Raw genomic sequence first — 115,343 nt, 5'->3', positions numbered from 1 at the left:
CACCACTGATATTCGCGGCGGTGGGGGTCCTGTTCGCTTCCCTGTTCGTGCGACGCCGGGAAAACTGGTGGGCGGCCATCCCGGGCTCGGTCTTCCTTGGGCTGGCGGCCGTCATCGTCGCGACCCAACTGACGGACGGTGCCTGGGGCGCGGCCTTCCTGTTCGTCTTCATGGGCGGTGGATTCGCGGCCGTTTACCTGCGGGAGCGCGCCAACTGGTGGGCCCTGATCCCGTCCGGAGTCATGTTCACCCTGGCGGCCATCGTGGCCCTTCCGCAGGCGATGCAGGGCACCCCCACCGCCGCCGTGCTTTTCCTCGGCCTGGCAGCCACGTTTGGCGTGCTGTCCCTGGTTCCGGTCCATGCAGCGGGCCCTGCCGGCAACCAGGCGGAGCGGATGAAGTGGCCGCTGGTCCCGGCCGGAATCCTCGCGGCCATGGGCGCAATCTTCATCCTCCAGTCCGCGGCGGTGCTCATCCCGTTGGACTTCGCGTTCCCGGCGGTCATGATCCTGGCAGGGCTAGCCTTGATGATCTACGCCTACCTCGCCCACCGCGACGGACGGCAGAAGGCGCACGGTCCTGGCCCCACGGCAGGGTAAGGATCAGCCGGCCGCTCCATCCGGAGCGGTGGCCAGTTCAAGCAAGGTCGGGCTGTGGATCCGGTCAGCCCCGCGCTGCCAAGTGTTCAGTCACGTACTCGGCGTCCGGGCCCACCCCCACCAACGTGGCGGAAATATGCCGGGTAAGCCAGGGAAGCCCGACGGCGTACAGGCCCGGGTGCTCCGTCACGCCTTTGCTGTGGCGCGGGTAGTTCCACTCGTCCAGGAGCGGAAGGTCCAGCATGCTGAAGTCCAGCCCATACCCGGTGGACCAGACGATGGAGGTAATTCCTTCCTCCCGGAGGTCCAGGCGGGAACCCGGCCCGTCCGGCTGCCAGATGTCCTGTTCCGCCGCCTCGGCCTCGGGGGCGTCGATCCCCGCGGCGTCGATGTAAGCGTCAAAGAGCTTCTTGAACCGCTGGCCGAACCCCGCCTCCGCGGCAGCCAGGCGCTGGGCGAGGTCGTCAGTGAAGACGGGGACACCGTCGTCGACCCCCTCAAACCGGCCGTGCAGCCGGACCCCGCGCCGGCCCAGTCCGCGCAGCCGGACGCTGTGCCCGCCCCCGGTGCCGGACAGCAGCGGGTTGCACAGGAACCGCCCGGCGGGGGAGGGCAACTGGTCCACCAGCAGCGCGTTGATGCCGAAGTCGGGGCCATGGACGTTTACCTCCCAGATCCAGTGGAAGATGTCCTGGCCGCGGTAACGGCGCGGTGCCTCCGGGCAGGACGACACGGACAGGTGCACGGTCCGGCCGGCGTCGAGCAGGTCCTCCGTGATCTGGCCGCCGGACTGCCCCGTCCCCACCACCAGGACGGCCCCGGGCGGCAGTTGGTCCGGGTTGCGGTAGTCATGGCTGTGCAGTTGCAGGACCTCCGGGGAGATGCCGACGGCGGCGGCAGGGATCCGCGGGCGCTGGAACGCGCCGCTGGCGAGCACCACATTCCGGGCCGTCCAGGTGCCTTGGCCCGTCAGGACGTCGAAGCCGCCTTCCGTCGGGGTGATCCGGGTAACCCCGGTGTCCAGTTCCACCGGGGCCTGGATGTCCCTGGCATAGCCGCGGAAGAACCCGATGATGGCTTCCTTGGTCAGGAACCCGTCCGGGTCCGGCCCTGCATAGGGGGACCCAGGCAGGGCGACGGAGAAGTTCGGCGTGTTCAGGTAAAAGGAATCCCACCGGTCCTGCCAGGCGCCGCCGAGGGCGGGCCGCTGTTCCAGGATGCGGTGTTCCACGCCGCGCTGCGCCAGCCAGTAGCTGGTGGCCAGGCCCGCCTGGCCCGCACCCACCACCAGGGTGTTGGTGTCCCGCCGGGGAACTGCGGACGCGGACACGGCTACCGCGCCGCTGTCCCGCGGCCGCCGGTCCGGGGCGCCCGGGTTTTGGGTTCCTTGGGCGGCAGGGTGGCTACATAGTCCAGGGCTTTCCCGGCCCAGGCACGCGCCCGGGTGTCGTCGCCGTCGCCCTCTTCGTTCCAGACTTCAGGCAGCCCGGTGTAGCCGCCCATGGGCCGCTCCGCGGGCCCGAACGGAACTGTCCGCTCGGAGGACTCCAACAGTTCCTTGTCCTCGCGGGAGAGCTTCAGCCCGATGGTGGAGCCGAACAAGCCCGCGAACATGTTGCCGTTGACGAACGCGCCAAGGTTGCCGAACATCGGCTTCACCACCACGCCCGGATGGTCCGGCACAAGGCGCCGGAAGCGTTCCTTTTCTTCCTCCGTCGCTTTGGGCATTTCCATGGCGTGACCTCCCGGTGGCAGCGTGGTTGTCCGCGGATATGGATGCAGGATATGCCTGTTTGGAACACTGGTCGAGGGGCGGCTGCCCTCCGTTTCGGCGGCCCATTCGTCGGGGGACACTCCGGCAAGAGTCCGGTCCCGGATGACGGCGTACGGCGGTGGCCCCGGCTTAATTAGGCGTGGGCCGAATCTCCTGTAGTGTTGAACCTGTTGTTGTGTTTATGCAGTTGGTAGTTCAGGCAGTACGCGCGGTCGAAAGTCCGTGTTCTTCTGAAGTAGCGGTTTTTGAACACCCCACACCGGAGGGCCCGAAAGTCGGGATTTTCCCTCCACCTTCACGAAGGACAAAAATAATGGCTACTGGTACCGTCAAATGGTTTAACGCTGAAAAGGGCTTCGGCTTCATCTCCCCGGACGACTCCTCGCAGGATGTTTTCGCGCACTACTCCGCGATCAACTCCAACGGCTTCCGCTCCCTCGAAGAGAACCAGAAGGTTTCCTTCGACACCGAGCAGGGCCCCAAGGGTCCCCAGGCCACCAACATCCAGGCTCTCTAATTTCTTAGGGTTCCGGGACCGTTAGGTTTCCAAGCAGGGCTTGCCGTCACCGGCAAGCCCTGCTTTTTGTTAACCCGGGTGTGCGAACTCCCGGTGCCTTCTGCGGCTCACCGGCCGCCCGTGCGGTCCGGGACGCCCCGCCGTCAGTGCCGCCCAGGCTGGCGGATGCGCCCGGTCCGCCGTTCCGTGGCCGGGCAGCGGTGGGCTATCCGAGTTCGGCGAGGACCGCGGCGATCCTGCGGGAGCGCGTTTCCTCGGTGCGCGCGCCGGTCACCGCGAGCACATGGCGCCGCTGGTTGCTGTAGGAGAGGGACTGGAAGCGTTCCGCCGCGGCTGAATCCGCAGCGAGGGCGGCGGCAAGGTCCTCAGGAACATCCACCGAGCGCGGCTTGTCGTCCGCAGTGAGCTCCACTGTGACTTCATCGCCGGCCTTGATGCCGGCGAGCTTGCGGATCTCCGAGCTCACCGGGACCTTGGGCTCGCCCTTCATGGTGGCCACCGTGCTGGGATAAGTAACCCCGTTGATCGTGACCTGGACAGGGAAACGCTTGCCTCCGCCGAGGGCGGCGACGACGTCGTCGGGGACGCGGATTCCGGTGGCGGTGGCGCCGTCGAGCTGGAGGATGGTCGTGAACTTCATGGCTGGCTCCTGTCAGGCTTGCGGGCAGGGAATGCTGCTGGAACCAAGTTCAGCATGGAGCACGCCGCCATGGCCATCAATATCCACGCTTTTCAAGAATTGGGAGCCGCCGGGCCGGCACCCGGCCATGCAGCTTACGGTGCTCCCCCGCGACGCGACGATTCCCGTGGACCTGCCGGGTAGCCGCCCTTGCCGCTGGCTGCAATGATGGCCAGGGCCGCGGCCACCGGGATGGCGGCGGCGTACGGCACCAGGCCGGCACCGAACGCAGTGAACGCAAGGCCGCCGTAGGAGGCGCCGACGGCGATGCCCAGTTGGATGGTGACCACCGTCAGGCTGTTGGCGGCGTCCCGGTGCTTGCCTCCCGCGCGGAGGATCGCTGCCTGGTTGTAGATGCCGATGGCGCCAAACGCTATTCCCCACAGTGACAGCAGGACCATGGCTCCGGGCCAGGTGGCGCCCAACAACGGGAGCAGGCCGAAGACCGCCAGCAGTCCGGCCACCGTGACGAGAAGGGAGCGCCGTGGCCTGGAATTGGTGGTGACGCCCGCGATCCAGATTCCCACCAGGCTGGCCACTCCGATGACGGACAGCGAAATGCTGACCGCGCCGGCCGGCAGTCCGGAGGCCAGCAGGAACGGCGCGATGTAGGTGAACAGCGTGAAGTGCGCCAGGACCAGGAGCGGCCATGCAACGGCAACAGCAATCACTCCGCGCACGGCAAGGGCCGCACGCAGCGACGGCCGTGCTTCCCGCCCGGAATCCGTGGCCGCCGGCAGCAGGTACATGGCGAGCAATGCGAGGAGGGCCGCGATTCCGGCCAGGGCCAGGAATGAGCTGCGCCAGGACAGCACGGCACCCATCATGGTGCCCAGCGGCGCACCGACGGCCAAGGCAATGCTGTTGCCGCTGAACACGATGGCCATGGCCTTGCCCACGGAATGCGCCGGCACGATTCTCGATACGTAGGGCGCCATGCTGGACCACAGGAGCCCGTGGGCCACCCCGCCCAGGAGCCTGGCAGCAATGGCCAGCGGCAGCGTGGGGCTGGCCGCGAGCAGCACGTTGCTCAGGCCAAACGCCAGGATCGTGGCGATCAGCAGCGTCTTCCGGGGGATGCGACCGGCGAGCAGCCGCGAGAGCGGGAGCGCCGTGAACACGATGACGGCAGCGTAAACCGCTGTCAGTGTGCCCACGGCTGATTCCTGGACGCCAAGGTCGCGGCTGATTTCCGGCAAGAGGCCCGAGGGCAGCAGCTCGGTGGTGACCGCGGTGAAGCCTGCCGCGGACAGGACAAGAAGCCCCGCGCGGGGGATCCTCGCGGGGCGCCCCGGAACGGGGACACCCGCCGGCCCGGTGGTTGGTTCCGATGCCGGGCCTGCGGACGATTCGGTCTGCAACTCGTTGTCTTCCTTGGGGACTGCCACGCCTACAACCCAACCAGCTAATGCGGCAGCGATGGGAGTCCCTGCTGGAACCCCCATCCGCCGAAGGTTTTCCTTCTCGACAAAGTTCGGTTGAAGGAGCAATCTAAAAGGTGCGGGCCTCTGCCGCGTGGCAAGCCACGGCGGCGGCGCGTGGACAAACCATATTCAACCTCTGCGACACCAGTTGGGGTGGTGCATGTCCGGCGTGTTGATGCGCCGGAACCGGGTCCCGTGCTCCCCAGCCCGGGCGTCCGGCACCTTTTACTCCGAAATCAGTGGCCTGTTTGGCCCGTGGGTTGAGTTGAACCGGCCACCGCTGCATCGGCTTTTCGGCCGAATACCGTTCAAGAGAGCGTTGCCATGAAGCAAAACCGGGGAAACACCACAAGATTCAACAAACTCGCATTTATTGTCGCATTCGCCGTTGCGCTGCTGGCCTCACTGGCCGCTGCCGGTCCGGCATCGGCCAGCGGCTGGGGCCATCGGACCTGGCAGGTCCAAGTGGGCTCCGAGTCCCGTGACCAGGAAATCCAGGGAATGTCGTTCCTCCCTTCGGAGATCTTCATCAATGAGCATGACACCATCGACTGGGCGGCAAACGCCGCCGAGATCCACACGGTGACATTCCTGGCGGCCGGCCAGTCGCTCCAGCCGTTCAATCCGTTCAACGAGGATGAACTTCTCAAGCGCGGAGGGGACAGCTACGACGGGCACTCGTACTACAACTCAGGCCTCCTTTCGAACGTGGAGGTGCCCGGGTTCCCTGTCACGACGAGCTACAGCCTGACCTTCCCGCGGGAGGGCGACTTCACCTACTACTGCCTGGTCCACGGCGAGATGATGAAGGGGACCGTCCACGTCCGCGAGCAGGGCACGGATTATCCTTACAGCCAAGCGGACTACAACAAGGCATCACGGGCCCAGGCGCGGGCCATCCTTCGGGACGGGCACCAGCTTGACGCCTCGCTGGCCGAACAAGCCAGCAACCACAGGGTCCTGGCAGGCGGTGACGACGGCGTTGCAATGGTCATGCGCTTCGTCCGGCCCAGCGTGACGGTGCATGTCGGCGAAACAGTGGTGTTCGCCAACACCGGCATGGGAGCACCCCACACGGTCACCTTCGGCACCGAACCGGCGAATGTCTTTGCGCCGTCGGGTACGCCGTCCAACTTCACCGGTGGCGACCTCAACTCCGGCATCATTCCGCCGGGCGGGGAGTTCTCGGTGACCTTCAAGACGGCAGGAACGTTTAAGTACATCTGCGCACTCCATGACTTCATGGGAATGGTGGGCCAGGTGCGGGTGGTCGACTGACACCATTGACTGACACCAACTGACGGATGCGCTGGCCCGGCCGAAGCGGAGGCTTCGGCCGGGCCAGCCGCGTTTCAGGCCGTTTGGGAAGTCCCGCCACCTGCAGTCCGGGGAACACCTGGCGCCCCGCCATCGTTGTTTCTCTTGGTGTGCCCTCCCGGTGCGCCGCCCGCCGACCGAAGGACACCCCTTGACTCCTCGCACCATCGTGATCACCGGCGCCAGCGACGGCATCGGCGCGGCAGCCGCCAGGACGCTGGCCAAGGCAGGGGAGCGGGTGGTCGTCGTCGGCCGGTCTGCGGAGAAGACCCGCGCCCTGGCTGCTGAGATCGGCGCGGACCACCACCTCGCCGACTTCGCCGACCTGGCCCAGGTCCGCGCGCTGGCCGACACCCTGCGCTCCACCTATCCGCACATCGACGTCCTGGCGAACAACGCCGGCGGCATGATGGGCAAGCGCACGCTCACCGTGGACGGCCACGAGCTGACGTTCCAGGTCAACCACCTGGCGCCGTTCCTGCTCACCACCTCCCTCATGGACACGCTGACCGCCAGCCACGCGAAGATCATCAACACCGCCAGCGCCGCGAACTTCTCCGGCAAGGTGGATTTGTTCGACCTCAACGCCGAGCACGGGTACCGCACCTTCCGTGCCTACGGCACCGGCAAGCTGGCCAACATCCTCTTCACGTCCGAGCTGCACCGCCGCTTCCACGACCAGGGAATCACGACGGCGGCCTTCCACCCGGGCGTGGTCCGCACCAACTTCGCGGCGGGTTCCAGCAGCCCGTTCCGGCATTTGTACAAGAGCGTGGCCAACCGCTTCATGCTCAGCCCGGACCAGGGTGCCGACACCATGCTGTGGCTGATCAACGGGACGGCCGGCACCGACTGGATCTCCGGGGCCTACTACGCCAAGCGGGCCCTGGCCAAAGCCAACCGCCAGGCGTATGACGCCGATCTGGCACGGGGGCTGTGGGAGAAGAGCGAGGAGCTGGTCAAAGCCGCCGCCTGACCCGCGGCTCGGGCCGTGGGGCCTACTCGCATCCCACGCCGTCGTGGTCCGCGTCCAGTCCATAGATGTCGCGGCCGATAACCTGCACCGGGCCCCGGACGTAGGCGGGTCCATTGCCGCCGCCGCGGCGGCAAGCTTCTCCGTTAAACGCTTGGACTGGGTGGCTTCGAGCCCCGGGACAGAAATGCACGCCGTACTGGCAATGGGTGTTGCCCGGGGGTTCCAGTGGCGGATTCTGTGACCGGCCCACTGCGGAACCGGAGATGTCGGACGACGCAGAAATGCGCCACTTATCAGCGCCCTGGCAGGTCATGGCCCCACGAAGACGGGTGCCATGTCCTGACCTTGGCTGATAAGTGACGCATTGCCGGCGCCGCGGACCTTAGGCCTCGCGGGACGGTCAGTGGCCGGAGTTGTCCGCTCCGCCGCCCTGGACGTTGCCGTTGTGGCTGATGGAGGCCACGGCGCCGGACTGTTCGTCCAGCAGCACCTTGTCGTTGCGCTCGTGGTGGAAGTTGAACATCGCGTCCACGGATCCTGCCGTCGCGTCGGCCGAGGAGTCACCGATCTGGCCGGTGTGCCAGTTGTCCTCGATGAACCGCAGGATGGAGGCCTGGTCCGTCTCGGTGTGGTCCACGAAGTTCTTCTTCGCGTACGGGGAGATGACCACCAGCGGCTGGCGGGGGCCGGGGCCGCACCGGTCGGCGTAGCCCCCTGCCACCGGCACACCGTTCGCTGCGGCATTCAAGCACCATGCGGCGTCGTCGGATCCGGTGGAGGCGTTCTTCGGCTGGGCGGCGACGTGGTCGTACCAGCCGTCGGAGTCGTCATACGCGAGCACGACGGCGGTGTTGTCCCAGTTCTTGGACTGCTGGATCTGGTTGACGGTCTTGGTGATGAAGTTCTGTTCGTCCACCGGATCCGAGTACGCGGCGTGGCCGTCCTGGAACTCGGAGGCCTTCAGGAAGGACACGGCAGGCATGTTGTCGCTGTCCACCACCTTGCTGAAGTCGGCGAGGTCGTACTGGTGGTTGGCCTGGCCGTTGTGCCCGATTTCCGCGTCCGAAGCGGGCGGAAGGTGGTGCGGGTTGGCGGTGGAGGCGTAGTACTGGAACGGCTGGTGGTGCGGGGAGTAGTCCACCACGGAGGCGCCGGCGGCGTTGGTGTGCGCGGCCAGGCAGGATGCGGGAGCGCTGCCGGTGGCCGCGGTGGTGGGGGCGAAGCCGCCCTGGAACCAGCCCCAGGATGTTCCCTGGGCGTTGAGCAGGTCGCCGATGTTCCGGCCGGTCATGCCGGCAAGGTTGTTGGCCTTGGCGTGGCTGCTGTTGGAGCAGTCGTCGTAGACAGGGTCGGGGTCGTTGATCACGGTGCCCGCGCCGTTGGCGTCCGGCTGGCGGACGGCGCTGCTCCCGGCGGCCGGTGTGGCCACGGGTGCCCCGGCGGCGTTGTATTCCTTGACGCCGTGGGTTTGGCCCGAGATCAGGTTGAGCGCGCCCGGAGTCGAGGGGCCGAAGACGGTGCTGAAGTGGTTGTCGCTCATCGCGTAGTTCTGGGCGTAGTTCCACATTCCGGTGACGGTGTTCCCGTCGTAGTAGTCCATGGTCAGGCCGGGGCGTCCGTACTGGTTGGTCCCGCACGCGTCACGGCTGGTGAACTGGACGAACTTGTCCATCGCGCCGCCGTTGTAGGCGTTCTGTTCGGCTTTGTAGCCGTGGTCCTGGTCGCACGTGACGGCCTGCATCGGGGACAGCCGCGAGGGCTGGACCGAATTGGGGTTCTTCGGTGCCAGCAGTCCTGCATTGGCCAGGGTGTTGATGTCCTTGGGCGTGTCCGTGGACGCGGTGAATTTGGCCGCCGGGGCACCGGAGCCCTGCTGGGTTTCGCCGGGGGTGTTGGCCGCGTTGGGGTAGGTGGCGAAGTAGTGGTCGAACGAAACGTTCTCCTGGAAGAGCACCACGACGTGCTTGATCGGCGTCGCCGTGTCGTTGTGGGTGCCGGCGCTCGCCGGGGCGGCGCCGAAGCCGACCAGTCCGGCCGTCAGGGCGGTGGCCGCCAGGGCGGCCGCACCGGTGGCGGCGGTGACGCTCTTCCTGGTGAATCTGGGTGCCGGATAAGGCATGGGGTATCCAATCATTCCTGGTGGATGCACCGCCGCGGCCTGCGGCGGGTGCGGGGGAGTGCTACTTTGCGGGGGCGGCGTCGGCTTCGTAGGTGAGGATTTCGGTGCCGTTGCCCTCATCGCCGTTGTCCGGGGCCACCGTCATGGTCAGGTGCCCGCCGTTGGCGGTCATCTTGAATGGGTTGCGGGTGGCCACGTGCCCGGCGGTGGACCACTGCTGGAACGGGACCTCGCGGGTCACCTCATGGGACTTCAGGTCGATCATTGCCATGCCGCCGAGTTCGTAGGTGGCTGCGGTCCCGCCGGCCGGCGGGGTTTGCGGGAGGTTGGTGACTCCTGCGCAGAGCATTTTGGCGTTGGGGACGTACTGGCAGTCCTGGTAATCGATGAAGTAGTTCGGGTTTTCCCAGGTGGACAATTCCTTGCCCTGCAGGTCCCACTCCGCGAACCGCCGGGAGCCCCAGGTGTTCCCGAGCAGGTGGCCGGTCTGTTTGTCCAGCACGATGCCGCCGAAGTGGTCCTTGACCTCGAACTGCTTGTGGACGTCCAGGGTTTCCGCATCAACCCTGTAGATGATGGCGCTGCTGTCCGGCCGGTATTGAGCTACCGGCACCCAGACGTTGGTGCCATCGAAATCGATGCCGCCGGGGTGGTACATGTCGCCTTCGCCCAGGATGATGTCCTTTTGCAGGTTGCCTGCCTTGTCCATGACGAACAGGTGGCCGATGCCCTTGCCCGGTGTGCGGTCGTAGCCGTCCTGCGGGGCAGGGTACTTGACCGTGGGTTCGAGGATCTGGACGGCGGAGAGGAAGATATGGTCCTGGCCGTAGGCAATTCCCTCGGTGTGGTACGTGGGGAAGTTCAGTTTCAGCTTGGACGTTTGCTGCCAGGCTGTGGTCCGGCTGACGGAGTCGAAGGCGTCCGCCAGATCGGTGTTTGTTTCGTGGCGGGTCCCGGAAGCGGGGCTGCCGTTGTCCGGGGTGTCCGCTTGTGCGGCCGCTGTACCGGCGGCCGCACAGGCTGCAACGATCAGGGACGCGGCAACGGTGAGGGCGCGCCGCGTGGGAGTGGAGCTCATGGGGCCTCTTAAGGTTGGGGTCTCAACAGGAGCTCTCAAGTTACTAATGGGTAATGAACCCGGCATGGCGCCCCGGTGAACTGCCGTTGGCGCCGGACTGTCCGGTTGGCGCGTTTCCGCCGGGAGTCCCCCGCAAGCCCTTAGCGGTCCTGCCGGGCCAGCGACTCGCCGATGACGCGTGCACCCCCCGGATACGCGCCTGGGTTGGGGCCGGAAAAGTTCAGTCTGATGAAGGCCCCGGCGGGCTCCGCGGGGAACCACTCGGTGCCGGCGGCGATGATGACGCCGGCATCTTCGCAGTCGCGCGCCAGCCGCGGGAGGTCCGTGCCATCGGGCAGGCGCACCCACAGGTTCAATCCGCCGCGGGGCAGGTTGTCGATGTGTGCTTGCGGGACGTGTTCGCCGATGCTGGTGGCCAGCAGGTCCCGGCGCGACTGGAGCTGCTGGCGGAGGCTGCGCAGGTGTGTCTGCCAGCCGGGCTGCGTGACCACATCCAGGGCTGCGGCCTGGAGGAACCCGCTGACGTACATGGATTCCGCCGCACGCTGGCCGAGGATGCGTTCCCGCGCCGGACCCCGGGCAATAACTGCCGCGATGCGGATGGCAGTGGAGACGCTTTTGGTCAGCGACCGGATGTACACCACATGCCCGGAATCATCCCGGGTGGCCAGTGGCACGGGATCGGAGGTGATGCCGAAGTCGTGCGCCCAGTCGTCCTCCACCAGGAACGCGCCGTGCCGGCGGGCCACGTCCAGGATTTCGCCGCCGCGTCCCGCCGCCCACTGCGTGCCGGTGGGGTTGGCGTAGTTGGGCTGCACATAGAAGGCCCGTGCCCCGGTCTCGGCGAAGGCGCGGTCCACGTCTGCGGGGTCGGGTCCTTCCGGCCCGGTGGGAACCGGCACCAGGCGCACCCCGGTCTGCGCGGCGGCCAGGATGGCGCCCCAGTAGGACGGCGATTCGATAAGCAGCGGCTGACCGGCGCCCACGAGGGCGCGGAAGATGGAGCTGAGGCCGCTCTGGCTGCCCGGCAGCACGATGACGTCATTGGGCGTAGGCGGGGTGACCCCTACCGGTGTTGCCTGCCCCAGCTCGCGGGCGAACCATTGCTGCAGCTCCGGCATGCCCGCGGCGGGCGGGCGCGACAACGCGGCATCCCCGCGGGCAGCACGGGCCAGGGCTGCCCGCACCAGCCGTTCGGGCAGCAGCTCCCGGTCCGGGTACCCCGAATGCAGCCAGATGGCATCGCCGGGAACGTTGCGCATGGTGCTCGACGACGACGGCAGCGGCGAGGACGGGGACCGCAGCGCTGCGGTCTGCCAGGCATAGTCGGACGGCCGGGCCGTCCTGACCGCGCGGACGAAGGTTCCCACACCGGGCCGGCTTTCAATCAGTTCCTGGGCGGCCAGGGCCTGCAGGGCTTTCTGCACCGTCACGGGGCTTGCCTGGTGTTCGGCCACCAACTGCCGGGTGGACGGCAGCCGCGCACCGGGAGCCGCACTGCTGATCCACTGACGGAGTGCCGCAGTGATGCGCGAACTGCTATCGTTATTCATGAAAGAACATAGTAGCGCTACTGTCCTTGAGCGCCCAGCGATACCGCTGGGACTGTCGGCCGGAGTGTGGTGGGGACTCCTCGGCGTGGCAGCGTTTTCCTTCACCGTGCCCTTCACCCGTGTGGCGGTCGCCGGGATCCCGCCACTGTTCATCGGCTCAGGCCGTGCCGTCGTCGCCGCACTCCTCGCCGCCGCAGCGCTTGCCGTGACCCGGCAGCGGCTGCCCCGGCGCGGCACCTGGCTGCGCCTTGCCCTCGTGGCCGGGGGCGTCGTCGCCGGCTTCCCGCTACTGACGTCCTACGCCCTCACCGCGGTTCCCGCCGGGCACGGTGCCGTGGTCATCGCCCTCCTGCCGGCGGCGACGGCGACGGCAGCCGTGCTTCGCACCGGCGAGCGGCCGGCCGCCGCCTTCTGGGTGGTCATGGCGCTTGGCTCGCTGGCGGCGATCGCCTTCGCCTTCCTGCAGTCCGGGGGAGTGGGGCACCTGCAGTGGGCAGACCTGCTGCTGCTGGGTGCGGTGGCCTGCGCCGCCGTCGGATACGCCGAAGGGGGACTGCTGGCCCGCGAACTCGGGTCGTGGCAAACCATCGCCTGGGCACTGGTCCTCGCCGCCCCGGCCATGCTGGTCCTGGCCGTTGCCTCCGTCCTCAGCCAGCCGCCGTCGGCCACGCCCGTCCAGTGGGGGGCCTTCGGCTACCTGGCAGTGGTCAGCATGTTCCTTGGATTCGTCGCCTGGTACCGCGGGCTGGCCATCGGGCCAATGGCGCAGGTCAGCCAGATCCAGCTGCTGCAGCCGGTCCTCAGCATTGGCTGGGCGGCGCTGCTGCTGGGGGAGGCGCTCACCTGGACCACCCTTCTGGGCGCCCTTGCCGTCATCCTCTGCGCCGCCGCGGCCGTCCGCGTCCGCCTCAACCGTCCCGCCCGCTAGCCCGAAAAGGAGCACCATGTACATTCCTGCGCACTTCGCTGCCGCCCCCGAAACCGTCCACAGCCTGCTGGCAATGCCCGGCGCCGCCAACCTCATCACCATGACGGACCACGGCCTGCTGGCCACGCTGCTGCCCTTCGCCTTCAACCCCGGCGTGGGGGCGCACGGTTCCCTGCAGGCGCACATGGCGCGGAACAACCCGCAGTGGACCGCCCTGCCCACCGGCGAAGCGCTGGCCATCATCCAGGGCCCCGACGACTACATCTCGCCGTCGTGGTACGCCGCCAAGGCCGAGCACGGCCGGGTGGTGCCCACCTGGAACTACGCCACGCTGCATGTCTACGGCGAATTAGTGATCCATGACGACGCCAGCTGGCTGGCACGGCACGTCCGGCACCTGACCGGCCTGCACGAGGACGGCCGGGAGCATTCCTGGGCCGTGGACGACGCCCCGGAGAAGTTCGTCGCCGGCCAGCTGCGGGCGGTGGTCGGCGTGGAATTGCTGGTCAGCCGGATCGAGGCGAAGGAAAAGATGAGCCAAAACCGGTCCGACGCCGACGCTGAAGGAGTGGCAGCGGGTCTTCGGGCCGAGGGGCGCGAAGCCGGGGCGGCCGCCGTCGAACGCGCCCGCCGAAACTGACGCCTGAGGGCCCTATGCTGCCCGTTCCAGGAGCACCATCACCTCGTAGTGCGTGGTCTGCGGGAACATGTCCAGGACGCGGGCCCGGCGCGCCGTGAAGGACGGAAGGTTCGCCAGGTCGCGGGCCAGTGACTGTGCATTGCAGCTGGAGTACACCACGTGCTGCACGTCCGAGGCTTCCAGCCAGCCGCACAGTTCCTTGCCGATGCCGCGGCGGGGCGGGTTCACAATCACCAGGTCCGGCGACTCATCAGAAGCCAAGGCGAAGGCGGTGGCGTCGCCGGCCTGGAACTCCATTCCCTCCAGGCCCGCCTCCCCGCTGCTGAGCCGGGCGGACACGATTGCCTCGCCGCTGGTTTCAATGCCGGTGACGGTGCGGGCCGGGGCGGCGCAGTGCAGGGCGAAACCGCCCACCCCGCAGTACAGGTCCCAGACGGATGCGGGCGCGAGCTCGGTGACCCACTCGCGGCCCTGCCGGTACAACGCCGCGGCCATCTCGCTGTTGGTCTGGAAGAAGCTCTGCGGGCGCAAGTGCAGGGTGACGTCGTTGACGCGCATGGCCAAGGTTTCCTGGCTGGTCAACAGGATCTCCCGGTCACCTTCCAGGACGGCCTTGTGCTCCGGATGCAGGTTGACCGACACCACTTTCACCTGGGGAAGCGCCGCCAGCAGTTCCGGCAGGTGTTTGCGGATACGCGGCAGCACCTGTTCGGAGCGCAGGACCAGGCGGAGCATGATCTCGCCATCGGGGGATTCGGTGACAATGACGTGCTTGAGTTCGCCGGTCCGGCGCGGCACATCGTAGGGCGTCAGGCGGATCCGGCGGATGAAGTTCGCCAGGACCGGGAAGCAGGCCAACAGGCCAGGGGAGCAGACGCCGCACCGGCGCAGGTCCACGCCGTGGCCGTCGGCGTCGAGGATTCCGATGGTGGGGTTCTGGGCCGTCCCGCCGATCACCATCTTGGCCTTGTTGCGGAAGCCGGACTCCCGGCTGGCCACCGGCGGCAGCCATTCCAGTCCGATGTGGCCCGACAGGAGGCCCTGGCAGTGGCGTTGCTTGCCGGCCAGCTGCTCGCCGTAGGGCATGCCCATATGGGTGCAGGAACGGCAGGCGCCGGCATCGAAATAGGAGCAGTCCATGACCGGACAAGTTTACCCGCTGCCTTTCGCAGCCTCGAAGTGCACGGACGACGACGGCACTTGGCTCAGCGCCGCCGTCGTACCTTTATGCGAGGTGACGCGGCGTGCGCCGTGCCTTCTGTCCGGTGCTTCCGTCGGGGCCTATGACCGCAGCGAGCACTGCGGCCGGGGAGGCAGCCACGAGGCTGGCTCCTTCTTCTTCTCCCGAGCAGCCGTAGCCCCAGCTTGCGAACACTGCGGGAATGCCATGGATTGTGGCTCCGGCAACGTCGTAGCTGCGGTCGCCCACCATGAGCGGGGCGCGGAGGTCCACCTTTGCAGCCTCCAGCCTGACCAGCGCTTCGGCAATAACATCCGCCTTGCTCCACCTCGCGTCCAGGTCCGACGCACCACAAATGGTGGTGAAGTAGTGGTCCAGCCCAAAGCGGCGTGCCATCCGGACGGCCTGGTCTTCGGCTTTGGACGTCGCCACCGCCATCGGTATGCCGGCAAGGCGCAGTTGTTCCAGCATTTCCCGGACGCCCGGGTACGGAACCGACTGGTGCGCGCCGACGTCCGCATAGGCCTGCCGGTAATGGGTGAGGGCCCGGCGGGCGAGGACTTCATCGTGTCCCAGTATCTCCCTGAGGGATTCGAGCATGGGCGGCCCCACCAGGCGGAGCAGCCCTGCAGGCGCTGGAACCGGCGCCCCCACGGCAGCCAAGGCGAGGGCGGCACTGGCCGTGACACCCGGTGCCGAATCGAGCAGCGTCCCGTCCATGTCGAACAGCACGCAACCGAAGGCTGCCGTGCGTTGGAGGCTCTGGTGCCGAAGTATCATCTCTTTGTGCTTTCATTCTGGAGCCGGGCCGACTCGTGTCTGCTGTTGGGAGTTCATACGGTGAAGGGTGGACATGGATCGGGCTAGTCTTGACCGGATCGATCAGAGCATCCTGGCGGAACTGACGCGCAACGCCCGCATCAGTCATGCGGAACTTGCAGCGAAGGTCATGCTCTCCCGCAATGCTGTCCGGCAACGGATCGACCGAATGGAACGGCAGGGCTATATCCAGGGCTATACCGTGGTGGCCGGCGCTCCGGGACAGGGCACAGTTTCGGCTTTCCTGATGGTCTATCGGAAGGACAGGGTTCGCGGGGCCGACGTTATTGCGGTGCTGCAGTCGATCCCGGAGGTGGTTCTGTGCGACGTGGTCAGTGGCGACTTTGACCTCCTGGTGCGCGTTGAAGCGCGTTCGCTTGAACGGATCCAGGAGATCTGGGAGCAGATTGCGGCCACACCCGGCGTAACGGACACGGTAACGGCAATGACCCTGTCCAATTATGTCCGGCGCGGCGCAGGAGTGCTGCCGGCCTAGCCAACGGAACCGGGCATCCGGGTGCCACCTCCCGCCATGGCCGCATCCACCACGGACCTGGCCGACACAAGGTCCATCAGTTGCTTCCCGGCCACGATGTCCACCACGGCTTCCCCGCTCCGGAGGGCCTCCTTTGCCACCGCCGCAGCGGCCGCGTATCCGATGCTCGGTACCAAGGCTGTCGCGACGCCGGCAGATGCCTCGGTGCGGGTCCGAAGCAACTGGCTGTTGGCTTCGATTCCATCGATGCAGAGGGTGCGGAGGCTCGCAGCACCCGCTCCCAGCCAGCCAATGGACTGCAGCAGGACATGGGCCATCACGGGCTCGAAGGCGTTGAGTTGCAACTGCCCGTTGTCCGCGGCCATTGTCACCGTGGTGTCCGCTCCGGCCACGGCAAAGGCGATCTGGTTGACGGCCTCCGGAATGACCGGATTCACCTTGCCGGGCATGATGGAAGAACCGGCCTGGCGCGCCGGCAGGGATATTTCGCCGAGCCCGTTTTGCGGCCCGCTCGCCAGCAACCGCAGATCGCTGCAGATCTTTGAGAGTCGTATCGCGGCGCGTTTCAGCATTCCGGATAAGTGCATGAAGGCGCCGACGTCCCATGTGGCCTGGAACAGATCGTCGGCGGCACGGACCGGAAGGCCGGAGATCTCCGCGAGGGCGGCCAAAGCCCGCCGCTGGAATCCGTCTTCGGCCGTGATGCCGGTCCCCACAGCCGTCCCGCCGAGGTTGCATTCGAGCATCAGGTCAACGGCTTCCAGGATGCGGGCGCAGTCTTCCCGGATAGTGGTGCCGAAGGCTCGGAACTCCTGCCCCAGCGTCATGGGGACGGCGTCCTGCAGTTGGGTGCGCCCAATCTTCACCACGCCGCTGAACTGGGTTCCCTTGGCCATGGCCGCGGCCGCAAGCTGTTCCAGTTCCTCGGCCAGTTCCAGCGCACCGGCGGCCAGCGCCAGCCGGAGGGCCGTGGGATAGGTGTCATTGGTTGACTGGCACTTGTTGACGTGGTCAATCGGATGCAGGTGCCCGTAGTCACCGCGGCCGTGGCCCAACTTCTCCAGCGCCAGGTTGGCGATGACCTCGTTCGCATTCATATTGGTGCTGGTGCCGGCCCCACCTTGGATGACGTCCACGCAGAACTGCCCGTGATGCTTTCCGGCCAGGATCTCCTGGCACGCCTGCCGGATTGCACGGACCTTGTCCTGTGAGAGCACGCCGAGTTCTCCGTTGGCGCGGGCAGCAGCGCTCTTGACCATCGCCAGTGCCCGAACAAGGTGCGGATGGGCGGATACGGGGATGCCGCTGATGGCGAAGTTTTGCAGGGCCCGCGCGGTGTGGGCTCCCCAATAGGCGGACGCCGGAACGGCGATGGGCCCTAGTGTGTCCGTCTCGATGCGATATTCCATGGTTTCTTTCGCCGGGAAGAATCTTGTGGTTGTTGGGAACGGCGGGTGCACTCCGTCATGGGCGCTTGATGCAGACAACCTTGGGCTGGGTCATCTCCTCGTAGGCGAAACGCACGCCTTCCCGGCCCATGCTGCCGTACTTGGATCCCCCGAACGGCATGCCGTCGAAGCGGTAGTCGGACGAGTCGTTGACCATGACGCCGCCCGCCTCGAGGCGGGACGCCGCCTGCAGCGCTGTTTCCAGCGACCGCGTGAAGATTCCGGCGTGGAGGCTGAAGTCCACGGCGTTGGCCATCTCCAGCGCCTCGTCAAGGGTTGAAAACGGCTGGAGCATGGCCACCGGCCCGAAAACCTCCTCCATCCACAGCCGGCTGGACGGGCTGACTTTCTCCAGGACCGTGGGCTGGAAGACGTTGCCAATCCTGGTGTTTCCCGCGAGGACGGCAGCCCCGGCGGCGACGGCCGTTCCTATCTTTGCCGTGAGCTGGTCCACGGCTGCGCCAGTGATCATCGGCCCCATGTCGGTTGCTTCGTCGTCCGGGTCACCGGATACGAGGTGCGCCGTCGCGTGCAGGAAGTCGCGGCGGAAATCCTGGTAGCGGGATTCGGCGACAAGGATGCGCTGCACACCCACGCAGTTCTGGCCTGCCGCCCAAAAAGCGCCCGAGACGCAGGCCTCCACGGCAGCGTCAATGTCCGCGTCATCCATGATGATCACCGGGGCATTCCCACCAAGATCCATGGAGAGCTTCTTCAGGCCTGCGGTCCTGGCGATGGCTTCGCCGGTGGAAAAACCGCCGGTGAAGGACACCATGCGGATCCCGCGGTTTGCCACGATCGCCTCCGCAACGCCCCTGTCCCCGTGGACCACCGTAAGCACCCCGGGCGGCAGGCCGGCTTCGGAAAGGACCTCCGCCAGCAGTTCCGCGCACAAAGGCGTCAGGGCGGATGGCTTGAGGATGACGGCGTTTCCTCCCGCGATGGCGGGCCCTACTTTGTGCACTACCAGGTTCAGGGGATCGTTGTAGGGCGTTATGGCCGCGATGATCCCCAGGGGTTCGCGGGAGAACCAACCCGTGCGGTCCTCCGAGCCCTCGTAGGAATCGAAAGGTATGGTCTCGCCGGCGTTGCGGCGGGCCTCAGCCGCGGAGAGGCGCAGGGTGTTGACTGCGCGCAACACCTCCTTGCGTGCCTGGCGGATGGTTTTTCCGCTTTCGGCTGTGATGGTGCGGGCAAATTGCGTGCGCCGTTCCTCGATCTTCGAGGCGGCGCTGTCCAGGATTCTTCCCCGGGCATGGCGGGACATCGCCCGCGCCTGCCTCGCTCCGGCCTGGGCCGACGCGACGATCGCGTCCACGGATTCCGGTTGGGCCATGGCGACTGTCCCCACCACCCGGCCATCGTAGGGGCTCACAACGTCGCGGAAGACGGCTGATTCGGCGCCAAGGGGTGCAATCACCGATTCACGCATCTGCAGCCACCTGGTTCCGTGCACCGTGCATGGCGATGATGTCCGACAGGAGGGCGAACGCAGTCTCCACCCGTCCGGCTCCTGGCCCTGAAACGGTCACTGGACCGAGGAGGTTGGTATTGAACGAGACGGCGTTATTTGCGCCGGACACTCCCGCGAGGCCGTGGTCCAGGGGGAGGGCCGCGGGGGATACCGAGGCGCTGACGGTTCCGTCCGGGTTCCTCCGTGCTGAGCCCACGAGTTTCCAGCGGCGGCCCTCGTTCCTTGCGTTGCTGAGGTCCTCCGGGGTCAGGGACGAGATACCTTGGCGCTCAACGTCCGCCAGCCGAAGGTCCGCGCCGAGCAGTTCGTTGGCCAGGATCAGGACCTTGAGCTGGACGTCATAGCCGTCGATGTCGGCCGTGGGATCCGCCTCGGCATACCCGCGCTCCTGGGCTTCCCGGACCGACTCCTCGAACCCGAGGCCTTCTTCCATCCGGCCCAGGACATAGTTGCTGGTGCCGTTGAGGATGCCCTCGAACCCGTTAAGGGCCAGACCGGGAAACAGTTGTTTGGCGAAGCGGATGACGGGGGTCCCGCTCATGACCGCGCCTTCGAATTCGAAATGCAACCCGTTCCGCTGTGCAAGTCCGGTGAGTTCGGCACCGTGCAGGGCGACAGGGCCCTTGTTGGTGGTGCAGACACTCTTCCCCGATTCGAGGGCCCACCGCACATGCGAAGCGGCCGGCTCCCCGGTTGCGGGGTTGGTGAAGGTCGCCTCGCAAATGATGTCGGCGGAACACGTCCTGATGACGCGCTCGTTGTCCGGGTCCGCGGATCCTCCGTGCGCTGCGAAGGTCTCCTCCGCCGGGTTTATCCGCAGGGCCATGTCCATGTCGATTCCGCCGTCCCGGACCAGGGAACCGAGCCGAAGGTCCGTGATGGCCACAACCCGCAGGCCGAAGCCCAATTCACGGTTGAGGTCATCGCCCCGGTTTGCGATCAGTTCGGCCAGCGTTCGGTTGACGCCGCCGAACCCGATCAATGCGATGTCGTAGGTGGTCATGGTGCTCCTTTGATGTGGTGGTTTGGTGTTCCCATCGTGGCCCGGGCCGCTGTCCGTCGGGACATGTCCAAACGCACTATCGGGCGGCCATATCGACCATTGGAGAACCACATCGACATCCGGCGTAATTGCGGATGCGTGCAACATTCGCAATTTCATATGATTTTGATGACTAAAACTTCCTTTTCGTGTTACTTTCGTCACTGTCGACGCGCTAACAGCTCCTCTCGGACGGGCCATCCGACCGCGGCCGTCCTTCCTTCCTACCGTTCCCCACTGGAGGCATCTCTTGGAATCTTCGACCCCCCTAACCCTCAAGCCGGAGCCGGGTGCACCGCCGGCCACAGAGTCGGGCCTGCGCCGCTCCATGGGACCCCGGCACCTGGTCATGATCGCCATGGGCGGCGTGATCGGTTCCGGCCTGTTCCTCAGCTCGGGATACACCATTTCCCAGGCCGGCCCCCTGGGCGCTGTGCTTGCCTACCTCGTGGGCGCTTTCGTGGTCTATTTGGTAATGGCCTGCCTGGGTGAGCTCGCCATTGCGTACCCGGTGTCCGGCGCTTTCCATATCTATGCTGCGCGGTCCATCGGTCCCGCCACCGGATTCGCCACAGCCTGGCTCTACTGGTTGTGCTGGGCCGTTGCCATCGGATCCGAGTTCACCGCCTCGGGCTTGCTGATGCAGCGGTGGTTCCCCGGCGTTGACGTGTGGGTTTGGTGCCTCGTGTTCGCCGCTACGCTGTTCGGACTCAACGCGGTGTCGTCCAAGTTCTTCGGTGAGTCGGAATTCTGGTTCGCCATCATCAAGGTAGGGGCCATCATTGCGCTCATCGTCCTTGGCGGGGCGGCCCTTCTGGGCTTCCATCCGCTGAGCGCATCCGGCGCCCATCCTTTCCTGTTCGAGAATTTCAACACCGACGGCGGGCTGTTTCCCAACGGGTTTACCGGCGTCCTCGTGACCGCGCTCGCAGTCTTTTACGCCTTCTCCGGCTCCGAGCTGATTGGTGTGGCGGCGGGCGAGACGAAGGACCCCGCCACCAGCATCCCCAAGGCGATGCGGAGTACGGTTATCCGCCTCCTGGTGTTCTTCGTGGGTGCCATCGCTGTCATTGCGGCCACCATTCCGTACCAGGAAGTTGGGCTCGACGAGAGCCCCTTCGTTACCGTGTTCACGGCGACCGGTGTCCCGTTCGCCGCAGACCTGATGAACTTCGTCATCATTACGGCGCTGTTGTCTGCCGGCAACAGCGGCTTGTTCTCATGCGCCAGGATGCTCTATTCCCTCGCCGACGAAGGCCACGCACCGCAGGCACTGAAGCGGTTGACGGGGCGCGGCATTCCCATGATCGCACTCTCGGTGAGCATGCTCGGCGGCCTGGCCTCACTCATCAGCAGCGTGGTCGCCCCGGAGTCGGTCTACCTGGCGCTCGTCTCGGTTGCGGGCTTCGCCGTGGTGGGGGTGTGGATGTCCATCACAGCCTCGCATTTCTTCCATCGACGGTCTTTCGTCCGGAACGGCGGCGACGTTTCCACGTTGCCATACCGTGCCCCGCTCTTCCCGGTGGTACCGGTCCTGGCGTTTTCCCTCTGCGTACTTTCCCTCGTCGGCATCGCTTTGGACCCGGCCCAAGTCGCGGCCCTGTACTTTGGTGTTCCTTTCGTGGCCGCCTGCTACGGCTATTTCCACTTCAGGTACGGACGGAAGTCCCGGGCCGCCAGGGCGGACTAGCGCAAAAGGTCGTATTGGGGCCTGATGAGGACAGCTGAACCACCAGCACCGGGCCCCGCCTGTTGGGCGGGGCCCGGTGCGCTTTGGGGCTGTGAAAGCCAAGCCCGTGTGAGGATAGGGTGGTTGCCGGTCGGAAGGAGCAGTAAGCGTGGATAACTCCCCTGAGGCGTCATCCCTGGCGCAGGGGCTGCGGATCGTGCGCCTGGTGGTTGACCGGGAAAAGGCCGGCAAGCAGCTCTTGGGCGTCTCGCAACTGGCCGCCGAACTGGATATGGACCAGAGCCGCGTCTCCCGCCTGACTCAGGAGCTCTGCGACCTTGGCCTGCTGGAGCGGCGCGAGCGGGGCCCGTTCCGGGTGGGAAGCGGCTTCTTCAGCCTTGCCGCCACACTTAACACCGGTTGGGTACGGGACGCGGGAGCGGAACTCGAGACCCTGGTGGCCTCCACGGGGCTGCGTGCCAGGGTATCCGTCCGTGACGGTTACCGGGCCATCCTGCTGCTGGCGTCCAGCAACGATTCGCAGGCCGGCAGCTTCGTCCAGCCCGGCATGGTCACCCCCGTCTGGTGCACGGGAGCGGGGCGGGCCCTGCTGTGGGACCATAGGCGGCGAGGTTTTGAGGCGTTGCTTGCCGACGTGAACTTCGTAGGGGTCGGAGGCCCCGGAGCCCCGCATTCCAGCGCGGAGGCCTGGGAGCTGATGGCCAGGGACAAGCCCAAGGGTTACGTCGTAGCGGCCGAAGAGTTCGAGCACGGCATCACTGAAGTGGCCGTACCCATCCGCGATCCGGAGGGCGGCATCCTGGCGTCGCTCAGTGTGCTGGGTGGCCGTGCCGATGTTGACGGCCGGGCCGGGGAAGTGGCGGATATCCTCGCCGGGGCCGCAGACAGGCTCGGATCCGGCCGTCTCCCCGTGCCCCGGTAATGCCGTCCGCAGGGGCTACGGATGGTCGTTCGGCGAATGCCCTCCGAGCATGGCTTCAAGCCATTCACCTTCGCTTCGGAGCGCCTTTGCATGTTCGGCTTGCCTGGGTTCGATGCGGCTTTTCAGCCCAACCACCTGGAGCGCGGCCACGACTCCACCCCTGAAATCCCTCACGGGCACGGCCAGGGAGTAGAGACCCGGTTCGGCTTCCTCGTCGACGACTGAATAACCGCGCAGGCGTGCCACCCTTAGGCGCTCCAGGAATTCCTCAACGTTGGCCGGAGTGTTGGGGCCGTGCTGTTGGAAAGTTACGCCCGCGAAGATCGTACGGACTGCGTCATCGGAGGTTTCCCAAAAGAGCGCCTGCCCGGCGTCACTGCAGTAGGCAGGGTACGGCCGGCCCAGCCAGGACCCCACCATTCTGCTGCTCTCGGGGATGCTTTCCCCCACAGTCACAGTGCTGTTGCCGCTGAGAACCCCCAGGAAACACCCCTCGTCGGTCTGGCCCGCAAGGTGGTCCAGCGCGGCCGCCCCGTCCGAATGCAGCCGACGGCGGGTCAGCAGATGGGCGTCCGTCAAGACACTCCAGTCCAAGGCAAAAGTGCGCTGTGGCGTCCGCTGCAGGAAACCCTCCTGCTCCGCTGTCCGCAGGCTCCTGGAGACCTGGCTGCGGTCCTTGCCGAGGTCTGCGGCGATCTCGGCCACCGTGCCGCCGGGGAGGCCGCGCGCGTGGCGCTCCCCGGCGGCCAGGACTGCCATGATTCCCCGCCCCATGCTTGTTGTCGTCACCATGGTCCGAGTCTAGATGCCCCTTTGTGGCGGTCAGGAGATGGCGAAGACGCGGGCGGGAAAGCCGCTGCCTTCGCGTGGCTTTGCCCAGCTGGCCACCACCACGGCCCCGGACTCCGGGAGCCCGGCCAGGTCCGCCAGCAGCTCTATCTGCCAGCGGTCCTGGGCGAGGATATAGGTTTCCAGGCCGAAGTCTCCCCGGGACGTGGCCAACCCCGGGTCCGTATCCGTCTGCTCGTGCCCGACAGCCGAGACCGAACGTTCCTCGATCAGGAAGGAAAGGACCTCCCGGGACCAGCCCGGTGTATGGCTCACGCCGTCTGCATCCCTGTTGGCCATGGCCTCCCCGTCCGGCCACCGCCGGCTCCAGCCGGTCCTCAGGGCGACGAAGGATTCTGCGGGTATGGTTCCGTTCCGGTCCTCCCACGCCCGCACATCCTCCAAGGCAGGGGTGGCGTCAGGATCTTCCTCGACGCGCCGGGTGATGTCCAGCACCACAAGGGGCAGGATCATGTCCTGGACCGGAATCCGGTCGAGGGTGCGGCCCCCGCGGATGAAGTGGGACGGGGGGTCCACATGCGTTCCCCATTGCCCCACGATCGAATACCGGTGGGCCGTGAATCCGTCGCCTTTTTCAAGATCGAAAAGCGCTTCCCGGCTTTCGTCCGGAAAAGCGGCGAAACGCGGCTGGCCCGGGTGGAAGGCGTGGGTGAGGTCCGTAAACGTCCTGCCTGCCAGTGCGGACTGCAGTGCCGGCCAAGCGGCGGTGGTGGTGAGGGTCATGATGCCGCCTTTGAAGGAGTATTGCGGTGCAGTCTTCCGGCAACGCTGAGTGGGCCGGTCACCTCGATGACGGGCAGTTCCCACGGGTGGATGGCCACAAGTTCCTGCATGGCACGCTCCAGGACGGAATCGTCCAAGGCGGAATCAAAATAGGTGGTGAAGACGAACGTGGGCGAAAGCGTTTGCTCGCCTACCCGGCCGAGGGTGGGCGTCGCCCCCTCGCCGCAGGAGAATCCCTCGAACCCGATTCCGGATTCGAAGACGTGCTTGTAGTTTCCGAAATCACCAAGGTCGGGAAACTGTTCAACGGCCTTCAGGAGTTTTGCCAGCCCTGGATCCTGCTGGACCGCGTCAGCGTTTCCGGCTGCGATGCGGCTGAAGGTTTCTGCGCTGATGGGCCAATGGACCCGCAGCTTACGGACGCTGTTCAGGTGCACACTCACGAAATTCTCCTCTGGGGTGGTCATCAATGCAGTCATGGTGACACAGAGTGATATTCATTACAAGCATGGAAACTTGTCTATAATGAGTAAAACCGCACAAATCGACCGGAGTTGCGATGCCCCACCGTCTTTCCCTTGCCACCTCGCTTGGAGGCAGGACCCTAGTCTCCGATGGCGCCCTCGCCACCGAACTTGAAGCGCGCGGCTGCGACTTGAACGATCCGCTGTGGTCCGCCAAGGTCCTCCTGGAGCAACCCGAACTCATCAGGGACGTGCACCGGGACTACTTCGCCGCCGGGGCGAACATCGCAACCACCGCCAGCTACCAGGCCACGCCGCAAGGATTTGCTGCCCGGGGGATCGGCCGGCAGGAGGCCTTGGACCTTGTTGGTTTGTCGGTCCGGCTCGCGGAGGAGGCCCGGCGGGAGCACCTGGCGGACCACCCTGACGCCGGTCCCCTGCTCATCGCTGGATCGGTCGGTCCGTACGGCGCCTACCTCGCAGATGGGTCTGAGTACCGCGGCGATTACGTCCTCAACCCCGCGGAATTCCGTGCTTTCCACGGGCCCCGCATCAATGCCCTGGTTCAGTCCGGCGTCGACCTCCTGGCCTGCGAAACGCTGCCCTCCTTCGCCGAGGCGGAGGCCTTGCTGGCGCTCACTGCGGAAGCCGGCGTCGAGTCCTGGTTTTCCTTTACGCTGCGCGACGGCGCCAGTATCAGCGACGGCACACCCCTGGCGGACGTGGCCTGGCTTCTCGATATGCACCCTCACGTTGCCGCAGTCGGGGTCAATTGCGTGCCCCTGCACCTGGTGGCTCCGGCACTTGCAGCCTTGCGGCAGTACACGGACAAGCCCCTGCTGGCTTACCCGAATTCCGGCGAAACGTACCACGCGGAGACCAAGACGTGGGGTGTGCCCGCAATCGGCGGGACGCCGGACGGGGCACCACAGGACCTCGCCGGCGGAGTCCCTGCCTGGCGCGAAGGGGGTGCCCGGATCATCGGGGGTTGTTGCCGGACCACTCCGGGTGACATCGCCGCCGTCGCCGCTTTGTAGTCGGCTGGGCACGGTCCACTCGCCCGCGCCCGGCCCGGGAACACCACACCCTCCCCGCATGTTAAACCCTGTGGAGAGACCAATCATGGACAGCAGAACGTACCAAGCACTCGTTGTACCGGCCAACAACGCCGAGCCCATCCGCATGGAGCAGGTGGGAGCGGAGCCGCAGGCCCTGGAATCCCTGGTGGACGGGCCCCTTGAATCCGTGATCCGCGGCGACTGGCACGTGTACCTGAACGCCGAAAGCGTGGCCATGCTGCTGCCGGTGAATTTCCGTGCAGGCCAGCTCATGCACGAATGCGGCCTGGACCTGGACGGGATCCGCGGCACCGCCGTCTTCCTCGGCCGCGGCGAACACGGAACCGAAGCGGACGTGCCGGAACACCTGCCCCGGCTCGCGGAGGAGCTGTTCGGGGCACGGCTGGCGGCATGACCTAGCCGGCGCGGACTCCGTACGTGCTGAGCACGTTCCCCTTACTGGTCCGGGACTGCTCCTGCAGCTCCAGGCGGGTCAACGGGTCGCCGTCCTTAAACAGGCGGCGGCCGGTGCCCGCAATGACCGGGTGGGTCATCAGTTGAAGCGAATCCAGCAGCCCGGCAAACAGCAGCTGCCGCACCACGGAGATGCTGCCGCACACGGCGATCTCCCCGCCTTCGCGCTCCTTCAGGGCCGCCACGAAGTCCTCGAGCGGTGCATCCATCAGCCGGGAGTTCTCCCACTCCAGCGGCCCCGCCAGTGTCCGCGACGCCACGTACTTCTCCACGGGGTTGATGAAGGCGGCAAAGTCCTGGTCGGCGGAGGCGTTGGGCCAGTAGCCCGCCCACTCCTGGTAGCTGACACGGCCCAGCACCACTGTGTCCACGGTGTTCATCATCCGGGTCAGCCCGTGGCCGAGTTCCTCATCGAAGCTGTCGAACTGGAACTTGAATGGTTCTGACACCACCCCGTCAACTGAGTGGAACAGGCCGGCAGTGACTTTGCGCATGGGTCCTCCATTGATCGAGTGGTCAGCCCTACGCTATGTGTCCGGAGGCGCCGGGCGGAAGGGTTCTGCGGGGCTTCTTCGGCCCGGAAATCCGTACGACGCCGGGCGGCCGGGTTAGTTTGGTCACTCGCCGTGGCGTCTTGCGCAGTTTCGCACGGGCCGGGCCCCATACTTGTCTTGAACGGCCTTTGCCGTCCCCGGGCCAGGCAGGAGGAAGTGCATGGAAACCCTGAAGAAAATCGTGACCAACCAGTATTTTCCTGCCGGATCCGTGCTGGCGGCCGTGCTGCTCTTCTGGGTGGTGGGATTGCTCGGCGGGCTGTCGCTGCTGAACAACAACCAGCCGCCGCTGACCACCCTGACCTGGCTGCTGTTCGTCTACTCCGCTGCAGTCCTCAGCCCCGTCGCCGGACTGGTGGCCGGCATCGACCTGGTCCGCCGCTGGCGCCGCAACCGCGCCGCCGCTCCTGAAGCCCGCACTGAATTCGAGGCGGAGATCTTCAGCGGTGAGGCACCGTCGGAATCCACTACTGCGCCCTCCGCCGTGCCTGCGGGCCCAGCCGAGGCAGATGCCGTGACGCCTTCTCCCGCTGCGGCGCAAGCCTCACGCCCTCCTCTGCCCGCGAAGAAGCCGCGGCAATCCGGCCGGGAAGCGGCCTAGGCCTTCCCGCCCTAACGTCCTTTCAAAGCATTCAGCGCCTCTTCGGCGTGATGCAGGGCCGGTATCAGCCGGTCGCCCGGCTCCGGCAGTGAGAACAGGTAGCCCTGAAGGGAGTCGCAGTCCAGGGCGGTCAGATAGTCTGCTTGCGCCGCCGTCTCGATCCCTTCCGCGGTGACGGTCAGGCCCAGGCTGTGGGCCATGTTGATCATGGAGCTGAGGATCGGCAGCCGCTCGTTTCCGGTCCGCACCATTGAGACAAAGGTTTTGTCGATCTTGACCGTGTCCACGGGCAGGTCCTGCAACCGGCCAAGCGAGGAATACCCAGTGCCGAAGTCGTCCAGCGCCACCCGGGCGCCGGCGGCGCGCAGGGTTCCCAGCTGGTCGATCAGGTCGCCGTCCGCGTCGAAGAAGACACTTTCGGTGACTTCCAGGACAAGCTGGTAGGGGGCCACCCCGCTGGCTTCCGCGAGCTTGAGGACCGTCTCGGCAAAGTCCCGCTCCTGCAGTTGGACGCCGGAAACGTTCACGGCGAGCGACCGGGACGGATCCTCGCTCAGCCAGCGCGCCAGCTGCACCATGCCGCTGGCCATCACCTCTGCTCCGATCTCATTGATCAGGCCGGTGCGCTCGGCGAGCGGAATGAAGATCGACGGCGGCACCCGTTCACCGCCGCGGTCCCACCGGGCCAGCGCCTCCAGCTGGACTACCTGCCCCATGCGGTGCGAAACGATCGGTTGGAAATCGACCGTGATCTCGCCGCGCGGAACCGCCAATTGCAGGCCGCTTTCCATGTGCGTCCGCTGCACCAGCGCCTGCATCATGTCCGGGTGGAAGCGCAGGAAACGGTTCTTGCCCGCAGCCTTGGCCGCGTACATGGCGATGTCCGCGTGCCTGAGCAGTTCGGAGGGACCCACGCTGTCCTGCCCCAGGGAGGCAAGCCCCAGGCTCAGGCTCGGACGCAGGACGGTGCCACCGATGGTCACCGGCACATGCAGGCACCGCACAATGCACGCCGCGATCTCGTCGGGGTCGGGGCAGGCCGTCAGGAGCACCACGAATTCGTCGCCGCCAAGGCGTGCCACCACGTCCGCCGTAGGTGTACAGCCGCGGAGCCGGCGCGCCACCTCCACCAGCATGTCGTCGCCGGCCTGGTGGCCAAGGATGTCATTGACCTCCTTGAAGTCGTCCAGGTCAAGGAGCAGGACGTCGACCGTCTTCAGCCGTGGCTCCGCCAGCGAGTTGGCCAAGGCCTCGTTGAACACCGCCCGGTTGGCGAGCCCGGTCAGCGGGTCCTGGAAAGCCATGGCCCGTAGCTTCTCGGCCTGTTCCGCGAGGTCCTTCAACGCCTGGTGCACCTGTTCCTGTGCCTTCCGCCGGGGCGTCGCATCCCGGAAACTCCACACCCGGCCTACGATCTTCTCACCCACCCGTTGCGGGCGTGAGTACCGTTCAAAGGTCCGCCCGTCGAGCAACTCGACGACGTCGTGGCTTTCGGCAGACGGGTCCTTCTGGACTTCGTTCAGCCGGGCCGTGAAGGAAACAGGGTCGGCCACCTGGGCCATCACCACTCGGACCGCAGGCTCCTCGCTGTCCGCTTCCAACAAGGCGGGCGGGATGCCCCACATGGTGAGGAACTGCTCGTTGAATCCGGCCACACTGCCATCAACGCCCATCACCAGGATTCCGTCCGCCGTGGATTCCAGGGTGGCCGTGAGCAGTGACATGGCTTCGCGAAGGCTTTCGTTGGTGGCTTGGCGGTGTGCTGTGCCCCGGGCGGAGAGCAGGAGGCGTGCTCCGGCAGGGCCGGTGTCCCCGGCAGGAATGAGGGCGGGATCGGACAGCGGCCCGGCGGGGAGGACCGCAGCGGCAACCTCCAGGGGGAACTCGGATCCATCGCTGCGGAGGCCCGCGATCTCACGCGGCGGCTGCGGTTGGTCAGGGTGGGCCAGGAGCTGCCGGAACAGGTTCGCCACCTCACCGCGGAATCCTTCGGCGATCAGGGGCCGGTGGTCCAGGCCGGCAAACGCGTCCTGGGGCAACCCAAAGAGCCGGGCCGCAGCGGCGTTGGCGCAGAGAACCATGCCGTCGGCGTCCAGTGCCAGGAGGGCGTCCGGACTGGCATTCATGGCCGCGCCAAAAATTTGTAATGCCACATCATTGCCACGGCCCGAAATACCGGTCATAACACCACCCCTTGGCCATCATAAAGGGCAGATCCCCAAATTGGGCGGCTCACCGGCAAAGCTGTTGGGCGGGTTTCCCTTTTGCGGATGCGTTCTTCGGGAATGTGAAAAGGCGCCGGTCTCCTGCGCGGAGTCCGGCGCCTTTTTACTGATGGTAAAGACGGTGGTGCGGCTATGCCCTGCGGCCGCTGCGGTTGGTGATTGCTCCGTAGACCAGCAGCACGATGATCGAGCCGAGGATCGCCAGCAGCCATGTCCGAAGGTCGAAGAATTCGGCCAGTCCGCCGCCGAAAATAAGCGATCCGATCCAGCCGCCCAGGATGGCCCCCACAACTCCGAGAACCATGGTTACCACCCAGCCGCCGCCTTGGCGGCCCGGAAGGATGGCCTTGGCAATAGCGCCGGCGATCAGGCCCAAAATGAGAAATCCGAGAATGCCCATGTTGTCACTCCTTGTCAGTAAGTTGTGCCGGGCCCCCATTTCCGGTTCCCTTATTCAATCAGCAGGCTTATTTGTTGTGCAAGGCTTTGAATATCACAGGATGGCTGTCACTTAAGGCGGAGCAGGCCACCGTAGTCCACCCTGGTGAACCAGGGGCCGGGGATAGGATTTGGATGTCCCGCAATTGACCAAGGAGCCCAGGCATGCCAAGCCAGTCCGCCAGGCCGCGTGCCGTGTTCCTCGATATCGACGGTACGTATGCGGACCACGGCCTGGCCCCGGATGCCCACGTGGACGCGGTCCGGACCGCCCGCGGGCTGGGCCATCTGGTGTTCGTCTGCACCGGGCGCCCGCTGTCCATGGTGCCCGGCCACATCCTGGACGCCGGCTTCGACGGGACCATCACCGGGGCCGGCGCCAGGGTGGAAGTCGACGGTGAGGTCCTTCGGGACCAGCGCTTTGAGCCGGACCTGGGGGCGCTCATCGTGGAAACCCTCGATGCCCACGGGGCCGCCTACATCCTGGAAGCACCCGAGGCCCTGCACGGCCGCACCGGCGTGGACCAGCGGCTGAGGGAGGTCCTGGGGCCCATCTTCGCCGGCCGCCCCCGGCACGATGGAGTCCTCAGCACCGCCGTTGATCCGCTGGAGGACATCCTGGGTCCGATGCAGTACAGCGACGACCTCCGCAGCACCTCCTATGCCAAGATCTCGGTCTTCGATTCGACGGTCCCGCTGAGGCGGCTGATGGATAAGCTCGGTCCCGGCGTCGGGCTGATCCCCAGTTCGCTTTCGGCGCTGGGAGACCGCGCGGGGGAGATCTTCATGGCGGGCACGCACAAAGCGGTGGGCATCCAGGTGGTGGAGGCCCGGCTTGGCCTCCACCGGGCGGACATTGTTGCCATCGGTGACAGTGCCAACGATATTGAAATGCTCGAATACGCCGGGGTGGGCATTGCCGTCGAAGGCGGCCACCCGGCAGTCCTCGCCGTGGCCGACAGGACCACCGCCGGACCGGCAGGGGCAGGTGTCGCATTGGCGTTCGCCGATCTGGGGCTCCTGGGCTGAACCTCAGCCGGCCGCAGCTGCGGCCATGACCGCGGCGGACGTTCCAAGCCCCCGCACGGTCCAGCCGTCTGCCTGCCATGCCGCGGCGTCCAGCACGTTCCGCGCGTCCAGGACCGCCCGGCGTCGGACCAGCCTGCCGGTGGCGGCAGGGCAAAGCTGCCGGTACTCGTCCCATTCGGTCAGCAGCAGCACCAGCTCTGCGTCCTGGAGTGCCCGCCTGGTGGACACCTCGAACCGGAGCCCGGGGTAGCGGCGCCACGCGTGGTTCACCGCCTTGGGGTCCGTCACGGTAACGTGCGCGCCGGCGGCGGCCAGCCGGTCCGCCACGTCCAGGGCGGGGGAGTCGCGGATGTCATCCGTGTCCGGCTTGAAGGAGGCTCCGAGCACAGTGATGGAACGCCCTGCCAGCGAGCCTCCGCACATAGCCGCTGCCAGGCCCACCGTGCGCGCCCGTTGGTCCAGGTTCACCGAGTCGACCAGGCCCATCCAGTCCTCCACGGCAGGGACGCCCAGCGCCGCGGCCTGGGTCCGGAAACTGCGGATGTCCTTGGGAAGGCAGCCTCCGCCGAAGCCCAGGCCCGCGTGCAGGTAGCGGCTGCCGATCCTCGGATCCAGCCCCATCGCTTCGCCGAGTTCGCTGACATCGGCTCCCGCGGCGTCGCACAATTCGGCGACGGCATTGATGAAGCTGACCTTGGTGGCAAGGTATGCGTTCGCGGCCGACTTGATGAGTTCCGCCGTGGCAAAGTTGCAGACCAGCCGGGGGATTCCGGCGCGTAGCAGCGGTTCGTAGACGGCGTCCAGTGCCGCCGTCACGCCCAGCGGCGCGCCGGTGTCGCGGTTGAAGGCGGCGGCCCGGCCCCCTTCCACGCCGTACACCAGCCGGTCCGGCACCAGGGAATCCTTGACGGCGGTTCCCTGCCGCAGGAACTCGGGATTCCAACCCACCAGTACGTCAGGCCGCGGCGCCAGCACACCGCGGAGCATGTCCACGGTGCCCACGGGCACGGTTGATTTGCCAACGACGACGGCGCCCGCGGCCAGGTGCGGCAGCAAGGCTTCCGAAGCGGAGACGAGGAAGGTGAGGTCGGCGGCGTCGGACGTCTTCTCTTGCGGCGTCCCCACGCACAGGAAGTGCACCTGCGCTGCCTTGGCCCCGGCGGGGTCGGTGGAGAAGCGCAGCCGGCCGGTGGCGAGGCCGTCCCGGAGGAGCTCATCGAGTCCGGGCTCGTGGAACGGTGCCGCGCCGCTGGACAGCTGCGCCACCTTGCGGGGATCGACGTCGATGCCAATCACGGTATGGCCCATGGAAGCCAGCGTTGCAGCGTGGACTGCTCCGAGGTAACCGCAGCCGATCACGGAGATTTTCACAGGGTTGCTCCCTTGCTGTTGACCGCCGTTGCCATCTGGACGTCCGCGATGACGTCGGCGTAGTGCTGCACCAGTTCGGTGCAGAGGGCGGGCCAGGTTCGGTCCTGCACGGAGGCGTGTGCCGCGGCGGCGAACGCGCGGCGCTTGGCATCGTCGCCCATCAGGTCCTGCACACGGGCACGCATGGCGGACAAGTCGCCCGGCTCGTACAGCCAACCCGTCCGTGAATTCTCGACCAGATCCAGGGGGCCGCCCCGGCCCGTGGCCACCACCGGCACGCCCGATGCCATGGCCTCCTGGATGGTTTGGCAGAAGGTTTCGAACTCGCCCGGATGGACGAACAAGTCGAACGACGCCACGGCGCGTGCCAACTCATCACCGCCCAGGAATCCCGTGAAGGCTGCACCGGGGAGCGCGGCTTCCAGTGCGGCCCGCTGCGGCCCGTCGCCCACCACCACCAGCTTCGAGTTGGGGAGCCCGGCCAGCGCGGCAAGGTCTTCCACCTGCTTTTCCACCGCGAGCCGGCCGACGTAGCCGATGATCCGCTCGCCGCCGGGGGCAACCGAAGCCCGCCACCCGTCGTCGCGCTTTCCCGGCGAGAACCGCGCGGTGTCCACCCCGCGCCGCCACATCCGCACCCGGGGGATCCCCCGCCCGCGCAACTGGTTCAGCGCGAACGTGGACGGCACCAGGGTGCGGGTGGCCAGCAGGTGGATGTTCTCGACCCGGTTCCAGGCCCAGTTCTCCAGGAACGGCACTCCGTACCGGGCGGCGTAACTGGGAACCTCGGTCTGGTAGATGGCCACCGACGGGATGCCGAGCTGATGGGCAGCCTGGGCGGCCCGCCAGCCCAGCACGAACGGCGAGGCAAGGTGCACCACGTCAGGGGCGTACTCGGCAAGGATTCGCTTGACCCGGTACACACCTCCCAGTGCCACCCGCACGTTCGTGTATCCCGCCAGCGGAACCGCGGGAAGCCGGTGGACCGCAGCGCCCTTGACCCGTCCCGGCGCCTGTCCGTCATGGGCGGACGGGGCGATGACCAGGACGTCGTCGCCCCGGTCCTGGAGGTGGTCCAGGACCCGCAGGATTGAATGGGTGACGCCATTCATCAGCGGCAAAAATGATTCGGCAACGATTGCGATCCTCACCCTTCAACCGTGGGTGGCCGCCTTGAAATGGCGGGGGAGGGGGCATGACCCGCAGGGAAAGGTTGGGTGAACAGCTGCCCCCTCAACCAGGAAAACTACTAAGTAAGCTTGGCATTTGATGCTAAGCATGCTTACGTTAAACGGGTAGCCAGCACTAGCCTCAAGCAGCCGGGGCAGGGGCCGGACACCGGGGTGACCCGGTGCCCGGGCTCCGGGCTGGCAAACCCGGTACAAAGACACAACCAAGGAGACGTCATGCTCAACAGGGAAAACCTCGAAAGCCTGCTGGCCAAGGGCGGCAACGTCGTGGGTACCGATGGTGCGAAGATCGGCTCGATCGGCCAGCTGTACGCTGACGACGACACGGGCGAGCCCACTTGGGTCACCGTCAAGACCGGCCTCTTTGGCACGTCCGAGACCTTCGTCCCGGTCGAAGGGGCCCGCAGCGAGGGAGAGGACCTGGTGGTCCCGTTCACCAAGGAGCACGTGAAGGACGCTCCCCGGGTGGACGCTGGCGGCCACCTCACCCCTGAAGAAGAGGACCGGCTGTACACGTACTACGACCGCGGCGCACGGACGTATTCGGAAGCCCGGACCGGCATGGACTCCGACGCCGGAGACGTGGACCTGCAGGGCGACGCCGACCTGAACGCCGGCACCCCCACCGCCGGAATCAGCTCCGAACGCGACACCGCACCCCGGCTTCGGAAGTACGGCCACTGACCTGGCCCCTTTGGCAGTGAACGGCGCCGGGAACCTTGGGGGTTCCCGGCGCCGCACCGCTAAGCGCTGGTGCAACCACGCTGTATGCCGTGGGTGCACCAGCCAGTAGGACGAATATCGTCAGAACTTACGGTTCATCTCTCATTCGCGGCTCCTGTTTCCCGGTTTACGGATCCGGGTCATTGGCCGGCGCGGCAAATGTCCGGCGCCGAAACACATCGCACTGCGCCCGGGTGGGCGGGTGTTGGTTTAGATACCAATTTTACGGCGAGGCCCTTGGAAAAGCGCCGGTCGCATCCCCACTTGATTGTTCACCCAGTGCCGCCGCGGAGCCTGTCGTTCGCGGGCAGGAGGCACCCGGCGTGACACCATGGAAGACGATGAAACTGCGTGCTGATCAGACCGGAAACCGTGGCCTCCCCATGCCGTTGTGGCTGCAGGGCGCCCTTGAAACAGCACAGGCGGCCGTCATTTCCGCGCTGGTGGTGATAGCCCCCATTGTCGCCGTCTGGGCCACTGCGGGTTTCCAGAACGGGCAGTTCGAGGTATTGGCCCGTTTGGCCGGCCAGTCCTGGCTCCTGGTCCATGGCGTGCCACTGGAACTCACGGGAGCGGGGCCGGCCCCGGCAGCTCATGCCGGCTCGGACATCCTGAACCTGATTCCCCTCGGCCTGACCCTGATCCCCTTCCTGCTGGCCTGGCGCGCCGGCCGCCGCCTGGCCCGGGCCTCCTACACCGACCAGCTATGGCAGGCCCTTCTGGGCTCATGGCTGGTTTACGCCGCCTTCGGTGCAGCCACCGGTTTCGTGTGCCGCAGCACCGACGTCGTCATCAATCTCTGGTATGCCATGCTGGTGCCGCTCATTCCCTACGGACTCGGCATGGTGATCGGCGCCCGCAGGGAAGCAGGCTCCTGGAGCCGGCTCATCGGCGTCGACGCGGTGGACTGGATTTCGCGCACCAGCCAGCACTCCCGCTGGGCGGGCTCATACTTTGGCTCTGCCGCGAAGGCCGGCTTCGTGGCCGTGGTGTCGGCCCTTACCTTGGCCGCAGTGCTGCTGGCCGTGGACCTGTTCATCCACTGGAACCTCGTGGTTTCTGTCTATGAGGCGCTCGACGCCGGTCCGGTAGGAGGCGCCGCCCTCACCATCGCGCAGCTCGGCTTCCTGCCGAACCTGGTGGTTTTCGCCCTCGCCTGGACCTCAGGCGCCGGTTTCGCCATGGGCGTGGGGTCCCAGGCGGGGCCGCTGGGCACCGCGGTGGGGCCCATGCCATCCGTTCCGGTCCTGGCGGCCATCCCGTCCGGCCCCATGGACTACGCGTTCGTGGCGTTGCTCGTACCGGTGCTGGCCGGCGTCGTGGCCGGGTGGTGGTTCCTTCGGGAGGGGGAGAACCACTTCGACGAATGGCTCGCCATCAAGATCCATGCACGCTGGTTCACCGCCACCGTTTCCACCCTGGTGCTCGGGGCACTCACCGGGCTGGCCGCCGGGGTGTTGACGATGTGCCTTTCCTGGGTGGCGAGGGGGTCCGCGGGACTCGGCCGACTAACGGATATCGGACCCGACCCGCTCTGGACCGGCCTGTGGGTGGCGGCCGAGGTCGGCATCGGCGTCGTCATTGGCTACGCGGCCGGGCCGTGGCTGGAACGTGAGGAAAGCGGGGCCGCGGAACGGGACGCCGAACTCGTCAGCTAGTCGCTTCGCCGGCGCGCTAACCCACTTTGGTGGGTAAGAAATTTTGGAACTGCGTCACGCACGCATTAGTCGCCCGGTCCGTCAGCGCCCGTCCCATGCATCCTTGGTAGTCGCGCACCTGGTTGAAGAAGACCATGGCGGTCACGAGCAGCGGCACCATGACCACGGCCATCACCAGGCCCGAGATGGTGCCAACCAGGACCAGTTTTGATTCCTTCAACCGGATAGCCCTGACCAGCAGGGAGATCCCCAGGGCCAGGCCGGCTGCCGTGAGGACAGTTGACAACCACAGGTAGCTGACGTCCAACTGGTAGACGAACAGAGCGCCGAGGACCGAAACCAGGAACATCCGGAACAGGGCAAAGGTCTTGGTGCGGGAGGCCTTTGCTGCCTCGCTGAGCGGGGGTTTGGCCTGTTGCTGGACGCCCCGGCCCGGTTGGCTGTTCATGTTTTCCAGCGTACGCGAGCGTGCACCTAAGCTGGACCAATGCGTATCGTCGTCCTCGTCTCCGGCACCGGGTCCAATCTCCAAGCAGTCATCGACGCCGTCAAGGCGGGGGAACTCGACGTGGAAATCGCCGCGGTGGGGGCCGACAGGGAGGGGACCTTCGGCGTCGAACGTTCCGCCGCGGCAGGCATCCCCACGTTTGTGGTGGACTTCAGGTCGTACCGGGACCGTGCGGACTGGAACGCCGCCCTGACCGAGGCCGTGGCCGCCTTCAAGCCAGACGTGGTGGTGTCCTCCGGCTTCATGCGGATCGTCAGCCCCGAGTTCATTGACGCATTCAAGGGCAGGTACCTGAACACCCACCCCGCCCTGCTGCCGGCCTTTCCCGGGGCCCACGGCGTACGGGATGCCATGGCCTACGGCGTGAAGGTGACCGGCTGCACCGTGCACTGGGCCGACGCCGGCGTTGACACCGGGCCCATCATTGCCCAGGAGGCCGTGACCATCGAGGACTCGGACACCGAGGAGACGCTGCACGAGCGCATCAAGGTCGTGGAGCGCCGGCTGCTGGTGTCCACCCTGGCCGCCCTCGCCGCAGACCCCTCGTACGCGTAGCGGTCAACCCTACTGGAGGCGGCGCTGGCGGGTTTCCGGGGAGAAGAAAGCCATCCACAGCACCGACAGCAGCACCAGGGCACCCGCCAGCGCAAAGGACGTGGCGAGGCCCAGTTCCGGCCAAAAGTAGTTGGCGAAGATCAGCGGCCCAAAGCCGGCGCCCAGGCGGGAAAACGTTGATGCCCAGCCAAAGCCGCTGCCCCGCAGTTCCGTGGGGTAGAGCTCGGAGACGTACGCATAGAGCACCGGGATGGCCACCTGCACCACGAACCCGAAGACCAGCAGCCAGAACACCGCGGCCGTGGGAATGTCCACCACGAACGCCACGATCACCAGGGTCAGGGCGGACAGCGGTCCGGTGATGGCCAGGATCCACTTGCGCCCCACACGTTCCACGAGCAGGGCTGCCGCCACCACGCCGAGGAAGCCGACGGCGGCCATGGACGCCGTGGTGACGAACGCCTTGTACTCGGCGAATCCGGCGCCGATCAGGATCCTGGGCATCCAGGTCAGGGACAGGTAATAGACCAGCAGGATGCTGAAGAACAGGGCCCAGGCGGCGGTGGTGATTTTCCAGTTGAACTGCCAGACAGAGCGCAGCTGGGTCCAGGCGCTGCCGGCCGAAAGCCTCGGGGCATCCTTGGCATCGGGCAGGCTGTAGGCCCGGGATTCGGCGCCTGTGGCCACCACCAGCCCGTCAATAATCCTGGCCGCTTCTTCCCGCCGGCCCTTTCGGATCAGGAACAAGGGGGACTCGGGGACGCTCCGCCGGACCCAGAACACCAGCAGGGCCGGGAGCACCATCACCAGCATGGTCAGTCGCCAGTCACCGTTCAGGGCCACCAGGCCGGCCGAGACGAACCCGGCCAGGGCCGCGCCAATGGGCCACCAGCCGTCCATGGCCGTCAGGACCTTGCCGCGCTGCTTCCGCGGCGTGAACTCACCCACCAGGGCGTAGTCCACCGGAATGCAGCCGCCCAGTCCGAAACCAGCCAGGAACCTGAAGATGCAGAACCACATGAAGTCGGGTGAGAAAGCGCCAAGTACGGTGAAGATGGAAAACAGGAGCAGCGTGGCCGTGAACGCCTTTTTGCGGCCCACGGTGTCCGCAATGGTGCCCCAGGCGAACGCCCCGAGGGCCATCCCGATCAGGTTCGCCGTACCCACCCATGCGGCCTCGCCCGGTGTCAGGGCCCAATGCGTGGACAGCAGCGGGATGAGGATGCCATTAAGGGTCACGTCCCAGGCGTCGAACATGAAGCCGAGGCCCCCGATCAGGAATATCCTGCCCTGGACTTTCCATCGCCAGGGCAGTTCCTGGACCACCTGTTCGCCGCTGGGCACAGTGGTGTAAGTATTCATCGCCGCCTCCTGCTGAAGACTCTATCCGGGCCCGCGGACGTTCACACTCCGGAGCACACAGGGGGTAACCGCTGCCTTCGCGATAAACTGGCCGTATCCCCACCAACCGCGGCCCTGTTCCGCGAGATAAGACGGAGACATTTGTGAGCTTCACGCAGCATGAGCGCGTATCCATTGACCGTGTACCCATCCGCCGGGCCCTCATCTCGGTGTACGACAAAACCGGTCTGGAGGAACTCGCTACGGGCCTGCACGCAGCCGGCGTGAAGCTCGTCTCCACCGGTTCCACGGCCAAGAAGATCGCCGCCGCCGGCATCCCCGTGCAAGAGGTTGAGGAAGTCACCGGTTCCCCGGAAATGCTGGATGGACGCGTCAAGACGCTGCACCCCCGCGTCCACGGCGGCATCCTGGCCGACCGCCGCGTCCCCGCCCACATGGAGACGCTCGAAAGCATGGACATTGAGGCTTTCGACCTGGTGGTGGTGAACCTCTACCCGTTCGTGGAGACGGTGAAGTCCGGTGCCGCGCAGGACGATGTCGTTGAGCAGATCGACATCGGGGGCCCCGCCATGGTCCGCTCTGCCGCGAAGAACCATGCCGCCGTCGCCATTGTGGTGGACCCGACCTTCTACGGTCAGGTGGTTGAGGCCGCTGCCGCCGGCGGCTTCGACCTGAAGACCCGCCGCCGCCTCGCTGCCAAGGCGTTCGCCCACACCGCCGCGTACGACAACGCAGTGGCCACCTGGACCGCCAGCCAGTTCCTGGATGAAGACGGCGACGGCGTCATCGACTGGCCTGCCTACGCGGGCCTCTCCCTGGAACGCTCGGAGGTCCTGCGCTACGGCGAGAACCCGCACCAGCAGGCGGCACTCTACGTGGACAAGGCTGCGCCGGTGGGCATCGCCCAGGCGGACCAGCTGCACGGCAAAGCCATGAGTTACAACAACTTCGTGGATGCCGACGCCGCCCTGCGCGCCGCCTACGACTTCAGCGAACCCGCCGTCGCCATCATTAAGCACGCCAACCCCTGCGGTGTTGCCGTCGGCTCCGCGGACGCCGCCGACCCCATCGCCGACGCACACGCCAAGGCCCACGCCTGCGACCCCGTCTCCGCATTCGGCGGCGTCATCGCGGCCAACCGCACCGTCACCGCCGGCATGGCCAAAACCGTCAAGGACATCTTCACCGAGGTCGTCATCGCCCCCGGCTTTGAACCCGAGGCCGTGGAGATCCTGTCCAAAAAGAAGAACATCCGCCTGCTTGCCCTCCCCGAAGGCTACGGCCGGTATCCGACGGAGTTCCGCCAGGTATCCGGTGGCATGCTGGTCCAGGTCAGCGACAAGGTGGACGCCGACGGCGACAACCCCGCCAACTGGACCCTCGCCGCCGGTGAGGCCGCGGATGAGAAGACCCTCGCAGACCTCGCCTTCGCCTGGACCGCGTGCCGGGCCGCGAAGTCGAACGCCATCCTGATTGCCGACAACGGCGCAGCCGTGGGCATCGGCATGGGCCAGGTGAACCGGCTCGATTCCTGTCGCTTGGCCGTTGAGCGGGCCAACACGCTGGGCGTGGAGGTTGCCTCCGACGTCGACGGCGCCGGCGGCGCCTCGAATGCGGACGCGAGCGGCGCACCTGAGCGCGCCCGCGGTGCCGTGGCGGCTTCGGACGCGTTCTTCCCGTTCGCCGATGGCCTGCAGATCCTGATCGACGCCGGTGTCCGCGCCGTAGTCCAGCCCGGTGGCTCGGTCCGCGACGAGGAAGTCATCGCGGCAGCCAACGCGGCCGGCATCACCATGTACTTCACCGGAGCCCGGCACTTCTTCCACTGATCGGCTGCATCGATTGCTCCCCACGGGTACGGAGCAATCGATGGCGGATTGAACCGACGACGGCGCCCGTCCCCTGAGAAGGGGACGGGCGCCGTCGTCTGTTGTGCGGTTAGTGCCGGGCCGCCGGGCCGGGGCCGGGTTCCGGAAGTTTTACCTCCCGGGGCCGGGCTTCAGCCATCCGCTCCTCGGTCCAGTATTCGAGGACTTCCTCGCTGGACTGTTCAAGGTCGACATGGCTGACGGGGTCCTGGTCCGGTGCGGGTTCTTTAGGATTTCGCTGCATTGGTGTACGTGGCCTCGATAACCGAGCCCCAGTAAGGGCCGTACATGACGGCGGAGCCGTTGTAGCCGTAACTGTTGATCGAGTTCTGCAGCCCGTCGGATCCGATGCCGATGAACCACGGACCGCCCGAGGAACCGCCGGTCATGTCGCACGGAATGCCCTGGGTGCCGAACTGCGGGTTGTTGGGATCGTTGCTGGCCGTGCCGGTGCAGCTCCACAGGGACGTGCCGTCGAACGGTGAGGCCTGCGGGTAGCCGTAGGCCGTGTAGGTCAGGCCGCGGGCCTGGTTAAAGGCAGTGCCCGAGCCGCCAACGACGTCTGTCAGCTTCTGGCCGTTCAAGGGGTTCATGACCGCGAAGCCGGTGTCATAGGTCATGTCCCCGGTTGAAACCCACTGGGTGGGGGCGTAGAGGGCCTTGGCGGTCCACTTGCCGTAGGGGGCTGCGCCGTTGTCGTAGGCGGGCACGAAGACGAAGTTGGTGGCGTAGGCGCCACTTTCGTTAACGCAGTGTCCGGCCGTTGCCACAGTGCTGCCGTTCGCGGAGGAGACGGCGTTGCCCGAGCACACGTAGTTGGTTGTGCCCATGGTGAAGAAGACCTTGCCGATGTGGGCGACGGGGTTTTCACTCTTGGCGATGGTGGGCTTTCCCTTGGTTCCCTTGGTGGTGGAGGGCTTGCCCTTCTCCACCACGGCGAGGCTGGAGCGGTTGCCGCGCTCGAGCGCCTTCCCTGCAAGGGTGTCACCTGGAAGGGCGCTTTGCATCCGTTCGGGGGTCCAGTAGTCAGCTGCTCCGCCGGCGTCGACTGAGATGCTGGCAACCGAGGGATTCGACGTACCGTCGGACGGTGCGGGGGTGGCGGAAGCCCCGCCGGCGGACGTAAGTGCCAGCACCGCGGCTGCGGAGAAGGTCAGGAAGCCGGATGCCAGGGACCTGGTACGTGTCATTGTTGTCCTGTCTGAACGGGGTTGGGCCCGGGATCGGGAGTGACTTAGCGAACTTATCGCCGCGCGCGGCGTTTGTACACACTCGTGACCAATCATCAGGCGGCACGAGCCGGGCGGCCGCCCGGTACCGCCCCACCTGTGGCAACGGCGGCGGTGCACCCGGAAGCGTGCCGTCGTCGGGCGTTCTCCATCGCTGTAATGCTGCTCTCACCGGGGTAATCCGGGAGGCCCGTTAAGGTTCAAACCGGCGTCCTCGGGTAAGTTGTACTTGGTGAAATAGACAAAGATTTCACAACCAAGCCGACCTTCAGGGAGACGCCCGCGCATGTCCAAGATTATCTACACCCACACCGACGAAGCGCCGATGCTGGCTACCTATTCGTTCCTGCCCATCATCGAGGCCTTCGCTTCGACTGCAGGTGTGGAGGTGGAGACCCGCGACATCTCGCTCGCCGGCCGCATCATTGCCGTGTTCGGTGACTACCTCACCCCGGAACAGCAGATCGGTGACGCCCTTGCTGAACTTGGTGAGCTGGCGAAGACGCCGGAAGCCAACATCATCAAGCTGCCCAACATCAGCGCCTCCATCCCGCAGCTGAAGGCGGCCATCGCCGAGCTGCAGGGCCAGGGCTATGCACTGCCGGATTACCCGGACAACCCCACCTCGGACGAAGAGACCGCCATCCGCTCCCGCTATGACAAGATCAAGGGCTCCGCCGTGAACCCCGTCCTGCGCGAAGGCAACTCGGACCGCCGTGCACCGCTGTCCGTCAAGAACTACGCCCGGCAGAACCCGCACTCCATGGGCGCCTGGACCGCAGACTCCAAGACCAACGTGGCCACCATGGGCCAGGACGACTTCCGCTCCAACGAGAAGTCCGTGGTCATCGAGGCCGACGGCACCATCGCCATCCAGCTGGTCCGTGAGGACGGCTCGGTCAAGGTCCTGAAGAAGGCCTTCCCCGTCCTGGCCGGCGAGGTCATCGACGGCACCGTGATGCGCGCCGCCGCCCTTGACGAGTTCCTCAAGGCCCAGGTGGCCCGTGCCAAGGAAGAGGGCGTGCTGTTCTCCGCGCACCTGAAGGCCACCATGATGAAGGTCTCGGACCCCATCATCTTCGGCCACGTGGTGAAGGCCTACTTCTCCGAACTTTTCGAGACCTACGGCAAGCAGCTTTCCGCCGCCGGTATCAGCCCCAACAACGGCCTCGCCGCCATCCTGAGCAGCCTCGAGGACCTGCCGGCGGATGTCCGCGACGGCGTCCAGAACCTGATCAAGAAGGGCCTGGAAGATGGCCCCGCGCTGGCCATGGTGGACTCCGACAAGGGCATCACCAGCCTCAACGTGCCCTCCGACATCATTGTCGACGCCTCCATGCCGGCCATGATCCGCACCTCCGGCCACATGTGGGGCCCCGACGGCAAGGAAGCCGACACCCTGGCCGTCCTGCCGGACAGCTCCTACGCCGGCATCTACCAGGTGGTCATCGATGACTGCCGCGCCAACGGCGCCTACGACCCCACCACCATGGGCACCGTCCCGAACGTTGGCCTGATGGCCCAGGCCGCCGAAGAATACGGCAGCCATGACAAGACGTTCGAAATCCAGGAAGCCGGTACGGTGCAGATCGTTGACGGCAACGGCAACGTCCTGATCGAACACGACGTCGTCCCCGGTGACATCTGGCGCGCCTGCCAGACCAAGGACGCCCCCATCCGCGACTGGGTCAAGCTGGCTGTCACCCGCGCCCGCGCCTCGCAGACCCCCGCCGTGTTCTGGCTGGATGAGGAGCGTGCCCACGACGCCAACCTCATCGCCAAGGTCAACGAATACCTGAAGGACCACGACACCGAGGGCCTGGACATCCGGATCATGTCCCCGGTCAAGGCCATCGCCTTCACCCTGGAGCGGATCCGCAAGGGCGAGGACACCATCTCCGTCACCGGCAACGTGCTCCGCGACTACCTCACGGACCTGTTCCCCATCCTGGAACTGGGCACCAGCGCCAAGATGCTCTCGGTTGTGCCGCTCATGAACGGTGGCGGCCTCTTCGAGACCGGCGCCGGCGGTTCCGCCCCCAAGCACGTCCAGCAGCTGCTCAAGGAAAACCACCTTCGCTGGGACAGCCTGGGTGAGTTCCTGGCCCTTGCCGTCAGCTTCGAGCACCTGGCCACCACCACCGGCAACGCCCGCGCCCAGGTCCTCGCAGACACCCTGGACCGCGCCACCGGCACGTTCCTGCTCGAGAACAAGTCGCCCAGCCGCCGCGCCGGCGAGTTGGACAACCGCGGCAGCCACTACTTCCTGGCCCGTTACTGGGCTGAGGAGCTGGCCAAGCAGACGTCCGACGCCGACCTTGCCGCCGCGTTCAGCTCGGTCGCCAACGAGCTTTCTTCCAACGAGGAAACGATCGTTGGCGAGCTGGCTGAAGTCCAGGGCTCGCCAGTAGACATCGGAGGATACTACCGCCCGGATGACGCCAAGGCCTCCGCCGTGATGCGTCCTTCCGCCACCCTCAACAAGGTCATCGCCAGCCTGGCCTAGCCGCCGCGGCTTCGGCAGCAATGAAAGGGGCGGTGCTCCGGATGATTCCGGGGCACCGCCCCTTTGCATGTCGGCGGATGGGTGCAGGTCAGTTCTTGCCCTTGCCCTTGTCGCCGCCGCTGTTCTTTGCGCCGCCGCTGCCGGAACTACCTTGGGCGGGGGCAGGCTGGGGCACGGGCGCATCCGCCGTGGGGTACGCGCTCTGCGCCGCTTGCTGTGCTGCTGTCCGCGCGTCCTCGGCGGCCTTGGCGGCAGCCTGCTGGGCGGCAACGGCCTCGTTGAGGTCTGCCCTGACGGCGCTGGCGACCGTGGTGATGCTGCGGCTCCGCTCCTCGGAGACCTGGCCCTTCGCCGTTGCCGCTGAGAGGTCGGATTCAAGCCCGTCGAGCGCCTTCAGGGCCGAGGCAGGATCGTCCTGCGAGGCCGCCTGGGTAACCTCAAGTACCCGCGCCTGGAACTGTGTGGCGGCCTCCCGCTGCAGGCCGGAACCGGGCGAGGCACACGCGCCCAGGAAACCGGACACAAGCAGCGCCGCGGTGCCGGCCAGGGCAAACCGCGCCACTGTGGTCGGGTGCAACGTCACGGGGCCACGCTCTTTTGGAGTTCCTTCAGATGGTCACCCAAGGTGCCAGTGACCGTGGGATAAGGGACGACGTCGGCGGGCCGGGCGGAGACGCTGATCATCACCGCTGCCGCAGCAGCGGCAACCACCAGTACGCCGAGGACCACGGCCAGCCAGATTCGCTTGCTCCACAGGAACCGGCGCAGCGAAGAGGCGCTCTTCTTTTCAGGGCGCCGCGCGCTCCCAGGGGCAGCCGCTTCCCGCAGCTCATCCATCGATTCTTCGGCAGTGATGGACGGCGGGTGGAAGGGCATGGCGGGCAGCACCCGGGTGGTCTCCGCAGCCAGTTCCCCGGGGGTGGAAGCGGGCGAGACGAGGGCCTGGCGCAACGAGGTCTCGATGTCGGCAGCCGTTGGCCGTTCAAGCGGCTCGATGGACGTCATGGAGCGGATGAGCTCAGCCCATTCGGAGGGCACGCCGTCGGGAATTTCAGGGGCGCGGTGCAGCCGCGCCACAGCCGATTCCACCGCACTGCCGGGATACTCCACGGTGCCCTTAATGCACTCGAGCAACACCAGCCCCAGCGAGTAAATGTCGGTTGCGGGGGACAGGGGCTTGCCGAGTGCCTGCTCGGGGCTGAGGTAGGCGGCGGTGCCCACCATGGTCCCGGTGGCAGTGAGCCTGGTGGAATCCACGATCCTGGCGATGCCGAAGTCCGTGAGTTTCGGGCGCAGCGGCTCGCCGGGACGGATCTGGACCAGCAGGATGTTGCCGGGTTTGATGTCGCGGTGGATGATGCCCAGGCCGTGGACGTAGGCCAGGGCATCGGCGATGCCGGCACCGATGACGGACAATTCTTCCAGGGGCACCCGGCTGTGCCGGATGCGGCTGCGGAGGTCTTGTCCGTCGACGAGCTCCATGGTCAGGAAGGGCCGTGGTTCGTCCGGGATCCGGTCATCAATCCCGGCGTCGAAGAGCGTGACCAGGCCGGGATGGTTGAGCGTGGCAAGGAGCTGGATCTCGGCTTCCTGGCGCTTGAGTTCGTCCGCGTCCGGGGCCTGCGGAGCGAAGAGTTTCAAGGCGACGTCGCGGCCGAGGTTTTCGTCGCGGGCGCAGTACACCGATGACATTCCGCCGCGGCCGATTACTTCGCTCAAACGGTAACGTCCGCCGACCACTTCATTCTTGATGGAGCTAGGCGATTCCGCCACCATGACCGTTCCTCCCGGTGCGCTGCGGCACTGTCGTACCCCAAATTATACGAGGGGCGCGGTTAAACCACAGATTTGGCGGTGCGCATGCCAACGGTCCGGCGGTGTGTTGAAGCATTTCCGCCGGACCATTGGCTACAAGGACATGTGTGCTGATGACATGTTTTGTGTTGTGCTCAGGTTTGTTCCGGGTGGATGTCCTCCTCTCGCCGGCCCGCACGAGGCAGCCCTTTCAGGCGCCTCCGCGCGGGCGCTGCCTATTGAAAAACGAACCCCTAGGAGACCTTGCGTTTCCGGAGCACCAGAAGTCCTGCCACCAGGAGCAGCAGTGCCAGAGGCGCCAAGGATCCATCCCAGCCGGTCTTGGCGAGGCTGGTGTTCGCGGTTCCCGTGGTGGCGAGGCCGGGACGGCCCTGCGCGGGGTTGCTGAGCGGGACAGTGACAGGTGCGATGGCTCCGCTGACGGCCCTGGAGCCTGCGGATGACGCCGGGACGTCGCCGGAGGCAGCATTGCTTGCGCCGGGGGTGCTTGTTCCGGGATCAGCTGTTCCGGCGTCTCCGGCGGTGCCGTCTGTAGTCCCGGTGCCGTTGGTGCCGAGGCCGAGGTTGACGTCGGCTGCGGCTGCGAGGTCGGTGGTGCCGGTTGCGGGGGTGGTGGCGGTGCCGAGGTTTACGGCTGTGCCGAGGTCGGCGGTTGTGCCGTCTGTGGTCCCGGTGCCGTTGGTGCTGAGGCCGAGGTTGACGTCGGCTGCGGCTGCGAGGTCGGTGGTGCCGGTTTCGGGGGTGGTGGGGGTGCCGAGGTTTACGGCTGCCCCGAGCTCGGCGGTTGTGCCGTCTGTAGTCCCGGTGCCGTTGGTGCCGAGGCCGAGGTTGACATCCACTGCAGCGGCGACGCCCGTTGAGCTGGACGGCGTTGGGCCACCCAGCAGGCCCAACGACGTCGAGTCAGCGGGCGCCGCCGAGATCAGGGCGGACGCGGAAAGATCCGTCCCGCTGGTTGTGTCCGCCCCGTTGGCGGCAGCGCAGCCAAAGGCCAGAAGGCCGCCGGCAAAGAGGGTGCAAAGCAGCCCCCTGCGAAGGGTGCAGTTCATGATGGTGACTCCTGAATGGTTGATGTTGTTCGGGCGCTGATCAGCTGCCCGTATAGCCACGTGCTGCCCGTTAGAGGGCAGGCGGCCTCAACTAGTCAGGGGAAGAACCGGGGTCGAATGACACCGGCGCAGGGGCGTGCTCGAAGGTCTCACCGGCGGGAACAGCGCCGGGACGTTCAAAGCCAAAGTAGGCAGGGCTCAGCCATGCTGCGGCACCGGCTGCACCGCCGGATGATGCACCGCTGCCCGTGCCGGATGCCGGTGCGGCAGGAACCTGGGCAGGCAGCGGTGCCGGATCGACGGGAAGGGGCTGTCCTGAAGCGGGCCCAGCAGGGACAGACATGCCAGCCTGCGGGGCAGACGTGTTCGCCAAGGCTGCGCTGCGTACCGTCACAAAGCCAGCGCTGCTGCTGCCGGCCGGCGCCGTGGGCAACGCCCCTGCTCCCTGATCCGCTTCCGGGAGCATTCCCGGTACATCCGGAAGCGCTTCCAAGGCCTCGGGCCCAGCTGCGGGAACAGGAGCAACCACGGAAGGCAGATCTGCCAGCACGGCGTCGACGGTCGGAGCGGGAAGCGGAAGCGGCGTTGCGGTGGCACGGGTCAGAAGATCAGCAACCGGTTGGAGCGCCGGTTCGAGTGCCGGGACGGCCTCGGCTGCAGGGGCCGCAACAACCTCCGTCACCCCGGCCGCTATCTGGTCGGCCATGCCACCAACTGCAGCGGAGACAGCGGAAACGCTTCCCCCCGGAACAAGCTGGTCCACCACGGGAACCGTGGAAATGGTGGTGTCCCCAGCCTCGGATTCAAGCGGTGCCACCGTCTGCACCAGTCCGGGTGCTGCAGCAGGTCCGGCCGGAGGGGCCACTGGGGACGCCGGATTCGCAAGATCGTGGGTCATTGCTGAAACCGAGCCGGTCACGTTGCCGAGCAGGGGCGGGGAGCCAGGACCGGAATCCGCCGACGCTGTGGCTGATGACAGCGTCAGCCACAAGACTGCGGCCGCTCCGGCGAGGAGCGCAGGGCGCAGGGCACACCATGGCGAACTCCTTCGAGCCATGCGTACCACCCCCCAGTGACCGGCGCAATCGATGCTGCCTACAGGGTAGGACCGGGCATTCCGGGAAGTCTAGGGGTTGGCGCAAACAATCTGGGAACTCCGCCCCAAGCCCTAGCGGTTGTCGTTCGGGTAGGTGACGCCCAGCTGCGCGCGAACGCCGTCGAACAGCCGCATCGTGTTAAGTGAATCCTCCAGCGGCATCACCGGGCTCTCCGTGAGCCCCTGTTGGACGCACCTCATCACTTCGCGCAGCTCGTAGGTGTAGCCTTTCCCGACGACGTCGAACGTTTCCGTCCGGCGGTTCTCCCACCCGTTGGCGATGATGAGTTCGCGCGGACTGTTGATCGACCCAACGCTCTGCAGGAACCCCAGGCTTCCGGCAACAGTGGCGGTACGGGGCCCATGGGCCAGCAGCGATGAGGTGAGCTGGACCTGGGCCGCGTGGCTGTAGCCGAGGGTCATCGCGTTCTGGGCGTCCACGCCGTCGTCGTTCACGAATCCGGTGGCGCTCACGGTCTGCGGAAAACCGAGGGTCCCCAAGGCCCAGAGAAGCGGATAAACCGACAGATCCAGCAGCGCACCCCCGCCGTCTTCGCGCGCCCAGAGCCGGGCGGTGGGGGAGTACGGTGCAGGAAAGCCGAGGTCGGCGCTGATCCAGTGGATGTCGCCCAGTTCACCCGATGCGGCAATTTCGAAAGCCCGCTGCATTGACGGCAGGAACCGGCTCCAGACCGCCTCCATCAGGAAGAGCTTGTGTTTGCGGGCGACGTCGATGAGTTCGGCCGCTTCCCGGGCGTTGATGGTGAAGGCTTTTTCGCACAGCACGTGCTTGCCGGCGTTGAGGGCGGCGAGGACAATCTCGTGGTGCTGCGCATGGGGCGTTGCGACGTAGACGATGTCCACGGCGTCATCGGCGAGGAGCCGCTGGTAGCCGGGCACGCCGTCGTCGTCCCCGTAGGCTTTCTCAAAGTCGTAGGCGACAGCGAACGCGTCCGCAGAGTCCTGGGCCCGGGAACTGACCGCGTACAGCCGGGCGTCCTGGAGCAAAGCAAGATCTTGTGAGACGGCGCGGGCAATGCTGCCTGTTGCGATGATTCCCCAGCGCAGGGGCGTTCCGGTGGCGGAGCGGGGGTCCTGGTCAGGCTGGCCGGTCAGCCATGGCGTGGCGATGGGAGCAGTCATAACTGCCATCCTGTCACAGCGCGCTGCGGGGTGGGGGAGTGCGCCGCCACGGGGGAGGACGGCACCAGCACAACGGGCCCAAGGCGGGGCGCGGTGCCCCGCCTCGAGCCCCGGACGCCTCAGGCAGAAGCGGCGACGGCGGCCCGGCCGCGGACGGGTTCCTCCGTCAACTTGCCCTGCTGGAGCCGGAAACGGCGGTCGGTCTTGTTGGCCAAGGCGCGGTCGTGCGTGACCACCAGGATGGTGGTGTTGTGGTCCCGGCTCAGCGAACTGAGGAGCTCGATGATGTGGTCGCCGGTTTGCTCGTCCAGGTTCCCGGTGGGCTCGTCGGCCAGGATGAGCTTGGGTTCGTTGGCCAGTGCCCGGGCAATGGCCACGCGCTGCTGCTCGCCACCGGAGAGCCGGTTGATGCGCCGCTCATGCTTGGAAGGGTCCAGCTGGACCTGCTCCAGCAACTCCTTTGCCCGCTGCAGCCGGGCTGCCTTGCGCATGCCGGCGAACTCCATGGGCAGCATGACGTTGTCCACTGCCGATAAGTTGGGGATCAGATTGAACTGCTGGAAAACGAAACCGATATCGCGCCGACGGTACTCGGTCAGCTTTGCGTCGGGCATCCTGGCGAGGCTGACCCCGTTGACCAGCACGTCACCGCTGGTGGGCTTGTCAAGCGCGCCCAGGAGGGACAAGAGGGTGCTCTTGCCACTGCCGCTCTTGCCAACAATCGAGGCAAGGGTTCCTTGCTCCAAGGCGAAGCTGACATCGTTGACCGGCTTGATGGTGCGGTCACCGGAGTTGAAAGTACGGATCAGGTTCTTGACTTCAATCATGGCTATTCTCCTCGCAGGACTTCGACGGGACGGATACGCGCCGTGAGCAGCGCGGGAACCAGGGCGCCGACGATGGCGACGCCGAAGACGGCCGCAATGCCACCGGCGATGACTCCCGGCGATGCGCTCGCGGTCACGGAGTTCAACAGCTGGGAGGCGCCACCCAGGGGACCGCCCTGGCCACCGGGGAAGCCACCGGCCCCGCCCGGGAATCCGCGGCCGGTGGTTGTGGCCGCCGTCGTGGTGGTGTTGCTGCTGATCAGGGCAGAGGCAATGCCGCCGCTGGCGAATGATGCGATACCGGCTCCCACCGCGCTGCCCAGTGCGGCGAGGACCAGTGCTTCCAGCACGAACTGCAGTCCGATGGTGCGGTTGGGTGCCCCGATAGCCTTCAGTACGCCGATCTCGCGGCGGCGCTCGCGGACCAGCATGACCATAATGAGCAGGATGATCAGGCCTGCCGTGCCAAGGGCGGCGATGAACGCGATCAAGGCAATGTTCTTGACGCTGTCCAGGGAGCTGACCGCCGTCTGCAGGTTCTGGCCTTGGGTGACGTCAGCCTTGTCGGTGCCGAGAGCCGATTGCAGCGCTGTCTTGGTGGAGGCCACATTGTCCATCGAGTTGACCGTGACAATCATGCTGGACAGCTCATTTTGCGTCCCGGCCAAGGTCTGGGCAGTAAGCAGTGTCACGTATACGGCGTTGTTGCCGAACGCGGTGCCTGCATCGAACAGTCCCGCCACTGTGTAGGCCTGGTCATTGATGGTGAAGGTGGAACCGATCGTGAGGTTGTTCTTCTCAGCCAGTGTGGTGCCGAGCAGCGCGCTGGTCGAAGCGGTTGAGTAGTTACCGAGTCCGGAGCCCTGCGTGATGTTCAAGGCTTTGCCCGTGGTGTCCACCTCTGCGCCGATCCCCGTGGCAGTGATGGGCAGGGACCTGACGGCCTGGGTGCCCCCGGTGGAACCGGTGGAACCGGTGGTTCCGTTGGCCTGCTGGTTGCGGTTGCCCAGCGTTCCGGCGTCCACCGCAGCGGTCAGGCTGGTGGTCAAGGTGGTTGCCGACTGGCCGCCGGGGCCGCCCTGCCCGCCCCCGGGACCCGCCTGGCCTGTCTGGCCAGCGGCTGCCTGCGCTGCGGCTTCAGCGGCATTGCGGAGGCGGAGCGATGAGGTCCCGACGACGGCACTGACGTTGGGTACGGCGGCCGCGGCGGCCGCCTGGGCGGCGGTGAGGGGCTCCCCGCCGCCTTCGAAGCCTTGGCCGCCGGCCGGGTTGACAGTCAGGACGGTGCCTACGGAGGCGTTCAGCTCCCGGACTTTGGCTCCGACCGCCTGGTTGGCCACCAGCATGGCCAGGGCCAGTCCGATGGCGACGGCCAGCACCGCGACAACAGCTGCGGTGCGGACCTTGTTTTTGAAGGCATTGCCTACGCTTCGGGCAAGGACGCTCACGTTACTCCTATGACTCAGGTGCCGGCGCGGAGGGCCGGCTTCGCCTCAACACTCGCCGGGCATGCTGTGCGTGAATCCGGCCACCTGTGTTTGCGCTGTGAAGCGCTATTGACAGCTTTGTCACAGGAGTACTAAAAATTAAGGAACTCCTCAGAAAACGCTTTCTGAACTGAGTCGCAACCCATCCGATGCACCACGTACCAAGGCATGTGGTCTATTTGGCATGCCGGAAACCAGGCCAATGACGTCCCTGAACACCCTCCGACCTTTTCCATCCATGCAGCGGGGCCTCCCGCGCCTCGCTATGATCGCCACCTCCGTCGGCTGCGCACTGGCCGTCGGACTTTCCGTGGCAGCCCCCGCCCCGGCCACCCCGGCACCAACCGGCGGCGGCACCATCCGCGCTGATGATGCGGCACCTGCCGGTTGGGCCGCCGTCGGAAGCGGTACCAATGGGGGTGCCGGCGCACCCGCCGCAAACACCTACGAGGTGAATACCCTTGCCGGGCTGAAGGCTGCGCTCGCCAACCATGGCGAGCCAAGCGCGCCGAAGGTTGTTTACGTCCGCGGCACTATCGACGGAAACCAAGCCCCGGACGGCCGAATCCTCGGGGAGCAGAATTACGCGTCCGGATACGACATCACCAAGTACATGTCCTGCTTCGGACCGGAGGGAAGGGTGTGGAGCGACCAAACCTTCGATTACTGCAAGAAGCAGCGCCAACTCCGGCAGACCGGCAGCAACAACATGAAGCGGCAGATTGAGATCAGCATCCCCAGCAACACCACCCTCGTAGGGGCGGATGGGGGCGCCGGCTTCGTAGGTGCAAACATCGTCATCCTGAACGCCTCGAACGTGGTGATTCGAAACCTCAGCATCGAAGCGCCGGTGGATTTCTTCACCACATGGTCTCCCGATGACGGCGACGGAGCCTGGAATGCGCGCTTCGATGCTGTTTCTTCGGTGACGTCCCACCACGTGTGGATAGACCACGTCCACTTCTCTGACGGCAGGTTCCCCGATGCGGAGGCGCCGATGGGCTTCCGGGGCAAGCCTGCGAACCGGCACGATGGACTGCTGGACCTGAAGGACGGCACGGATTTCGTCACCGTTTCGAACAGCAGGCTGTCCAACCACGACAAGACCATGCTCCTGGGGTCGGGCGATGAGCACGTGGACAAAGATGGCGGCAAGCTTCATGTCACATACATCGGCAACCTGTTCGAGAACATCCAGCAGCGGGGACCGCGCGTACGCTTCGGCGAGGTCCATGTGGTGAACAACTACTTCGTTGGCAGCACGGATGATCCCGAGTACCCCATGATCAGCGAAGGGCAGGGCGGCCACAGCTACTTCCTCGGCGCCGGATATGAATCACGAATCTTTTCAGAGCGAAATGCGTTCGAATACACCGGTCCCGGGGCTGACCAGAGCGTCATGGTCAGCAGCTACAACGGCAACCGCTTCAGCGATACCGGGTCCTGGTTCAACGGGGCCGAAGCAGACCTGAATGCCATAGCCCGTGCCTCCTTCGACCAACATCGTGCGCAAGCCCTTGCCGAAGCAGAAGAGACCGGAACTATTGCCCCGGACTGGACCGGTTGGGACTTCACCACGGATGTGGGCTGGAACCCCGCCGACGCCTACGCCTACAAGGCGTTTACCACCCCTGCGGCCGTGAAGAACCACGCGCTGCAGTTCACCGGTCCGGGAGTGCTCCGGGTCCAGCGCTAGGCAGACGCAGGAAAGCCCGGCCCCACGAAGGGACCGGGCTTTCCTGTAGCCGGTTTTACGCCGGCTGTTGCACGGGTGCTACTTGGTGATCGGGCCGAGTACGGGGTCGTCCGTGTAGGCCGTCTTCACGTTGGCGGAGGTCACGATGACCGGCTCCAGCAGGTAGGCGGGTACAACCTTGTTGCCGTTGTTGTAGGACTTGTCGTCGTTGACCTCAGGCTTCTTGCCGGCCTGCAGGTCCTTGACCATGGTGATTGCGTGCTCAACGAGCTTGCGGGTGTCCTTGTTGATGGTGGAGTACTGCTCGCCGGCGAGGATGGACTTGACCGACTCAACCTCGGAGTCCTGGCCGGTGACCACCGGGATCGGCTTGCCTGCGGCCTTGACGGAGGTCAGGATCGCGCGGGCCAGGGTGTCGTTGGGGGACAGGACGCCGTCAACGTTGGCGCTGCTGTAGCTGCCGCTGAGCAGGGTGTCCATGCGGCGCTGGGCGTTCTCAGCCTTCCAGCCCTGGGTTACGGCCTGCTCGAAGCTGGCCTGTCCGGAGACAACCTTGAGGGTGCCGTCGTCGATCTTGGGCTTCAGGACGCTCATGGCGCCGTCGAAGAACACCTTGGCGTTGGCATCGTCCGGTGAACCCGCGAACAGTTCGATGTTGTAGGGACCGGACGGCTTCTTGGCCTTGAGGCCGTCCAGCAGGGCCTGGCCCTGGAGAACGCCGACCTTGAAGTTGTCATACGCCACGTAGTAGTCCACGTTGGCGGTGTTCAGCAGGAGGCGGTCGTAGGCGATGATGGTGGCGCCTGCGTCCTTTGCCTGCTTGAGCTGGGTACCCAGCTGGGAGCCGTCGATGGCGCCCACGATGATGACCTTGGCACCCTTGGTGACCATGGCGCTGATCTGGTTCTGCTGCTCGGAAACGCCGCCGTTGGCGAACTGGACGTCAGCCTTGAACCCTGCGCCGTTCAGGCCGTCGTTAAACAGCTTCTCGGCCAGGACCCAGTTCTCACTGGTCTTCTGCGGAAGCGCGACGCCGATGGAGGAGTTCTGGTCGAATCCCGCGGCACCGCTGCTGGAACCACCGGAGGGTTCCGAGCGTCCACAGCCCGTCAGCGCCAGTGCTGCGATGGCAGCAACCGCTGCGGCCTTCCCTGCTTTACCAAACATTCGCATTGTTGGTTCTCTTTCTTTGTGTGATGGAACAGTATTCAGGCTGCAAACTTCAGGCTTCCCTGGCGATCGCTTCCTTGGTGGAGGTTGTTTCGTCAGGCTGGATGGGGCCGCTGGGGCCGGCGGTGTTGCGGTTCATGTTCCGGGTCAGCATGCCGATGATGGACCGCTTGCCCTGGGACTTGTTGTAGACGTCGAAGGCGACGGCGATCAGGAGGACCAGGCCCTTGATGATCTGGGTGAGGTCGGCGCCGACGCCCAGGAGCTGCAGGCCGTTGTTGAGCACGGCCATGACCAGGCCACCGATGATGGAGCCGACCACGGTGCCCACGCCGCCTGTCACTGCCGCGCCGCCGATGAAGACAGCGGCGATGGCGTCCAGTTCCCAGCCGACGCCGTCAAAGGGGCCGGACGCGGTGGAGCGGCCCACGAAGATCATGCCGGCCAGCCCGGCCAGGATGGACATGTTCATCATGACCAGGAAGTTGACCTTCTTGGACTGGACGCCGGACAGTTCGGCTGCGTGGCGGTTGCCACCGACAGCGTAGACGTGGCGGCCAACGACGGTGCGCGAGGAGATGAAGCCGTAGATCAGGACCAGGACGGCCAGGATCAGGCCGGGGATGGGGAAGGACGTGCCGGGCCGGCCCGTGGCGAACAGGTACGTGGCGTAGAGGATGGCGGCGCAGATCAGCACCAGCTTCACCACGGTCACCCACATTTCGGGGACGCCGGCGCCCAGCGCCTTGGCCCGTGCCCGGGCCCGGAGTTCACCTACGACGACGAAGACCGCAACGGCGATGCCCATCAGGAGTGTCAGGTTGTTGAACCCGGTGTCCGGTCCTACCTCCGGGAGGTAGCCGGAGCCGAGGTACTGGAAGTCTTCCGGGACGGGAATGGTGTTGGACTTGCCTACGAACTGGTTGAAGCCGCGGAACAGGAGCATGCCTGCCAGGGTGACGATGAAGGCCGGAATGCCCACATACGCTGTCCACAGGCCTTGCCAGGCTCCGATCAGGGCTCCGAGCAGCAGGCCCAGGAGCACGCCCGCATACCAGGGGATTCCCCAGTCGCGGATGGCCAGGGCGACGCTGACCCCGACAAACGCCGCGACCGAACCGACGGAAAGATCGATGTGGCCGGCGATAATCACCAGGACCATGCCGATCGCCAGGATCAGGATGTAGGAGTTGCCGTTGAAGAGGTTGATGACGTTGCCGGGAGTGAGGGTGCGGCCGTCGGTGAAGATCTGGAAGAAAATGATCAGCGCAACCAGGGCGAAGATCATGCCGAATTGGCGGGTGTTGCCGCCAAACAGCTTTTTGAGGGCGTTCATGGTGTCAGTCCTTGTGTCCGGAAGGTTCTGGGGATTGCCAGAAGGTCAGGCGGCTTTTCGGGTAGCGGAGGTCATCAGTTTCATCAGGCTTTCCTGGCTGGCCTCGTCTTTGGTCAGGACACCGGTGATGGCGCCTTCGAAGATGGTGTAGATGCGGTCGGACAGGCCCAGGAGCTCGGGTAGCTCCGAGGAAATAACAATGACGCCCTTGCCCTGGTTGGCGAGCTGCTGGATGATGCCGTAGATCTCATACTTGGCGCCGACGTCGATGCCGCGCGTCGGCTCGTCGAGGATCAGCAGGTCGGGGTCCGTGAACATCCACTTGGCGAGGACCACCTTCTGCTGGTTGCCGCCGGAGAGCTTGGCGACACCTTCCTCGACGGAGGGCGTCTTGGTCCGCAGCGACTTGCGGTACTGCTCCGCAACCGTGAATTCCTGGTTGGCGTCCACCACGAAGTTGTGGCTGATCTTGCGCAGGTTAGCCGCCACGGTGGTCGTCTTGATGTCATCCAGGAGGTTCAGGCCCAGCGACTTGCGGTCCTCGGTGACGTAGCCCAGTCCGGCGTCGATGGCCTGCCGGACGTTCTTGAGGACGACTTCCTTGCCATCCTTGTAGATGTGGCCGTCGATGAAGCGGCCGTAGGACCGGCCGAAGACCGAGCGGGCCAGTTCGGTGCGCCCGGCACCCATGAGCCCGGCGAAGCCGACGATTTCGCCACGGCGGACAAAGAAGTTCGAGCCCTTGCAGACCAGGCGGTCCTGGATGGCCGGGTGGCCAACAGTCCAGTCCTTGACCTCGAAGAACACCTCGCCGATCTTGGGTGTGTGGTCCGGGAACCGGGATTCCAGTGTCCGGCCCACCATGCCCTTGATGATCCGGTCCTCGTCCACGCCGTCCTTCTTGACGTCCAGCGTCTCGATTGACTTGCCGTCGCGGATGATGGTGATCGAATCGGCCACCTGCTCAATCTCGTTGAGCTTGTGCGAAATGATGATCGACGTGATGCCCTTCGCCTTCAGGCCCAGCATCAAATCCAGCAGATGCTGGGAGTCGGATTCATTAAGGGCTGCAGTGGGCTCGTCCAGGATCAGGATCTTCACGGACTTGTTCAGCGCCTTGGCGATTTCCACCAGTTGCTGCTTGCCGACGCCGATTTCCTTGATGGGGGTGTCCGGGTCATCCCGGAGGCCTACCCGCGCCAGCAGGTCCAGCGACCGCAGCCGGGCCTCGGCCCAGTCGATGACGCCCCGCTTGGTGGGTTCGTTGCCCAGGAAGATGTTCTCCATGATGGACAGCTCGGGGATCAGCGCCAGTTCCTGGTGGATGATGACGATTCCGGCATGCTCGCTGGCCCTGATGTCCTTGAACTGCTGGACCTGGCCCTGGTACACGATGTCACCGTCGTAGCTGCCGTAGGGGTAGACGCCCGAGAGGACCTTCATGAGGGTGGACTTGCCGGCGCCGTTTTCGCCGCAGATGGCGTGGATTTCGCCGGCCCTGACCCGGAGGCTCACGTTCGACAAGGCTTTAACGCCGGGGAATTCCTTGGTGATGGACCGCATCTCAAGGATGATCGGATCCGTATGCGTGGTCTGGGACGTCATGAGCCCTAACCCTCCAATGCAATGACTTCTTTGTCCGGCCGGCAAAGCGCAGGGCCGTCTGAACCAAAAGTAAACTGGATCACAGCTGTTGTCGTCAAGTCTTTAACGCAATTGCCGGATAACGAAATGGTCTACGAGCGTCGGATACCTGCATGCTGGAACACCAAAGCCGCCGCCCCCAGGGCCTCGGCGCGGTCGCCCAGCGAGGACATGGCCAAGGTGGTTGTTTCGCCGATCACCGGCACGGCGTGCCGGATCAGCCCCCTGCGGATAGGGTCCAGCAGAATGTCGCCCAGGCCTGCCAGCGGCCCGCCCACCACGATGACTTCGGGGTTGATCAGATTGGCCACGTTGCCCAGGGCACGCCCCACCGCCAGGCCTGCGTCGTCCACCACGCGGAGGGTTGCCGAGTCCCGGTTCAAGGCTTTCCTGACGATGTCGGCGGGCGTCAACGGCCGGTCCTCGCCGCGGCTCAGGAGCTCGATCATGGTGGTGGTGGACGCGATGGTTTCCAGGCATCCGCGGTTCCCGCACCGGCACACCAGCCCTTGCTCGTGGATGGTGGCATGGCCGATTTCGCCGGTGATTCCCACGTTGCCGTAGTACGGCGCTCCGTTGAGGATCAGGCCGGCGCCGATACCGGAACCGATCTTCAGGAACAGCAGGTTGCTGACCCCCGAATGCTGCCCCCAGGTCACTTCTGACCATGCGCCCAGATTCGCGTCATTGTCCACAAACACGGGGATTCTCAAGGTTTCCTCAAGATGCTGGAGGATGTTGATGCCCACCCATTCGGGAAGGATTGCCCCCTGCGCGACGGTGCCGGTCCGCCGGTCGATCGGGCCTGGAATTCCGACGCCGGCGCCCACCATGTAGCTCCGTTCCACCCCGCTTTCCCGGAGCAGTTTCTCCAGCAGCACCACCGCCGCCTGGATGCCGTCGTCCGCCTGGTGGCCCAGCGGAAGCATCACCGACTCTTCGGCAATGACGTGGTAGCTGAGGGAGGCCAAGACCACCCGCAGGTGCCGGCGGCCGAAGTCGATGCCGACCGCAACGGCGCCATTGCTGTTGAGCCGCACGTTCAATGCCCGGCGGCCGGAACTGGTAATCGGTTCGGTGGAGGCCAAGCCGGAGTCCAGCATGATTTTGACGATGTTCGAGACGGTGGCAGTGGAAAGCCCCGTCTGCCGGGCGAGCTCCGCCTGCGTGGACGGACCCCCCATAAGGGCCTCAATGATCCGCTGCTGGTTCAGCTGCCGCAGGGCTGACTGCGAGCCGGGATTCTTGGGCTTGCTCCTCGTTGAGCGCGTGGTTGCGGACATGCTAAGAAGATTGCCCTATCGTTCCTCTTGTAGTCAAGAAGTTAACGCATAACGTCGGACGGGTGTCCGGTAAACGCGTCTGACCTCTTTTGCGAGCCGGCCGTGGGCATTCCGTCCCGCGGCAGGGGGCGGACGGGTCCAAACGACCCGTCTCCTTCCCTGCAGCGCTGGCTAGGCTGGAGGCAGTCAACAGTCCGGCCTGTCCAGTCACCACGGACAGGCATACAGAAGGTGGTAATGATGCTGCTGTCCGTCCTGCAGGCAAACGCCGCGGTCCTGGACGTTGAGGCGAATCTCCGGACCATTGACGAGGCTGCCAACCGGGCCGCCCGCGCCGGCGCCGGCCTGCTCCTGACGCCGGAGCTGTTTCCGGTGGGCTACGCCCCACTGCGGCTGCGCAGCGAACTGGACCCGGCAACCCTTCCCGCACTCCGCGAAAGCCTCGCGGGGATTGCCCGCCGCAACGGGATTGGCCTCGTTTACAGCCTCCCGGCCGAAGCCGCCGGTGGCGCAGGTGACGGCGCTGCCGCCGCCCAAAAGGGCAACGGCTCCCGGTACATGGACCGCGCGGGCGGTCCCGGCTGGCACATTTCCGCGTCCCTGGTGGACGCCACCGGCGCGGAACTTCTTCGGTACGCCAAGGTGCACCTCTTCGGCGACGAGGAACGCAAGGCATTCGTCGCGGCCAGCGAGCCGCCCGCCGTCGTCGACTTCCTCGGCATCCGCACCTCATTGCTGATCTGTTACGACATCGAATTCCCGGAAGCCGCGAGGGCCGCAGCCGCGCGCGGCGCGGAACTGCTGCTGGTGCCCACCGCCTTGTCCGCGGGCTATGGGGCGGTGCCCCAGGTCCTTGTCCGCGCACGTGCGCTGGAAAGCCAGCTCAACGTGGCCTATGCCAACCACTGTGGCGCCGAGGATTCCTATACGTTCGGCGGGGGAAGCGTGGTGGCGGGGCCGGATGGCGGCGTGCTGGCTGCGGCGGGCACTGCTCCGGAACTGCTGTTCGCCACCGTGGGCACGGAGGCTGTCCGCGCCGCCAGGAACGACGTGCCCTACCTGAGGGAGCGCCGGCCGGAGCTGTACCGCGCGTGGGAGGCCGGGCTTGCGTCCGGCCCGGCCCAGTCCGCGGATCACCTGGCCTAGCTGCCCGCCGTCGGGCCGGTCAATGCGTCCGCGTACTGCAGTGCAATCCACAGCTCTGCCCGCACCTGCGCCTGGTTCAAGTCCATCCCGAGGAGGTCTGCAAGGACCCCGACCTGGCGCCGCACGCTGTTGCGGTGAAGTCCCAGCAGCTTGGCGGAGCCGTCCCAGCTGCCGTTCTCGGTAAGCCAGCCGCGAAGCACCGCCAGCAGCGGATCGCGCCGGTCCGGTTCCAGGGACAGCACCGGATGAAGGAGCCGTTCCGCCAGCATGGTCCCTGCTTCGCGGCCCAGCAGCCCGGCCACCGACCATTGAACCTCGTCGGCGCGGACGCTTTGCCCGCTCCTCTGCACGCGGCTCCGCAGGGAACCCGCATCCTGATATGCGGCGGCAAGGCCGGTGAGTTCGGTGGGTTCGCCGACCACCAGGCGCCACCCGAGCTTTTCGACCTCGGCGAGCAGGGAGTCGTCCACCTTCAACCGGGTCACTGCAGCGAATCCGTAATCGGTGATTTCCACCAGCTTGGTATCGAACAGGCGCCGCCACTGGAGGAGCTCCCGGACCGGGCTGTCCCCGGCGGGCCACTCCGGTGCGTCCATCTTGATGCCCTGCACCACGCGCATGGCCGCGGACCGGGTGGAGGACAGGCTCTGCGCCATCAGGTCCCTGAGTGCGTTCAGGTGCCTGGCGCTCCCGCTGGTGAGGCTTTCGGGGTGCAGAAGCACAGCCGTAGCCAGCTGGCTGGGTGCCAGCGAACCGCTGGTCCGCTGCCGGACCAACAGTTCGAGGAGTCCGACGGCGGACTGGACCACGTTGTTCTGTGCCGGCGTCAACGGTGCGTCTGAACCCAGGACCAGTGCCCCCAGGTTCGCGTCCTTGGTGCTGCGCAGCGGATGGCCAACCACCAAGGCCGAGCCCGGCAGGTCAAACCCGTCCATCTCCACCCGGGGGCCGCTGCCGGAGAACAAGCGTTTGAGCATGGGTTCCAGCAGGGAAAGCTCGACGGCGGGGCTGCCGCCGCCGCTGGTGCCGCGGGCCCGGACCCGGCCGTCCGCTCCCACCATCACTGCCCAGACGGGCACGCGCTGCACCAGCGCCGCCAGCAGTTCGTGTTCCGGCCTGGGGGAGAGGACTGCGCGCATCAACTGCCGGTTGGTTTCCGCCAGTTGCCGGAAGACCCGCGCAGTATCGGACTCCAGCAGCTGGGAGAATTGGAGGCCGATGGCCGCGAACGGGAGCGATTCCGGTACTTCGAACAAGGTGAGGTTGTGGTGCCGGCACGCATCGATGACCACGTCCGGGACGGCGTCGAAGTAGGGCCTGATTCCGAATCCCAAGGCCGCTACCTTGGCGTCTACCAACCGCCGGACATACGCGTCCGCGCTGGCGGGCGCCCCGCCGTTGCCCAGGAAGGGAAGGCCGGCGGTCAGCAGGAACTCACCCTCGGGCAGGTAGGGCGTCGGATCCTCCAGCTCACTGGGTTCCACCCAGCGCAGCAGCCGGTCGCCGCTGCCGCCGTCGTGGAGCGTCTTCAACACCGGCGGCAGTTGGTCGAGGAACTGCTGGAGCGTGACGAAGCTCAGCCGGCCGGCTGGTGCGGGCTCAGTGGGCATGGCGGACCGACCCGGCGGAGCGGCCCGCCCGGGCCGCGGTTGACCCGTGGTGGCGGTGTGCAGATAGTCTCATGGTTGGCAACTATAGGTCATATTGCACCGCCTTGAGAGTTGGCTCACATGCCAACCTTGGGGAGGGGAAACCGAAAACTACTCTGAAGGGACGTCAACGGTGACTGTGCCTGTGACCACCGAAAAACCCATTGCGCCGGGTGCCTCCCGGCCGCGGCTGGCAGACCAGCTCCTGCGCCGCAAACCAATCGGCCAGATGGTCAGCGAAGCCGGGAGCGGCGAGGGCGGCACTGCGCTGGTCCGCAGCTTCGGCGTCCTCCACCTCACCATGATCAGTGTTGGCGCCACGCTCGGGACCGGGATCCTGGTGATCCTTGGCGAGTCGGTGCCGCTGGCCGGGCCGGCCATCTGGATCTCGTTCGTCATTGCCGGCCTGGCCGCGCTCCTCTCGGCGGTGTCGTATGCCGAAATGGCCGGCCTGGTTCCGGTAGCGGGCTCCAGCTATTCCTACTCCTACGCCACCATGGGCGAGGGCATGGCGTGGATCTGCGGGTGGTGCCTTGTCCTTGAGTACGCCGTTTCCGTGGCCGCCGTAGCCGTAGGTGCTGGCCAGTACGTCAATGAAGCGCTGGCGGCGTTTGGGCAGGTGCTGCCGGATGCGATGTCCCAGCCTCCCGGCGACGGCGGACTGGTGAACATCCCGGCGATGGCCATCGTGGTCCTGGCCATGGTCCTGCTGGTCCGCGGCGCCCGGGAAAGCGCCTGGATCAATACGGCAGTGGTGATCATCAAGATCGGCATCCTGCTCTTCTTCTGCGCCGTTGCCTTTACCGCGTTCAATGCGGGCAATTTCGAACCGCTCCTGCCCATGGGCGCCGCCGGTGTTTCCGCAGCTGCCTCGCGGGTGTTCTTCTCCTACATCGGCTTTGACGCGGCTTCCACCGCCGGCGAAGAGGCCCGGAACCCCAAGCGCGACCTTCCCCGGGCCATCCTGCTCTCGATGGTGATCGTCACCAGCGTCTATGTCCTCGTGGCGGTTGCCGCCATCGGGGCCCGGCCCTGGGGCTGGTTCGACGGTACCGAGGCCGCCCTCGTCCAGATCCTGGAGGAGACCACCCACCAGCCGTGGATTGCGCTGGTCTTCTCCATCGGCGCCGTCCTGGCCATCGCCAGCATCGTCCTCACCGTGCTGTACGGCCAGATGCGCATCCTGCTCTCGATGTCCCGGGACGGCCTGGTGCCCAGGGTCTTCGGTCGCGTCTCCGCCCGGACCGGCACTCCTGCCGCCGGAACGCTCATCGTGGGAACCGCCGTCGCCCTGACCGCAGGGCTCGTGCCGCTCGGCGCGCTGGCGGACGCCACCAGCATCGGAACGCTGTTCGCCTTCGCCCTGGTCAACGTCGCCGTCATCTACCTGCGGCGCAACCGCCCGGACCTGGAGCGCAGTTTCCGGGTGCCCCTGTACCCGGTCACGCCCGTGCTGGGAACGCTCATGTGCGCCTACCTCATGGCGAACCTTGGTGCCGATACCTGGGTGGTTTTCGGCGCCTGGATGCTCGTAGGGATTGCCATTTACTTCGGCTACGGACGCCGAAACTCGAAGGTAGCGGCCCTGAGCGAGCTCGACTACCGTGAACTGACCGCCAAGGCCCCGCGCCAGGAACCTGTGAAAGCAGAACACTCATGACCACCGCCACCGAACTGCCGGCCCCTGATCCCTCCAGCACCTCAACCGGGCCGGACACAGCAACCGGGCAGGGCCCCGACGGCCGGGCGCCCATCACCATGCTGAACCCCGATTTCCCCTTCAGCTACGACCACTACCTGGCCCACCCGGACGGCATGGGCTCCGTCCCGCCGGAGCTCTACGGCACGGAAGTGGCCGTCATCGGAGCCGGGCTCTCCGGCCTGGTGACCGCCTACGAGCTGATGAAACTCGGCCTGCGCCCGGTGGTCTACGAGGCAGACCAGATCGGCGGCCGCCTCCGCACGGCAGCCTTCCCGGCAGCTCCCGGCGTGGTGGCGGACCTCGGCGGTATGCGGTTCCCGGTCTCGGGCAAGGCTTTCTACCACTACGTTGACCTGCTGGGCCTGGAAACCTGTGAGTTCCCCAACCCCCTGGCCGAGGCCACCTCCAGCACCGTGATCGAGCTGGCAGGCAAGAAGCACTACGCGGAAAAGCCGGCAGACCTCCCGCCCTTTTTCCGTGAGGTTGCGGACGCCTGGAAAGCGGCCGTCAACGACGGCGCCAAGTTCACCGAAATGCAGGACGCCATCCGCTCCCGCGACACGGCCCGGATCAAGGAACTGTGGAACGAACTGCTCCCGCTCATGGATGAGCAGACCTTCTACGGGTTCATCGCCGCGAGCGATTCGTTCAAGGAGGCAGGGTTCGCCCACCGCGAGGCTTTCGGCCAAGTGGGATTCGGCACGGGCGGCTGGGACACCGACTTCCCCAACTCCATCCTGGAGATCCTCCGCGTGGTCTACACCGACGCGGACGACCAGCACCGGTTCATCCGCGGAGGAGCGCAGCGGCTCCCCGAGGCACTCTGGCAGCACGCGCCGTCGGACCTGGTCCACTGGCCCGCCGGCACCTCCCTTGCTTCGCTCCACTCCGGCTCGCCCCGCGGCGCTGTGGGGAAGATCAGCCGCGATCCGGACGGAAACCTGCGGATCCGTGAACGCTGGGGCCGTGAGGCCAGCTACCCGGCGGTGGTGAGCACGTGCCAGTCGTGGTTGCTGTCCACCCGCATCCACACCGAGGAAGCATTGTTCCCGGCTGAGCTGTGGACCGCCATGGAGCGCTCGCATTACATGCAGTCGTCCAAGACGTTTGTCATGGTGGACCGGCCGTTCTGGAAGGACACCGACCCGGACACCGGGCACGAGGTCCTGTCCATGACCTTGACGGACCGGCTGAACCGCGCCACGTACCTGCTGGACAACGGCCCGGACCAGCCCGCCGTCATCCTGCTGTCCTACACCTGGAACGACGACGCCCTGAAATGGCTTGCCCTGGACGCGGACGAACGCGTGGAGCTGATGCTGCACTCACTGGAACAGATCTACCCCGGAGTGGATATCGCCGGGCACATCGTGGGGCAGCCCATTACCGTGTCCTGGGAAGCCGACCCCAACTTCATGGGCGCCTTCAAAGCCAACCTGCCGGGGCACTACCGCTACCAGCAGCGGCTGTTCACGCACTTCAAGCAGGACGCGCTGCCCGAATCCCAGCGCGGCATCTTCCTGGCCGGCGACGACGTCTCTTTCACGGCCGGCTGGGCCGAAGGCGCCGTCACCACCGGGCTGAACGCCGTATGGGGCGTGGTGAACCACCTGGGCGGGACATCCGCGCCCGGCAACCCCGGCCCGGGTGACCTGCTGGACGCAATGGGGCCAATCAGCCTGGACTAGCGCCGGCTCGGCGTCGAAGCCTACTGGTGGAGCTCGCGGTGTTTCGCTGCGAGCTCCACGTAGTGCGCCGCATTGGCGCGGACGCCGTCGAACTCTTCCTCCGTGAGTTCGCGGCGCACCTTGGCGGGCACCCCGGCAACCAGGGACCGCGGCGGAACTACGGTTCCTTCCAGGACGACGGCGCCGGCCGCCACCAGCGAGCCGGCACCGATCACGGCGCCGTTGAGGACGGTGGCGCCCATGCCGATCAGGCAGTCGTCCTCCACCGTGCAGCCATGCACGACGGCGGCGTGCCCCACGCTGACACCCCGGCCCACCGTGCAGGGGAAGCCGGGGTCGGCGTGCAGCACCACGTTGTCCTGCAGGTTGCTGCCGGCACCCACCCTGATGGCCGCGGTGTCGGCGCGGACGGAAACGCCGTAGAAGGCACTGGAATCCTGGTCCAGGGTCGCCCGGCCAATGATGGAGGCTGAGGGCGCTACGAACGCTGTTTCATGGACAGCCGGCGAATTTCCGGCGAAAGGGTACAGAGGAGCCATGGCTTCACCCTAAGCCACCCCTGCACCCAACTGACTCGCAGCAGATGCCGTTTTGAGGAAGCAAAACGGCATCCTCTGCCAGCTGGTTGAAGCCAGTTGAAGACCGCGTCAGTTGAAGACCACTGTCCGGTTGCCGTCCAGCAGCACCCGGTGCTCGGCATGCCACTGCACGGCCTGGACCAGGGTCCGCCCCTCCACGTCACGGCCCATCTGGACGAACTGCTCCGCCGTGCGGGCGTGATCCACCCGGATGACTTCCTGCTCGATGATCGGACCCTCGTCCAGGGCTGCGGTCACGTAGTGGGCCGTGGCGCCGATCAGCTTCACGCCGCGCGCGTGGGCCTGGTGGTACGGCTTGGCGCCCTTGAAGGACGGCAGGAACGAGTGGTGGATGTTGATGGCCTTGCCGGTCAGCTCGGTGCAGAGGTCGTCGGACAGGATCTGCATGTAACGGGCCAGGACCGTCAGTTCGATGCCGTGTTCGGCGATGATGCCACGAAGCTTGTCTTCCGCCTGCACCTTGGTGTCCTTGGTGACGGGGATGTAATGGAACGGGATGCCGTAGAACTCCGCGAGTCCGGCCAGGTCCCGGTGGTTTGACACGATGGCGGGGATCTCGATGGGCAGAGTCCCGGAGCGCTGCTGGAAGAGAAGGTCGTTGAGGCAGTGGGCGGCGGTACTGGCAAGCACCAGGGTGCGCACCTTGTCGCCGACGGTGTTCAGGCTCCACTGCATGGAGAAGGCCTCCGCCACCGGTTCAAGGGCCGCACGCAGTTCGGACTTGGCGGCGGGTGTGGTGACCTCGACGCGCATGAAGAAGTTGCCGGTTGAGGGGCTGCCGTACTGCTGTGAATCCGTAATGTTGCATCCTGCCACCAGAAGGGCGCCGGCCACCGCGTGGACGATTCCGGGACGGTCCGGGCAGGACAGGGTTACCACATACGCTTGGTTCAGCAGCTGTTCATTCACGCGTAATAGCCTACCCGCGCTGCGGACGGTGCTTTTGATAGGCTGGAGTGGTCGCAACTGGCGTTGGGTGGCTAACCACCAGGGAGCGGCAATCACGAAGACCACGGATCGTACGCCTGGGCCGAGGGTCATGTTTTGCCGGTTGTGGGGCTGCTCCTGCGTCAATGCAGCAGCACCATGCCCAGTGCTTCCACGCGGTGTCATCAACGCAGTGCGGGGGCGCGCCAGCCGGTAGCCTGACCTAAGCAGTGCCCGTATCCCTAGCCAGGAGTTCTTCGTGACTACTACAGCCACCTCAACCACAGCCGTCAGCAACCAGCCGCTGGCAGAGCTCGACCCCGAAATCGCCGCAGTCCTGGACCAGGAGCTTGGCCGCCAGCGCGGCACCCTGGAAATGATTGCCTCCGAGAACTTCGCGCCCCGCGCCGTGATGGAGGCCCAGGGCTCCGTCCTCACCAACAAGTACGCCGAAGGCTACCCGGGCCGCCGCTACTACGGCGGCTGCGAGTATGTCGACGTCGCCGAGCAACTGGCCATCGACAGGGTCAAGGCCTTGTTCGGTGCGGAGTACGCCAACGTCCAGCCGCACTCCGGTGCCCAGGCCAACGCCGCTGCGCTCTCCGCCATGATCACCCCGGGCGACAAGATCCTCGGCCTGTCCCTGGCGCACGGCGGCCACCTGACCCACGGCATGAAGCTGAACTTCTCCGGCAAGCTGTACCAGGTTGCCGCGTATCAGGTCGAGGCAGACAACTTCCGCATCGACATGGACAAGCTGCGTGAGCAGGCCATCGCCGAAAAGCCGCAGGTCATCATCGCCGGCTGGTCCGCCTACCCCCGCCACCTGGACTTCGCCGCATTCCGCTCCATCGCCGATGAGGTGGGCGCGCTGCTCTGGACCGACATGGCACACTTCGCGGGCCTGGTTGCCGCCGGACTGCACCCCAGCCCGGTGCCGCACTCCGACGTCGTCACCTCCACCGTGCACAAGACCCTCGCCGGTCCCCGCTCGGGTGTGATCCTGGCGAAGGAACAGTGGGCCAAGAAGCTGAACTCCAACGTCTTCCCGGGCCAGCAGGGTGGCCCGCTCATGCACGTCATCGCCGCCAAGGCCGTTGCCTTCAAGATCGCCGGCACCCAGGAATTTAGGGAGCGCCAGGAGCGTGTCCTCGAGGGCGCCAGGATCATCGCCGACCGGCTGAACCAAGCCGATGTCGCCGAGGCAGGCGTCTCCGTCCTCACCGGCGGCACCGACGTCCACCTGGTACTGGTTGACCTGCGCAACTCCCAGCTGGACGGCCAGCAGGCCGAAGACCTCCTGCACTCCGTGGGCATCACCGTCAACCGCAACGCCGTGCCCTTCGACCCCCGCCCGCCGATGGTCACCTCCGGCCTGCGCATCGGTACCCCGGCCCTGGCCACCCGCGGGTTCGGCGCTGCCGAGTTCACCGAGGTCGCCGAGATCATCGCCACCGCGCTCAAGGCCGGCACCGGCGCCGACGTCGAGGCCCTGCAGTCCCGCGTTGACAAGCTGGCCGCCGATTTCCCGCTGTACCCGCAGCACGAGCAGTGGTGACCAATGACTGAAACCACCACCGCGCAGATCCTTGACGGCAAGGCCACCGCCGCTGCCATCAAGGCCGAGCTGACTGACCGCGTGGCCGCACTCAAGGCCAAGGGCGTCATTCCGGGGATCGCCACCGTACTGGTCGGTGCGGATCCGGCCTCGCAGTTGTATGTGTCCATGAAGCACAAGCAATCTGCGCAGATCGGGATGAACTCCATCCAGCGCGAACTTCCCGCGGACGCCACCCAGGAGCAGGTGGAGGCCCTCATTGACGAACTCAATGCGGACCCTGCCTGCCACGGGTACATTGTGCAGCTGCCGCTGCCCAAGCACCTGGATACCGACGCGATCCTGGAACGCATCGATCCCGCCAAGGACGCCGACGGGCTGCACCCGACCAACCTTGGCCGGCTGGTGCTGAACGTCAACCACAAGATCACCACACCGCTGCCGTGCACCCCCCGCGGCGTCATCGAGCTCCTTGAGCGCAACGGATACAGCCTGGCAGGCAAGCATGTTGTGGTGGTGGGCCGCGGCGTCACGATCGGCCGGTCCATCGGCCTGCTGCTGACCCGCCGGGACGTCAACGCCACGGTGACCCTGACCCACACCGGCACCACGAACCTCTCCGAACTGCTCCGGCAGGCGGACGTGATCGTGGGTGCTGCCGGCGTCAAGCACATCGTCAAGGCGGCGGACGTCAAGCCCGGCGCCGCGTTGCTGGATGTCGGAGTTACCCGCGAGACCGATCCTGAGACGGGCAAGAGCCGCGTCTACGGCGACATCGATCCCGCCGCTGCGGAGGTGGCCGGCTGGATCTCGCCGAACCCTGGCGGCGTCGGACCCATGACCGTGGCGCTGCTGATGACCAACGTGGTGGAAGCGGCAGAACGCGCAGCCGGCATCGCGCAGTAGTCCCGCCACCGGGCGCACGACGGCGGCACGGCACCTTTCGCAGGAAAGGCGCCGTGCCGCCGTCGGCCGTTATAACGAAACTGCAAGCGCACTTCCACATGCGCCGCACCTCAACTAGTCTGCACAGGTGCACAACGAAGCCATCCTGCCCTCCGGCACCATGACCGCGCATCGGCCATCCGGAGTGGTCATCTCCGCAGAGAACCTGACCAAGACGTACGGCGATGTGGCGGCCGTGGACGGCATCACCTTCAGCGTTCCGGCGGGGGAGTCCTTCGGGCTGCTGGGTCCGAACGGGGCAGGCAAGTCCACCACCATGAAGATGATCGGCGGGGTCACCCGGCGCACCTCGGGCAACCTCAGCATCATGGGGCTGGACCCGGACACGCACGGGCCGGAAGTGCGCGCGCACCTGGGCGTGGTGCCGCAGCAGGACAACCTCGACGAAGAACTGCGCGTCCGCGACAACCTCCTGGTCTACGGCCGCTACTTTGGCCTGCCCATGAGCTACCTGAAGCCAAAAGCCGACGAACTGCTGGAGTTCGCGCAGCTGACGGACAAAGCCAAGTCCAAGGTGGACGCGCTCTCCGGCGGCATGAAGCGGCGCCTGACGATTGCCCGGTCCCTCATCAACGAGCCCAGGATCCTGCTGCTTGACGAACCCACCACGGGCCTGGACCCGCAGGCGCGGCACATCCTCTGGGACCGGCTGTTCCGGCTCAAGGAACAAGGCGTCACCCTGATCCTGACCACCCACTACATGGATGAGGCCGAACAGCTCTGCGACCGGCTGATCGTCGTGGACAAAGGCCGGATCATGGCTGAAGGGTCACCGGCGCAGTTGATCCGCGAGCACTCCACCAGGGAAGTGGTGGAGTTGCGTTTTGGCTCGGAACGCAACGCAGCCATCGCGTCCCGGCTTGAAGGCATCGGTGACCGCCTCGAAGTACTGCCGGACCGGGTGCTGATGTACGCGCACGACGGCGAGTCTGCCCTTGAGCAGGTCTCGGCCCGCGGCCTGAGGCCGCTGACGTCGCTGGTGCGCAGGTCCTCGCTGGAGGACGTCTTCCTCCGGCTCACCGGGCGGAGCCTCGTTGACTGAACCACTGGCCGCTCCGCAGCCCGCCCCTAGGGCGCACCGGCCCGACATCTCGGCTGCCAAGGCCCGGCGCTGGGGCGCCTTCTACTATGCGGAGCAGGTGCTCCGGGTCATGAAGGGGTACTCCTGGTCCATTGTGATGTACAGCGTGGGCCAGCCCGTGGCGTACCTGTTTGCCATGGGCGTGGGCCTGGCCACCCTGGTGGACTCCGGCAACGCAGCGTTCGGCGGCGTGTCCTACCTGGCCTTCATCGCCCCGGCGCTGCTGGTCTCCGCTGCCGTGATGACGGCCGCGAACGAGTTCACGTTCCCCGTCATGGACGGCTTCAAGTGGCGCCGAATCTACTACGGGCCGCACGCGTCACCGCTGACTCCACAGCAGATCGCGGCAGGACAAATCATGGCCGTGACACTGCGCCTGCTGCTGCAGTCTGCCATCTACTTCGCCGCCGTGGCGCTGTTCGGCGCCTCACCCTCCGGCTGGGGCTGGGCCGGGATCCTGGTGGCCACCCTGACGGGCCTTGCCTTTGGGCTTCCGCTGATGGCCTACTCCGCGTCGATCACGGAAGACAAGGGCCAGTTTGCGCTGGTGATGCGGTTCATCGTGATGCCGCTGTTCCTTTTCTCCGGGACATTTTTCCCGCTCGAGAACCTCCCGCCGGCAGTGCGCTGGGTCGGATGGATCTCGCCCATCTGGCACGGTACCGAACTTGGCCGGGTACTCAGCTTCGGCTACCACGAAGCGCCACTGCTGACCATCCTGCACATCGCCGTCCTCGGCGGACTGGCCGCGTTGGGTTGGCTCCTGACCCGGCGCCGCTTTGCCCTGAGGATGGGCCAATGAGCGCCGTCTCAGGCCGCGCCGCCAGCGTGACCGAGGCGGCGCGCAACCGGACGTTCGGGCCGCTGTACTCGCGCAATGCAAAGGCCGTCATCTCCCGGGGACTGATGGCGACGCGCAGCACCAACTGGCTGGTGATGGTGTCCGGATTCTTCGAACCAGTGCTGTTCCTCGTGTCCATGGGGGTGGGCCTGGGTGCCATCGTGGGAGACGTCCGCGGACCCGACGGGACTTCCATCAGCTACGCGGCGTACATCGCCCCTGCCCTGCTTGCCGTGTCGGCGATGAACGGCGCCGTGTACGACTCCACCTGGAACGTCTTCTTCAAAATGAACTTCGCCAAGCTCTACCAGGGCATGCTCTACACGTCGTTGGGGCCCCTGGACGTTGCGGTGGGGGAGATCTTCTTGGCCCTGCTGCGGGGCATGCTCTACGCCACCGGCTTCACCGCCGTCATGGGAGCCATGGGGCTGATTACCACGGCCTGGGCGCTGCTCATGATTCCGGCTTCGGTGCTGATTGCCTTCGGCTTCGCCAGCCTCGGCATGGGGATCACCAGCTTCCTCAAGACATTCCAACAAATGGACTGGATCAACTTCATCCTGCTGCCCATGTTCCTGTTCAGCGCCACGTTCTACCCGCTGAGCGTCTACCCCGAGCCCATCCAGTGGTTCATCCAGGCCATGCCGCTGTGGCACGGGGTGGAACTGCTGCGGCAGATCAGCGTGGGAAGCTTCACGGCCGCCACACCGTTGCACGTGGGCTACTACCTGGCCATGACCGCCGTCGGAATGCTCCTGACCACCCTCCGCCTGCGGAGCCTCTTCCTCAGGTAGCAGCCCCTGTTCGCCCGGGGTGGAAGACGGCCGGAGCACTGCCCGCCATTTGAGACAATGGCTGCATGCGAACTTTGGGCAGCTCACCGTCATCTTCCAAACCCGCCAGGGGCGGCTTTTCGATGTTCCGCATCAGCGGGCCGGGCCTGATGGTCCTGGTAACGGCGTTCATCGTCGCCGTCCTCTTTGCGGCAAACCAGAACGACGTCGTGGGTTGGGTTGTTGCCATCATCGCCGGCTTCTGGCTGGTCCTGGCTGCGTTCGTGGTCTTCAGCATCCAACGGGCCGCCAGGAAGGCGGGGGCAAAGCTCACCGAGGCGCAGAGCGCCTTCAACACCGCCACCGGCCGCGCTCCCGCGCCCGCTTCCGCCGACCACGGCGGAACCCGCGTGATCTACGAACGCTCCGAAGCTGACGAAGTACGTGACCTCAAGCTTGACCACTCCTTCAAGATCGTCCAGGTGCAGGTCCGCGTGGTGGAAGAGGAGCGCGCCAAGGGTGCGTCCGCCAACCAGGACACCATCAACCGTGCCCTGGAGACCATCGAGATCACAGCCACCAACGCCCGGGACATGATCAAGTCCTCCGGCGGCAGCGGAGAGCCGGTCGCCGGAACCATCATCGACTAGAGTGGAGCGGGTGAGCTCGGCATTGAACAAGGACCACCTTCGCATCGCATCCGTCAACGTAAACGGCCTTCGGGCTGCCTACAAGAACGGGATGGCGGCGTGGCTTGAGCCGCGGGACGTGGACATTCTCTGCCTGCAGGAGGTACGCGCCCCTGACGCGATCGTCCGGCAGCTGCTCGGGGATGACTGGCATATCCTGCACGCCGAAGCGGAAGCGAAAGGCCGTGCCGGCGTCGCCATCGCGTCCCGGCAGGAACCCCTCGCCACCAGGAACGGCATCGGCGACGACTACTTTGCCACGGCCGGGCGCTGGGTGGAGGCCGACTTCCGGTACCCGGATGCCGCCGGCAACCCCGTCCAGCTCACCGTAGCCAGCGCCTACGTGCACTCGGGCGAGGTGGGGACGCCAAAGCAGGACGACAAATTCCGTTTCCTGGACGCCATGATCACCCGGCTGCCGGAGCTGGCCAAGCACAGCGACCATGCGCTGGTGGTGGGAGACCTGAACGTCGCCCACACACCGTTCGATATCCGGAACGCCAAAGGCAACGTGAAGAAGGCCGGCTTCCTGCCGGCGGAACGCGCATACTTCGACCGCTTCCTGGGCGAGGAAATCGGCTGGCACGACGTCCACCGGAACCTGTCCGGCGAGATGGACGGCCCCTACACCTGGTGGTCGCAGCGCGGAAAGGCCTTCGACAATGACACCGGCTGGCGCATCGACTACCACCTGGCCACCGCAGGGCTGGCGTCCGGTGCCCTGTCCGCCGTCGTCGACCGTGCCGCCTCGTGGGACACCCGCTTCTCCGACCACGCCCCGCTGGTAGTGGACTACCAGCTCTGAGCCCGAAAGTTCTTCCATGACCAGCCAGACTTCCCAGCCAGCCAAGAAGCGCATACTCTCCGGCGCCAAGCCGACCGCCGATTCCCTCCACCTGGGCAACTACATCGGAGCCGTGCGCAACTGGGTGGATATGCAGGCGGAGTACGACGCCGTATTCTTCGTCCCGGACCTGCACGCCATTACGGTGGACTTTGAGCCCGGGGAACTTGCCAAACGGACCCGCATCGTCGCGGCCCAGTACATCGCCGCCGGTATCGACCCGGACAAGAGCATCTTCTTCGTCCAGTCGCATGTGCCCGAGCACGCGCAGCTTGCCTGGGCCCTGAACTGCATCACGGGCTTCGGCGAGGCGTCGCGGATGACCCAGTTCAAGGACAAGACCCAGAAGTCCGGAGCGGATTCCGCCACGCTGGGCCTGTTCGCCTACCCCACGCTGATGGCGGCCGACATCCTGCTGTACCAGAGCGACCTCGTGCCCGTTGGCGAGGACCAGCGCCAGCACCTTGAGCTGACCCGCAACCTGGCCCAGCGTTTCAACACCCGGTTCGGCCAGACCTTCACCGTGCCCGAGGCAACGATCGTCAAGGAAAGCGCCAAGATCTACGATCTCCAAAACCCCAGCGCCAAGATGTCCAAGACGGGTGAGTCGCCCAACGGTGCCATCCAGCTGCTGGAAGATCCCAAGATCGCAGCCAAGCGCATCAAGTCCGCTGTCACCGACGCCGGAACGGAGATCCGCTTTGACGCCGAGGAAAAGCCCGGTGTGTCCAATCTGTTGACCATCTACTCCGCCCTCACCGGCAAAACGGTCACCGAGCTGGAAGCCGAGTACCAGGGGAAGATGTACGGCCACCTCAAGGTGGACCTCGCCGAGGTGGTGGTGGATTTCATCACACCGATCCGCAACCGCACGAACGAGCTCATGGCTGATCCTGCCGAGCTCGACCGGCTGCTGGCCCTGGGCGCCGACCGGGCCCGGGAGATCGCTTCGGTCACCCTCGCACGGGTGTACGAGCGCATGGGCTTCCTGCCGTCCCTCACCCTCGCTGGAGTCCGCTAGCGCCATGTCTTCGAAAAACGCTACCGCCAGGGGAAGCGCGTGCTCTGCCGGCGAGGCGGAGCGGACCCGGCGTAACCGTTACGAGGACCAGCCCGGCCAGGATGCCGTGGCGGAAGGCGGCGCGGCCGGGACCGAAGACGTCAGCGTGGGCGTCATCCTGGGTTTCCCGGACGAGATTGCCGCGGAGCTGCAGCGCTGGCGCGCGTCATTTGGTGACCCGATGGCCGGAGTGATACCGGCGCACATCACCCTGATCACCACCACGCCCACGCAGGATTGGGAGGCAACCCGACAGCACGTCCGCGAGGTTGCCCGCTGCCAAAGGCCTTTCACGGTCACCATCGCCGGGACGGGAACGTTCCGCCCCGTCTCGCCTGTTGTCTTCATCAAAGTGGAGGACGGGTTCGAACACTGCGTGGATCTGCACCGCAGGCTGCAGCAGGGTCCCCTGCACCGCGAGCTGCCGTTCGCCTACCATCCGCACGTCACGATTGCCCACGACGTCGCCCCGGAAAGCCTGGACGAGGCCGAAACGGCACTAAAGAACTATAAGGCAACCTTCCCCGTGGTTAGCATGGGACTCTATGAGCATGATGCCGACGGCATCTGGCAGCTAAGGGAAGAGCTGGATTTTGGGACCGAAACTAACAACGACGCCGGCACCCCCTTCACGGACGCTGCCGCGAACACCGCAACGGACGCCGGCTGACCAGCAGCCCCTGCCTACCGAAATCGCCCGGCTGAAGCTGGACGTCATCCAGAAGCGCAGCGACTGGCATAAGGCGCGTCGCTCCGGCGGCAAGGTTCCTGCCCTGATGGCGTGGATACAGTTGTTCACTGCCCGGCTGAACGTCGTGCGGCCCATGCGGGCATTCAGGCATTACGGACTCCATTACGGACCGCTGATGAGCGCGGGCATCGGCTTCAACATGTTCTTCTCCATCACGGGCCTGCTGGCCACCGGCTTTTCCGTGGCCGGCCTGGTACTCCGCGGCCAGCCGGCCTTGCTGGACACCATCATCAGCAGCGTGGCCAGGAGCGCCCCGGGTCTGTTGAAGGTCAATGGCGGCGATGGCCTGGTGGACCCCAAGGACTTGCTGGATCCCAGCGGACTGGGCTGGACGGCCGTGATCAGCGCCGTGGTCACCGTGGTTACTTCGCTCGGCTGGATCAACGGCCTCCGGGACGGACTCCGCGGGATTGTTGAGTTGCCTCCGCTGGTGGTCAATCCCATCCTGCTCAAGCTGCGCGACGCCGGGACCCTGCTCCTGCTGGGCGTGGCGCTGGTGATCAGCGCTGGCGCATCGCTGGTGTTCGGCACCGCCGCAGGTTGGGTTGCCGATTTCCTGCATCTCAGTGACGCCTTGGCCGGCCCGCTGACCACGTCCGTCAAGATTGTGGTGCCACTGGTCCTGAACTGGGTCACCGCGCTGATCATGTTCCGGCTGGCTGCCGGGTTGAAGCTTTCCCGCCAGGCCCTGCTCGAGGGGACCATCCTTGCTGCCGTGGGCACCACCGTGCTGCAGATCTTCAGCACGGAACTGCTGGGCGGAGCCAGCCGGAACCCCATCCTGGCGCCGTTTGCCATCATCATCGGCCTGCTCATCTGGTTCAACCTGGTCAGCCAGGCCTACCTCGTCTCCGCAGGGTGGTCAGCGGTGCGCGAGGCCGACCTCGCGTCCGGCGGCAAGCCCCGCAAGACGATCCTTGGTGCCCGCCGGGCGACACCCCAAACCTGACCCGGGCGAACGGGCACCTAGGGAAAGGGCAGCAGCCCTTCCCACCGCACCGTCCAGCCCGGCGGGAAACCGGGGGAGCGATGGTCAGGGCCGTTGTCCCATCCGGCAGCCATCAATGCTGTGGCGGCCAGGAGGCCGCCGTTGCCGGGCAGGTACAACGGCAAGGAATCGGTTTGGCGGTTGTGCCCGTTGGGCAGGACCGTATTCTTGCCCGCATCCTGCAAAAGGCGTCCACAGCGGTCTCCGGATCGCCCAGGCGGGCAGCGGTCATGGCCATGACCGGGTAATCCCAACCCCAGGTACTTTCCCAATCCCAGCCGGCCAGGACATCGGCCAGCGTGGCCCGCATGATGTCTTCGTCAATGAGGTCCGTCCGCGGCAGGACCCCCAAAGCGCACAGCATTGACGGGTGGTCGGTCCTGATGGTGAACGGCTCCACGTCTATCGCTGCGTAGGCGCCGTCGATGACCCGCGGCGGAACGAGTCCTCCCGCAACGTCCTGCCACGCCGCCACAGGTTCCAGGCCCATCCGTTCCCGCCATGAGGCGGCGGTCCGGAGGCCCCACTGCCAGTACGCCAGTTCAAAGGTGGGATTCGTGACGGAGGCCCGGATCGGGCCGTAGCTTTCCTGGGCCGGTACGATGGGCGGCCCCAATTCGAATCCGCGCGCCGTGGGGTGCGCGAAGCTGGCCATGAACGAGGCCGACTCGAACACGATCTCCGCGAACTCATCCAGGATCTCCTTGCAGGGATTGGTGCGATAGACAAGTTCTGCCAGGTAGATGGGGTGCGGCTGCTGCCAGAGAAGGAAGGTGCCGATCGGACTGGGGCTCTCCCGCCCGTCCGGGCCCACTTGCTTGGGCCAGCGGACGCCGTCGAACCCTTGGGCCCTCGCCGTCTGCCGCGATGTTTCGAGGACCGTGGCGTACCACCGCAGGGACGGCAGCAGGAGTTCCGAACGGCCCCAGAGGGCGAAGTGCGCAGCGTGCCACCAATGCATCTCCAGATGGAACCGTCCGCGCCACGAATTGCAGACGAGCCCGGTTTCCTGGGGCGGGAGGGACCCGGCGCAGTTGACCGCCGTCAGGTACTGGGAGAGGACAATGCGGCGCTCAAGTTCCTTGGCGCGGGCGTCTCCGGTCGCACCCAGTTCCACGGCCGCGCCCGTGGTCCAAAACCCCTCCCAATGGGCCGCGGAGGCAGCGGCAATGCCGTTGCCGGGGCTGTTGCTGCCGGGGAGGGGCCCGACGGCGGCACTGGCCTTTGCGTCTCCGGGCGGCAGGTCCGTTGGCAGGAGGGCGTCATCCCCGGGTCGCGGGATACAGTCGCCGTCGCCGGCGGGTACAAAGGCCAGCGCGACGTCGAGTACGCCGGGGCCGCCGGGCAATGTGCTGATCCGGATCCGGTGCCTGCCCGTTTGCTCCACGACGAGTCCGCTGCCGCTGACCACCATCCGGTAGCGGGCGTTGTCCAGTTCGCGGTGAATGGTCCACGTTGTCGAGCCGGGATGGACCTCTGACGCGACAGGCTTCCCGAGGGTGGTGGTATGGGCCTCGGGCCGGCTCCAGTCGGCGGCGTTGTGCCAGGCCTCGGATCCGTAGGGGAAATCAATGCAGAGCACCAGCCCCTCGTGGAGGGCGGGTGATTCCACGTGGAGGCCCAGTTCATCGCGACGCGGATGGCATGCGGTGAGGACGTCGACCGGACGGCCACCAAGGGTGAAGCGGCTGTGGACGGTGCCAGTCCACAGGTCGAGGGTCTGCACGGTGCCTGCCAGGTCTGTTCGGCTGATGGCCTGTTCGGTTGAGCCTGGCGCCAGCATGAAGCCGATGCGTGCCAGGTCCAGCCGGTGCGGATTGGCCCGCAGCCATGTTTCGGCGGCCGAGGTGCCGGTCTCGCGGTCGTTGACGATGTCTCCCACCATGTCCACGTAGGGCACAGGCCCGCGGGGGGAATCGTAGGAAACGGTGGAGCCGGCCAGTCCGTAGGGTTCCTCGGCGGGACGGGAATGCCAGCCCCACTGGGACTGCGTACCGAGGAGTGTCCCGGGCGGGAGGGCGTCGTCGCGGGCACCCACCGGATAGTCGGCCGGGAAGGTCTGGACGCCGGTCAGGTCCATTGTGAAGGCAAACTCGCCGTTGCCCACCGACACCGGGCTTCGCGGGTCCACTGTTCGCTGGCTGACGTTGTGCCTCGTGACCAAGGCCCTCCTGTCGATGGGCGCGGTGCTGCCCGGCGAGGCCTTGGGCGTCACCGCGCGGTCGGTGGTGCCTTGGCTGTGCACGCTGAACGGCCTCCTGGGGAATGCGGGAATGCGGGGGTAAAGCACCATTACGACAAGCCGCCTGACGGGGTAACTTACCCTGCGGGAAAGGCGCGGTGCGGGAAAGGCGAAGAGTTAGAAAACGTTTTCCCGCCTTTATCCTTGCGGCGCGCCGGGGCCACTGTCAACCCTTGGTACGCGTTATGCGCGTCAGAAACTCACGGCATTGGCAGGCGAAGTCATGGTGCACATTCGGGTCGGAATGAGCCCTTGACGTCGGAAGCAGGCCTTTGATACGTTTCACGAAATCGCTTTCTCATCTCGGAAGAAGCTTGCCCAATGACGCGAAAAGTTATCCGAACCCTTCGTAAATCAACTGCCATCCTCACGGCCGCGGCACTCCTTGGCCTCACCGCGGCATGCTCCAGTACCCCATCCAACAAGCCTGAGGACGGCCCTGTCGAAATCCGTTTCTCCTGGTGGGGCAACGCTGGCCGTGCCGACCTGACCAACAAGGCCATCGCCGAATTCGAGAAGGCCAACCCGAACATCAAGGTCAAGCCGGAGTACGGCGACATCGGCGGATACTTCGACAAGCTTGCCACCCAGGTGGCCGCCAATGATGCTCCCGACGTCATCACCATGGGTGGCGCCTATCCGGCGGAGTACGCCAACCGGGGTGCCCTGCTGGATTTGGCCACGGTCAAGGGCCCGCTGGATCTGTCAAAGATGGACCAGGGCGCACTGGAAAACGGTCAGGTCAAGGGCAAGCAATACGGGGTGTCCACCGGTGCCAATGCCCTGGCGATCGTCGCCAATCCGGCGGTGTTCTCGGCGGCGGGAGTCCCGCTGCCGGACGATAATTCCTGGAGCTGGGACGACTTCGCGAAGATCGCGGCGGATGTCACGGCCCACAGTCCCAAGGGGACCTACGGAACCGCCACCGTGCTCACCCACGACTCCCTGGACGCCTTCGCCCGCCAGCGGGGTGAATCGCTCTACACCCAGGACGGTCAGTTGGGGCTCGGCAAGGAAACGGTCCAGGACTACTTCGACTACTCACTGAAGTTGAGCGAAACCGGGGCGGCCCCAAGCGCCTCCGAGACCGTTGAGAAGCTCAACGTCAGCACCGAGCAAACCCTTCTGGGCATGGGCAAAGCGGCCATGATGCTGACCTGGAGCAACTCGTTGTCCGCCCTCAGCAAGGCATCCGGCGCCGACCTCAAGCTGCTCAAGCTCCCGGGTGAAAAACCCACGCCCGGCATCTGGCTCCAGTCCTCGCAGTTCTACACCATCTCGGCCCGCAGCAAGCACGCTGACGCGGCGGCAAAGCTCGTGAGCTTCCTGGTCAACGACCAGTCGGCGGCCAAAATCATCCAGAGCGACCGGGGCGTTCCCAGTAACGCCGACATGCGCAACGCCATCAAGGACATGCTCACGCCGCAGGGGAAGGTGGAGGCCGACTACATCAACCAGATCGGCAAGATGGACTTCGCCCCGACGTACATCGGACCCACGGGCTCGACGGCCGTCTCCGAAATCACGGCCCGGATCAACACCGATGTCCTGTTTAAGAGGCTGGCGCCGGACAAGGCCGCCGAGCAGTGGATCAGCGAGAGCAAGGCTGCCATCGGCAAATAGACCGGCTGCCCGGGCGCTCCCTGGAACGGGGTGTGATTCAGGCGTCGAGGTACTGGTCGGCCCACGCCGCGATGATCCGGGCCGCGCGGGCGGCCTGGCCCTTGCCCGTCAGCAGATGGTCGCTACCCTCGAGGGAGACGAAATTGCGGGGGTGCCGGGCGGTCTGGAAAATCGTGCTGGCGTTCTCGATCCCCACGGTGTTGTCGGTGGGGGAGTGCAGCACCATCAGCGGTTTGTGCAGTTGCCGGATGCAGTCAGTCAAGTCGGCGTTCTCCAGGTCCTCCACGAAGTGCCGGCGGATCTCCACCCGCTTCCCGCCCAGGTCCACCTCGGCGCTCCCCTCGCTGAGGATCCGGTCCAGGGCGGCGTCAAAGACGTGTGCCACATGCTTGGGGGAGAAGGGCGCGCCCACCGTCGCCACGGCGTCGAGCTCGGGGATCTCCCGTGCGGCCGCCAGCACGGCGGCACCACCAAAGGAATGGCCCACCAACAGGGAGATTTCCTTCCCCTCCGCACGCATGAACTCCGCGGCCTTCACCGTGTCGGCCACCTTGTGGCTGAACGAGCCGGCGGACCATTCGCCGGCCGAGCCGCCCAGGCCAAGGTTGTCGAACCGCAGCATGCCAATGCCGCTGTCCGCCAGTGCCTTGCACATCCGGGACGCGGACGGGCTGTCCTTGCCGAGCGTGAACCCATGCGAAAACACTCCCCAGCCCTTGACCGCGCCTTCCGGGACGTCGATTATTCCGGACAGCGTCTCACCGGTTGAGCCTGCGAAGGATACTTTTTCGGAGCGGGACATGCTGTTCCCTTTCGCTTGGTAGGAATGGCTGTGCTCCCACGCCCGCCGGGTTCCCGGGCCAGGCGTGCACGGTCAGGGGACGGGTGGGGAGAAACAACGACGGCGCCCCCACCACATGTGGTGAGTGACGCCGTCGGCCGTTCTTGCTGTTGTTGGACCTGCTAGATCTTGCGGGCGAGGATGGCCTGCTTGACCTCTGCGATGGCCTGGGTCACCTGGATGCCGCGGGGGCAAGCCTCTGAGCAGTTGAAGGTGGTGCGGCAGCGCCACACGCCTTCCTTGTCGTTCAGGATCTCCAGGCGCATGTCGCCGGCGTCATCACGGGAATCGAAGATGAAACGGTGGGCGTTGACGATCGCGGCGGGCCCGAAGTACTGCCCGTCCGTCCAGAACACCGGGCAGGAGGACGTGCACGCAGCACACAGGATGCACTTGGTGGTGTCGTCGAAGCGTTCACGGTCCTCGGCGGACTGCAGGCGCTCCCGGGTGGGCTCGTGGCCCTTGTTGATCAGGAAGGGCATGACTTCGCGGTATGACTGGAAGAACGGCTCCATGTCCACGATCAAGTCCTTCTCCACCGGCAGGCCCTTGATGGGCTCCACCGTGATGGGCTTGGACGTATCCAGGTCCTTCAGGAGGGTCTTGCACGCGAGGCGGTTGCGGCCGTTAATGCGCATGGCATCGGAACCGCACACGCCGTGGGCACAGGAGCGCCGGAAGGAGAGGGTTCCGTCCGTCTCCCACTTCACCTTGTGCAGGGCGTCCAGGACACGGTCCGTGCCGTACATGGTGAGGTGGAAGTCGTCCCAGGTGGCTTCCTCGGAGACCTCCGGGTTGTACCGGCGGACCCGCAGGTGGACATCGAACGTGGGGATTTCCCCGCCCCCGCCAACGCCGGCAGGCAGTTCAACCTTTGAGGCTGGCTCAGCGATTTCAGCGGTCATCTTAGTACTTCCTCACCATCGGCTCGTAGCGGGTAAAGACAACCGGCTTGGTGGCGAGGCGGATGCCGGCGATTGATTCCGCCGATCCGTCGGCCGGCGCATGGTCATCCTTGTACGCCATGGAGTGCTTCATGAATTTCTCGTCGTCACGCTCGGGGAAGTCCTCGCGGAAGTGGCCGCCGCGGGATTCCTCACGGTGCAGGGCAGCCACGGTCATCACCTTGGCCAGTTCCAGCAGGAAGCCGAGCTCAACGGCCTCGAGCAGGTCCAGGTTGAACCGCTTGCCCTTGTCCTGGACGTTGATGCGCTTGTACCGCTCCTCGAAGGAGGCGATGTCGCGCAGCACCTGGTTCAGGGTATCGGCGGTACGGAACACCTGCATGTTGGCGTCCATGGTGTCCTGCAGTTCCTTGCGGATCTGGGCAACCTTTTCGTCACCGGTGCCGTTGCGGGCAATGTCCAGAAGCTCGGTGGTGTAAGCCAACGGGTTCTCCGGCAGCTCCACGAAGTCGGCAGTCTTCGCGTACTCGGCGGCGGCCACGCCGGCCCGCTTGCCGAAGACGTTGATGTCCAGCAGGGAGTTGGTGCCCAGGCGGTTGGAGCCGTGGACGGACACGCATGCCACTTCACCGGCGGCGTAGAGGCCCGGCACCACGGTGTCGTTGTCCTGCAGTACCTCGGTTTGAATGTTCGTCGGAATACCGCCCATGGCGTAGTGGGCCGTGGGGAACACCGGTACGGGCTCGGTGTACGGTTCCACGCCCAGGTAGGTCCGGGCGAACTCGGTGATGTCCGGGAGCTTGGCGTCAATGTGCGCCGGTTCCAGGTGGGTCAGGTCCAGGAGCACGTAATCCTTGTTCGGACCGCAGCCGCGGCCTTCACGGACTTCGTTGGCCATGGAGCGGGCCACGATGTCGCGGGGCGCCAGGTCCTTGATGGTGGGAGCGTAGCGCTCCATGAAGCGCTCACCCTCGGAGTTGCGCAGGATGGCACCTTCACCACGGGCTGCTTCGGAGAGCAGGATGCCGAGGCCGGCAAGGCCGGTGGGGTGGAACTGGAAGAATTCCATGTCCTCCAGCGGGATGCCGCGGCGGAAGGCGATGCCCAAGCCGTCACCCGTGAGGGTGTGTGCGTTCGAGGTGGTCTTGAAGACCTTGCCGGCGCCGCCGGAGGCGAACACCACGGACTTGGCCTGGAAGACGTGCAGTTCACCGGAGGCGAGGTCGTAGGACACGACGCCGGCCACACGCTTCTGCTTGTAGGGCGTGCCGTCCTCGCGGACAGCATCCTCTTCGACCGTCAGCAGGTCCAGGACGTAGTACTCGTTGTAGAACTCAACGTTGTGCTTGACACAGTTTTGGTACAGGGTCTGCAGGATCATGTGGCCGGTGCGGTCTGCGGCGTAGCAGGCGCGGCGCACGGGAGCCTTGCCGTGGTCGCGGGTGTGGCCGCCGAAGCGCCGCTGGTCAATGCGTCCCTCGGGCGTGCGGTTAAACGGCAGGCCCATCTTCTCGAGGTCCAGCACGGCGTCGATGGCTTCCTTCGCCATGACCTCTGCAGCGTCCTGGTCAACCAGGTAGTCGCCGCCCTTGACGGTGTCGAACGTGTGCCATTCCCAGTTGTCTTCCTCGACATTGGCAAGGGCTGCACACATGCCACCCTGCGCCGCACCCGTGTGCGAGCGGGTGGGGTAGAGCTTGGTCAGTACTGCTGTGCGCGCGCGCTGACCGGACTCGATCGCGGCGCGCATGCCAGCGCCACCGGCACCGACGATGACGACGTCGTACTTATGGACCTGCATACCAGACGCTCTTTCTCTCAAAATTCGCTATCAAACAACGGGGCGGCTTCGCCTGCTCCGCAAAACAGGGCCCGCGGGTAAGCCCGCGGGCCCGGGGTTGTGCCTGGACTAGGCAGGGCAGAATCCGCCCGGAAGGGCCACGCCGTCCACCACGGGGCAGGGGTTGAAGGTGAAGATCACCAGGGTGCCCAGCAGGATGATGACCACGGCGGCTGCATAGAGGACGGTCTTCAACCAGCGCCGCGTCCCCGTCTTTTCGGCGTAGTCGTTAATGATGGTCCGCACGCCATTGGTGCCGTGCAGCATTGCCAGCCACAGCATGGCCAGGTCCCAGAACTGCCAGAACGGGTCCGCCCACTTGCCGGCGACGAAACCGAAGTCAATGGCATGGATGCCTTCGCCGACCATGAGGTTCACGAACAGGTGCCCGAAGATGAGGACCACCAGCACCACGCCGGAGAGGCGCATGAACAGCCAGGCGATCATCTCGAAGTTGCCGCGCGAACCGCCGCTGCGGCGGTACTGGGGAGCTACCCGGCCGCTGCGGGGGCTCTCGATGGTTGCAGTCATGGCTTAGTGACCTCCGAGGGCGAGGGACAGGTGGCGGATGGAGAACGCAAGCATGGTCACGATCCAGAGGGCCAGGACTGCCCACAGCATCTGCCGCTGGTACTTGGCGCCCTTCTTCCAGAAGTCGACCGCGATGATCCGCAAGCCATTGAAGGCGTGGAACACGATCGCGGCCACAAGCCCGGTCTCGCCCAGCGCCATCAGCGGGTTCTTGTAGGCGCCGATCACAGCGGTGTAGGCCTCCGGCGACACACGCACCAAGGAGGTGTCCAGGACGTGGACCAACAAGAAGAAAAAGATCACTACACCGGTTATGCGGTGTCCTACCCAGGACCACATGCCTTCACGGCCGCGGTACAAGGTGCCAGCTGGTTTTGTCGGCACTGATAAACCTCCCTGCAACACAGCGGCGCTGGCATGAGATCCATGCGGGGGGAACGCCTGCTGCGAGAGCACTCGTAGCTCAGGCCTAAATCTAGGCTTCGCTTACAGCTTATTCAATTTAGGAGATTCTTGGAGACCAGTGCTGGGGCGGTTTTTCGGCGAGAATGAGACGAACGCCACACGGATGCGGTGATTTGGGCCATGCGATGACGGAGCGCGCCGGTGGACAGCCTGTGGCGGGCCGCCGCCGCCGGCCGTGGGCCGTCAGCTAAAGTAGCGGTGATGAGTACAGACAAAGTGACAAGCCCGGCCTCACCCCTTGACCGCTTCATTGCGGTGATTCCGGCAGGCGGAGTGGGGACCCGCCTCTGGCCCCTGTCACGAGCAGCAGCTCCCAAGTTCCTTCACGATCTCACAGGATCGGGCAGCACCCTGCTGCGTGCCACCTACGACCGGCTCCACCCGCTCGCGGGCAGCCGGGTGCTGGTGGTCACCGGAAAAGCGCACCGCGACGCCGTGTGCCGCCAGCTTCCCGAGGTCCAGGACGCGGACCTTGTCCTGGAATCGGAGCCCAAGGACTCCGCAGCGGCGATCGGCCTCGCCGCAGCCATCCTGCACGCGCGGGACCCGGACACCATCATGGGGTCCTTCGCCGCCGACCAGGTGATCAGCCCGGACCACCTCTTCCAGGACGCCGTCCGGGAGGCAATCCATACCGCCGCGGCCGGCAAGATCGTGACCATCGGCATCAAGCCCACGCACCCGTCCACCGGGTTCGGGTACATCCGCTCCGGCAAGGAATTGCACATCGACGGAGCTCCGAGCGCCCACGATGTGGTGGAATTCGTCGAAAAGCCCGACGAAGTGGTGGCCCAGCAGTACGTCGACAGCGGTGACTACGTGTGGAACGCCGGCATGTTCGTAGCCCCCGTGGCACTGATGCTCAAGCACCTCGAGGCCAACCAGCCGGAGCTGTTCAAGGGCCTGCAGGAAATCGCGCAGGCCTGGGACACCCCCGAACGCGACGAGGTCACTGCCCGGATCTGGCCCACCCTGCCCAAGATCGCCATCGACTACGCAGTGGCCGAGCCCGCCGCCGAAGCCGGGGACGTCGCCGTCGTGCCCGGGACCTTCCGCTGGGACGACGTTGGCGACTTTGCCTCCGTCGGGCGGCTCAACAGCGCCAAGGAAGTGGACGACGTCACCGTCCTGGGCGAAGGAGCGCGGGTATTCACGGAGAACTCAAGCGGTGTGGTGGTCACGGACACCAAGCGCGTCATCGCCCTGATCGGCATCCAGGATGTGGTCATCGTGGACACGCCGGACGCGCTGCTGGTCACCACCATGGCCAACTCCCAGCGGGTCAAGGCAGCGGTCGACGCCCTCAAGGCCAGCGGGGACACGGACGTCCTTTGATCGCCCTACCTGCCGGCGCGTCACGGCGCCGGCAGGTTCACGTTGTAACGGGGCGTCAGTGAATGGCCCTTATCGGGGCCGTGATCGCTAGAGTAAAACAGTGCGCAATTACACTACTGAAGCCGAGCCCACCGCCTTGGTGGCGCCGTGGCTTGAACCGCTCCTGCCGGAACTGATCGAATTCCGGCGGGACCTCCATGCGCACCCGGAGCTTTCCTTCAAGGAGTTCCGCACCACCGACAAGCTTGCGGAGCGGCTGGAGGCCGCCGGGCTGAGCCCCCGCCGGCTCGAAGGCACCGGCCTGACCGTGGACGTCGGCGAAGGCCCCATCGCCACCGCGCTGCGGGGTGACATCGACGCCCTCCCCATCATCGAGGAAACCGGCCTGGCTTTCGCGTCCAAGAACCACGGCGTCACCCACGCCTGCGGCCACGACGTGCACACCACCACCATGCTGGGCATTGCCCTGGTGTTGCAGCGCATGCACCAGGAATCGCCCCTGGGCGCGACGGTGCGGATCATCTTCCAGCCCGCAGAGGAAACCATGCCCGGCGGGGCGCACGCGTGCATTGAGCAAGGCGTGCTGGAGGGAGTTCCCAGGATCCTCGCGCTGCACTGCGACCCCCGCATCGAAGTGGGCAAGGTCGGAACCCGGATTGGCGCCATCACCTCGGCCTCGGACACCATCCGGATTGAACTGTCCGGCCGCGGCGGCCACACGTCCCGACCGCACCTCACCGAGGACCTCGTCTTCGCGCTTGCCCAGATCGCCGTCAATGTTCCGGCCGTCCTGTCCCGCCGGGTGGACGTCCGCAGTGGCGTGTCCGTGGTGTGGGGCCAGATCACCGCCGGATCGGCGCCCAATGCCATTCCCGGCTCGGGCTACATGGCCGGAACCATGCGCTGCCTGGACCGTGACGCCTGGCACGCCGCCGGCGAACTCCTCGACGAGGTGGTCCACCAGGTGGCCGCGCCGTATGGGGTGGACGTCCACCTGGAGCACACCAGGGGAGTGCCGCCCGTGGTGAACTCGGAACACGAAACGGCAATTATCGAGGCGGCTGCGCGCGCAGAGATCGGCGAAAGCGCCGTGGTGCTGACCCCGCAATCCATGGGTGGCGAGGACTTTGCCTGGTTCCTTGCGGAACTTCCGGGAGCCATGATGCGCCTGGGCACCAAGACGCCGGGCGGGGAGGACTACGACCTCCACCGCGGCGATTACATCCTGGACGAGCGATCGCTGGGCCTGGGGATCCGCGTGCTCACCGCGGCAGCGTTGAGGACCATCAGGGACATCGAGCAGCCGCCCGCGCTGTAGCCGCGCGGCACACCGTCCACGCCGCGTCCGTGCCTTGGCGGCTTGTTTGCGCCGGCGCCGGTAACGCTGGTGGATCACGACGACGGTCAACGGGATGGTCTCCTGAGCCCAGTTGAGTTGTGCACAATTTAATTGTGGGCTATTGTTTTCTCATGACCGAAGCTCCCCGCCTGGACCGCCAAGTGTGTTTTGCTTTGTATTCGGCTTCCCGGGCCGCCACCGCCGTGTACCGGCCAGTGCTGGATGAACTGGGGCTCACTTACCCGCAGTACTTGGTGATGCTGGTGCTGTGGGAGGACGAGCCCCGCGGGGTCAAGGAACTTGGCGGGGAGCTCGGGCTGGACTCGGGGACCCTGTCGCCCCTTCTCAAGCGGCTGGAAGCACTGGGGCTCGTGGAACGCCGCCGTTCAGGCGAGGACGAACGGCGCGTTGCCATTCACCTCACGACGGCAGGCCGGGAACTCAGCGTCCCGGCCCGGGCCATCCCGCAGCGGCTGGCTGACGCCGCCGGACTCTCGCACGGAGAGCTCGAACAACTGCGCGCCACCCTGGGCAAGCTCACGGCCGCACTGCACCAGTCGCTCTAAGCGGCGCGCCACCCTGCACCATCCCACCTACAGGACGGACATTTTTCGTGAAGACTCTCTACACCGCCGAGGCGCTTGCCTCCGGCGAAGGCCGTGACGGCACTGCACGCAGCAATGACGGCAAGCTGGCCGTGGACCTGGCCAGCCCCGTGGAGCTGGGCGGCAGCGGCCGCGGGACCAACCCTGAGCAGCTTTTTGCCGCCGGGTACGCCGCCTGCTTCCACTCCGCACTGCGCCTGGTGGGCCGCAAGGCAGGCGCCGACCTCACCGATTCGGCCGTTGCGGCGAAAGTCCACCTGGGACAGCTGGACGGCGGAACGGGCTTCGGGCTTGCCGCCGAACTGGAAATCGCCCTCCCGGCGCTGGACCTTTCCACCGCCGAGGAACTGGTGGCCAAGGCGCATGAAGTGTGCCCCTACTCGAACGCCACCCGGGGCAACATCACCGTCGACATCAAGATTTTGGAGTACGCAGCATGAGCACCGCACTTGCCACCAGCACCCGTGAAATCCGCCTGGCCTCGCGCCCTGTGGGCCGTCCTGCCAGCGATAACTTCGAGCTCGCCGAGTCCCCGCTGCCCGCCCTCGAGGACGGCCAGATCCTGGTCCGGAACCTCTTCATGTCGGTCGACCCCTACATGCGGGGCCGGATGAATGACGTGAAGTCCTACTCCGCGCCGTTTGCCGTGGGCAAGGCGCTCGACGGCGGCGCGGTAGGCGAGGTGGTCGCGTCCCGTTCGTCGGCACACAAGGAGGGCGACGTCGTCGTGCATTCCCTCGGCTGGCGGGAGTACGCCGTGGTTGACGGCGCTGCAGCCACCCCGGCCCGAACTGACCTGGCCCCGGCTTCCGCCTTCCTTGGCGCCCTGGGCATGACCGGGCTGACCGCCTACTCCGGCCTCTTGAAGGTCGCCGAATTCAAGCCGGGGGACGCCGTGTTCGTCTCCGGTGCCGCCGGCGCGGTGGGCTCGCTGGTGGGCCAGATCGCCAAGGCCATGGGCGCCTCCCGCGTGATCGGCTCCGCCGGTTCGCCGGCCAAGGTGGCCAGGCTGCTGGAGCTCGGTTTCGACGCAGCCTTCGACTACCACGATGGTCCCGTGCTGGACCAGCTGCAGAAGGCCGCCGGCCCAGACGGCATCGACGTCTACTTCGACAACGTCGGCGGCGAACACCTCGAGGCGGCCCTGGCAGTCCTCAACGTCGGCGGCCGGGTGGCAATGTGCGGTGCCATCGCGCAGTACAACTCCACCGAACCGACTCCGGCGCCCCACAACCTGATGCAGGCCATCGGCAAGCAACTGACGCTCCGCGGCTTCCTGGTAGGCGGTCAGCGGCAGCACGCGGCGGAGTTTGCCGAGAAGATGTCCGGCTGGCTGGCCGACGGCACCGTGCGCTACGACGAGACGATCGTGGACGGACTGGAGAACGCGCCGCAGGCGTTCATGGATCTCCTGGACGGTGCGAACACCGGAAAGATGCTCGTCCGGCTGTAGCCCGGCGCTCACAACTAAAGAACAATCAGCAGTAGGGGCGCCTCCTTTGGAGGCGCCCCTACTGCTTGGTAACAACTTGTAAACAATCTTCGGGGTCAGCTTCCGACGTGCTATGGGGACGTGGCGCAGGCCACTAAAGTAAGTGCCATCAGTGCGCTCCGGCGCAGTGCTGCGTGCCTTCAGTGAAAACAGAATTTCAGCGCCGAAACGGACACTCATTGAATCTCAGCCCGTAGTGCCACTCGCATCATCCCTGGAGGAAAATTGAAGAAATCACTGCGTGCCGGCTTCAAGCGCGGTTCAATGGCCGGTGTGGCCACCCTCGGTGCGTCCGCCTTGCTGCTGACCGGCTGCGGGGCCGCCCCGTCCGCGTCCGGCCCCTCGGGTTCAGCCACCGCCTCGGACTACACCGCCTGCATGGTGTCCGACTCCGGTGGATTCGACGACAAGTCGTTCAACCAGTCCGGCTACGAGGGACTGCAGGCCGCCGTCAAGGACCTTGGCATCAAGGAGAAGCACGTCCAGTCCAAGGCTGACACCGACTACGACCCCAACCTCCGCTCCATGGTCCAGCAGGGCTGCAAGCTCACCGTGACCGTCGGGTTCCTGCTCGGCGATGCCACCAAGTCCATCGCGACGGCCAACCCGAACAGCCACTTCGCGATCATCGACTACAACGACCCCACCTTCCCCAAGAACGTCAAGCCGATCGTCTATGACACGGCCCAGGCCGCGTTCCTGGCCGGCTACCTGGCAGCAGGCACGTCCAAGACCGGCAAGGTGGCAACCTTCGGCGGCATCAACATCCCCACCGTCACCATCTTCATGGACGGTTTTGCCGACGGCGTGAAGTACTACAACGAAAAGAAGGGCAAGAGCGTCCAGCTCATCGGCTGGGACAAGGACAAGCAGGACGGCACCTTCGTCGGCGACTTCAAGCAGGTGGACAAGGGCAAGGTCCTCACCCAGGGCTTCCTCGACCAGGGCGCAGACATCGTCCTTCCCGTGGCCGGACCCGTCGGCAGCGGCGCGGGCAGCGCGATCCTCGACGCCAAGTCCAAGGGCAAGGATGCCAAGCTCATCTGGGTTGACTCCGATGGCTACCTGACGGCCCCCGACTACAAGTCCGTGATCCTTTCTTCTGTCCAGAAGACCATGGCCACCGCTGTGGAGACGGTCATCAAGGACGACAAGGACGGCAAGTTCGACGCCTCGCCGTACATCGGAACCCTTGCAAACGGCGGTGTTGCCCTGGCTCCCTTCCACGACCTCGATTCCGCCGTGCCGGCGGACCTCAAGGGCGAACTGGACCAGCTGAAGAAGGACATCATCTCCGGCACCGTCAAGGTCGAGTCGAAGTCCAGCCCCACCAAGTAAGCACTGAACAGCGGGGCGCGCTGCCCTTCCGCCGTTACGCCGGCCGGAGGGCAGCGCGTTCTGTTTTGCTGGCAACGCACGCTTGCCAGCGCCATGCAGGCGTTACTTTTCCTGCCTGCCCGCCCTGCCCAGAAACCACCCGTAACACTAGGCTGGGACTACCCGCTGCCTTGCCGCCGACAGCGCGGCGGAGCAGATCCATACACACACAGATTGGTTGGGGTTTTGAAACTCGAACTGAAGGGGATCACGAAGCGATTCGGGTCCCTGGTAGCCAATGACCACATCGATTTGGTCGTCGAACCGGGGCAGGTGCACTGCCTCCTGGGCGAGAACGGCGCAGGGAAATCCACCCTGATGAACGTGCTCTACGGCCTGTACGATCCGACCGAAGGCGAAATCCTGGTCGATGGCAAGCCTGTCGTCTTCAAAGACCCCGGCGAGGCCATGGCGGCCGGCATCGGAATGGTCCACCAGCACTTCATGCTCATCCCGGTCTTCAGCGTGGCCGAGAATGTGGCGCTGGGCAATGAGACCACCAAGGCCGCCGGCCTGCTCAACCTGGAAGCTACGCGCGAGAAGATCCGCCGCATTTCGGACCAGTACGGCTTCGACGTCGACCCCGACGCCATGGTGGAGGACCTGCCCGTTGGCGTCCAGCAGCGGGTCGAGATCATCAAGGCACTGGTTCGAGATGCCGAGGTGCTCATCCTCGACGAACCCACCGCCGTGTTGACGCCGCAGGAGACCGACGAACTCCTGGACATCATCCGGCAGCTGAAGCGCGACGGGAAGTCGATCGTCTTCATCTCCCACAAACTGCGCGAAGTCAAAGCCATCTCGGACACCATCACAGTCATCCGGCGCGGCAAGGTGGTGGGGCAGGCGGACCCCACAGCTTCCCCCACCGAACTGGCGTCCGCCATGGTGGGCCGCACCGTGAGCCTGACGCTTGACAAGGCGCCGGCCAAGACGGGTGAGGTGACCTTCAAGGTCCGCAACCTGACCGTCACCGACCACAATGGACAGCACGTGGTCGATGACCTGTCATTCGACATCGCCAAGGGCGAGGTGCTCGCCATCGCCGGAGTGCAAGGCAACGGCCAGACGGAGCTGACCGAGGCGATCCTTGGCGTGCAGCCGCACGTGGCCGGGTCCATCACGCTCGGCGGCGAGGAATTGTTGGGCAAGAGCGTTAAGCATGTGCTCGGTGCGGGTGTGGGCTTCGTCCCCGAGGACCGCACCCTTGACGGCCTGGTAGGCACGTTCACCATCGCCGAGAACATGATCCTGGACCTCTACGACAAGGCACCTTTCGCCCGCGGCGTGGGGATGAAACCGGGCGTCATCGCGGAGAACGCTGCCAAGAAGGTCGAGGAATTCGATGTCCGCACGCCCTCCGTATCCGCCGCGGTGGGCACCCTCTCGGGCGGCAACCAGCAGAAGGTCGTCCTGGCCCGTGAGCTCTCCCGCCCGCTCCGCCTGTTTATTGCCTCGCAGCCCACGCGCGGGCTTGACGTCGGCTCGATCGAATTCGTCCACAAGCGCGTCATCGCCGAACGCGACCACGGAACGCCCGTCATGATCGTGTCCACGGAACTTGACGAAGTACTGCAGCTAGCAGACCGGATCGCGGTGCTCTACCGCGGCCGGCTGGTGGGAATCGTCCCCGCCACCACGTCCCGCGACGTCCTGGGCCTGATGATGGCCGGTGTCCCGGCCGCGGAAGCCGAAGCCAACGCCTCCGCCCATGCTTCCGGCGTAACGGCCGCACCGACGGTATCTGAGCCTGCCGGCCACGAAGGAGAAACCCATGTCTGAGAAGACAACCCCGGACCCGCTGGCCACAGGCAATAACAGCGCCCCGGAGCCCGCCCCGACCCAGGTGCCAGGCGGCGCCACCTCCGAGGCCGTCGCCTCCGACGTCGCGCTCGACACCGCCGGCGGCCAGATGCCGCCGTCCGCCGTTCCGGCGGCCACCCAGCTGCGCGGCCGGGACCACCGGGACGGTGACGGATCCGTCCTGCACCAGATCTTCACCGGCAACGCCATGGTCTCCTTCCTCTCCGTGCTGCTGGCCATCGTGCTCGGCGGCATCCTGATGGCGGTGACCAACCCCAAGGTCGCCGTCACGGCCGGTTACTTTTTTGCCCAGCCCGGAGACCTCCTGACCGAGGTCATCCGTCCCTATACCGCACTGGTGCAGGGGTCCATCTTCAACTGGGCCGGCGCCGACCTGGCCGCCCAGCTGTACCCGATCACCGAGACCCTTACGGTCGCAACTCCGCTTATTTGTGCCGGGCTCGGCGTCGCGTTGGCGTTCCGCGCCGGCCTGTTCAACATTGGCGCCCAGGGGCAGATCATCTTCGGTGCGCTCTTCGGCGCCTACGTTGGCTTCGCCTGGCACCTGCCCATCGGCCTGCACCTGCTGGTCGTCATCCTCGCCGGCCTGGTTGGCGGCGCGGTCTGGGGTGGCGTCGTGGGCCTGCTGAAGGCGCGGACAGGCGCCCACGAGGTGATCGTGACCATCATGCTCAACTACATCGCCAACTTCCTGCTGCTCTTCCTGCTCACCACCCCCGCTTTCCAGCGCAAGGGTTCCACCAACCCGATCTCCCCGTTCCTTGACTCCACCGCGTTGTTCCCCGAACTGCTCGGACCCCAGTTCCGCCTGCACGCCGGGTTCCTGGTTGCGATAGCGGCCACCGCCTTCGTCTGGTGGCTGCTGAACCGCTCCACGGTCGGTTTTGAGTTCCGCGCCGTTGGGGCGAACCCGAACGCGGCCCGTACCGCCGGAATCAACGTTGCCCGCAGCACCATCCTGGTGATGGCGATCGCGGGTGCGCTGGCCGGCCTGGCCGGGGTGGCGCAGGTGTCCGGCACGGAAAAGTACCTCTCCGGCGGTGTGGCCGCTTCCATCGGCTTTGACGCCATCACCGTCGCTCTGCTGGGACGCTCCACGCCGTGGGGAACCTTCTTTGCGGGCCTGCTGTTCGGCGCCTTCCGCGCCGGCGGCGTGGCAATGCAGGCACAGACGCAAACCCCCATCGACATTGTGCTCGTCATCCAGTCCCTGATCGTGTTGTTCATCGCAGCACCGCCGCTGGTCCGTGCGATATTCGGACTCAACCCCCGTAAGAAGAAGACCACCACAAGTGGGACCGCAGGTTCGCATACCGGCGGCGTCAAGAGCGGAGCGGCAGCATGAGCGCCACCACACAATCTCCCGCGAGCAAACAACCTGGAACCGGGAAAACCACCGGAGCCAACCGTGCCGCAGGCCGGGCAGGGACAACGGAATTGGTGAGCTGGAAGGCCGGCGTCGGCCTGGGCCTGCTCGCCATCCTGGGCACCGTGCTGTTTGGATTCCTCGCCAACACAAAATCCGCCGGGTTCCGGATCGCCGAAGCCCGCGACCCAAACGCCTCGTCCACCGCAGCCTGGATCACCCTTGTCGTGGCGCTGGCTGCCGCCGGATACCTCGGCTACCGCTGGATCAGCCAGCGCCGCGAGGGCGGGGGAGTGGACCGCTGGATTCCCGCCACCACCATCGCTGCCGTCGTCGTCCTGGGCCTCGCGGCCCTCGGCGTTGCCCAGGTGGAGAAGATCACCGTGCCCTCGATGGTCTTCGGCTGGATTTGCGCCCTCTTGCTGCTCGGCCTGGCCGGGTACGCCATCCTGCTGACCCTGCAGCGGCGGCGCACCCCCGGATGGCTGGGCGGTCTCTTCGCCGTCGTCTTCCTGGTCGGGTTCATGATCTGGATCGTCGCCGGCGGCCGTGACCCCGAACCGTCCATTTCCCTGGGCGGCCTGATGGCAGGAGCGGTGACACTGGCCGTACCACTGGTGTTCGGCTCGCTGTCCGGAGTGCTGTGCGAACGGGCCGGCGTGGTCAACATCGCCATCGAAGGGCAGCTCCTGCTCGGTGCGTTCTCCGCCGCCGTCGTAGCCACCGTGACCGGCAATGTCTATGTGGGACTCATTTCGGCGGCCGTCGCCGGCGCACTCGTGTCCCTGGTCCTGGCCGTGGTGAGCATCAAGTACCTCGTCAACCAGATCATCGTCGGTGTGGTCCTCAACGTCCTGATCAGCGGCCTCACCAGCTTCCTGTTCTCCACCCTGCTCACGGCGGACCCGGAACACCTCAACAAGCCCGGCCGGCTCCAGGCAGTGGATATCCCGTTCCTTGCCGACATCCCGATCATCGGACCCATCCTGTTCCGCCAGTCCCTGGTGGGCTACCTCATGTACGTGGCCGTGATCGTGGTTTACGTCGGGCTGTTCCACACCAAATGGGGCCTGCGGGTGCGCGCCGTCGGCGAACACCCCCAGGCGGCGGACACCGTGGGCATCAATGTCAACCGCACCCGCTTCATCAACGTCCTGATGGGCGGCGCGATCGCTGGAATCGGCGGTTCCTTCTTCACCCTGGTGTCGGTGGACGCCTTCAGCAAGGACATGTCCGGCGGTCGCGGCTACATCGCCCTTGCCGCCATGATCTTCGGGCGCTGGAATCCCATCGGGGCCTTCCTGGCCGCCCTGCTCTTCGGGTTCGCCGACAACCTGCAGAGCATCATCACCATCATTGGCTCGCCTGTGCCCAGCCAGTTCATGGCGATGCTCCCCTACGCCCTGACCGTCATCGCCGTGGCCGGCCTCGTGGGGCGGTCCCGGCCGCCCGCGGCCGACGGCATCCCGTACGTCAAGGGGTGACCACGGTGACAGAAACCGGAGCCCCCGGCAATCAAGGCAGGCCCGGCGGAGGTACCGGCGTCGATTGGGCCGCCCTCGAGGCTGCCGCCGTTGCCGCCATGGCAAATGCCTACGCGCCGTATTCGAATTTCGCGGTGGGGGCGGCCGCCCTCACCACGGATGGCCGGATCGTCAGCGGCTGCAACGTCGAGAACGCCAGCTACGGCCTCACCCTCTGCGCCGAATGCGCCTTGGTAGGCAATCTGCACATGACCGGCGGCGGCCAATTGCGCGCCTTCTACTGCGTCGACGCCGGCGGCACGGTCCTGATGCCGTGCGGCCGCTGCCGGCAGCTGCTGTACGAATTCCGCGCCCCGGACATGGAAGTCATGACCACCCAAGGCATCAGGACGATGGACCAGGTGCTGCCCGACGCATTTGGCCCCCAACATCTGGAGGAGACCCGGTGACCCAAACCACCAGCAACGCCGAGGCATTCGATGCCGTGGACATCATCCGCATCAAGCGGGACAAAGGCACTCTGAGCCCCGAACAGATCGACTGGACCATCGACGCCTACACGCGTGGAGCCATTGCCGATGAACAGATGGCGGCCTTGAACATGGCCATCCTGCTCAACGGCATGGACCGGGCGGAAATTGCCCGCTGGACCGCCGCCATGATCGCGTCCGGGGAGCGAATGGACTTTTCCAGCCTTCGGCGCCCCGATGGCGGCCTGAAGTACACCACGGACAAGCACTCCACCGGCGGGGTAGGGGACAAGATCACCCTGCCGCTGGCCCCGCTCGTGGCGGTGTTCGGCGTCGCCGTCCCGCAGCTCTCCGGCCGCGGCCTGGGCCACACGGGCGGCACCCTGGACAAGCTTGAGTCGATTCCCGGGTGGCGCGCAAACCTGACCAACGGTGAGATCCTGGCCCAACTCCAGGACGTCGGGGCAGTGATCTGCGCCGCCGGCGCAGGCCTGGCCCCGGCGGACAAGAAGCTTTACGCGCTGCGTGACGTGACCGGCACCGTGGAAGCCATCCCGCTCATCGCCTCGTCCATCATGAGCAAGAAGATCGCCGAGGGCACGGGCTCGCTGGTCCTGGACGTCAAAGTGGGCAGCGGAGCGTTCATGAAGGATGAGTCCCGGGCCCGGGAACTGGCCGAGACCATGGTGGCCCTGGGCAAGGACGCCGGCGTCAACACGGTTGCGCTGCTGACCAACATGAACACGCCACTGGGCCTCACAGCCGGCAACGCCATCGAAGTCGAGGAGTCCGTGGAGGTCCTCGCCGGTGGCGGACCGGAAGACGTGGTGGAGTTGACCGTCAGGCTCGCCGAAGAGATGCTCGCCGCTGCAGGAGTGCACGACGCCGACCCCGCCGCCGCGCTCGAGGACGGCCGCGCCATGGACGTCTGGAACCGGATGATCTCCGCCCAGGGTGGCGATCCGCATGCCCCCCTCCCGGCAGCCAGGGAATCCGACGTCGTCTACGCCCCCGCAGACGGAGTGCTGGTGGAACTCGACGCCCTGGCCGTCGGGGTTGCCGCCTGGCGGCTGGGGGCCGGCCGTGCCCGCAAGGAGGATGCCGTCCAGGCCGGGGCCGGGGTGCGGATGCATGCCAAACCGGGCGCCACCGTCAGGGCCGGGGAACCCTTGATGACCCTGCTCACGGACACACCGGACCGGTTTGCCCGCGCCCGGGAAGCCCTCGAACACGCGGTGGTCATCGCGCCGGATGGTTCACGGCCTGCCCAGCAGCTCATCATTGACCGCATAGCATAGGTACCAATGCAGGCCATCAACGACTTCATCCTCACCGCAGCCGGACAGCCCTGGGTGCTGGTCCTGGTGCTGGCGTGCTGCGTCATTGACGGCTTCTTCCCGCCCGTGCCCAGTGAATCCGTGGTGGTGGGCCTCGCCGCCGTCGCCGCCACCGCGGATGTCCCCAACCCCCTGCTCTTGGCAGGGGTGGCTGCCGCCGGAGCCTTCGCGGGCGACAACATTGCCTACCTCCTGGGCCGGCGGGTGGGCACCACCCGCTGGGCCTGGATGCGCGGACCGCGGATGCAGGCCGCCTTCCGCTGGGCGGGCCGGGAACTGCGCAAGCGGCCGGCGTCGCTGATCCTGGTGGCCCGGTTCGTTCCGATCGGCCGCGTGGCGGTCAACCTGACCGCCGGAGTCACCCACTATCCCCACCTGCGGTTCGTGGGGCTGACGGTCCTTTCCGCAAGCCTGTGGGCCGGATACTCCGTGACGATCGGGCTGTTCTTCGGCCAATGGTTCGAGGACAACCATGTCCTGGGCGCCGCGATCGCCATTGTCTGTGCCGTAGCCCTGGGCATCCTGGTGGACCTTGTGATCAACAAATTCCGGGGTAAACCCAACGTGGTGGAACGGATCCGGGAACCCGGGACCTGAGCCCCGCGTTTAACCGGATAATTCCGGGCGCCGGGGCGTAGCGTACTGCGTCCCCGCCATGGGACACTTAGGAACGATTTCCGCTTTGGCTGCGGCGCTTCGGCCGTGCCATTTTTTTACAGGAGCAACACCGCGTGGAGTTTATTAATGAGGCCGTGCTCCATGCAGCGGGCCAGTGGTGGATTTACCCCGTACTGCTGGTGTTCTTCTTCGTGGACGGCTTCGCCATGGTGGTGCCCAGTGAGACCCTCATTGTGGCTTTGGCGGCTTTCTCGCGGCACAGCGGCGAACCCAATCTTTGGATCCTTGGTCTGACCGCCCTGATCGGCGCGATCTGCGGCGACAACATGGCCTATATGCTCGGCCGAAAGATCGGACTGGACCGGTGGGCGTGGATGCGCCGGCCCAAGGTCCGGAAAGTCTTCGCCTGGGCCCGCTACGAGCTCGAGAAGCGCGGTGCGGTCCTCATCTTCACCGCCCGGTACATCCCTTGGGGCCGGGTGGCTGTCAACTACGTGGCCGGCAGCACCGGGTTCTCACACCGCAGGTTCTTCGTCTTCGACGCCTTTGCCTGCGTCACATGGGTGGGCTACTCCCTGGGCATCGGGGTGCTGGCCAGCTCCTTCCCATGGCTGCACCACAACCCGCTCCTGAGCGCCGGCATCGCCGTCGTCTTCGCGATAGTCCTGGGCGTCGTGATCGACCACGCCCTGCGCTGGTGGCACAAACGGCTCGGACGCCACGATGCGCCCGAGGCTGACGCCGACGTGGACGGATGGGCCGAAAACACCCCGGGCCAGGAAGGACGGCCCGGCACCCGGCCCCTAACGGTGCCATCGGCCGATGCGGGTCCCGCAGCCAAGTAGCGGCTGGCTTTGAACCCCGCCCCACCCTAAGGTGGGAACGTGACTGAGCCCATTCTTGACGCTGCCCCTGCCATTGATTTCGACCTGAAGAGCCTGCCCAAGGTTTCCCTTCACGACCACTTGGACGGGGGACTCCGTCCGGCAACGATTATCGAGCTGGCGGAAGCCGTGGGGCACACCCTCCCCTCGACGGATCCGGTTGCCCTGGGGGAGTGGTTCCGCGAATCCGCCGACTCCGGGTCCCTGGTCCGCTACCTGGAAACCTTCGACCACACCGTGGCCGTAATGCAGACCTACGACGGCCTGTTCCGCGTGGCCAAGGAGTTCGTCGAAGACCTGGCGGATGACGGCGTGGTCTACGGCGAGGTCCGGTGGGCGCCGGAGCAGCACCTGCAGAAGGGGCTCAGCCTGGATGAAGCCGTGGAAGCGGTCCAGGACGGCCTGGAAGCCGGCGTCGAGGCCGTGTCGGAGAGCGGCCGGGAGATCCAGGTGGGCCAGCTGATCACCGCCATGCGCCACGCGGACCGCGGCCAGGAAATCGCCGAACTCGCCGTGCGCCACCGCAACCAGGGCGCAGTGGGCTTTGACATCGCAGGGGCCGAGGACGGCTTCCTGCCCAGCCGTTTCAAGGACGCGTTCACCTACCTGGCCCAGCACAACTTCCCCGCCACGGTGCACGCCGGCGAGGCTGCGGGGCTGGAGAGCATCCAGTCTGCACTGGTGGACGGCCGCGCCCTCCGCCTGGGGCACGGCGTCCGGATCGCCGAGGACATCATGGTGGAATTCGACGATGACGACGAGGCCGGCGACACCGTCGGCCTGGTCACCCTCGGCGACCTCTCCAGCTGGGTTCGTGACCGCGGCATCGCCCTGGAAATCTGCCCGTCCTCCAACCTCCAGACCGGAGCCATCGCCGAATTTGGCGAGGGTATCGAGAGCCACCCGCTGGACATGCTGTACCAGCTGGGCTTCAACGTCACCATCAACACCGACAACCGCCTGATGAGCGGCGTCACGCTGACGGACGAGTTCAACCTGCTGGTGGAGACGTTCGACTACGACCTTGACGACCTGCTGGAGCTGACCCTGAACGCGGCCGAGGCGTCCTTCCTGCCCTTGGAGGAGAAGGAAGCACTGGTGGAATACATCAACGACGCCTACGCCAACCTTGGCTGACCAGGATCCTCCTCCCGGCAGCTCCGCCACTGCGGAGCTGCTGGAAAAGATGTCCCAGCTGCGCGAGCACTGCCCCTGGATGGGTGCCCTGACGCACGCCTCGCTGGTGGAATACCTCCTCGAGGAGGCCTATGAGGTGGCTGAGACCATCGAGGAGGGCCACCCCGACGCCGAACTCCAGGGCGAGCTCGGTGACGTCCTGCTCCAGGTGGTGCTGCACGCCCGCCTTGCCGAGGAACGAGGCGCGTTCACGTTCGACGACGTCGCGCGCGGACTGGCTGCCAAAATGGTCCGCCGGAACCCCCACGTCTTCCGGCCCGACGGTTCCCTGCAGGACACCTTCCCCGCCACGGTGGCGGAAATCGAGCAGACGTGGGATGCGGTCAAACGGGCGGAGCGCCCGGAGCGGCGCCATGCCTTCGAAGGAGTCCCCGCTGCCCTCCCGGCGCTGGCCAAGGCGCAAAAATCGCTTGACCGGGCGGCCCGGGCAGGGCTCGGGCTGCCCGACGGGGTTCCCGTCCCCGAAAGCGAGGAAGAACTGGGAACCCTGCTGCTCGCCGTCGTGCGTTCGGCCCGGGACCGCGGCATGGACGGCGAGCGCGCCCTCCGTACCGCCGTACGCCGCTACCACGGCGACCAAGCGGCATCATGACGTCCGGGCCTTGACCGGTTTGAGTAACCCGGAGCACTCTCGACTACGCTAGTCCCTGACGAGTACGTCGAGTTTTCTGCCTGATTCCCCCCGTTAATCGCCCATAAGGAGCAAATTCATGGCGCTTATCGATGCCATCCACGCCCGCGAGATCCTTGATTCCCGCGGCAACCCCACTGTTGAAGTTGAAGTCCTGCTGTCCGACGGCCAGATCGGCCGCGCCGCAGTTCCCTCAGGTGCTTCCACCGGTGAGCACGAAGCCGTTGAACTGCGCGACGGCGACAAGGGCCGCTACCTCGGCAAGGGCGTGCAGAAGGCCGTCGACGCCGTGATCGACCAGATCGCCCCCGCCCTGACCGGCTTCGACGCCACCGACCAGCGCAGCATCGACCAGGCCATGCTGGACCTGGACGGCACCCCCAACAAGGGCAAACTCGGCGCCAACGCCATCCTGGGCGTCTCCCTGGCCGTCGCCAACGCTGCCGCAGCATCCGCCGACCTGCCCCTCTACAAGTACCTGGGCGGCCCGAACGCCCACGTCCTGCCCGTGCCGCTGATGAACATCCTCAACGGTGGGTCCCACGCCGACTCCGACGTCGACATCCAGGAATTCATGATCGCCCCCATCGGCGCCGAAACCTTCTCCGAGGGCCTGCGCTGGGGCGTTGAGGTGTACCACAACCTCAAGTCCGTCCTGAAGGAACAGGGCCTGTCCACCGGCCTGGGCGACGAGGGCGGCTTCGCCCCGAACCTGCCGTCCAACCGCGCGGCACTGGACCTGATCCAGGAAGCCATCAAGAACGCCGGCTACACCCCGGGCAAGGACATCGCCCTGGCCCTGGACGTCGCCTCCTCCGAGTTCTTCAAGGACGGTGCCTACCAGTTCGAAGGCAAGGCCCTGTCCGCCAGCGAGATGAGCGCCTACTACGCCGAACTCGTTGCCGACTACCCGCTGGTGTCCATCGAGGACCCGCTGGACGAGAACGACTGGGAAGGCTGGAAGACCCTCACCGACGCCATCGGCGACAAGGTCCAGCTGGTGGGCGATGACCTCTTCGTCACCAACCCGTCCATCCTGCAGCGCGGCATCGACACCAAGACGGCCAACTCCCTGCTGGTCAAGGTCAACCAGATCGGTTCCCTGACCGAGACCCTGGACGCCGTCAGCCTGGCCCAGCGCGCCGGCTACACCACCATCACCTCGCACCGCTCCGGTGAAACCGAGGACACCACCATCGCCGACATCGCGGTGGCCACCAACGCAGGCCAGATCAAGACCGGCGCACCTGCCCGCTCCGAGCGCGTTGCCAAGTACAACCAGCTGCTGCGCATCGAAGAGGAACTCGACGACGCCGCACGCTACGCCGGCCGCAGCGCGTTCCCGCGTTTCAAGGGCTAGTAACCGGCTAAACCCATCGGCGGTGGCTATGGTTGGAAGACCATAGCCACCGCTGTTGCTTTTCGCAGCAATGGTCCCAGCAGTGTTTGTCCAGCACAGATAGTGGCGGCCCAGGGAGGCTGCGTTTCAGGAGTGTCATGGCTACCCGCCGCCCCAAAGTTCCCAAGGTCGCCCCCGCCCGTCCGGCAAAGGATACGGCCGACGACGGTACCTCCGGCGGGGCCGAGGTCATCCGGGCGGATTTCCGCCCGGCCAAGGACACCGGCGCAGCAGGCGCGTCACCGGGACATGGCGCCGGCAGCCGCGGAACTGCAGGCCGCCCGGCCGGAAAGTCGGGGGAGGCAACCACGCCCAAGGCGTCCGCTGGACGCAAGGGCAGCGGCTCCATTGACGGCAAGGACGGCCGGGACAGCGATGGCGATCAGCACCCCGTCCCCGCCAAAGCGTTCTCCGGCCGCATGCTGGCCCTGGCCGTGGTGATGGTGGCCATCACCATCATGCTGGCGCCCACGGTGAAGATCTTCTTCGACAAAAAGGCCGAAATCGACGCGCTGAATGCCGATATCGCCGCACGCCAGGCCCAGGGGGATGCCCTCCGGCAGCAGGTTTCGCGGTGGCAGGACCCCAACTACGTCAAGCAGCAGGCCCGCGACCGCATTAACATGGTTATGCCGGGCGAAACCGGCTACTGGGTTTTTGGCAGCGATGAACCGGCCGGAGAGAGCAGTAGCCCCGCCGGCGCAACAGCACAAGACCCCGCCGATCTGCCGTGGGTGGATTCCCTGTGGGAGTCCATCAGGCGCGCGGCCACAGACTGAACCGCACAGGAAGGACGGCCCGCGACAATGGAACACAGCACGGAAGCCGCCCGGGACGAATCCCGCCAACCGACAGCACACGACCTTGACGTACTGAGCAGGCAGCTGGGACGTCCTGTCCGCGATGTCGTGGAAATTCCGGCACGGTGCGTCTGCGGCAACCCGCTCGTCGCCGCGACCGCCCCCCGTCTCAGCAACGGGACCCCGTTCCCCACCACGTTCTACCTGACCCATCCGGTGATCACCTCCGCGGTGTCCAGGCTGGAAGCCGCCGGCGTCATGAATGAGATGAATGACCAGCTCGCCGGGGACCCCGCCCTCTCTGCGGCTTACCGGTCGGCCCATGACGAATACCTGGCCGCCCGGAATGCGATCGGAGAGCGTTCCGGCATCGGCCCGGTGCCGGAAATCGACGGCGTCTCGGCCGGCGGCATGCCCGTACGCGTCAAGTGCCTGCACGTCCTCGTGGGCCACTCCCTGGCGTCCGGTCCCGGCGTCAACCCGCTCGGCGACCAGGCCCTTGGAATGATCAGCGAGTGGTGGACGGCGGACAAATGCTACTGCGACGGCGCTTGGGACACCACCGGGGCAGCGCCGTCCCGGGATCTCAGCCGCCACGGCCCCCAGGGCCTGCCGGACATCGTTGGCCGCCCCGCGCCCGTGCGAAAGCCTGCCCGCGACGCCGGGGTGGCGGAATGACGCGCGTGGCCGCCATCGACTGCGGCACCAACTCCATCCGGCTCCTGATCGCGGACATCGACCGGAGCAGCGGCAGTGCGGCCTTGACCGACGTCGTCCGGGAAATGCGCGTGGTCCGGCTGGGCCAGGGGGTGGACGCCACCGGCGAACTGGCTCCGGAAGCGCTGGAACGCACCTTTGCCGCCGCCGCAGACTATGCCCGCCTCATCCGTGAGCACGGTGCGGAACGCACCCGGTTCGTTGCGACCTCGGCAACCCGCGACGCACGCAACCGCGACGTCTTCGTAGACGGCATCCGGGACCTGCTGGGAGTTGAACCGGAGGTCATTTCCGGTGATGAGGAAGCGGCCTTGTCCTTCGCCGGCGCCAGCAGTGCGCTGCCCATCCTGGACGGCCGCGAAGTCCTGGTGGTCGACCTCGGCGGCGGAAGCACCGAATTTGTCCTCGGCACCGCGGCCGGGGTCACGGCCGCCAAGTCCGTGGACATTGGCTGTGTCCGCCTCACGGAGCGGCACCTGCGCGATGATCCGCCCACCGCCGAACAGGTGGCGGCCGCCGAAGCCGACGTTGACGCCGCCCTGGCCCGCGCCGGACGCGACGTTCCGCTCGAACGCGCCGCCGCCGTCGTCGGTGTGGCCGGGTCCGTCACCACCATCACTGCGCACGCCCTCCGCCTGCCCGAATATTCGCCGCAGGCCATCCACGGCGCTGAGCTGCCCATCGAGGTCGTCACGGCCGCGGCCGGTGACCTGCTCGAGATGACCCGCGCCCGGCGCGCGGACCTGCCGTACATGCACCCGGGCCGGGTGGATGTGATTGGCGCCGGGGGACTGGTATGGCGCCGCATCCTGGAACGGATGGGCACGCTGACCGGCGGCAGGATCACCTCCGCCACCGCGAGCGAGCACGACATCCTTGACGGCATCGCCCTGGGCATCGGCTAGCCGCATGCAGTCCACCCCAGCTCCGACCCCGCCTGCGCGCCGGGCCGCCGCGGCCCTTGTCGCTGTCCTGCTCGCAGCATGTTGCCTGTGCGCCGGCCTCTTTACCGCCCCGGCCGCCAAGGCCGACGATTGGCGCGACAAGGAATATTGGCTGGCAGATTCCGGCATCACCAAGGCCTGGGAGGTCTCCAAGGGCGCCGGAGTCAAGGTAGCCGTCATCGACAGCGGCATAGACGCCCAGCACCCGGACCTCAAAGGTGTGGTCACCGGCGGCTATGACGCGTCCGGATCCGGCCAGCCGGACGGCCAGAAAAGCGTCGGTTCCAAGCCCGAACACGGCACCTTGGTGGCCACCATGCTGGCAGGCCGCGGGCACCAGCCGGCCAGTCCCTCGCCCAGCCCCAGCCCCAGCCCCGGGCCCGCCGGCACGCCGCCGGACGGGATCATGGGCGTGGCGCCGGAAGCGCAGCTCCTTTCCGTGTCCACCTGGCTGGGTTCGCCGAACCCTTCCGGCAAGAGCGACCAGGACCAGATTCCAGAGGCCGTCCGCTGGGCCGTGGACAACGGTGCCAAGGTCATCAACATTTCGCTCGGCAGCACCACACCCCAATGGCCCCAAAGCTGGGATGCGGCGTTCCTGTATGCCGAACAAAAGGACGTGGTCATCGTGGCCGCGGCCGGCAACCGGGTAGGCGGCAACACCCAGGTGGGCGCTCCCGCAACCATTCCCGGTGTCCTCACCGTCGCCGGCCTGGACCGCAAGAACACCGCCAGCGTGGATGCTTCCTCGCAGGGGATCAGCATCGGGGTGGCCGCGCCTGCGGAGAACCTGGTGGGCGGGCTCCCCGGCGGGAGCTACGCGGAGTGGGCCGGAACGTCAGGGTCCACGCCGATCGTTGCCGGGGTGGCCGCCCTGATCCGGTCCAAATGGCCGGACATGAGTGCCGAGCAGGTCATTAACAGGATCGTCTCAACGGCGAAGGATGCCGGGGCCCCCGGAAAGGACCCGCTGTACGGCTACGGCATCCTCAACGCGGAGGCCGCGCTCAAGGCAGAGGTCCCGGAAGTGTCGGTGAACCCGCTGGGCACCATTGCGGAATGGATCCGGGTCCACCGGCGCGGCAACGCAGCACCGGCAACCCCGCTTCCCTCCGCCACCCCGGTGCCCAGCGCCGCGCCAACCCTGCCGGAGGCAACCGTCCCCGCCGCCAAGGCCCCCTCGCAGCGCGACAGTGCCATCGGCGCCGCCGTCGTGATTGGTTTCGCCGCCCTGTTCGTGGCCATCATCGCGGCAGCGGCCTTCCAGCTCAGGCGGGCATCCCGCAACCCGGCCCTGGCCAGGGAGGACCCGGACACAGGAGTGGTGGAACGGGTGGATCTGCCCCGGGAACGTCACGTTACGGACCAGCGACCAAGTTAGTGAAGATTTTCACAAACTGCGCTATCCTTAAACTATGGCAACCACCCCACAGCTCCAGGACCGTCCCAGGGTACTCGTCGTCGGCGGCGGGTACGTCGGCCTGTACGTAGCACTGAAACTGCAGAAGAAGATCGCGAATGCCGGTGGCATCGTCACCGTCGTTGATCCCCTGCCCTACATGACTTACCAGCCCTTCCTTCCCGAAGTGGCCGGCGGCAACATCGAAGCCCGCCACGCGGTGGTGTCCCACCGCCAGCACCTCAAGCAGACGGAACTGATCCAGGGCCGCGTCACCTCGATCGACCACGTCAACCGGACGGCTGTGGTGGCACCCGCCGACGGCGGCGAAAACTTTGAGGTTCCCTATTTCGACGTCGTCCTCGCAGCCGGCGCCATCACCCGCACGTTCCCCATCAAGGGCTTGGCGGAAAAGGGCATCGGCCTGAAGACCATCGAAGAAGCCGTTGCCCTGCGCAACAAGCTGCTGGAGCGCATCGAAGTTGCCTCCACCATGACGGACCCCGCTGCTCGCGCCAAGGCCCTCACCTTCGTGGTGGTCGGCGGCGGCTTCGCCGGCATCGAGTGCATTACCGAAATGGAAGACCTCGCCCGCGCCGCCGTGCGCAACAACCCGCGCGTCAAGCAGGAGGAAATCCGCTTCGTCCTGGTTGAAGCCATGGGCCGCATCATGCCCGAGGTCACCGCCAAGCAGGCCGACTGGGTCGTGGAGCACCTCCGCAGCCGTGGCATCGAGGTCCTGCTGAACACGTCGCTGGACAGCGCCGAGGGCAGCCTGAAACTCATCAACCTGCCGGACAAGACGCCCGCGCAGGAATTCGAGGCCGACACCCTGGTGTGGACTGCAGGCGTGCAGGCCAACCCCATGGTCCGTTCCACCGACTTCCCGCTCGAGCCGCGCGGCCGCGTCCGCGTCCTGCCGGACCTGCGCATCGCCGGCGACGAAGGCATCGTGGAGAACGCCTGGGCAGCCGGTGACATCGCGGCTGTTCCGGACCTCACCGGGAAGGGCCTCCCGGACGGCACCTGCGTCCCGAACGCCCAGCACGCCCTCCGCCAGGCCAAGCGCCTCGCGAAGAACCTCTGGGCCTCGCGCTGGGAAAAGCCGCTGGGGGACTACAAGCACAAGAACCTCGGTGCCGTGGCCGGCTTCGGCGAATGGAAGGGTGTTGCCAACATCAACCTCCTGGGCCGGATCGGCCTCAAGGGCGGCCTTGCCTGGCTGGCACACCGCGGTTACCACGGCATGGCCATGCCCACCGTTGAGCGCAAGTTCCGCGTCATCCTGAACTGGATCATCAGCTTCTTTGCCGGCCGCGACACCACGCAGCTGCTGGACCTGGACAACCCGCGCGGCGCCTTCGTCGCGGCGGCCACCCCGGCTCCCAAGCCTGCGGCTGCACCCGCAGCCGTTCCTGCGTCCGGCTCCGGTTCATCCGCCACGACCGCTCCGAAGGAAACGGTGGCGGCAAACGCCAAGTAGCGCTTCAGCACGCCGACGGCGGCTGTCCCCCTTTCCGGGGACGGCCGCCGTCGGCGTTTCCCGGCAATACGCCGCCGGCAGGTACCATTGACCCGGCGCCCCAGTAGCCCAATTGGCAGAGGCAGCGGACTTAAAATCCGCGTGTTGTGGGTTCGAGTCCCACCTGGGGTACAACTGCCACGCACGGGGAACTGACGCCCCCACCAGGGAAAGCCGCCTGCATTGCAGGCGGCTTTCGCCATTTAATTCCACATAGGCAACGACTGTTATAAGGCTGTGACCTCAGTCACTTAGATTCGCTGCCTTCCATGCACTAGCTTGAACCTAAATCAGGAATACCTGGTCCCATTTTCGGGCGCCGCAGCGCCCCATTGATCCGCACGCGCATCGCATGGCCCTGTTTCGGAAGGCAGACAAATGTACCGAAAGAAAGTCCTCACCTCGTTGGCAGCAGCAGCCACATTCAGCATGCTGCTGTCGGCCTGCGCCAACCAGGCGGGCCCCGGCACCACCGAAAGCTCCGGCTCCTCCAGCAAAGTGAACATCCCCGCCATTTCGAAGGTGGATGTTCCTTCCGGCGCGGTCAAGCCGGCCGGCGACGGCAAGGCAACCTGCCCGGCCACCACCACGCTGGCCTATGCCGGCGCTCAGACCGGCCCGAACGCACAGCTGGGCGTCAACATCTTCAACGGCATCCAGCTCGCCATCGACCAGCACAACAAGGCCAACCCGGGCTGCCAGGTCCAGTTCAAGAAGTTCGACACCGAAGGTGACCCGAACAAGGCCACCGGCCCGGTTACCCAGTTGGTGAGCGAGCCCGACATCCTTGGTGTCATCGGCCTGCCGTTCTCCGGCGAGTCCAAGGCAACCGGCAACATTTTCGAGCAGAAGGGCCTGGTCCACATCACCCCGTCGGCCACCAACCCCACGCTGACCGAAAACGGCTGGACCACCTTCTTCCGCGGCCTCGGCAACGACGCCGTCCAAGGCCCGGCCGCCGCGAAGTTCCTCACCGGCAAGCTCGGGGCCAAGAAGGTCTACCTGGTCCAGGATGACTCCGACTACGGCATCGGCCTGGGCACCTCCACCTCTGCAGGCCTGGGCAGCGCCCTGGCCGGCACGGAGAAGGTAACCACGGGGCAGAAGGACTTCTCCGCAGTCATTTCCAAGATCATGAACGCCAAGGCGGACGCCGTCTTCTACGCCGGCTACTACGCCGAAGGCGCACCGTTCGACCAGCAGCTGGTTGGAAAGGGATTCACCGGAACGTTCGTGGCACCCGACGGTGTCAAGGATGACCAGTTCATCAAGCAGGCAGGCGACGCCTCGAACAACGCCTACTTCACCTGCCCCTGCCTCCCGGGTGAACTGATCCCGGACTTCGCATCCGCTTACAAGGACGTCTCCAAGGGCGCCGAGCCCGGTACGTACTCCATCGAAGGCTACGATGCCGCAACGGTGCTCCTGTCCGGCATCGACGCGGGCAAGCAGAGCCGCGCAGATCTGCTGTCGTGGGTGAAGTCCTACGACAAGGACGGCTTCAGCAAGCACTACAAGTGGGATGCCAAGGGCGAGCTCCAGGCTCCGACCGTCTACGGCTACAAGGTGGAAAACGGGAAGATCGTTCCGATCGGCCCCATCGGGGAGTAGCAAACCGGCGGGAATCGGCTGTGGGGGCCAGCACTGCAGGCCCCCACAGCCTTTTCTTCGCTTGGCAACAAACCCAGGACCAAGCTACGTCACTAGACATAAGTCCCTCGGCCGGGCCCACAAGGCCCCGTGCAACTGGATCAGGATGTTCCCATGCTTCCCTCTCTCGTCCCACTGCTCCCGACTGAAAATGACTGGATCACTTTCGATATACCGTCCCTGGCCCAGAATTTCTGGAGTGCCACCTTTGACGGCCTGACGTTCGGCGCCATCTACGCGCTGGTCGCCCTTGGCTACACCCTCGTGTACGGCGTCCTGAACCTGATTAACTTCGCACACTCTGAAGTGTTCATCGTTGGCTGCTACGCCGTCTTCTTCACCCTGAGCAGCCTGGGCTTCGGCCCGTCCGTTCCCCGTCTCGACATCTGGGCCATCATCCTGAACCTGCTGCTGGCCTTGGTCCTTGCCATGCTGGCCTCCGCAGTCACGGCCTTCCTGCTTGAGCGCATTGCCTATAAACCGCTCCGGCAACGCAACGCCCCGCGCCTGGTCTTCCTGATCACCGCCATTGGCGCCTCGTTCACCATCCAGTACCTCATCTACCTGTGGCGCGGTCCCAGCCCCGAACTTGCGCTGACAATGTTCCGGCCCACCCCCATCTTTGATGTCTTCGGCACCATCGTCGATTCCCAGCAGCTGGTGATCATCATCGCGGCCGTCATCATGATGGTCGGCATCGACCGTTTCATCAGCAAGTCCCGCACCGGCCGCGGCATCAGGGCAGTCGCCCAGGACCCGGACACCGCGACGTTGATGGGTGTCAACAAAGAGCGCATCATTATTACCACCTTCATCATCGGGGGCCTGCTCGCAGGAGCCGCAGCATTGTTCTACGTCATGAAAATCCCCTCCGGTGTCCAGTACAGCGGCGGATTCGTCCTAGGCATCAAGGCCTTCGCCGCAGCCGTGCTCGGGGGCATCGGCAACGTCCGCGGCGCCCTGCTGGGTGGACTGCTGCTCGGCTTGATCGGCAACTACGGCCAGATCCTGCTCGGAAACTCGCAGTGGACCGACGTCGTGGCCTTCGTGGTGCTGGTGCTCGTGCTGCTGCTGCGGCCCGAAGGCATCCTGGGCACGTCCCTTGGAAGGAGCAAAGCATGAGCATGACGGATGGACCCACGCCGCTACAGACGGCGGCCGCCGCACAGGCTGCTGAGGACCGGGAAGCCTCTTCCAAGGCGGCCGGCAGGAGCGATCTGCGCCAGCGCGGGAAACGCAAGTCCGGCTACTTCTCCGACCGGTGGCACGCCCTGTCGCGCCAGCAGCAGTGGGCATTCCTGGTCATCGTCGTTGTCCTGGCCTACCTGCTCCCGCTGCTCAACCCGCCCATCATCACCACCGAGCCGGGCAACAATTTCGCCCTGGCATGCTTCGATATGGCACGGTTTGCCCTCATCGCGGTAGGCCTCAACGTGGTGGTGGGATACGCAGGCCTGCTGGACCTTGGGTATGTCGCCTTCTTCGCCGTTGGCTCATACTGCGCGGCGATGCTGACCAGCCCCGATTCACCCTTCCTGCACATCCCTTACCTGTGGACCATTCCGGTGGCCATGGCCGTGACAATGTTCTTCGGCGTGGTGCTGGGTGTCCCCACCCTCCGGCTTCGGGGCGACTACCTGGCCATCGTGACGCTTGGATTTGGTGAGATCGTCCGCATCCTGGCCACGATCATTCCCGCCATGAAGGGCCAGGTCGGTTTCCAGAACGTCGGCCATCCGCCCGGTACCGAAGCTGACGGTACGCCCATCTTCTCCAACTCGAACGGTGTGCCCTGGTACTGGCTGACCCTGACCATCATCATCATCGTCACCCTCCTGGTGGGCAACCTGGAGCGCAGCCGGGTTGGCCGCGCCTGGATCGCCATCCGCGAGGATGAGGACGCAGCTGAAATCATGGGTGTTCCCACCTTCAAGTACAAGGTGTGGGCATTTGCCATCGGCGCCGCGATCGGCGGCCTTTCCGGCGCGCTTTTTGCCGGGCAGGTGGGATTCGTCAATAACCAGAAGTTCGACGTCACCACCTCAATCCTGTTCCTCGCTGCCGTCGTGCTCGGGGGGGCCGGCAACAAGGTCGGCGCCATCCTGGGTGGGGCCCTGGTCAGCTACATTCCGTTGAGGTTCACGGCCATCGCCGAGTACAAATACCTGATCTTCGGCATCGCCCTGGTCCTGATCATGATCTTCCGCTCGCAGGGGCTGCTCCCGGCACGGCAGCGCCTGCTCGCCTACGGCCGGACAGCTTTCAACAAGGTCGCGGCCCGGGACACGCAAACCAAAGACACGGACAATCCAACAGCCGGCCCCGGGACCCGCACGGCCGGAGAGAGGGGAGCAGAGGCATGAGTTCCGAGGAACGGCAGGCCGGCTCCGGCAGCGTCGAGGAGCAGCCGGACAAGGGCAGCCCGGCAGTTACAGCACCCGAAATGGACATCGAAGCCCTGGCCGAAGCCGGGGTGGACCAGGAACTGGCCGAGAAAGTGGCACCGGACCGCGATATCGCGGTTGCGGTGGGCGACAACATCGTGGAGGTCCAGAACCTCACCATCAAGTTCGGCGGCCTCGTGGCATTGGACAACGTCAGCTTCAACATCAAGCGCGGCGAGATCCTGGGGCTTATCGGTCCCAACGGCGCCGGCAAGACGACCTGCTTCAACGCCATGACCGGGGTCTACAAGCCCACCAGCGGGAAGGTGGTGTTGGAGGGCCAGGTCCTGAACGGCATCAAGCAGCATAAGATCACCCGCCTGGGCTTGTCCCGCACTTTCCAGAACATCCGGCTCTTCGGCGAAATGACGGCGTTGGAAAACGTGGTCGTGGGCCTGGACGCGCGGCACCGGACCAGCGTTGGCGGGGCCCTGCTGCGACTGCCCACCCACATCAAGGAGGAAAAGTCCGCCATCGAGCGCGGCATGGCACTGCTTGACTTCGTGGGCATCAGCAGCCACGCCCACGTCCTTTCCCGCCAGCTGCCTTACGGTTTCCAGCGCCGGCTGGAGATCGCCCGGGCACTGGCTACCGATCCGAAGGTACTCTGCCTCGACGAGCCGGCCGCCGGCTTCAACCCGGCCGAGAAAGAGGAGCTGATGGCGCTCATCCGCACCATCAGGGACGAGGGTTACACCGTACTGCTGATCGAGCACGACATGAAGCTCGTGATGGGTGTGACCGACCGGATCGTGGTGCTGGAGTTCGGGAAGAAGATCGCGGACGGACTGCCGCGCGAGATCCGCGAAGACCCGAGGGTCATTGCCGCCTACCTAGGAGAGCCCGAAGATGACGTTGCTTGAACTTGAGGACGTTTCCGTCCACTACGGCCGCATCCAGGCGCTGCGGAACATCTCCTTCACGGTGGAAGAAGGCGAAGTGGTGGCGCTGATCGGCGCCAACGGCGCCGGCAAGACCACCACCATGCGCACCATCTCCGGCCTGTTGAACTGCTCCGAGGGAAAGATCACCTTCGCGGGCCAGGACATCACCAAGATGAAGGCGCACATCCGGGTGGTGCACGGGATTTCGCAGGCGCCCGAGGGCCGTGGGATCTTCCCGGGCATGACGGTGATGGAAAACCTCGACATGGGCACCTTCGGGCGCAAGGACAGAAGCGGCGTATCCAAGGACCTGGACCGCGTCTTCGACTTGTTCCCGCGGTTGAAGGAACGCGAAAAGCAGTTCGGCGGGACCATGTCCGGGGGCGAGCAGCAGATGCTCGCCATCGGACGGGCCCTGATGTCCAACCCGAAGCTGCTCCTGCTGGACGAGCCGTCCATGGGGCTGGCACCGCAGTTCATCCGGCAGATCTTCAAGATCATCAAGGAGATCAACAACCAAGGCACCACCGTCCTGATGGTGGAGCAGAACGCCAACCAGGCCCTGGCGGGAGCGCACCGGGCCTTCGTCCTGGAGACCGGCGAGATCACGCACAGTGGCACCGGCAAGCAATTGCTGGAAGATCCCTCCATCAAAGAGGCCTACCTGGGCGTGGGATAGCTGCCCTGCGGGGCCCGGTTGTCCGGGAGGCAACGGTCACGGTTCGGTTGCAACCGGGCCCCGCGGGAACTTTCACCACGGCCTCCACGTGGGACTTGGTAGCGTAACAATCAGCTCATCACCCACACCCACATGGAGGAATTCCGCAATGGCACTTGGCGGCAACCCGATCTTCAACGGAAAGAGTTTCCGTGGCGCCACCCAGGCACCGCCTGTCCCGCAGGCTCCGTACGGTGCTCCTTACGGCCAGGCGCCGTACGGTCAGCAGCCGTACGGCCAGCCGTCCTACGGCCAGCAGGGGTGGGGCACCCAATCCCAGGGCATGACGGACGAACAACTCCAGCAGATGTACAACCAGCCGTCTGCCGGCCCCGCCGACACTGGCAGGATGACGTTCGACGACGTCATCATGAAGACCGCGGCCTGCCTCGGCGCCGTGCTGGTAGGCGCAGCCATCACGCTGACCGTTGGCCTGGGGCTGGCCTCCCTGCTGATGATCGTCGGAGCCCTGGGCGGTTTCGTGCTGGCCCTGGTCAACACGTTCAAGAAGCAGCCCTCGCCCGCACTCATCCTCGCCTATGCCGCCCTGGAAGGACTCTTCCTTGGCGGCCTGACCCGGATCCTGGACACGCAGTACCCGGGTGTGGGCCTGCAGGCAGTCGTCGGCACGCTTTCGGTCTTCGCCGTAACCCTCCTGCTGTTCAAGAGCGGCAAGGTGCGTGCAACACCCAAGGCCATGCGCTTCTTCATGATCGCACTCGGCGGCTACGCCCTGTTCTCCATCGTCAACCTTGTCATGATGATGACCGGCCTGACGCAGGAGCCCTTCGGCCTGCGCAGCGGCATGATCGGCGTCGTCATCGGCCTGCTGGCGATTGGGCTTGCCGCCTTTTCGCTGGTCATGGACTTCACCAGCATCGAGGCCGGAGTCCGCAGTGGCGCTCCGCAGCGCTTCTCCTGGACGGCGGCCTTCGGCCTCACCGTCACGCTGGTCTGGCTGTACGTGGAAATCATCCGCCTGCTGGCCATCCTGCGCGGCGACGACTAGGCACCGGCGGCAACTGCCGCCGTCGTCAGCAAAGGCCGCGGGCCCCACCAAACGGTGGGGCCCGCGGCCTTTTGCGTCCGCAGCCCGTCAGGGCTGAGCGGTAGCCCGCCTAGGCAATACGCATGGCGCCGGCGGCAGGGGACACAGTGAAGATGTCCGGTGCCGTGAAGCCGGCGTCGGAGAAGGCCTTCGCGACGGCGGTCCGCACCCTCTGCTCCGCATCCACGGGGGTCAGGGCGATCGCTGCCCCGCCGAACCCGCCTCCGGTCATGCGGGCACCGAGGGCCCCGTTCGCCCGTGACGTGTCCACGGCCAGGTCCAGCTCCGGGCACGAAATTTCAAAATCATCCCGCATGGAGGCATGGCTGGCATCCAGCAGGGGTCCGATGGCAACCGGGCCGGCACCGTCCAGGAGTTCGACGGTCTGGAGCACCCTGTCGTTTTCAGTCACCACGTGCCGCACCCGCCTGAACGTCACCTCATCGAGCAGCCCGGCCGCCTCTTCAAGGTCACCCACCTGGACGTCCCGCAGCGCCTTGACCCCGAGGACCTCCGCCCCGAGCTCGCAGGACGCGCGCCGGGAGGCGTAGCCGCCGTCGGCATGGGAATGGGACACCTTGGTGTCGATGACCAGCAGCACCAGGCCGGCGGGTTCTGTCTCGAACGGAACCAGGGCGGCTTTCTGGTCCCGGCAGTCGAGGAACACCGCATGGCCCTTGGCGCCGCGCAGCGACGCGGACTGATCCATGATCCCCGTGGGCGCGCCCACGAAGTCGTTCTCCGCACGCTGCGTTGCCAGCACCATCTCCTCGGCCGTAAGCCCGGCGCCGGTGAGGTCGTTGAGTGCGGAGATCACGGCGCATTCGATGGCGTGCGACGACGACAGGCCGGCGCCCAGCGGCACCGTGGAGTCAAGGAGCAGGTCCAGGCCGGGGACGTCGATGCCGCGCTCCCGTAGGGCCCACATGACACCCAGGGGGTACTTGGTCCAGCCCTTGGCTGTTCCGGGCTGCAGGGACTCCAGCGAGGTGGTAACGACGCCTTGGTCACCGTACGTGGACAGCAGCCGCACGGTCCGGTCCGGGCGGACCGCGACGGCCACCCGGGCGGTGCGGTCGATGGCGAACGGAAGCACGAACCCTTCGTTGTAGTCGGTGTGCTCGCCGATGAGGTTGACCCGGCCCGGCGCCTGCCACACGCCGTCTGCAGTGCCACCGAAAGCTTCGGCGAAGCGGACGGCGAGATCGACGGCGGAAACCTGGGCTGTGCCGGCCTGGTCCTGGCTGCTCACGCGGAAGCTCCTTCTGGTGCGGCCGCCACGGCGGACGGCTCTGTGGACGCCGGGACAGAGACACTGCGCAGGCGCTCCGCCACGCTTTCCGGCGTGGTGTCGTTGATGAACGCGCCCATCGCTGCCTCCGAGCCGGCGAGGTATTTCAGCTTATCCGCTGCCCTGCGCGGGGAGGTCAGCTGCAGGTGGAGGTAGCCGGCCGGGCGGAGGACATCATCCAGGGGAGCCTGGTGCCACGCGGAGATGTAGGGCGTGGGCGTGGGGTAGAGGGCATCCACCCGCTTGAGCAGGT

General features: G+C 66.0%; 105 protein-coding genes, 1 tRNA gene and 1 pseudogene (2 of these 107 only partly in view). 61 read left to right on the top strand and 46 right to left on the bottom strand.

Going from position 1 to position 115,343, the window contains the following annotated elements:
- Positions 1-599, top strand: the 3' portion of a protein-coding gene (locus tag DC347_RS15330) for a hypothetical protein (protein WP_109863525.1). Its footprint begins 106 nt before the window's first position; the window shows 599 of its 705 coding nt (coding positions 107-705); the start codon falls outside the window, past its left edge; the stop codon is at positions 597-599.
- A gap of 64 nt (positions 600-663) precedes the next feature.
- On the opposite strand, the gene DC347_RS15325 is transcribed toward DC347_RS15330, so the two are convergent.
- On the bottom strand, positions 664-1,929 hold the full coding sequence (locus DC347_RS15325) for an NAD(P)/FAD-dependent oxidoreductase (RefSeq protein ID WP_109863524.1): 1,266 nt from the start codon (positions 1,927-1,929) through the stop codon (positions 664-666).
- Positions 1,930-1,931: 2 nt separating this feature from the next.
- Entirely contained in the window at positions 1,932-2,333 is a 402-nt protein-coding gene (locus tag DC347_RS15320; protein ID WP_109863523.1) for a TfoX/Sxy family protein, read from the bottom strand.
- A 353-nt stretch (positions 2,334-2,686) separates the two neighbouring features.
- Between DC347_RS15320 and DC347_RS15315 the strand changes: the two genes are divergently transcribed.
- Positions 2,687-2,890, top strand: coding sequence for a cold-shock protein (locus tag DC347_RS15315; RefSeq protein WP_009372930.1), 204 nt, complete (start codon positions 2,687-2,689; stop codon positions 2,888-2,890).
- 205 nt (positions 2,891-3,095) lie between these two features.
- Here the strand turns inward: DC347_RS15315 and DC347_RS15310 are convergent, their stop codons facing one another.
- Both DC347_RS15310 and DC347_RS15305 read right to left on the bottom strand, forming a co-directional pair.
- Positions 3,096-3,530 carry a YdeI/OmpD-associated family protein gene (locus DC347_RS15310; protein ID WP_109863522.1) on the bottom strand — a complete coding sequence of 145 codons (435 nt, stop codon included), beginning with the start codon at positions 3,528-3,530 and terminating at the stop codon, positions 3,096-3,098.
- Between the two features lie 134 nt (positions 3,531-3,664).
- Complete coding sequence (locus DC347_RS15305) at positions 3,665-4,846, bottom strand: MFS transporter (protein WP_109863615.1); 1,182 nt, start codon at positions 4,844-4,846, stop codon at positions 3,665-3,667.
- A gap of 471 nt (positions 4,847-5,317) precedes the next feature.
- Between DC347_RS15305 and DC347_RS15300 the strand changes: the two genes are divergently transcribed.
- Positions 5,318-6,271 carry a plastocyanin/azurin family copper-binding protein gene (locus DC347_RS15300; RefSeq protein ID WP_109863521.1) on the top strand — a complete coding sequence of 318 codons (954 nt, stop codon included), beginning with the start codon at positions 5,318-5,320 and terminating at the stop codon, positions 6,269-6,271.
- Positions 6,272-6,461: 190 nt separating this feature from the next.
- Positions 6,462-7,286 (top strand): SDR family NAD(P)-dependent oxidoreductase, encoded by an 825-nt coding sequence (locus DC347_RS15295; RefSeq protein ID WP_109863520.1) that lies wholly within the window; start codon positions 6,462-6,464, stop codon positions 7,284-7,286.
- A 400-nt stretch (positions 7,287-7,686) separates the two neighbouring features.
- Here the strand turns inward: DC347_RS15295 and DC347_RS15285 are convergent, their stop codons facing one another.
- The 3 genes from DC347_RS15285 to DC347_RS15275 all read right to left on the bottom strand — a co-directional run bounded on the left by DC347_RS15285 (position 7,687) and on the right by DC347_RS15275 (position 12,036).
- Positions 7,687-9,405 (bottom strand): phospholipase C, encoded by a 1,719-nt coding sequence (locus DC347_RS15285; protein ID WP_109863518.1) that lies wholly within the window; start codon positions 9,403-9,405, stop codon positions 7,687-7,689.
- A 61-nt stretch (positions 9,406-9,466) separates the two neighbouring features.
- A complete protein-coding gene (locus tag DC347_RS15280; RefSeq protein ID WP_109863517.1) occupies positions 9,467-10,483 on the bottom strand; it encodes a DUF6454 family protein in 1,017 nt (338 codons plus the stop codon).
- A 140-nt stretch (positions 10,484-10,623) separates the two neighbouring features.
- Positions 10,624-12,036 carry a PLP-dependent aminotransferase family protein gene (locus DC347_RS15275; RefSeq protein ID WP_109863516.1) on the bottom strand — a complete coding sequence of 471 codons (1,413 nt, stop codon included), beginning with the start codon at positions 12,034-12,036 and terminating at the stop codon, positions 10,624-10,626.
- Here DC347_RS15275 and DC347_RS15270 point away from each other — a divergent pair.
- Together DC347_RS15270 and DC347_RS15265 are read left to right on the top strand one after the other, a co-directional pair.
- Positions 12,035-12,964, top strand: a complete 930-nt coding sequence (locus DC347_RS15270) for a DMT family transporter (RefSeq protein ID WP_109863515.1) — start codon at positions 12,035-12,037, stop codon at positions 12,962-12,964. The genes DC347_RS15275 and DC347_RS15270 overlap by 2 nt on opposite strands.
- Positions 12,965-12,980: 16 nt before the next feature.
- Positions 12,981-13,604, top strand: coding sequence for an FMN-binding negative transcriptional regulator (locus DC347_RS15265; protein WP_109863514.1), 624 nt, complete (start codon positions 12,981-12,983; stop codon positions 13,602-13,604).
- A 12-nt stretch (positions 13,605-13,616) separates the two neighbouring features.
- Here the strand turns inward: DC347_RS15265 and rlmC are convergent, their stop codons facing one another.
- Both rlmC and DC347_RS15255 read right to left on the bottom strand, forming a co-directional pair.
- Positions 13,617-14,744 (bottom strand): 23S rRNA (uracil(747)-C(5))-methyltransferase RlmC, encoded by a 1,128-nt coding sequence (gene rlmC / locus DC347_RS15260; RefSeq protein ID WP_109863513.1) that lies wholly within the window; start codon positions 14,742-14,744, stop codon positions 13,617-13,619.
- 85 nt (positions 14,745-14,829) lie between these two features.
- Positions 14,830-15,516, bottom strand: coding sequence for an HAD hydrolase-like protein (locus tag DC347_RS15255; protein WP_240617809.1), 687 nt, complete (start codon positions 15,514-15,516; stop codon positions 14,830-14,832).
- Between the two features lie 121 nt (positions 15,517-15,637).
- Between DC347_RS15255 and DC347_RS15250 the strand changes: the two genes are divergently transcribed.
- A complete protein-coding gene (locus DC347_RS15250; RefSeq protein ID WP_018761987.1) occupies positions 15,638-16,099 on the top strand; it encodes an Lrp/AsnC family transcriptional regulator in 462 nt (153 codons plus the stop codon).
- Here the strand turns inward: DC347_RS15250 and DC347_RS15245 are convergent.
- From DC347_RS15245 to DC347_RS15235, 3 genes are read right to left on the bottom strand one after another with little or no spacing between them, the layout of a single operon-like run.
- Positions 16,096-17,508 carry an aspartate ammonia-lyase gene (locus tag DC347_RS15245; protein ID WP_018761986.1) on the bottom strand — a complete coding sequence of 471 codons (1,413 nt, stop codon included), beginning with the start codon at positions 17,506-17,508 and terminating at the stop codon, positions 16,096-16,098. The two genes, DC347_RS15250 and DC347_RS15245, sit on opposite strands and share 4 nt — an antisense overlap.
- A 55-nt stretch (positions 17,509-17,563) precedes the next feature.
- Entirely contained in the window at positions 17,564-18,979 is a 1,416-nt protein-coding gene (locus DC347_RS15240; protein ID WP_018761985.1) for an aldehyde dehydrogenase family protein, read from the bottom strand.
- Positions 18,972-20,024 (bottom strand): homoserine dehydrogenase, encoded by a 1,053-nt coding sequence (locus DC347_RS15235; RefSeq protein ID WP_018761984.1) that lies wholly within the window; start codon positions 20,022-20,024, stop codon positions 18,972-18,974. The genes DC347_RS15240 and DC347_RS15235 overlap by 8 nt, the downstream gene beginning before the upstream one ends.
- 289 nt (positions 20,025-20,313) lie before the next feature.
- Between DC347_RS15235 and DC347_RS15230 the strand changes: the two genes are divergently transcribed.
- Together DC347_RS15230 and DC347_RS15225 are read left to right on the top strand one after the other, a co-directional pair.
- Positions 20,314-21,753 carry an amino acid permease gene (locus tag DC347_RS15230; protein ID WP_109863511.1) on the top strand — a complete coding sequence of 480 codons (1,440 nt, stop codon included), beginning with the start codon at positions 20,314-20,316 and terminating at the stop codon, positions 21,751-21,753.
- 148 nt (positions 21,754-21,901) lie between these two features.
- Positions 21,902-22,675: an IclR family transcriptional regulator gene (locus DC347_RS15225; protein ID WP_018761982.1), complete on the top strand. Its 774-nt coding sequence runs from the start codon at positions 21,902-21,904 to the stop codon at positions 22,673-22,675.
- Positions 22,676-22,690: 15 nt separating this feature from the next.
- Here DC347_RS15225 and DC347_RS15220 read toward each other — a convergent pair whose 3' ends face one another.
- The 3 genes from DC347_RS15220 to DC347_RS15210 are packed head-to-tail and all read right to left on the bottom strand — an operon-like array spanning position 22,691 to position 24,714.
- On the bottom strand, positions 22,691-23,467 hold the full coding sequence (locus DC347_RS15220; RefSeq protein WP_165838046.1) for an IclR family transcriptional regulator: 777 nt from the start codon (positions 23,465-23,467) through the stop codon (positions 22,691-22,693).
- A 30-nt stretch (positions 23,468-23,497) separates the two neighbouring features.
- Complete coding sequence (locus tag DC347_RS15215; protein WP_109863510.1) at positions 23,498-24,247, bottom strand: cyclase family protein; 750 nt, start codon at positions 24,245-24,247, stop codon at positions 23,498-23,500.
- Positions 24,244-24,714 (bottom strand): hypothetical protein, encoded by a 471-nt coding sequence (locus DC347_RS15210; protein ID WP_018761979.1) that lies wholly within the window; start codon positions 24,712-24,714, stop codon positions 24,244-24,246. The genes DC347_RS15215 and DC347_RS15210 overlap by 4 nt, the downstream gene beginning before the upstream one ends.
- Before the next feature lie 92 nt (positions 24,715-24,806).
- On the opposite strand from DC347_RS15210, the gene mmuM reads away from it, so the two are divergent.
- Positions 24,807-25,748 (top strand): homocysteine S-methyltransferase, encoded by a 942-nt coding sequence (gene mmuM, locus DC347_RS15205; RefSeq protein ID WP_109863509.1) that lies wholly within the window; start codon positions 24,807-24,809, stop codon positions 25,746-25,748.
- Positions 25,749-25,833: 85 nt separating this feature from the next.
- Positions 25,834-26,184, top strand: coding sequence for a hypothetical protein (locus DC347_RS15200; RefSeq protein WP_109863508.1), 351 nt, complete (start codon positions 25,834-25,836; stop codon positions 26,182-26,184).
- Position 26,185: 1 nt separating this feature from the next.
- On the opposite strand, the gene DC347_RS15195 is transcribed toward DC347_RS15200, so the two are convergent.
- Entirely contained in the window at positions 26,186-26,737 is a 552-nt protein-coding gene (locus DC347_RS15195) for a dihydrofolate reductase family protein (protein ID WP_109863507.1), read from the bottom strand.
- Positions 26,738-26,957: 220 nt separating this feature from the next.
- On the opposite strand from DC347_RS15195, the gene DC347_RS15190 reads away from it, so the two are divergent.
- Positions 26,958-27,398, top strand: coding sequence for a hypothetical protein (locus DC347_RS15190; RefSeq protein WP_109863506.1), 441 nt, complete (start codon positions 26,958-26,960; stop codon positions 27,396-27,398).
- 11 nt (positions 27,399-27,409) lie between these two features.
- On the opposite strand, the gene DC347_RS15185 is transcribed toward DC347_RS15190, so the two are convergent.
- Both DC347_RS15185 and DC347_RS15180 read right to left on the bottom strand, forming a co-directional pair.
- A complete protein-coding gene (locus DC347_RS15185; protein ID WP_231369869.1) occupies positions 27,410-29,581 on the bottom strand; it encodes a bifunctional diguanylate cyclase/phosphodiesterase in 2,172 nt (723 codons plus the stop codon).
- Positions 29,582-29,753: 172 nt separating this feature from the next.
- Positions 29,754-30,023 (bottom strand): GlsB/YeaQ/YmgE family stress response membrane protein, encoded by a 270-nt coding sequence (locus DC347_RS15180; protein WP_018761973.1) that lies wholly within the window; start codon positions 30,021-30,023, stop codon positions 29,754-29,756.
- A gap of 203 nt (positions 30,024-30,226) precedes the next feature.
- On the opposite strand from DC347_RS15180, the gene DC347_RS15175 reads away from it, so the two are divergent.
- Positions 30,227-31,090 carry an HAD hydrolase family protein gene (locus DC347_RS15175; RefSeq protein ID WP_109863505.1) on the top strand — a complete coding sequence of 288 codons (864 nt, stop codon included), beginning with the start codon at positions 30,227-30,229 and terminating at the stop codon, positions 31,088-31,090.
- Positions 31,091-31,093: 3 nt separating this feature from the next.
- Here the strand turns inward: DC347_RS15175 and DC347_RS15170 are convergent, their stop codons facing one another.
- Positions 31,094-32,461, bottom strand: a complete 1,368-nt coding sequence (locus tag DC347_RS15170) for a UDP-glucose/GDP-mannose dehydrogenase family protein (RefSeq protein WP_018761971.1) — start codon at positions 32,459-32,461, stop codon at positions 31,094-31,096.
- Complete coding sequence (locus tag DC347_RS15165) at positions 32,458-33,612, bottom strand: glycosyltransferase family 1 protein (RefSeq protein ID WP_026264643.1); 1,155 nt, start codon at positions 33,610-33,612, stop codon at positions 32,458-32,460. The genes DC347_RS15170 and DC347_RS15165 overlap by 4 nt, the downstream gene beginning before the upstream one ends.
- Positions 33,613-33,867: 255 nt before the next feature.
- Between DC347_RS15165 and DC347_RS15160 the strand changes: the two genes are divergently transcribed.
- Together DC347_RS15160 and DC347_RS15155 are read left to right on the top strand one after the other, a co-directional pair.
- Positions 33,868-34,335, top strand: coding sequence for a PRC-barrel domain-containing protein (locus DC347_RS15160; RefSeq protein WP_109863504.1), 468 nt, complete (start codon positions 33,868-33,870; stop codon positions 34,333-34,335).
- 380 nt (positions 34,336-34,715) lie between these two features.
- Positions 34,716-36,032: a DUF6350 family protein gene (locus DC347_RS15155; RefSeq protein WP_018761968.1), complete on the top strand. Its 1,317-nt coding sequence runs from the start codon at positions 34,716-34,718 to the stop codon at positions 36,030-36,032.
- Positions 36,033-36,048: 16 nt separating this feature from the next.
- Here DC347_RS15155 and DC347_RS15150 read toward each other — a convergent pair whose 3' ends face one another.
- On the bottom strand, positions 36,049-36,480 hold the full coding sequence (locus DC347_RS15150; RefSeq protein WP_018761967.1) for a hypothetical protein: 432 nt from the start codon (positions 36,478-36,480) through the stop codon (positions 36,049-36,051).
- 39 nt (positions 36,481-36,519) lie between these two features.
- Between DC347_RS15150 and purN the strand changes: the two genes are divergently transcribed.
- Entirely contained in the window at positions 36,520-37,095 is a 576-nt protein-coding gene (purN, locus tag DC347_RS15145) for a phosphoribosylglycinamide formyltransferase (RefSeq protein ID WP_018761966.1), read from the top strand.
- Positions 37,096-37,104: 9 nt separating this feature from the next.
- Here purN and DC347_RS15140 read toward each other — a convergent pair whose 3' ends face one another.
- A complete protein-coding gene (locus DC347_RS15140) occupies positions 37,105-38,457 on the bottom strand; it encodes an MFS transporter (RefSeq protein ID WP_018761965.1) in 1,353 nt (450 codons plus the stop codon).
- 143 nt (positions 38,458-38,600) lie between these two features.
- On the opposite strand from DC347_RS15140, the gene purH reads away from it, so the two are divergent.
- Positions 38,601-40,286, top strand: coding sequence for a bifunctional phosphoribosylaminoimidazolecarboxamide formyltransferase/IMP cyclohydrolase (purH, locus tag DC347_RS15135; protein ID WP_109863503.1), 1,686 nt, complete (start codon positions 38,601-38,603; stop codon positions 40,284-40,286).
- 109 nt (positions 40,287-40,395) lie between these two features.
- On the opposite strand, the gene DC347_RS21695 is transcribed toward purH, so the two are convergent.
- Both DC347_RS21695 and DC347_RS15130 read right to left on the bottom strand, forming a co-directional pair.
- Positions 40,396-40,569, bottom strand: coding sequence for a hypothetical protein (locus DC347_RS21695; protein ID WP_018761963.1), 174 nt, complete (start codon positions 40,567-40,569; stop codon positions 40,396-40,398).
- A complete protein-coding gene (locus tag DC347_RS15130; RefSeq protein ID WP_018761962.1) occupies positions 40,553-41,515 on the bottom strand; it encodes a serine protease in 963 nt (320 codons plus the stop codon). The genes DC347_RS21695 and DC347_RS15130 overlap by 17 nt, the downstream gene beginning before the upstream one ends.
- A gap of 325 nt (positions 41,516-41,840) precedes the next feature.
- Between DC347_RS15130 and DC347_RS15125 the strand changes: the two genes are divergently transcribed.
- Positions 41,841-44,060 (top strand): NADP-dependent isocitrate dehydrogenase, encoded by a 2,220-nt coding sequence (locus DC347_RS15125; protein ID WP_109863502.1) that lies wholly within the window; start codon positions 41,841-41,843, stop codon positions 44,058-44,060.
- Positions 44,061-44,148: 88 nt separating this feature from the next.
- On the opposite strand, the gene DC347_RS15120 is transcribed toward DC347_RS15125, so the two are convergent.
- The 7 genes from DC347_RS15120 to DC347_RS15090 form a co-directional block, all read right to left on the bottom strand.
- A complete protein-coding gene (locus DC347_RS15120; protein ID WP_109863501.1) occupies positions 44,149-44,643 on the bottom strand; it encodes a hypothetical protein in 495 nt (164 codons plus the stop codon).
- Positions 44,640-45,836, bottom strand: a complete 1,197-nt coding sequence (locus DC347_RS15115) for a serine/threonine-protein kinase (protein WP_109863500.1) — start codon at positions 45,834-45,836, stop codon at positions 44,640-44,642. Before DC347_RS15115 ends, DC347_RS15120 begins: the two co-directional genes overlap by 4 nt.
- A gap of 272 nt (positions 45,837-46,108) precedes the next feature.
- Positions 46,109-46,924 carry a hypothetical protein gene (locus DC347_RS15110; RefSeq protein ID WP_109863499.1) on the bottom strand — a complete coding sequence of 272 codons (816 nt, stop codon included), beginning with the start codon at positions 46,922-46,924 and terminating at the stop codon, positions 46,109-46,111.
- 91 nt (positions 46,925-47,015) lie between these two features.
- Positions 47,016-47,822 (bottom strand): hypothetical protein, encoded by an 807-nt coding sequence (locus DC347_RS15105; protein WP_240617808.1) that lies wholly within the window; start codon positions 47,820-47,822, stop codon positions 47,016-47,018.
- 270 nt (positions 47,823-48,092) lie between these two features.
- Entirely contained in the window at positions 48,093-49,163 is a 1,071-nt protein-coding gene (locus DC347_RS15100) for a Gfo/Idh/MocA family protein (RefSeq protein WP_018761957.1), read from the bottom strand.
- A gap of 119 nt (positions 49,164-49,282) precedes the next feature.
- Positions 49,283-49,990, bottom strand: coding sequence for an ABC transporter ATP-binding protein (locus DC347_RS15095; protein WP_018761956.1), 708 nt, complete (start codon positions 49,988-49,990; stop codon positions 49,283-49,285).
- 2 nt (positions 49,991-49,992) lie between these two features.
- Positions 49,993-51,438 carry an ABC transporter permease gene (locus DC347_RS15090; RefSeq protein ID WP_109863498.1) on the bottom strand — a complete coding sequence of 482 codons (1,446 nt, stop codon included), beginning with the start codon at positions 51,436-51,438 and terminating at the stop codon, positions 49,993-49,995.
- Between the two features lie 241 nt (positions 51,439-51,679).
- Here DC347_RS15090 and DC347_RS15085 point away from each other — a divergent pair, with 241 nt between their 5' ends.
- Positions 51,680-53,173, top strand: a complete 1,494-nt coding sequence (locus tag DC347_RS15085) for a polysaccharide lyase family 1 protein (protein WP_240617807.1) — start codon at positions 51,680-51,682, stop codon at positions 53,171-53,173.
- A gap of 78 nt (positions 53,174-53,251) precedes the next feature.
- Here the strand turns inward: DC347_RS15085 and DC347_RS15080 are convergent, their stop codons facing one another.
- From DC347_RS15080 to DC347_RS15065, 4 genes are all read right to left on the bottom strand, one after another.
- A complete protein-coding gene (locus DC347_RS15080) occupies positions 53,252-54,346 on the bottom strand; it encodes a sugar-binding protein (protein ID WP_043424015.1) in 1,095 nt (364 codons plus the stop codon).
- 49 nt (positions 54,347-54,395) lie between these two features.
- Entirely contained in the window at positions 54,396-55,679 is a 1,284-nt protein-coding gene (gene mmsB, locus DC347_RS15075; protein WP_018761952.1) for a multiple monosaccharide ABC transporter permease, read from the bottom strand.
- Positions 55,680-55,724: 45 nt separating this feature from the next.
- A complete protein-coding gene (gene mmsA, locus DC347_RS15070; RefSeq protein WP_018761951.1) occupies positions 55,725-57,284 on the bottom strand; it encodes a multiple monosaccharide ABC transporter ATP-binding protein in 1,560 nt (519 codons plus the stop codon).
- A gap of 131 nt (positions 57,285-57,415) precedes the next feature.
- On the bottom strand, positions 57,416-58,606 hold the full coding sequence (locus DC347_RS15065; protein ID WP_018761950.1) for an ROK family transcriptional regulator: 1,191 nt from the start codon (positions 58,604-58,606) through the stop codon (positions 57,416-57,418).
- Positions 58,607-58,843: 237 nt separating this feature from the next.
- Here DC347_RS15065 and DC347_RS15060 point away from each other — a divergent pair, with 237 nt between their 5' ends.
- Complete coding sequence (locus tag DC347_RS15060; protein ID WP_109863497.1) at positions 58,844-59,752, top strand: nitrilase-related carbon-nitrogen hydrolase; 909 nt, start codon at positions 58,844-58,846, stop codon at positions 59,750-59,752.
- Here DC347_RS15060 and DC347_RS15055 read toward each other — a convergent pair.
- Positions 59,749-61,362, bottom strand: a complete 1,614-nt coding sequence (locus DC347_RS15055) for a PucR family transcriptional regulator (RefSeq protein ID WP_109863496.1) — start codon at positions 61,360-61,362, stop codon at positions 59,749-59,751. The genes DC347_RS15060 and DC347_RS15055 overlap by 4 nt on opposite strands.
- A 268-nt stretch (positions 61,363-61,630) precedes the next feature.
- Here DC347_RS15055 and DC347_RS15050 point away from each other — a divergent pair, with 268 nt between their 5' ends.
- Together DC347_RS15050 and DC347_RS15045 are read left to right on the top strand one after the other, a co-directional pair.
- A complete protein-coding gene (locus tag DC347_RS15050) occupies positions 61,631-63,061 on the top strand; it encodes an amino acid permease (protein ID WP_240617823.1) in 1,431 nt (476 codons plus the stop codon).
- A complete protein-coding gene (locus DC347_RS15045; protein ID WP_206073946.1) occupies positions 63,058-64,791 on the top strand; it encodes an NAD(P)/FAD-dependent oxidoreductase in 1,734 nt (577 codons plus the stop codon). The genes DC347_RS15050 and DC347_RS15045 overlap by 4 nt, the downstream gene beginning before the upstream one ends.
- Before the next feature lie 20 nt (positions 64,792-64,811).
- Here the strand turns inward: DC347_RS15045 and DC347_RS15040 are convergent, their stop codons facing one another.
- Positions 64,812-65,330 carry a gamma carbonic anhydrase family protein gene (locus DC347_RS15040; RefSeq protein ID WP_109863494.1) on the bottom strand — a complete coding sequence of 173 codons (519 nt, stop codon included), beginning with the start codon at positions 65,328-65,330 and terminating at the stop codon, positions 64,812-64,814.
- A 108-nt stretch (positions 65,331-65,438) separates the two neighbouring features.
- The gene (gene purU / locus DC347_RS15035; RefSeq protein ID WP_018761944.1) at positions 65,439-66,299 is read right to left on the bottom strand and encodes a formyltetrahydrofolate deformylase; all 861 of its coding nucleotides are present in this window, start codon (positions 66,297-66,299) and stop codon (positions 65,439-65,441) included.
- Between the two features lie 277 nt (positions 66,300-66,576).
- Here purU and glyA point away from each other — a divergent pair, with 277 nt between their 5' ends.
- The 10 genes from glyA to DC347_RS14985 all read left to right on the top strand — a co-directional run bounded on the left by glyA (position 66,577) and on the right by DC347_RS14985 (position 75,829).
- Positions 66,577-67,875, top strand: coding sequence for a serine hydroxymethyltransferase (glyA, locus tag DC347_RS15030; protein ID WP_109863493.1), 1,299 nt, complete (start codon positions 66,577-66,579; stop codon positions 67,873-67,875).
- A 3-nt stretch (positions 67,876-67,878) separates the two neighbouring features.
- Positions 67,879-68,781: a bifunctional methylenetetrahydrofolate dehydrogenase/methenyltetrahydrofolate cyclohydrolase gene (locus tag DC347_RS15025; protein ID WP_018761942.1), complete on the top strand. Its 903-nt coding sequence runs from the start codon at positions 67,879-67,881 to the stop codon at positions 68,779-68,781.
- 160 nt (positions 68,782-68,941) lie between these two features.
- A complete protein-coding gene (locus DC347_RS15020) occupies positions 68,942-69,883 on the top strand; it encodes an ABC transporter ATP-binding protein (protein WP_206073950.1) in 942 nt (313 codons plus the stop codon).
- The gene (locus DC347_RS15015) at positions 69,876-70,724 is read left to right on the top strand and encodes an ABC transporter permease (RefSeq protein ID WP_109863491.1); all 849 of its coding nucleotides are present in this window, start codon (positions 69,876-69,878) and stop codon (positions 70,722-70,724) included. The genes DC347_RS15020 and DC347_RS15015 overlap by 8 nt, the downstream gene beginning before the upstream one ends.
- Entirely contained in the window at positions 70,721-71,557 is an 837-nt protein-coding gene (locus tag DC347_RS15010) for an ABC transporter permease (protein ID WP_109863490.1), read from the top strand. The genes DC347_RS15015 and DC347_RS15010 overlap by 4 nt, the downstream gene beginning before the upstream one ends.
- 65 nt (positions 71,558-71,622) lie before the next feature.
- Positions 71,623-72,186: a hypothetical protein gene (locus DC347_RS15005; RefSeq protein ID WP_109863489.1), complete on the top strand. Its 564-nt coding sequence runs from the start codon at positions 71,623-71,625 to the stop codon at positions 72,184-72,186.
- A gap of 10 nt (positions 72,187-72,196) precedes the next feature.
- Entirely contained in the window at positions 72,197-73,030 is an 834-nt protein-coding gene (locus tag DC347_RS15000; protein ID WP_026264634.1) for an exodeoxyribonuclease III, read from the top strand.
- Between the two features lie 16 nt (positions 73,031-73,046).
- Positions 73,047-74,090: a tryptophan--tRNA ligase gene (gene trpS, locus DC347_RS14995; protein ID WP_018761936.1), complete on the top strand. Its 1,044-nt coding sequence runs from the start codon at positions 73,047-73,049 to the stop codon at positions 74,088-74,090.
- Between the two features lie 4 nt (positions 74,091-74,094).
- Positions 74,095-74,799 (top strand): 2'-5' RNA ligase family protein, encoded by a 705-nt coding sequence (locus tag DC347_RS14990; protein WP_018761935.1) that lies wholly within the window; start codon positions 74,095-74,097, stop codon positions 74,797-74,799.
- A 106-nt stretch (positions 74,800-74,905) separates the two neighbouring features.
- Positions 74,906-75,829 carry a YihY/virulence factor BrkB family protein gene (locus DC347_RS14985; protein ID WP_196803324.1) on the top strand — a complete coding sequence of 308 codons (924 nt, stop codon included), beginning with the start codon at positions 74,906-74,908 and terminating at the stop codon, positions 75,827-75,829.
- Positions 75,830-75,846: 17 nt separating this feature from the next.
- Here DC347_RS14985 and DC347_RS14980 read toward each other — a convergent pair.
- Positions 75,847-77,948, bottom strand: a pseudogene (locus tag DC347_RS14980) (hypothetical protein).
- Between the two features lie 483 nt (positions 77,949-78,431).
- Here DC347_RS14980 and DC347_RS14975 point away from each other — a divergent pair.
- Complete coding sequence (locus DC347_RS14975; RefSeq protein WP_109863488.1) at positions 78,432-79,733, top strand: ABC transporter substrate-binding protein; 1,302 nt, start codon at positions 78,432-78,434, stop codon at positions 79,731-79,733.
- 37 nt (positions 79,734-79,770) lie between these two features.
- On the opposite strand, the gene DC347_RS14970 is transcribed toward DC347_RS14975, so the two are convergent.
- The 5 genes from DC347_RS14970 to sdhC form a co-directional block, all read right to left on the bottom strand.
- The gene (locus tag DC347_RS14970) at positions 79,771-80,535 is read right to left on the bottom strand and encodes a S9 family peptidase (protein WP_018761930.1); all 765 of its coding nucleotides are present in this window, start codon (positions 80,533-80,535) and stop codon (positions 79,771-79,773) included.
- A 161-nt stretch (positions 80,536-80,696) separates the two neighbouring features.
- Positions 80,697-81,479, bottom strand: coding sequence for a succinate dehydrogenase iron-sulfur subunit (locus DC347_RS14965; RefSeq protein WP_018761929.1), 783 nt, complete (start codon positions 81,477-81,479; stop codon positions 80,697-80,699).
- A 1-nt stretch (position 81,480) separates the two neighbouring features.
- Positions 81,481-83,280, bottom strand: a complete 1,800-nt coding sequence (gene sdhA / locus DC347_RS14960) for a succinate dehydrogenase flavoprotein subunit (protein ID WP_109863487.1) — start codon at positions 83,278-83,280, stop codon at positions 81,481-81,483.
- A gap of 108 nt (positions 83,281-83,388) precedes the next feature.
- Positions 83,389-83,850: a succinate dehydrogenase hydrophobic membrane anchor subunit gene (locus DC347_RS14955; RefSeq protein ID WP_018761927.1), complete on the bottom strand. Its 462-nt coding sequence runs from the start codon at positions 83,848-83,850 to the stop codon at positions 83,389-83,391.
- A 3-nt stretch (positions 83,851-83,853) separates the two neighbouring features.
- Positions 83,854-84,234, bottom strand: a complete 381-nt coding sequence (gene sdhC / locus DC347_RS14950) for a succinate dehydrogenase, cytochrome b556 subunit (protein WP_081624141.1) — start codon at positions 84,232-84,234, stop codon at positions 83,854-83,856.
- A 282-nt stretch (positions 84,235-84,516) separates the two neighbouring features.
- Between sdhC and DC347_RS14945 the strand changes: the two genes are divergently transcribed.
- The 28 genes from DC347_RS14945 to DC347_RS14810 all read left to right on the top strand — a co-directional run bounded on the left by DC347_RS14945 (position 84,517) and on the right by DC347_RS14810 (position 113,760).
- Entirely contained in the window at positions 84,517-85,650 is a 1,134-nt protein-coding gene (locus DC347_RS14945) for a mannose-1-phosphate guanylyltransferase (RefSeq protein WP_026264626.1), read from the top strand.
- A 100-nt stretch (positions 85,651-85,750) separates the two neighbouring features.
- Positions 85,751-86,968: an amidohydrolase gene (locus tag DC347_RS14940; protein WP_109863486.1), complete on the top strand. Its 1,218-nt coding sequence runs from the start codon at positions 85,751-85,753 to the stop codon at positions 86,966-86,968.
- Positions 86,969-87,120: 152 nt separating this feature from the next.
- Complete coding sequence (locus DC347_RS14935) at positions 87,121-87,555, top strand: MarR family winged helix-turn-helix transcriptional regulator (protein WP_018761923.1); 435 nt, start codon at positions 87,121-87,123, stop codon at positions 87,553-87,555.
- A gap of 47 nt (positions 87,556-87,602) precedes the next feature.
- A complete protein-coding gene (locus DC347_RS14930) occupies positions 87,603-88,034 on the top strand; it encodes an organic hydroperoxide resistance protein (RefSeq protein WP_109863485.1) in 432 nt (143 codons plus the stop codon).
- Positions 88,031-89,047, top strand: coding sequence for an NADP-dependent oxidoreductase (locus DC347_RS14925; protein ID WP_109863484.1), 1,017 nt, complete (start codon positions 88,031-88,033; stop codon positions 89,045-89,047). The genes DC347_RS14930 and DC347_RS14925 overlap by 4 nt, the downstream gene beginning before the upstream one ends.
- Positions 89,048-89,311: 264 nt before the next feature.
- Positions 89,312-90,424 (top strand): BMP family protein, encoded by a 1,113-nt coding sequence (locus DC347_RS14920; protein WP_109863483.1) that lies wholly within the window; start codon positions 89,312-89,314, stop codon positions 90,422-90,424.
- 225 nt (positions 90,425-90,649) lie between these two features.
- Positions 90,650-92,245 (top strand): ABC transporter ATP-binding protein, encoded by a 1,596-nt coding sequence (locus DC347_RS14915; protein WP_109863482.1) that lies wholly within the window; start codon positions 90,650-90,652, stop codon positions 92,243-92,245.
- Entirely contained in the window at positions 92,238-93,632 is a 1,395-nt protein-coding gene (locus DC347_RS14910) for an ABC transporter permease (protein WP_109863481.1), read from the top strand. The genes DC347_RS14915 and DC347_RS14910 overlap by 8 nt, the downstream gene beginning before the upstream one ends.
- Complete coding sequence (locus DC347_RS14905) at positions 93,629-95,137, top strand: ABC transporter permease (RefSeq protein ID WP_109863480.1); 1,509 nt, start codon at positions 93,629-93,631, stop codon at positions 95,135-95,137. Before DC347_RS14910 ends, DC347_RS14905 begins: the two co-directional genes overlap by 4 nt.
- A gap of 5 nt (positions 95,138-95,142) precedes the next feature.
- Positions 95,143-95,586, top strand: a complete 444-nt coding sequence (locus DC347_RS14900; protein WP_255414783.1) for a cytidine deaminase — start codon at positions 95,143-95,145, stop codon at positions 95,584-95,586.
- Positions 95,583-96,905, top strand: coding sequence for a thymidine phosphorylase (locus tag DC347_RS14895; protein ID WP_109863478.1), 1,323 nt, complete (start codon positions 95,583-95,585; stop codon positions 96,903-96,905). Before DC347_RS14900 ends, DC347_RS14895 begins: the two co-directional genes overlap by 4 nt.
- Before the next feature lie 6 nt (positions 96,906-96,911).
- Positions 96,912-97,541, top strand: a complete 630-nt coding sequence (locus DC347_RS14890) for a DedA family protein (RefSeq protein ID WP_018761915.1) — start codon at positions 96,912-96,914, stop codon at positions 97,539-97,541.
- A 134-nt stretch (positions 97,542-97,675) separates the two neighbouring features.
- On the top strand, positions 97,676-98,407 hold the full coding sequence (locus DC347_RS14885) for a DedA family protein (protein WP_018761914.1): 732 nt from the start codon (positions 97,676-97,678) through the stop codon (positions 98,405-98,407).
- Between the two features lie 39 nt (positions 98,408-98,446).
- On the top strand, positions 98,447-99,583 hold the full coding sequence (locus DC347_RS14880) for an adenosine deaminase (RefSeq protein ID WP_018761913.1): 1,137 nt from the start codon (positions 98,447-98,449) through the stop codon (positions 99,581-99,583).
- 79 nt (positions 99,584-99,662) lie between these two features.
- On the top strand, positions 99,663-100,235 hold the full coding sequence (locus tag DC347_RS14875; RefSeq protein WP_240617821.1) for a MazG nucleotide pyrophosphohydrolase domain-containing protein: 573 nt from the start codon (positions 99,663-99,665) through the stop codon (positions 100,233-100,235).
- Between the two features lie 118 nt (positions 100,236-100,353).
- Positions 100,354-101,634, top strand: a complete 1,281-nt coding sequence (gene eno / locus DC347_RS14870) for a phosphopyruvate hydratase (protein WP_018761911.1) — start codon at positions 100,354-100,356, stop codon at positions 101,632-101,634.
- A 137-nt stretch (positions 101,635-101,771) separates the two neighbouring features.
- A complete protein-coding gene (locus DC347_RS14865) occupies positions 101,772-102,452 on the top strand; it encodes a septum formation initiator family protein (protein WP_109863477.1) in 681 nt (226 codons plus the stop codon).
- A gap of 27 nt (positions 102,453-102,479) precedes the next feature.
- Complete coding sequence (locus DC347_RS14860; protein WP_109863476.1) at positions 102,480-103,151, top strand: DUF501 domain-containing protein; 672 nt, start codon at positions 102,480-102,482, stop codon at positions 103,149-103,151.
- Positions 103,148-104,095: a Ppx/GppA phosphatase family protein gene (locus tag DC347_RS14855; protein ID WP_109863475.1), complete on the top strand. Its 948-nt coding sequence runs from the start codon at positions 103,148-103,150 to the stop codon at positions 104,093-104,095. Before DC347_RS14860 ends, DC347_RS14855 begins: the two co-directional genes overlap by 4 nt.
- Before the next feature lie 4 nt (positions 104,096-104,099).
- On the top strand, positions 104,100-105,515 hold the full coding sequence (locus tag DC347_RS14850; RefSeq protein ID WP_018761907.1) for a S8 family serine peptidase: 1,416 nt from the start codon (positions 104,100-104,102) through the stop codon (positions 105,513-105,515).
- A gap of 34 nt (positions 105,516-105,549) precedes the next feature.
- The gene (locus DC347_RS14845; protein ID WP_109863474.1) at positions 105,550-107,016 is read left to right on the top strand and encodes an NAD(P)/FAD-dependent oxidoreductase; all 1,467 of its coding nucleotides are present in this window, start codon (positions 105,550-105,552) and stop codon (positions 107,014-107,016) included.
- Positions 107,017-107,113: 97 nt separating this feature from the next.
- Positions 107,114-107,187, top strand: a tRNA-Leu gene (locus DC347_RS14840).
- 246 nt (positions 107,188-107,433) lie between these two features.
- Positions 107,434-108,666: a branched-chain amino acid ABC transporter substrate-binding protein gene (locus DC347_RS14835; protein WP_018761905.1), complete on the top strand. Its 1,233-nt coding sequence runs from the start codon at positions 107,434-107,436 to the stop codon at positions 108,664-108,666.
- A 153-nt stretch (positions 108,667-108,819) separates the two neighbouring features.
- Positions 108,820-109,827 carry a branched-chain amino acid ABC transporter permease gene (locus DC347_RS14830; protein ID WP_018761904.1) on the top strand — a complete coding sequence of 336 codons (1,008 nt, stop codon included), beginning with the start codon at positions 108,820-108,822 and terminating at the stop codon, positions 109,825-109,827.
- Positions 109,824-111,068, top strand: coding sequence for a branched-chain amino acid ABC transporter permease (locus DC347_RS14825; protein WP_018761903.1), 1,245 nt, complete (start codon positions 109,824-109,826; stop codon positions 111,066-111,068). The genes DC347_RS14830 and DC347_RS14825 overlap by 4 nt, the downstream gene beginning before the upstream one ends.
- A complete protein-coding gene (locus DC347_RS14820; RefSeq protein ID WP_109863473.1) occupies positions 111,065-112,012 on the top strand; it encodes an ABC transporter ATP-binding protein in 948 nt (315 codons plus the stop codon). The genes DC347_RS14825 and DC347_RS14820 overlap by 4 nt, the downstream gene beginning before the upstream one ends.
- Positions 112,005-112,712, top strand: a complete 708-nt coding sequence (locus DC347_RS14815; protein ID WP_368665758.1) for an ABC transporter ATP-binding protein — start codon at positions 112,005-112,007, stop codon at positions 112,710-112,712. Before DC347_RS14820 ends, DC347_RS14815 begins: the two co-directional genes overlap by 8 nt.
- A 148-nt stretch (positions 112,713-112,860) precedes the next feature.
- Positions 112,861-113,760 (top strand): Bax inhibitor-1/YccA family protein, encoded by a 900-nt coding sequence (locus DC347_RS14810; protein ID WP_018761900.1) that lies wholly within the window; start codon positions 112,861-112,863, stop codon positions 113,758-113,760.
- 109 nt (positions 113,761-113,869) lie between these two features.
- Here the strand turns inward: DC347_RS14810 and galK are convergent, their stop codons facing one another.
- Both galK and galT read right to left on the bottom strand, forming a co-directional pair.
- The gene (gene galK, locus DC347_RS14805; protein ID WP_109863472.1) at positions 113,870-115,051 is read right to left on the bottom strand and encodes a galactokinase; all 1,182 of its coding nucleotides are present in this window, start codon (positions 115,049-115,051) and stop codon (positions 113,870-113,872) included.
- Positions 115,048-115,343, bottom strand: the end of a protein-coding gene (galT, locus tag DC347_RS14800) for a galactose-1-phosphate uridylyltransferase (RefSeq protein ID WP_109863471.1). The gene runs 859 nt beyond the window's last position; only the last 296 of its 1,155 coding nucleotides appear in the window; its start codon lies off the right edge, out of view; the stop codon is at positions 115,048-115,050. The genes galK and galT overlap by 4 nt, the downstream gene beginning before the upstream one ends.

The sequence above is a fragment of the Pseudarthrobacter sp. AG30 genome (genome assembly GCF_003116525.1).
Lineage (GTDB): Bacteria > Actinomycetota > Actinomycetes > Actinomycetales > Micrococcaceae > Arthrobacter.
The sequence above is the reverse complement of the archived record's forward strand: the minus strand, read 5'-3'. Positions and strand labels throughout refer to the sequence as shown.

Bases quoted from the DNA above. Each gene is read 5' to 3' on its own strand.
- DC347_RS14820 (WP_109863473.1), top strand. From the start codon at position 111,065: ATGAGTTCCGAGGAACGGCAGGCCGGCTCCGGCAGCGTCGAGGAGCAG.
- DC347_RS15060 (WP_109863497.1), top strand. From the start codon at position 58,844: ATGATGCTGCTGTCCGTCCTGCAGGCAAACGCCGCGGTCCTGGACGTT.
- DC347_RS14955 (WP_018761927.1), bottom strand. From the start codon at position 83,850: ATGACTGCAACCATCGAGAGCCCCCGCAGCGGCCGGGTAGCTCCCCAG.
- DC347_RS14825 (WP_018761903.1), top strand. From the start codon at position 109,824: ATGAGCATGACGGATGGACCCACGCCGCTACAGACGGCGGCCGCCGCA.
- DC347_RS15240 (WP_018761985.1), bottom strand. From the start codon at position 18,979: ATGCGTGAATCGGTGATTGCACCCCTTGGCGCCGAATCAGCCGTCTTC.
- DC347_RS15100 (WP_018761957.1), bottom strand. From the start codon at position 49,163: ATGACTGCTCCCATCGCCACGCCATGGCTGACCGGCCAGCCTGACCAG.
- DC347_RS15005 (WP_109863489.1), top strand. From the start codon at position 71,623: ATGCGAACTTTGGGCAGCTCACCGTCATCTTCCAAACCCGCCAGGGGC.
- DC347_RS14845 (WP_109863474.1), top strand. From the start codon at position 105,550: ATGGCAACCACCCCACAGCTCCAGGACCGTCCCAGGGTACTCGTCGTC.
- DC347_RS15010 (WP_109863490.1), top strand. From the start codon at position 70,721: ATGAGCGCCGTCTCAGGCCGCGCCGCCAGCGTGACCGAGGCGGCGCGC.
- sdhA (WP_109863487.1), bottom strand. From the start codon at position 83,280: ATGCAGGTCCATAAGTACGACGTCGTCATCGTCGGTGCCGGTGGCGCT.
- DC347_RS14975 (WP_109863488.1), top strand. From the start codon at position 78,432: ATGACGCGAAAAGTTATCCGAACCCTTCGTAAATCAACTGCCATCCTC.
- DC347_RS15155 (WP_018761968.1), top strand. From the start codon at position 34,716: ATGAAACTGCGTGCTGATCAGACCGGAAACCGTGGCCTCCCCATGCCG.
- eno (WP_018761911.1), top strand. From the start codon at position 100,354: ATGGCGCTTATCGATGCCATCCACGCCCGCGAGATCCTTGATTCCCGC.
- DC347_RS14905 (WP_109863480.1), top strand. From the start codon at position 93,629: ATGAGCGCCACCACACAATCTCCCGCGAGCAAACAACCTGGAACCGGG.
- DC347_RS15245 (WP_018761986.1), bottom strand. From the start codon at position 17,508: ATGGAATATCGCATCGAGACGGACACACTAGGGCCCATCGCCGTTCCG.
- DC347_RS15040 (WP_109863494.1), bottom strand. From the start codon at position 65,330: ATGGCTCCTCTGTACCCTTTCGCCGGAAATTCGCCGGCTGTCCATGAA.
- DC347_RS15020 (WP_206073950.1), top strand. From the start codon at position 68,942: ATGACCGCGCATCGGCCATCCGGAGTGGTCATCTCCGCAGAGAACCTG.
- DC347_RS14985 (WP_196803324.1), top strand. From the start codon at position 74,906: ATGGCGTGGATACAGTTGTTCACTGCCCGGCTGAACGTCGTGCGGCCC.
- DC347_RS15315 (WP_009372930.1), top strand. From the start codon at position 2,687: ATGGCTACTGGTACCGTCAAATGGTTTAACGCTGAAAAGGGCTTCGGC.
- DC347_RS15195 (WP_109863507.1), bottom strand. From the start codon at position 26,737: ATGCGCAAAGTCACTGCCGGCCTGTTCCACTCAGTTGACGGGGTGGTG.
- DC347_RS15210 (WP_018761979.1), bottom strand. From the start codon at position 24,714: ATGACCACCCCAGAGGAGAATTTCGTGAGTGTGCACCTGAACAGCGTC.
- DC347_RS14875 (WP_240617821.1), top strand. From the start codon at position 99,663: ATGGGTGCCCTGACGCACGCCTCGCTGGTGGAATACCTCCTCGAGGAG.
- DC347_RS15265 (WP_109863514.1), top strand. From the start codon at position 12,981: ATGTACATTCCTGCGCACTTCGCTGCCGCCCCCGAAACCGTCCACAGC.
- DC347_RS14945 (WP_026264626.1), top strand. From the start codon at position 84,517: ATGAGTACAGACAAAGTGACAAGCCCGGCCTCACCCCTTGACCGCTTC.
- DC347_RS15175 (WP_109863505.1), top strand. From the start codon at position 30,227: ATGCCAAGCCAGTCCGCCAGGCCGCGTGCCGTGTTCCTCGATATCGAC.
- DC347_RS15115 (WP_109863500.1), bottom strand. From the start codon at position 45,836: ATGGTGGCGGAATCGCCTAGCTCCATCAAGAATGAAGTGGTCGGCGGA.
- DC347_RS15140 (WP_018761965.1), bottom strand. From the start codon at position 38,457: ATGAATACTTACACCACTGTGCCCAGCGGCGAACAGGTGGTCCAGGAA.
- purN (WP_018761966.1), top strand. From the start codon at position 36,520: ATGCGTATCGTCGTCCTCGTCTCCGGCACCGGGTCCAATCTCCAAGCA.
- DC347_RS15200 (WP_109863508.1), top strand. From the start codon at position 25,834: ATGGACAGCAGAACGTACCAAGCACTCGTTGTACCGGCCAACAACGCC.
- DC347_RS21695 (WP_018761963.1), bottom strand. From the start codon at position 40,569: ATGCAGCGAAATCCTAAAGAACCCGCACCGGACCAGGACCCCGTCAGC.
- DC347_RS15215 (WP_109863510.1), bottom strand. From the start codon at position 24,247: ATGACCCTCACCACCACCGCCGCTTGGCCGGCACTGCAGTCCGCACTG.
- DC347_RS14990 (WP_018761935.1), top strand. From the start codon at position 74,095: ATGTCTTCGAAAAACGCTACCGCCAGGGGAAGCGCGTGCTCTGCCGGC.
- DC347_RS14970 (WP_018761930.1), bottom strand. From the start codon at position 80,535: ATGTCCCGCTCCGAAAAAGTATCCTTCGCAGGCTCAACCGGTGAGACG.
- DC347_RS14935 (WP_018761923.1), top strand. From the start codon at position 87,121: ATGACCGAAGCTCCCCGCCTGGACCGCCAAGTGTGTTTTGCTTTGTAT.
- DC347_RS14910 (WP_109863481.1), top strand. From the start codon at position 92,238: ATGTCTGAGAAGACAACCCCGGACCCGCTGGCCACAGGCAATAACAGC.
- DC347_RS15280 (WP_109863517.1), bottom strand. From the start codon at position 10,483: ATGAGCTCCACTCCCACGCGGCGCGCCCTCACCGTTGCCGCGTCCCTG.
- DC347_RS15085 (WP_240617807.1), top strand. From the start codon at position 51,680: ATGACGTCCCTGAACACCCTCCGACCTTTTCCATCCATGCAGCGGGGC.
- DC347_RS15045 (WP_206073946.1), top strand. From the start codon at position 63,058: ATGACCACCGCCACCGAACTGCCGGCCCCTGATCCCTCCAGCACCTCA.
- mmsA (WP_018761951.1), bottom strand. From the start codon at position 57,284: ATGACGTCCCAGACCACGCATACGGATCCGATCATCCTTGAGATGCGG.
- DC347_RS14850 (WP_018761907.1), top strand. From the start codon at position 104,100: ATGCAGTCCACCCCAGCTCCGACCCCGCCTGCGCGCCGGGCCGCCGCG.
- trpS (WP_018761936.1), top strand. From the start codon at position 73,047: ATGACCAGCCAGACTTCCCAGCCAGCCAAGAAGCGCATACTCTCCGGC.
- DC347_RS15220 (WP_165838046.1), bottom strand. From the start codon at position 23,467: ATGGTGACGACAACAAGCATGGGGCGGGGAATCATGGCAGTCCTGGCC.
- DC347_RS15130 (WP_018761962.1), bottom strand. From the start codon at position 41,515: ATGACACGTACCAGGTCCCTGGCATCCGGCTTCCTGACCTTCTCCGCA.
- DC347_RS15185 (WP_231369869.1), bottom strand. From the start codon at position 29,581: ATGACCGGTATTTCGGGCCGTGGCAATGATGTGGCATTACAAATTTTT.
- DC347_RS15125 (WP_109863502.1), top strand. From the start codon at position 41,841: ATGTCCAAGATTATCTACACCCACACCGACGAAGCGCCGATGCTGGCT.
- DC347_RS15160 (WP_109863504.1), top strand. From the start codon at position 33,868: ATGCTCAACAGGGAAAACCTCGAAAGCCTGCTGGCCAAGGGCGGCAAC.
- mmsB (WP_018761952.1), bottom strand. From the start codon at position 55,679: ATGAACGCCCTCAAAAAGCTGTTTGGCGGCAACACCCGCCAATTCGGC.
- DC347_RS15150 (WP_018761967.1), bottom strand. From the start codon at position 36,480: ATGAACAGCCAACCGGGCCGGGGCGTCCAGCAACAGGCCAAACCCCCG.
- DC347_RS14860 (WP_109863476.1), top strand. From the start codon at position 102,480: ATGGAACACAGCACGGAAGCCGCCCGGGACGAATCCCGCCAACCGACA.
- DC347_RS15320 (WP_109863523.1), bottom strand. From the start codon at position 2,333: ATGGAAATGCCCAAAGCGACGGAGGAAGAAAAGGAACGCTTCCGGCGC.
- DC347_RS15270 (WP_109863515.1), top strand. From the start codon at position 12,035: ATGAAAGAACATAGTAGCGCTACTGTCCTTGAGCGCCCAGCGATACCG.
- DC347_RS15190 (WP_109863506.1), top strand. From the start codon at position 26,958: ATGGAAACCCTGAAGAAAATCGTGACCAACCAGTATTTTCCTGCCGGA.
- DC347_RS15310 (WP_109863522.1), bottom strand. From the start codon at position 3,530: ATGAAGTTCACGACCATCCTCCAGCTCGACGGCGCCACCGCCACCGGA.
- rlmC (WP_109863513.1), bottom strand. From the start codon at position 14,744: ATGGACTGCTCCTATTTCGATGCCGGCGCCTGCCGTTCCTGCACCCAT.
- DC347_RS15105 (WP_240617808.1), bottom strand. From the start codon at position 47,822: ATGACCCACGATCTTGCGAATCCGGCGTCCCCAGTGGCCCCTCCGGCC.
- DC347_RS14810 (WP_018761900.1), top strand. From the start codon at position 112,861: ATGGCACTTGGCGGCAACCCGATCTTCAACGGAAAGAGTTTCCGTGGC.
- DC347_RS15055 (WP_109863496.1), bottom strand. From the start codon at position 61,362: ATGCCCACTGAGCCCGCACCAGCCGGCCGGCTGAGCTTCGTCACGCTC.
- DC347_RS14965 (WP_018761929.1), bottom strand. From the start codon at position 81,479: ATGACCGCTGAAATCGCTGAGCCAGCCTCAAAGGTTGAACTGCCTGCC.
- DC347_RS14855 (WP_109863475.1), top strand. From the start codon at position 103,148: ATGACGCGCGTGGCCGCCATCGACTGCGGCACCAACTCCATCCGGCTC.
- DC347_RS15025 (WP_018761942.1), top strand. From the start codon at position 67,879: ATGACTGAAACCACCACCGCGCAGATCCTTGACGGCAAGGCCACCGCC.
- DC347_RS15095 (WP_018761956.1), bottom strand. From the start codon at position 49,990: ATGATTGAAGTCAAGAACCTGATCCGTACTTTCAACTCCGGTGACCGC.
- DC347_RS15080 (WP_043424015.1), bottom strand. From the start codon at position 54,346: ATGCGAATGTTTGGTAAAGCAGGGAAGGCCGCAGCGGTTGCTGCCATC.
- DC347_RS15050 (WP_240617823.1), top strand. From the start codon at position 61,631: ATGGTCAGCGAAGCCGGGAGCGGCGAGGGCGGCACTGCGCTGGTCCGC.
- DC347_RS14830 (WP_018761904.1), top strand. From the start codon at position 108,820: ATGCTTCCCTCTCTCGTCCCACTGCTCCCGACTGAAAATGACTGGATC.
- DC347_RS15285 (WP_109863518.1), bottom strand. From the start codon at position 9,405: ATGCCTTATCCGGCACCCAGATTCACCAGGAAGAGCGTCACCGCCGCC.
- DC347_RS15110 (WP_109863499.1), bottom strand. From the start codon at position 46,924: ATGAACTGCACCCTTCGCAGGGGGCTGCTTTGCACCCTCTTTGCCGGC.
- DC347_RS15180 (WP_018761973.1), bottom strand. From the start codon at position 30,023: ATGGGCATTCTCGGATTTCTCATTTTGGGCCTGATCGCCGGCGCTATT.
- DC347_RS15275 (WP_109863516.1), bottom strand. From the start codon at position 12,036: ATGAATAACGATAGCAGTTCGCGCATCACTGCGGCACTCCGTCAGTGG.
- DC347_RS15250 (WP_018761987.1), top strand. From the start codon at position 15,638: ATGGATCGGGCTAGTCTTGACCGGATCGATCAGAGCATCCTGGCGGAA.
- DC347_RS15235 (WP_018761984.1), bottom strand. From the start codon at position 20,024: ATGACCACCTACGACATCGCATTGATCGGGTTCGGCGGCGTCAACCGA.
- DC347_RS15065 (WP_018761950.1), bottom strand. From the start codon at position 58,606: ATGTCCGCAACCACGCGCTCAACGAGGAGCAAGCCCAAGAATCCCGGC.
- mmuM (WP_109863509.1), top strand. From the start codon at position 24,807: ATGCCCCACCGTCTTTCCCTTGCCACCTCGCTTGGAGGCAGGACCCTA.
- DC347_RS14835 (WP_018761905.1), top strand. From the start codon at position 107,434: ATGTACCGAAAGAAAGTCCTCACCTCGTTGGCAGCAGCAGCCACATTC.
- DC347_RS14890 (WP_018761915.1), top strand. From the start codon at position 96,912: ATGCAGGCCATCAACGACTTCATCCTCACCGCAGCCGGACAGCCCTGG.
- DC347_RS14865 (WP_109863477.1), top strand. From the start codon at position 101,772: ATGGCTACCCGCCGCCCCAAAGTTCCCAAGGTCGCCCCCGCCCGTCCG.
- DC347_RS15300 (WP_109863521.1), top strand. From the start codon at position 5,318: ATGAAGCAAAACCGGGGAAACACCACAAGATTCAACAAACTCGCATTT.
- DC347_RS14925 (WP_109863484.1), top strand. From the start codon at position 88,031: ATGAGCACCGCACTTGCCACCAGCACCCGTGAAATCCGCCTGGCCTCG.